General features: G+C 40.2%; 76 protein-coding genes (2 of these 76 cut by a window edge). 58 read left to right on the top strand and 18 right to left on the bottom strand.

Going from position 1 to position 115,343, the window contains the following annotated elements; all coding sequences use genetic code 11:
- The 4 genes from HJC33_RS02025 to HJC33_RS02010 form a co-directional block, all read left to right on the top strand.
- Nucleotides 1-620, top strand: partial view of a VCBS repeat-containing protein gene (locus HJC33_RS02025; RefSeq protein ID WP_171657114.1) — the final stretch only. The gene continues 2,797 nt to the left of window position 1, outside the view; 620 of the gene's 3,417 nt are visible here — the last part of the coding sequence; its start codon lies beyond the left edge, outside the window; its stop codon occupies nucleotides 618-620.
- A gap of 369 nt (nucleotides 621-989) precedes the next feature.
- The gene (locus HJC33_RS02020) at nucleotides 990-4,013 is read left to right on the top strand and encodes a SusC/RagA family TonB-linked outer membrane protein (RefSeq protein WP_246245462.1); all 3,024 of its coding nucleotides are present in this window, start codon (nucleotides 990-992) and stop codon (nucleotides 4,011-4,013) included.
- 12 nt (nucleotides 4,014-4,025) lie between these two features.
- Nucleotides 4,026-5,633: a RagB/SusD family nutrient uptake outer membrane protein gene (locus tag HJC33_RS02015; protein ID WP_171657112.1), complete on the top strand. Its 1,608-nt coding sequence runs from the start codon at nucleotides 4,026-4,028 to the stop codon at nucleotides 5,631-5,633.
- Between the two features lie 121 nt (nucleotides 5,634-5,754).
- Nucleotides 5,755-9,051, top strand: coding sequence for a VCBS repeat-containing protein (locus tag HJC33_RS02010; RefSeq protein WP_171657111.1), 3,297 nt, complete (start codon nucleotides 5,755-5,757; stop codon nucleotides 9,049-9,051).
- Between the two features lie 112 nt (nucleotides 9,052-9,163).
- Here HJC33_RS02010 and HJC33_RS02005 read toward each other — a convergent pair whose 3' ends face one another.
- Nucleotides 9,164-10,006: an AraC family transcriptional regulator gene (locus tag HJC33_RS02005; RefSeq protein WP_171657110.1), complete on the bottom strand. Its 843-nt coding sequence runs from the start codon at nucleotides 10,004-10,006 to the stop codon at nucleotides 9,164-9,166.
- A 133-nt stretch (nucleotides 10,007-10,139) separates the two neighbouring features.
- Between HJC33_RS02005 and HJC33_RS02000 the strand changes: the two genes are divergently transcribed.
- From HJC33_RS02000 to HJC33_RS01950, 11 genes are all read left to right on the top strand, one after another.
- Complete coding sequence (locus tag HJC33_RS02000) at nucleotides 10,140-11,090, top strand: dihydrodipicolinate synthase family protein (protein WP_171657109.1); 951 nt, start codon at nucleotides 10,140-10,142, stop codon at nucleotides 11,088-11,090.
- Nucleotides 11,091-11,116: 26 nt separating this feature from the next.
- Nucleotides 11,117-12,640: an aldehyde dehydrogenase (NADP(+)) gene (locus HJC33_RS01995; protein WP_171657108.1), complete on the top strand. Its 1,524-nt coding sequence runs from the start codon at nucleotides 11,117-11,119 to the stop codon at nucleotides 12,638-12,640.
- A 218-nt stretch (nucleotides 12,641-12,858) separates the two neighbouring features.
- Nucleotides 12,859-13,536 carry a prolyl oligopeptidase family serine peptidase gene (locus HJC33_RS01990; protein WP_171657107.1) on the top strand — a complete coding sequence of 226 codons (678 nt, stop codon included), beginning with the start codon at nucleotides 12,859-12,861 and terminating at the stop codon, nucleotides 13,534-13,536.
- Nucleotides 13,537-13,606: 70 nt separating this feature from the next.
- A complete protein-coding gene (locus HJC33_RS01985) occupies nucleotides 13,607-16,708 on the top strand; it encodes a beta-L-arabinofuranosidase domain-containing protein (RefSeq protein ID WP_313777725.1) in 3,102 nt (1,033 codons plus the stop codon).
- 21 nt (nucleotides 16,709-16,729) lie between these two features.
- Complete coding sequence (locus tag HJC33_RS01980; protein ID WP_246245461.1) at nucleotides 16,730-18,448, top strand: DUF885 family protein; 1,719 nt, start codon at nucleotides 16,730-16,732, stop codon at nucleotides 18,446-18,448.
- Nucleotides 18,449-18,519: 71 nt separating this feature from the next.
- Complete coding sequence (locus HJC33_RS01975) at nucleotides 18,520-21,216, top strand: DUF5695 domain-containing protein (protein ID WP_216366630.1); 2,697 nt, start codon at nucleotides 18,520-18,522, stop codon at nucleotides 21,214-21,216.
- Between the two features lie 5 nt (nucleotides 21,217-21,221).
- Entirely contained in the window at nucleotides 21,222-23,348 is a 2,127-nt protein-coding gene (locus tag HJC33_RS01970; protein WP_171657106.1) for a family 43 glycosylhydrolase, read from the top strand.
- A gap of 5 nt (nucleotides 23,349-23,353) precedes the next feature.
- Entirely contained in the window at nucleotides 23,354-25,360 is a 2,007-nt protein-coding gene (locus HJC33_RS01965) for a beta-L-arabinofuranosidase domain-containing protein (RefSeq protein ID WP_171657105.1), read from the top strand.
- Between the two features lie 36 nt (nucleotides 25,361-25,396).
- Complete coding sequence (locus tag HJC33_RS01960; RefSeq protein WP_171657104.1) at nucleotides 25,397-26,620, top strand: enolase C-terminal domain-like protein; 1,224 nt, start codon at nucleotides 25,397-25,399, stop codon at nucleotides 26,618-26,620.
- Between the two features lie 179 nt (nucleotides 26,621-26,799).
- Nucleotides 26,800-28,752: a glycoside hydrolase family 97 protein gene (locus HJC33_RS01955; protein WP_171657103.1), complete on the top strand. Its 1,953-nt coding sequence runs from the start codon at nucleotides 26,800-26,802 to the stop codon at nucleotides 28,750-28,752.
- Between the two features lie 23 nt (nucleotides 28,753-28,775).
- A complete protein-coding gene (locus HJC33_RS01950; protein WP_171657102.1) occupies nucleotides 28,776-31,325 on the top strand; it encodes a discoidin domain-containing protein in 2,550 nt (849 codons plus the stop codon).
- A gap of 390 nt (nucleotides 31,326-31,715) precedes the next feature.
- Here the strand turns inward: HJC33_RS01950 and HJC33_RS01945 are convergent, their stop codons facing one another.
- Complete coding sequence (locus HJC33_RS01945; protein WP_171657101.1) at nucleotides 31,716-32,450, bottom strand: NUDIX hydrolase; 735 nt, start codon at nucleotides 32,448-32,450, stop codon at nucleotides 31,716-31,718.
- A 204-nt stretch (nucleotides 32,451-32,654) separates the two neighbouring features.
- On the opposite strand from HJC33_RS01945, the gene HJC33_RS01940 reads away from it, so the two are divergent.
- The 8 genes from HJC33_RS01940 to HJC33_RS01905 are packed head-to-tail and all read left to right on the top strand — an operon-like array spanning nucleotide 32,655 to nucleotide 43,880.
- Nucleotides 32,655-34,217 (top strand): alpha-N-arabinofuranosidase, encoded by a 1,563-nt coding sequence (locus HJC33_RS01940; RefSeq protein WP_171657100.1) that lies wholly within the window; start codon nucleotides 32,655-32,657, stop codon nucleotides 34,215-34,217.
- A 6-nt stretch (nucleotides 34,218-34,223) separates the two neighbouring features.
- Nucleotides 34,224-36,197, top strand: coding sequence for a glycoside hydrolase family 127 protein (locus HJC33_RS01935; protein ID WP_171657099.1), 1,974 nt, complete (start codon nucleotides 34,224-34,226; stop codon nucleotides 36,195-36,197).
- Nucleotide 36,198: 1 nt separating this feature from the next.
- On the top strand, nucleotides 36,199-37,137 hold the full coding sequence (locus tag HJC33_RS01930; RefSeq protein ID WP_216366629.1) for a 3-keto-disaccharide hydrolase: 939 nt from the start codon (nucleotides 36,199-36,201) through the stop codon (nucleotides 37,135-37,137).
- Nucleotides 37,134-38,807 carry a ribulokinase gene (locus tag HJC33_RS01925; RefSeq protein WP_171657098.1) on the top strand — a complete coding sequence of 558 codons (1,674 nt, stop codon included), beginning with the start codon at nucleotides 37,134-37,136 and terminating at the stop codon, nucleotides 38,805-38,807. The genes HJC33_RS01930 and HJC33_RS01925 overlap by 4 nt, the downstream gene beginning before the upstream one ends.
- A gap of 2 nt (nucleotides 38,808-38,809) precedes the next feature.
- Nucleotides 38,810-39,508 (top strand): L-ribulose-5-phosphate 4-epimerase, encoded by a 699-nt coding sequence (locus HJC33_RS01920; protein ID WP_171657097.1) that lies wholly within the window; start codon nucleotides 38,810-38,812, stop codon nucleotides 39,506-39,508.
- A gap of 19 nt (nucleotides 39,509-39,527) precedes the next feature.
- Nucleotides 39,528-41,036, top strand: a complete 1,509-nt coding sequence (araA, locus tag HJC33_RS01915) for an L-arabinose isomerase (RefSeq protein WP_171657096.1) — start codon at nucleotides 39,528-39,530, stop codon at nucleotides 41,034-41,036.
- 30 nt (nucleotides 41,037-41,066) lie between these two features.
- The gene (locus HJC33_RS01910; protein ID WP_171657095.1) at nucleotides 41,067-42,251 is read left to right on the top strand and encodes an aldose epimerase family protein; all 1,185 of its coding nucleotides are present in this window, start codon (nucleotides 41,067-41,069) and stop codon (nucleotides 42,249-42,251) included.
- Nucleotides 42,252-42,260: 9 nt separating this feature from the next.
- On the top strand, nucleotides 42,261-43,880 hold the full coding sequence (locus HJC33_RS01905; protein WP_171657094.1) for a sodium:solute symporter: 1,620 nt from the start codon (nucleotides 42,261-42,263) through the stop codon (nucleotides 43,878-43,880).
- A 19-nt stretch (nucleotides 43,881-43,899) separates the two neighbouring features.
- Here the strand turns inward: HJC33_RS01905 and HJC33_RS01900 are convergent, their stop codons facing one another.
- From HJC33_RS01900 to HJC33_RS01880, 5 genes are all read right to left on the bottom strand, one after another.
- Nucleotides 43,900-45,588, bottom strand: coding sequence for a CRTAC1 family protein (locus HJC33_RS01900; RefSeq protein WP_171657093.1), 1,689 nt, complete (start codon nucleotides 45,586-45,588; stop codon nucleotides 43,900-43,902).
- Nucleotides 45,589-45,598: 10 nt separating this feature from the next.
- Nucleotides 45,599-46,939, bottom strand: a complete 1,341-nt coding sequence (locus HJC33_RS01895; RefSeq protein ID WP_171657092.1) for a vanadium-dependent haloperoxidase — start codon at nucleotides 46,937-46,939, stop codon at nucleotides 45,599-45,601.
- Nucleotides 46,940-46,957: 18 nt separating this feature from the next.
- Nucleotides 46,958-50,287 carry a VCBS repeat-containing protein gene (locus tag HJC33_RS01890; RefSeq protein WP_171657091.1) on the bottom strand — a complete coding sequence of 1,110 codons (3,330 nt, stop codon included), beginning with the start codon at nucleotides 50,285-50,287 and terminating at the stop codon, nucleotides 46,958-46,960.
- A gap of 118 nt (nucleotides 50,288-50,405) precedes the next feature.
- Nucleotides 50,406-52,280, bottom strand: coding sequence for a RagB/SusD family nutrient uptake outer membrane protein (locus HJC33_RS01885; RefSeq protein WP_171657090.1), 1,875 nt, complete (start codon nucleotides 52,278-52,280; stop codon nucleotides 50,406-50,408).
- A gap of 10 nt (nucleotides 52,281-52,290) precedes the next feature.
- Nucleotides 52,291-55,440 carry a SusC/RagA family TonB-linked outer membrane protein gene (locus tag HJC33_RS01880; protein ID WP_246245460.1) on the bottom strand — a complete coding sequence of 1,050 codons (3,150 nt, stop codon included), beginning with the start codon at nucleotides 55,438-55,440 and terminating at the stop codon, nucleotides 52,291-52,293.
- Between the two features lie 367 nt (nucleotides 55,441-55,807).
- Here HJC33_RS01880 and HJC33_RS01875 point away from each other — a divergent pair, with 367 nt between their 5' ends.
- The 14 genes from HJC33_RS01875 (at nucleotide 55,808) to HJC33_RS01810 (ending at nucleotide 73,030) form a co-directional block, all read left to right on the top strand.
- The gene (locus HJC33_RS01875) at nucleotides 55,808-56,824 is read left to right on the top strand and encodes a GntR family transcriptional regulator (RefSeq protein WP_171657088.1); all 1,017 of its coding nucleotides are present in this window, start codon (nucleotides 55,808-55,810) and stop codon (nucleotides 56,822-56,824) included.
- Between the two features lie 29 nt (nucleotides 56,825-56,853).
- Entirely contained in the window at nucleotides 56,854-60,054 is a 3,201-nt protein-coding gene (gene lacZ, locus HJC33_RS01870) for a beta-galactosidase, LacZ type (protein ID WP_171657087.1), read from the top strand.
- Nucleotides 60,055-60,097: 43 nt separating this feature from the next.
- Complete coding sequence (gene galK, locus HJC33_RS01865) at nucleotides 60,098-61,234, top strand: galactokinase (protein ID WP_313777724.1); 1,137 nt, start codon at nucleotides 60,098-60,100, stop codon at nucleotides 61,232-61,234.
- Complete coding sequence (locus HJC33_RS01860) at nucleotides 61,219-62,259, top strand: UDP-glucose--hexose-1-phosphate uridylyltransferase (protein WP_171657086.1); 1,041 nt, start codon at nucleotides 61,219-61,221, stop codon at nucleotides 62,257-62,259. Before galK ends, HJC33_RS01860 begins: the two co-directional genes overlap by 16 nt.
- Before the next feature lie 213 nt (nucleotides 62,260-62,472).
- Entirely contained in the window at nucleotides 62,473-63,303 is an 831-nt protein-coding gene (gene kduI / locus HJC33_RS01855; protein WP_171657085.1) for a 5-dehydro-4-deoxy-D-glucuronate isomerase, read from the top strand.
- A gap of 1 nt (nucleotide 63,304) precedes the next feature.
- Nucleotides 63,305-64,069 (top strand): SDR family oxidoreductase, encoded by a 765-nt coding sequence (locus HJC33_RS01850; RefSeq protein ID WP_171657084.1) that lies wholly within the window; start codon nucleotides 63,305-63,307, stop codon nucleotides 64,067-64,069.
- 12 nt (nucleotides 64,070-64,081) lie between these two features.
- Complete coding sequence (gene uxaC / locus HJC33_RS01845) at nucleotides 64,082-65,485, top strand: glucuronate isomerase (protein ID WP_171657083.1); 1,404 nt, start codon at nucleotides 64,082-64,084, stop codon at nucleotides 65,483-65,485.
- Between the two features lie 18 nt (nucleotides 65,486-65,503).
- A complete protein-coding gene (locus HJC33_RS01840) occupies nucleotides 65,504-66,544 on the top strand; it encodes a sugar kinase (protein WP_171657082.1) in 1,041 nt (346 codons plus the stop codon).
- An 8-nt stretch (nucleotides 66,545-66,552) separates the two neighbouring features.
- Nucleotides 66,553-67,224, top strand: coding sequence for a bifunctional 4-hydroxy-2-oxoglutarate aldolase/2-dehydro-3-deoxy-phosphogluconate aldolase (locus HJC33_RS01835; protein ID WP_171657081.1), 672 nt, complete (start codon nucleotides 66,553-66,555; stop codon nucleotides 67,222-67,224).
- Complete coding sequence (locus HJC33_RS01830) at nucleotides 67,225-68,199, top strand: TRAP transporter substrate-binding protein (RefSeq protein ID WP_171657080.1); 975 nt, start codon at nucleotides 67,225-67,227, stop codon at nucleotides 68,197-68,199.
- 6 nt (nucleotides 68,200-68,205) lie between these two features.
- Nucleotides 68,206-68,658 (top strand): TRAP transporter small permease, encoded by a 453-nt coding sequence (locus HJC33_RS01825; protein WP_313777723.1) that lies wholly within the window; start codon nucleotides 68,206-68,208, stop codon nucleotides 68,656-68,658.
- 1 nt (nucleotide 68,659) lies between these two features.
- Nucleotides 68,660-69,958, top strand: coding sequence for a TRAP transporter large permease (locus HJC33_RS01820; protein WP_171657079.1), 1,299 nt, complete (start codon nucleotides 68,660-68,662; stop codon nucleotides 69,956-69,958).
- A 12-nt stretch (nucleotides 69,959-69,970) separates the two neighbouring features.
- Entirely contained in the window at nucleotides 69,971-71,422 is a 1,452-nt protein-coding gene (locus HJC33_RS01815) for a tagaturonate reductase (RefSeq protein WP_171657078.1), read from the top strand.
- A gap of 3 nt (nucleotides 71,423-71,425) precedes the next feature.
- Nucleotides 71,426-73,030: a UxaA family hydrolase gene (locus HJC33_RS01810; RefSeq protein ID WP_171657077.1), complete on the top strand. Its 1,605-nt coding sequence runs from the start codon at nucleotides 71,426-71,428 to the stop codon at nucleotides 73,028-73,030.
- Here HJC33_RS01810 and HJC33_RS01805 read toward each other — a convergent pair.
- Nucleotides 73,027-74,073: a LacI family DNA-binding transcriptional regulator gene (locus HJC33_RS01805; protein WP_171657076.1), complete on the bottom strand. Its 1,047-nt coding sequence runs from the start codon at nucleotides 74,071-74,073 to the stop codon at nucleotides 73,027-73,029. The genes HJC33_RS01810 and HJC33_RS01805 overlap by 4 nt on opposite strands.
- 509 nt (nucleotides 74,074-74,582) lie before the next feature.
- Between HJC33_RS01805 and HJC33_RS01800 the strand changes: the two genes are divergently transcribed.
- From HJC33_RS01800 to HJC33_RS01735, 14 genes are all read left to right on the top strand, one after another.
- Nucleotides 74,583-77,741, top strand: coding sequence for a SusC/RagA family TonB-linked outer membrane protein (locus HJC33_RS01800; RefSeq protein WP_246245459.1), 3,159 nt, complete (start codon nucleotides 74,583-74,585; stop codon nucleotides 77,739-77,741).
- A 15-nt stretch (nucleotides 77,742-77,756) separates the two neighbouring features.
- Entirely contained in the window at nucleotides 77,757-79,391 is a 1,635-nt protein-coding gene (locus HJC33_RS01795) for a RagB/SusD family nutrient uptake outer membrane protein (protein ID WP_171657074.1), read from the top strand.
- Between the two features lie 130 nt (nucleotides 79,392-79,521).
- Nucleotides 79,522-80,511, top strand: coding sequence for a DUF4861 family protein (locus HJC33_RS01790; RefSeq protein ID WP_171657073.1), 990 nt, complete (start codon nucleotides 79,522-79,524; stop codon nucleotides 80,509-80,511).
- A gap of 5 nt (nucleotides 80,512-80,516) precedes the next feature.
- Nucleotides 80,517-80,954 (top strand): cupin domain-containing protein, encoded by a 438-nt coding sequence (locus HJC33_RS01785; protein ID WP_246245458.1) that lies wholly within the window; start codon nucleotides 80,517-80,519, stop codon nucleotides 80,952-80,954.
- 60 nt (nucleotides 80,955-81,014) lie between these two features.
- Entirely contained in the window at nucleotides 81,015-82,205 is a 1,191-nt protein-coding gene (locus tag HJC33_RS01780) for a glycoside hydrolase family 88/105 protein (protein WP_171657072.1), read from the top strand.
- Nucleotides 82,206-82,228: 23 nt separating this feature from the next.
- Nucleotides 82,229-83,464 carry a glycoside hydrolase family 88/105 protein gene (locus HJC33_RS01775; protein ID WP_171657071.1) on the top strand — a complete coding sequence of 412 codons (1,236 nt, stop codon included), beginning with the start codon at nucleotides 82,229-82,231 and terminating at the stop codon, nucleotides 83,462-83,464.
- Between the two features lie 26 nt (nucleotides 83,465-83,490).
- On the top strand, nucleotides 83,491-84,534 hold the full coding sequence (locus HJC33_RS01770) for a Gfo/Idh/MocA family oxidoreductase (RefSeq protein WP_171657070.1): 1,044 nt from the start codon (nucleotides 83,491-83,493) through the stop codon (nucleotides 84,532-84,534).
- The gene (locus HJC33_RS01765; protein WP_246245457.1) at nucleotides 84,531-86,156 is read left to right on the top strand and encodes a DUF5060 domain-containing protein; all 1,626 of its coding nucleotides are present in this window, start codon (nucleotides 84,531-84,533) and stop codon (nucleotides 86,154-86,156) included. Before HJC33_RS01770 ends, HJC33_RS01765 begins: the two co-directional genes overlap by 4 nt.
- Before the next feature lie 11 nt (nucleotides 86,157-86,167).
- Nucleotides 86,168-87,598, top strand: coding sequence for a GntP family permease (locus tag HJC33_RS01760; RefSeq protein ID WP_171657069.1), 1,431 nt, complete (start codon nucleotides 86,168-86,170; stop codon nucleotides 87,596-87,598).
- A gap of 5 nt (nucleotides 87,599-87,603) precedes the next feature.
- Nucleotides 87,604-89,127: a galactarate dehydratase gene (garD, locus tag HJC33_RS01755; protein WP_171657068.1), complete on the top strand. Its 1,524-nt coding sequence runs from the start codon at nucleotides 87,604-87,606 to the stop codon at nucleotides 89,125-89,127.
- Nucleotides 89,128-89,146: 19 nt separating this feature from the next.
- Nucleotides 89,147-90,061: a 5-dehydro-4-deoxyglucarate dehydratase gene (gene kdgD, locus HJC33_RS01750; RefSeq protein ID WP_171657067.1), complete on the top strand. Its 915-nt coding sequence runs from the start codon at nucleotides 89,147-89,149 to the stop codon at nucleotides 90,059-90,061.
- Nucleotides 90,062-90,143: 82 nt separating this feature from the next.
- A complete protein-coding gene (locus HJC33_RS01745) occupies nucleotides 90,144-91,682 on the top strand; it encodes a glycoside hydrolase family 43 protein (RefSeq protein ID WP_272621016.1) in 1,539 nt (512 codons plus the stop codon).
- A 9-nt stretch (nucleotides 91,683-91,691) separates the two neighbouring features.
- Complete coding sequence (pelA, locus tag HJC33_RS01740) at nucleotides 91,692-93,695, top strand: pectate lyase (protein WP_171657065.1); 2,004 nt, start codon at nucleotides 91,692-91,694, stop codon at nucleotides 93,693-93,695.
- Nucleotides 93,685-94,434 (top strand): rhamnogalacturonan acetylesterase, encoded by a 750-nt coding sequence (locus HJC33_RS01735; protein ID WP_171657064.1) that lies wholly within the window; start codon nucleotides 93,685-93,687, stop codon nucleotides 94,432-94,434. Before pelA ends, HJC33_RS01735 begins: the two co-directional genes overlap by 11 nt.
- A 443-nt stretch (nucleotides 94,435-94,877) precedes the next feature.
- Here the strand turns inward: HJC33_RS01735 and HJC33_RS01730 are convergent, their stop codons facing one another.
- The gene (locus tag HJC33_RS01730; RefSeq protein ID WP_171657063.1) at nucleotides 94,878-96,131 is read right to left on the bottom strand and encodes a nucleoside hydrolase-like domain-containing protein; all 1,254 of its coding nucleotides are present in this window, start codon (nucleotides 96,129-96,131) and stop codon (nucleotides 94,878-94,880) included.
- Nucleotides 96,132-96,457: 326 nt separating this feature from the next.
- Between HJC33_RS01730 and HJC33_RS01725 the strand changes: the two genes are divergently transcribed.
- The gene (locus tag HJC33_RS01725) at nucleotides 96,458-97,345 is read left to right on the top strand and encodes an alpha/beta hydrolase (protein WP_171657062.1); all 888 of its coding nucleotides are present in this window, start codon (nucleotides 96,458-96,460) and stop codon (nucleotides 97,343-97,345) included.
- Nucleotides 97,346-97,374: 29 nt separating this feature from the next.
- Here HJC33_RS01725 and HJC33_RS01720 read toward each other — a convergent pair whose 3' ends face one another.
- From HJC33_RS01720 to yiaK, 3 genes are all read right to left on the bottom strand, one after another.
- Nucleotides 97,375-98,799 (bottom strand): Gfo/Idh/MocA family oxidoreductase, encoded by a 1,425-nt coding sequence (locus HJC33_RS01720; RefSeq protein WP_171657061.1) that lies wholly within the window; start codon nucleotides 98,797-98,799, stop codon nucleotides 97,375-97,377.
- Nucleotides 98,800-98,812: 13 nt separating this feature from the next.
- Nucleotides 98,813-100,252 carry a glycoside hydrolase family 28 protein gene (locus HJC33_RS01715; protein WP_171657060.1) on the bottom strand — a complete coding sequence of 480 codons (1,440 nt, stop codon included), beginning with the start codon at nucleotides 100,250-100,252 and terminating at the stop codon, nucleotides 98,813-98,815.
- A 72-nt stretch (nucleotides 100,253-100,324) separates the two neighbouring features.
- Nucleotides 100,325-101,350, bottom strand: coding sequence for a 3-dehydro-L-gulonate 2-dehydrogenase (gene yiaK / locus HJC33_RS01710; RefSeq protein WP_216366628.1), 1,026 nt, complete (start codon nucleotides 101,348-101,350; stop codon nucleotides 100,325-100,327).
- A 131-nt stretch (nucleotides 101,351-101,481) separates the two neighbouring features.
- On the opposite strand from yiaK, the gene HJC33_RS01705 reads away from it, so the two are divergent.
- Nucleotides 101,482-102,396, top strand: coding sequence for a hypothetical protein (locus tag HJC33_RS01705; protein WP_171657059.1), 915 nt, complete (start codon nucleotides 101,482-101,484; stop codon nucleotides 102,394-102,396).
- Between the two features lie 12 nt (nucleotides 102,397-102,408).
- Here HJC33_RS01705 and HJC33_RS01700 read toward each other — a convergent pair whose 3' ends face one another.
- From HJC33_RS01700 to HJC33_RS01680, 5 genes are read right to left on the bottom strand one after another with little or no spacing between them, the layout of a single operon-like run.
- A complete protein-coding gene (locus tag HJC33_RS01700) occupies nucleotides 102,409-104,445 on the bottom strand; it encodes a DUF2231 domain-containing protein (RefSeq protein ID WP_171657058.1) in 2,037 nt (678 codons plus the stop codon).
- Nucleotides 104,446-104,457: 12 nt separating this feature from the next.
- Nucleotides 104,458-105,300, bottom strand: a complete 843-nt coding sequence (locus tag HJC33_RS01695) for a chitobiase/beta-hexosaminidase C-terminal domain-containing protein (protein WP_171657057.1) — start codon at nucleotides 105,298-105,300, stop codon at nucleotides 104,458-104,460.
- Nucleotides 105,297-106,331 (bottom strand): NHL repeat-containing protein, encoded by a 1,035-nt coding sequence (locus tag HJC33_RS01690; protein ID WP_171657056.1) that lies wholly within the window; start codon nucleotides 106,329-106,331, stop codon nucleotides 105,297-105,299. Before HJC33_RS01690 ends, HJC33_RS01695 begins: the two co-directional genes overlap by 4 nt.
- Nucleotides 106,331-107,821, bottom strand: coding sequence for a DUF1501 domain-containing protein (locus tag HJC33_RS01685; protein WP_171657055.1), 1,491 nt, complete (start codon nucleotides 107,819-107,821; stop codon nucleotides 106,331-106,333). Before HJC33_RS01685 ends, HJC33_RS01690 begins: the two co-directional genes overlap by 1 nt.
- Nucleotides 107,822-107,823: 2 nt before the next feature.
- A complete protein-coding gene (locus HJC33_RS01680; RefSeq protein WP_171657054.1) occupies nucleotides 107,824-110,172 on the bottom strand; it encodes a PSD1 and planctomycete cytochrome C domain-containing protein in 2,349 nt (782 codons plus the stop codon).
- Nucleotides 110,173-110,332: 160 nt separating this feature from the next.
- On the opposite strand from HJC33_RS01680, the gene HJC33_RS01675 reads away from it, so the two are divergent.
- Entirely contained in the window at nucleotides 110,333-111,244 is a 912-nt protein-coding gene (locus HJC33_RS01675) for a universal stress protein (protein ID WP_246245456.1), read from the top strand.
- Here HJC33_RS01675 and HJC33_RS01670 read toward each other — a convergent pair whose 3' ends face one another.
- Nucleotides 111,245-111,652 carry a hypothetical protein gene (locus HJC33_RS01670; RefSeq protein ID WP_171657053.1) on the bottom strand — a complete coding sequence of 136 codons (408 nt, stop codon included), beginning with the start codon at nucleotides 111,650-111,652 and terminating at the stop codon, nucleotides 111,245-111,247.
- Between the two features lie 82 nt (nucleotides 111,653-111,734).
- Between HJC33_RS01670 and HJC33_RS17460 the strand changes: the two genes are divergently transcribed.
- The 4 genes from HJC33_RS17460 to HJC33_RS01650 all read left to right on the top strand — a co-directional run.
- Entirely contained in the window at nucleotides 111,735-113,270 is a 1,536-nt protein-coding gene (locus HJC33_RS17460) for a sensor histidine kinase (protein ID WP_272621025.1), read from the top strand.
- Nucleotides 113,242-114,291 carry a response regulator gene (locus HJC33_RS01660; protein WP_171657052.1) on the top strand — a complete coding sequence of 350 codons (1,050 nt, stop codon included), beginning with the start codon at nucleotides 113,242-113,244 and terminating at the stop codon, nucleotides 114,289-114,291. The genes HJC33_RS17460 and HJC33_RS01660 overlap by 29 nt, the downstream gene beginning before the upstream one ends.
- Nucleotides 114,292-114,385: 94 nt before the next feature.
- Nucleotides 114,386-115,228, top strand: a complete 843-nt coding sequence (locus tag HJC33_RS01655; RefSeq protein ID WP_171657051.1) for a universal stress protein — start codon at nucleotides 114,386-114,388, stop codon at nucleotides 115,226-115,228.
- A gap of 80 nt (nucleotides 115,229-115,308) precedes the next feature.
- A protein-coding gene (locus HJC33_RS01650) for a universal stress protein (protein ID WP_171657050.1) crosses the window boundary here: on the top strand, nucleotides 115,309-115,343 show its beginning. The gene runs 811 nt beyond the window's last position; 35 of the gene's 846 nt are visible here — the first part of the coding sequence; its start codon is at nucleotides 115,309-115,311; its stop codon lies beyond the right edge, outside the window.

The raw sequence follows: 115,343 nt of genomic DNA, 5'->3' as shown, positions 1-115,343 counted from the left end.
AAGCTTCTGATGAAGAGCCTTTTGAAATTTATGCCAACGATTTTGATAAAAATGGGACTTTGGATATTGTTTTGGGATATCATGAGGAAGGAAAAGTTTATCCACTACGCGGTAGACAATGCAGTTCTGATCAAATGCCCTTTATAAAGAAGAAATTTTCAACATATGATGAATTTGGTGCAGCAGACCTTGCTAAAGTATATGGAACTGAAAACTTGAACGCATCATTACATTATAAAGCCAATACCTTTTCCTCAGTCTATATTGAAAATCTCGGGGATTTTGAATTCAAGGTAAAAGAACTACCACCCACGGTTCAATTTTCATCTGTGAACAGCATTTTAGTGGATGATTACAATGGAGATGGGAACATGGATGCTATAATGGCGGGAAATCTATATGGCTCTGAGGTGGAAACTCCAAGAAACGATGCAAGCTACGGAATTGTTCTGTTGGGGAATGGTGATAATACTTTTAAAGCGTTATTTCCTTATGAAAGTGGTCTGTTTGTAAAAGGAGATGTAAAAAAGGCACAAAAAATGGCTCAAACGCCTTCGGGAGATAAATATGTAGTTTTTGCACGAAATGATGAGTCAATTCAATTTTTGAAATACAAATGATAAATAGACATAAGTTCTACTTCGTTAGGATTGTTTTTCAATAAGCTTACCATTTTTTAACTTAAAAAACACCTTAATAAAATGGATTCATATTGATGGATTGTTTTAGCATTCCTCATTATGATTTCTTCCTCTAGAATCCATTGTAATAGCAGATTATTGGTAGTAATTTTCTTGGAAATCGTCCTAATATTCCAATATTGGTTAATATAATACAAGAAGAGGATAACTTTCATCACTTTTTTTTTAAGCATAGCCATACATTTACAAGTGTAAATTTTACGCTTATTAATCTTTAATAAATTATAAAGGTTTGGGACAATGAGTTTTAAGTAAAAAAACCAACTAACTAAAAAGTAGATTATGAGAATGGCTAACTTATTAAAAAGAACATTTTTAGGAACCAATTTTGCAAAAAAGCAACTTTTGGTTTTTGCTTTTTGTTCGTTTTTCTTGCAGTTTGCCCTTGCGCAGCAAAGGGTAACAGGAACAATTACCGATCAGCAGGGAATTCCTGTTGTTGGAGCATCTGTTGTGGAGCAAAATACCAACAACGGTACGGTTTCAGATTTTGATGGGAACTATGAAATAACTGCGGCACCTGATGGTGTTTTGGTCTTTTCCTATTTAGGCTTTAAGACCAAAGAGATTTCGGTTGGCTCAACATCTGTCATCAATGTTGTGTTACAGGAAGATTTGGAACGGCTAGGTGAGGTCGTGGTTATTGGTTACGGTACCCAAAATAGAGAAGAGGTGACCACAGCAATTGCCACGGTTAAACCAGAAGATTTTAATCCAGGCTTCGTAAGAGATGCTGCTGACTTAATTAGGGGGAAAGTGGCTGGTTTGAGCATCAGTAATGGTTCTGGTGACCCCTCGGCTACTTCTTCTATTTCGTTAAGAGGTATATCTTCCCTTCAAGGAAATGCGGATCCATTGGTATTGATTAATGGATTGCCAGGTAATCTTAACAGTGTGGCCCCGGAAGATATTGAAAGTATTGATGTGTTGAAAGATGCATCGGCATCTGCGATTTACGGTACTAGAGGTGCTAATGGTGTGATTCTAATTACCACTAAATCGGGTAAAGGTAATATGGCTCCAACACTTACGTATTCGCATTATACATCCATGTCTTCTTTTGGGAGGACTGCCGATTTTTTGGATGCCAATGATGTTAGACTGCTGTTGGCAGAAGGAAAAACATTGCCAAATTTTGGGGACGATTTAGGGTATGCTACCGATTGGTTGGATGAAATCTCCAGAACGGCCGTAGCACACAACCACAATTTAAACTATAGTGGGGGTAATGAGACATCTACTTATGCTGTGAATGTGAACTATATCGATCAAGAAGGGGTATTTAAAAAATCATTCAATGAAGAATTTCGCATTAGTGCCGATGTAAACCATACCATGTTTAATGGCTTGCTAAAGGTAAACGCCAATATAGTGAATGGTATCCAAAACTTAGGAGCACTTGGTGATGGCTCTGCGTTTAACAATTTGATATACAGGCAAGCTCTAATTAGAAACCCTACGGATAGGGTAAGGAACGATGATGATTCCTTCGTTCAAAACACAAGTATTTTACAATATGTGAACCCTGTGGGGATGATTGAATTGACGGACGGCATTATTAAAAATAAATGGATGCGGTTGACAGGGAATGTGACTCTTACACCTCTTGAAGGATGGGAAAACAATATTATGGTGGCAACTAGGCAGAGCACTAACCTAAGGGGGTATGCCGAGAAAAAAGAATATCTAGGGTATAATGGAGAGCAAAGAAATGGTTTTGCTTCTCGCTCAACGGAACAAAATAAGACTGATTTAATGGAGATTACCTCAAAATACAGTAAGTATTTTGATAAGCACAATTTTTCTGTTTTAGGGGGGTATAGTTATCAGTATTTTGTAACAGAAGGATTTTGGGCCAATAATCAGGATTTCCCCACAGATGCTTTTACCTATAATAATTTAGGAGCAGGTCAGGGTATAGACAATGGTCTTGGAGGTATGAGTAGTTCGAAATCCGATAATACATTGATTGGTTTCTTTGGGAGGTTTACGTATGGTTTTGATGGAAGGTTTAACCTTTTGGCTAGTTTTAGACGTGAAGGTTCCTCAAAATTCGGTGAAAACAATAAATGGGGAAATTTCCCAGCTATCTCAGCTGGATGGACACTCAGCAATGAATCCTTTTTGGAGAATGTAGATTTTGTAAACAACCTTAAACTGCGCGTGGGGTATGGTGAAACCGGAGTGTTGCCCAATGATTCCTATAGGTCGTTGACTTTGTTGCAGTACTCAGGTACTTTTTATAACAATGGAGATTGGGTACAAGGTTTGGATGCCAATTATAATCCCAACCCTGATTTGCAATGGGAAGTGTCCAAGGAGGTCAATTTAGGACTTGATTTTGCCTTTGCCAATAACCGAATTAGTGGTAGTGTTGATTTGTATCGCAAAAAAACCGAAGGAATGTTGTGGGATTTTGGAGTTCCAGAACCTCCGAATTTAGCTAGTACTACTTTGGCAAATGTTGGAGAAATGGAAAACAAAGGTTTTGAGGTATTATTGAATGTAGCCCCTATACAAACAGGTGATTTTTCATGGGATACGAACATAACGGTGTCGCATAACAAAAATGAATTGTTAAGCCTTTCCAATGATTTATATGAGATTGACGGAAATTTCATTCCCGGTTTTACTTTGAGTGAACCCGTATCTCAAGTCACCCATAGGAATGAAGTAGGACAGCCTATTGGTAATTTTTGGGGTCTAAAATCAGTAGGTATTGATGATGATGGTTTATGGGTTATAGAGTTGCCTGATGGGAGTCAAGTGCCTTGGAGTACAGAATTGGATACTGATGATAATAAACAAATTTTAGGTAATGGTTTTCCTAGTTATATTGCTGGTATAACTAATACCTTCCGCTATAAAAACTTTGACTTGAGCTTTTTGCTTAGGGGTGCTTTCGATTTTCAGATTATCAATGCGCAACGTGTTTTTTATGAAAACCCTAATGTCACTTATAATGTGCTGGATTCTGCTTACGATCCAATCTATGGAAAGGATGTGGCCTTGGCCACACCACAAACATTTGTGAGTTACTATGTTGAGGATGGAGATTATGTGAAATTGGACAACGTTACTTTGGGGTATAATTTTAATGTAGATAAATTGAAATTTCTTCAATCATTACGGGTATACGCTACCGGTAATAATTTGGCCATTTTCACCAACTATTCGGGTATAGATCCAGAAATTATTAGAACTACAGAACTTGTTAATGGTGCTAGTGGGGCATTAACCCAAGGCACGGATAGCAGAGATAAATATCCTACGGTAAGAACGTTTACCCTAGGGCTTAATGTAAATTTTTAAAATTGCTTTGATATGAAAGATGTTAAAATAAAAATGGTTGTTGTAGCCCTAGGTCTGTTCATCATGGGCTGTACAGATTTAAGTGAAACCGTATACAGCGATATCATCGCTGAGGAAACTGAATTTACTGAAGATGATTTGGATTTGATTATTGCCACGCCTTATTCAAATATGAGGAACATCTATTGGTGGTGGGACGGACTTTTTGATATCTATGAGGAATCTTCCGATTTGATTGTGACCCCCAATCGAATAGGTATAGGATGGGGAGGGTATTACCTTACAATGCACAAGCATACATGGAATCCTGATGTAAGTCATGTAGAGGCTTTATGGGATAGGGCATATGGGGCAATAACCAATGCTAATAAAGCTATTCTGCAGTTGGAACAATTACCAGATGCTGAAGGCGTGGAAAATTATATTGCAGAAATGAGAGCATTAAGGGCCATCTGTTACTATCTGTTGTACGATAACTATAGAAATATCCCTGTAGTAACAACATTTGATGTGCCAGATGGTTTTATACCAGAACAATCTTCAAGTCAAGAAACATATGATTTTATTATTGCAGAACTGAACGAGGTAATGCCACTGCTTAGTTCAGAGAAAGGCAATGTAGGTGCAACCTATGGAAGAGTAACGACTTGGGCAGCAAAAATGACTTTGGCCAAAATGTACCTTAATTCGGAAGTATATGTTGGTACTGAGCGTTGGACGGAAGCCTTGGAGCAGGTAAATGACATTATTGATAATGGAGGTTTTGAATTAACTGAAGATTTTTCCAATGTTTTTGCCATAGAGAATGAAAACCTTTCAGAAACTATTTATGCCATTCCTTTTGATAATGTAAATGCAGGGGGGTCATATTTGGCATATAAGACCCTTTTGAATATTAGTAGTCAAACCTTTGACCTTTCAGGTTCTCCGTGGGGGGGGAGTGCCGCTATACCTCAGTTTATAGATACTTATGATGAGGATGACCAAAGACTTACAGATACTTGGTTGGGTGGCCCTCAATATACAAGTTCAGGTGCCCCTTTACTTGTTGATCCAAGTGACCCCGATTCGCAATTGGTATATAAAAACTATTTTAAAAATGTAGATGAAGCTGAAAATAATGACGGCTATCGCTTTGTACGTTATGAAATAGGAGCTGGTAATATAGGAACAACGTCTAATGATGTCCCCTTCTATAGATTGACAGATGCATTAATGATTAAGGCAGAGTGTCTGTTGAGAACAGGAAGGGCAGATGAAGCTGCTACTATCGTTACACAAATACGCCAAAGGGCATTTAAGGACACCAATCCGAGCAAGGCTGTTGTTACAGGAGCTGAATTGATGCAAGGCAGTAATTATCAGTACGGCATCCAAGAGGATGGGGTAATTACTAATCTAGAAGGTGGAGATGATATTGAATACGGCCGTTTCTTAGACGAATTAGCATGGGAATTTGTTGGGGAACACCATAGGAGACAAGATTTGATTCGATTTGGTGTGTATACCACTAAATCTTGGCTGTCGCATACTCCTAATGGAGATTATAGGGCAGTGTTCCCAATACCTCAGAGTCAATTGGACAAAAACCCTAATCTAGCGCAAAACCCTGGTTATTAGATTTTTATTTGAGTTAGTTTAAGTTTAGTTAAAAAGTCAAAGAAGCGATAACCTCGACATTCTTTGGCTTTTTTAATTTTTATATAAATTAGGCTATGGGATATTCTGAAATTGAGTTTTGATGGATAAAAGGAAGTTTTTATTTTTTGGTTTATGTTTGGCCCTGCTTTTTGCATGTTCAAATGATGAGGAGCTTATTGATAATAAAGTTTTTGAAGCAATGCCTTCCTCCGTAACGGGAATTGAATTTTCCAATGACCTTACTGAAAGTCATGCCCTGAATTATTTTACCTATTCTTACCTCTATATGGGTGGCGGTGTGGCTGCTGGGGATATCAACAATGATGGACTTATTGATATTTATTTCACTGGAAACCAGGTTTCCAATAAGCTATATCTCAATAAAGGAAACCTTCAATTTGAGGACGTAACCAGGAAAGCAGGTGTTGGTGGTGATGGAAGATGGTATACGGGTGTCACCATGGCTGATGTAAACAGCGATGGTCTTTTGGATATTTATTGTTCTGTAAGTGGTAAATTTTTGCCAAGGGACAACCAACTTTTCATAAATAACGGTGATGGCACTTTTTCTGAAAAAGCTTCCGAATATGGAATTGCAGATAAAGGAAGCACTATTCAGTCTACTTATTTTGATTATGATAAAGATGGAGATTTAGATTTGTATGTAGGTAATTACCCTCCTGCCCGCTTTAATTCGCCAAATGTTTACTATTTGCACAAAATGAAGAATCACACCTATAATGAAGTGGATCATCTATATCGTAACGATGGAGGGAAGTTTACGGATGTTTCAGTTGAATCTGGAATAGCGCAATACGGACTTACCCTAGGTACTACGGTCGGAGATTTAAACAATGATGGGTGGCCAGATATTTATATTTCCAATGACTTCAGCACACCGGACTATCTCTACTTGAACAATGGAGATGGAACATTTAAAAATGTGCTGAGAGAGAGCACTTTCCATACTGCTTTTTATGGTATGGGTGTAGATATAGCCGATATTAACAATGACGGTTACCTTGATATCTACCAACCAGATATGGATTCACACATTAATAGAAGGCAAAAAGCCAATATGGTAAGTATGGACCCAGAGCTGTTTTGGAGTACAGTACAATCAGGGTTCCATTATCAGTACATGCATAATTGCCTACAAATCAATGCAGGTTATTTAGAAGACAACATCCCACATTTTAGCAATATTGCTAGAATGGCTGGAGTTTCTTCAACAGATTGGACTTGGGGAGGCGTTTTTGCTGATTTTGATAATGATGGTAATAAAGACCTTTTTGTATCCAATGGTACAAGAAGAGAGGTGAGCAACCATGATTATTTTTCAGATTTAAAAAGCGTTAGGCGTGATGAGTTTTTAGGGCTCTCAGTTAATATGCCTTCGGAGCGAATTGATAATTTCATGTTCAGAAACAATGGTAATATGATCTTTGAAAAGATGAATGACGAATGGGATATCAAATTTGAAGGTTTTTCAACCGGAGCCATTTATGCTGATTTGGACAATGACGGGGATTTAGAAATCATCACCAACAATTTGGATGACAAGGCGTCTATTTTTAGAAATAAAAGTGTGGTCATCAATAATTATTTAACCGTTCAGTTTGAGGGAGAAAAGAACAACAAATTTGGATTGGGCAATAAGGTTTATCTAAAATCTGATGGCCAGACCCAGTTTCAAGAAATGACCCTTTCTAGGGGTTTTCAATCGTCAGTGGCACCAGAGTTGCATTTTGGATTGGGTGAATCTGAAAGTATAGATGAATTAAAGGTGGTTTGGTGGAATGGTAAGGAACAGGTGCTGAAGAATATTAAAGCCAATCAAAAGCTGGTCATCCATGCAACAGATGCAAAAGCAGCTACTAAAACTGAAAAGTCAGCATCTTCCAAAATGTTCATTTCTGACCAACAAGGTCCATTTCCGAATTTTAAACATCAAGAGAACTATAACGACGACTTTCTAACCCAGGTTCTGCTGCCCCATAAGATGTCAACCTTTGGCCCAGCATTAGCGGTTGGCGATTTAAATGAAGATGGAATGGATGATTATTTTGTAGGTGGCTCATCAGGACATACTGCGACCATTTTTTTTCAGGAAGGAAAGGGATTTAAGGAGCAAAATATATCCGTTTTCGAAAAAGATAAAGTCTCAGAAGATATAGGTGCTGTCATTTTTGATGCGGACATGGATGGTGATAATGATTTATATGTTGTAAGCGGCGGATATGAGTTTTCACCAACTTCCAAACTGCTTCAGGATAGGTTGTACATCAACCAAGGAAAAGGAACTTTTGTTAAAGCAACCAGCCATGTATTGCCGAATATGTTGACAAGTGGTTCTAAAGTTTATGCTGAAGATTTTAACAAAGATGGTAAGCAAGACCTATTGGTGTTGGGAAGACAGATTCCAGGGAATTATCCGAACTCAGCCAATAGTTATCTGCTTAAAAACGTCGGAGAAAAAGGAAAACCAAAGTTTAAATATTATTCCGAGAATGCAATCCACCTATTGGAAAACTTGGGAATGGCAACCAGTGCATCGATTACAGATTTTGATGGTGATGGTTGGAAGGATATCATTGTAGCAGGGGAGTGGATGCCTATTAGAGTATTTAAAAATAATCAAGGTGACTTTGTTGAGGTTTCAGAAAGTATGGGATTGACCGAAGATACCAGAGGTTGGTGGTGGAGTATACAGCAAGGGGATTTTGACAATGATGGAGATATGGATTATGTGTTGGGCAACAATGGTCTCAACTATAAATACAAGGCCAAGGAAGATGAGACCTTTGATATTTATTTCAACGATTTTGATGAAAACGGAAAAGGGGATATTGTTTTAGGTTATTATAACCAAGGTGAGCAATACCCTGTGAGGGGAAGGGAGTGCTCGTCCCAACAAATACCAGGAATTAAAGACAAGTTCAAAAACTATGAAAGTTTTTCCACGGCCACCCTTCAGGAAGTATACGGACAGGACCAATTGGAAAAATCAATGCACTACAAGATAAAATCCTTTGCTAGCATATATCTGGAAAATAAGGATGGAAGATTTGTAAGTCATGAATTGCCTATTGAAGCACAAATGTCCAGTATAAACCAATTTTTGGTGCAAGATTATAACAAGGATGGGAATCTAGACCTTCTGATTGCTGGAAATTTACATGCCTCAGAGGTGGAAACGCCTCGAAATGACGCAGGTTATGGATTGTTTCTTAAAGGTGATGGGCTGGGAGGTTTTGTCTCGATTCCTGCTTATGAAAGTGGCTTCTTTGCATCAGGGGATGTTAAGGATATGGCAACTATTGAAGTGGGGGAGGAATCTTATGTTGTAGTGGCAAAAAACAATGATTATTTACAGTACATAAAGGTCACTGACTAAAACGAATAAATGAAAATATTTTATTTGTTCCTAGGGCAATAGAACAGTTCATCAATCATAAGGTTTTTATCAAAAAAATAATTGGTGTAATTTACTATTGATACTTTGTTGATTAAAATTGTGAGCGATATTGCGTTGGAGAGCACCCTTTTAACTCCTTGAATTTTCGATTGAAGTTTGCAATATTATTGAATCCACATTGATCCGAAACCATGGAAATGGAAAGTTCAGGCTTATTTACAATTAGTTTACAGGCACTTTCTATTCGTATTTCAATCAAAAATTGAAAGAAAGTCTTATTGGTACGTTTTTTAAAATACCTGCAGAAGGCATTTCTGCTCATATTGGCAATATCAGCAACCTCTTCTAAACTTATGGGTTCGTTGTATTTTTCCATCGCATATTTGTAGACATCGTTCATGCGTTTTCCCTCGTCATCAGAATAGGTTTTTCTATACACAAAGGAAGAAAGTGCTTCGGTTTTGGATTTAGAGATAAGACTCATGATCATGAGCAGAGTGGCTATCTGCTCCACTTTGTTCTGCGCAGGTAGTTTATTGAATTCTTCTATGATTGCCTCTCTATTGGAGAGTATTCTCATGCCATATTCAGATTTTTTGAAAAATTCTCTGGTAAGGGTAAGGTCAGTAATGTGAAAAAAATCTTTGCCAAAAGAGTTAATGTCAAAAAAGAGCGTATACATTTCAGAAATAGGAAATGCATTCACATCACTTTTAAAGGCATGGGGAATGTAACCACCAATCACTAAAATATCACCAGACTTGTATTCGTTTATGGAATCACCTACAATTAAAGATCCTTCGCCCTTTAAAATGTAGCTTATTTGAATTTCAGCATGTTGATGGAGCTGATCATAAAAAGCCTTTTCCATATCTACTTGGTAGACTAAGGCTTCATTCTTAGGTTTTGGAATTTTAAACGGGAGAACCTTCAATGCTTTTTTCTTATAAATTAATAAAAAAAACAGCTAAAATCTCCTTTATATGGTAATAAAGTATAATAACACGCTAATAATTAGATAATGGGAAGTCTATATGACATTTATTTTTGTTTAAAATTTATATAATATGATAAAATGGGAAGTCGTTATGCCAGCCGTTTTCACATGGCTAAAAGAGTCGGAATCCGGCGCTCTTGAAATTGACTTTGATATAACACAAAAACTAGCCGCATCTGTTTTAAATGCTCAGGGTAAGGGTGGAAGCAGAATGGGCGGACTTGTCGCTTCTGGTACTCTGGGTGAGAATAGATACCTGAGTAACGAACAACGTATCTCTTTACTAAAATCCCTTTCTGGGGTTGCTAAGGAATATAATGTACCATTAATCAGTGGAGCTGCAGCAGAAACTAAGGAAGAGCTTGCCAAAATCATTGAAGGACTAGCAAAGGTTGGAGTTGATACAGTCATGGTCATGCCACCAAAAACGAAGGAGGTGCCTTCAGATGAAGGAATGTATGCGTACTATGAGCTTGCTGCAGCCACCGCAAAAGAGGCAGGCGTAACAATTATGCCTTATAACAACCCTGATGCAGCCGGATATCATGCGCTCTCAACAGATCTACTTATAAGACTTGCTGCTCTACCTGAAGTAACTGCCCTTAAAATATCGACTACAGATGTTTCAACTATTGAAACGCTGATGATAGAGAACAAAGATTTAAAAGTTTTAGCAGGTGTTGACAGTGTCACTGTACATGCAGGACTTGCTGGAGCATGTGGCGGGATTACAGGTGTAGGTACTATCTTCCCAAAAGCTAGTATTACTATGCAGGAGTATGTTTTAAAAGGGGAATGGGCTGAGGCAAACAAAATTTCCCAGGCTATGAATTCTATAGCATACCTTGATGCTCAACCACTGCTTATGGAATACCTTAAGTTTGCTATGGGCATTCATCATAATGATACAGATGGAGGGCTACGTACTTATGGTAAAAAATTAACGCAGGAGCAAATTGTTGATGTTCGAGCAAGATATGTACTAGCAAAAGAAAGGCTTGAAGTTTTGGACTTAATATAGCTTACTACGAAAACATATAAAAGACAATGATAACTGGAAAGAACTTTATTGGAGAAACAGCTAGTGCAAAGGGTGATGTTGTTTTTAAAACAATAAACCCAAAGCTGAATATAGAAAACCCAATATCTTTTTTTGAGGCCACAAATGATGAAGTGGAGGAAGCCGCAGAGTTGGCTTGGGAGGCTTTTAAGAAGTTTAGACGAGTTTCTGGAACGCAAAGAGCGGCATTCTTAAATGCCATTGCCGATGGTATTATGGAACTGAACCAAGAGCTGGTGGAGATGTATATGTCAGAATCTGGACTCCCAGAAGGCAGAGCTAAAGGAGAAAGGGGAAGAACCGTCTTTCAATTAAGGTCTTTTGCTGAGCTAATTTCCAATGAAGATTGGAGAGGCAATACAATTGATGAAGCTGACCTTAAAAGAGAGCCATTCCCCAAATTTGACCATAGAAAAACTGTAATTCCTTTAGGCCCAATCGCTGTTTTTGGGGCAAGTAACTTTCCTTTGGCTTATTCCACTGCTGGAGGCGATACTGCAAGTGCGTTGGCCGCTGGTTGTCCAGTTATATTAAAATCACATCCAATGCATGCCGGTACTTCAGAATTGGTGGCTTCAGCTATCATTAAAGCAGCCAAAGCAACTGGTATGCCCAACGGAGTTTTTTCAAGTGTTAATGGAGGGGTTGAGCCCGGAATTACCTTGGTGAAACACCCCAAAGTAAAAGGCGTAGGTTTTACTGGAAGTATAAGAGGAGGGCGTGCCCTTTTTGATTTGGCTGCCCAGCGAAAGGAACCTATTCCGGTTTTTGCCGAGATGGGAAGCATAAACCCAGTCGTAATTACCCCTGATGCTATTTCAAAAAGAGCAAGTGAAATTGCAGATACGTATGCTGCATCTATTACTTTGGGGACCGGTCAATTTTGTACCAATCCAGGACTTTTGTTGACGATTGATAGTGAAGGAACTCAATCTTTCATAGATGATTTGGGAATTAAAACTACTGCCATCACATCGCAATGTATGCTTCACCCCAATATTAAAAAGGGATTTGATACAAATGGTGCCAATATTATTGCGCAACAAGGGGTTGAAAGTGTTGCTAGGATTACAACGGAGGTTGAGGACAATTATGCCGCATCCCAGGTTGCAACTATTTCAGGAGAAGATTTTTTGATGAATCCTGAAACGCATCAAGAGGTTTTTGGACCTTTTTCCTTGGTAGTGCGTTGTAAGGACGAAGCAGAACTTGTTGCGGTTATCGAAGGCCTTGAAGGTCAGTTGACAGGAACTTTGATTGCAGAGGAGAACGATAGTCTCAATTTGGATGAAATCATGGATGCCCTTGTCAATAGGGTGGGTAGAATTATCTACAATGGTGTGCCTACAGGGGTAGAGGTTTGTGCCTCTATGCAACACGGAGGACCTTATCCTGCATCTACGGATTCCAGATTTACAGCAGTAGGTACACATGCTATTAAAAGATGGGTAAGACCAGTATGTTATCAATCTTTTCCAGAGGCTTTATTGCCTAACTCCCTTAAAGATTAGTTTTATTAGGTTATACAAAACTTGGGTATTGTTGCTGATGATTCACAACAGTACCCATTTTTTTGTATTTGGTTAATAATCGCACCTTTTTGGCGGTTTTTCCTGTGTTAATGTTAATATATTATCAGTATTGGTTAATATGAACCGAGGTGGGCTGAGGTATAATCAATAGCTTTAATGATATTCTAATGATGGATTTTTTTTTCAAAAAAATAAGTGTGTTTTTTATACTTATAAATTCGTTTGCCGCTTTTGGGCAAGGAATTTTAAAAGAGTATAAACAGGCTATTGCCATAGATTCCCTATTTAAGGATAAGTTCATTTATGATACAGTAAAACTATCCTATAGACCAGCAAGCAACGTTCTAAAGATTGTTGAAAAAATTGAAACAAAAAAGCGCAGAGATTGGGGATATTGGGGAAACATATTTGATGAAACCACTAATCCCCCGGTGGTTTCCCCAGATTCCTTATCGACCGCTTATATTAAAAACACCAATATATATATCAAGAACAATTCCACCCAAGAAGAAAGCCAACTATGCTACGCCGGATTCCCAGGATTTTTCTACTCGTCATATTTAAAATGGTCACCGGACGGAGAAAAAATAATTGCCTATAAAGTAAGGCCAAGTGATAATCGCAAGATTTATTTTGTGGAATCCAGTCCTTCGGAACAGTTTCAACCCACATTACGATTTAGGGATTATTTAAAACCAGTGAATCTTATGCTTATTTTAGGAGAGGTTGATGAAAATGTCGATCCAGCTTCCACATTGCAATTTGCGAATGCATTGATAAAGGCCGACAAAAACTTTGAATTGGTCACCATTCCAGGAATGGGACATTCTTCTGGAGGTGAATATGGTGAACGTAAGTGCAAGGATTTTTTGTGAAACACCTATTAAAAGTTGATCCACTCTCTTGGGAGGAGATTTACGATTGAGTAAGCATAAAATCACATAAATGATAATAGTAAGAGAAGTGATGAATATTGGATTTGGAAATAGGATTATGAAACAATACAAATGGCTAGTATCCGCTTTGATGGTTTTTTTGGGCGTAAACACCATATCAGCTCAAAGTGGCAATCAAATATTGGATGGAATTGGGGAAACTGGATTGATAGCCCGTTATATTTTTGATGGGAGTGTCAAAGATTGGTCACGTAATAATTTACATGGAAAAGTACAAGGAGCAAAGGCCAATTTTATAGAGGATGAACAATTTGGCAAAGTCCTTTCCTTATCCGAAAGCAATACAACTTTTGTTTCCATTCCGGGAGATGCTATTATAGGTGAAGAGTCGCTGAGTATTACGGGTTGGATTTATGTAAATGCGATACGCAAGAATCAGTATTTTTTTGATTTTGGTCAAAATTCCAAATCCCACTTTTTTGTTGCCCCAACAGGAACAAAAATTGAAGAGGGTTGCCAAGTTGAAATCAACTTAGGGAAACAAAAAAAATATCAAACAAGTTCTTCAAATTTAGAAGTTGGCAAGTGGCATCATTTGGCTATTGTACTTAATACTCCTTCAAAATCCCTGAGCACATATGTAGATGGAAAACTAGTTGGAGAAGCCAATAATGTTGAATTGGAGTTGGATGAGTTGTTCGATAATGATACTCCAAAGAAAAATCTGTTGAACATTGGAAAATCAATAAATTCCAACAAAACTTTTCTTAATGCCAAATTGCATGACTTTCGTATTTACCGAATCCCATTGAGCACCAAACAGGTAAATAGAATCCGTTACAATGCTTTGAAGGGTGAAGAGGTCACGGTAAATGAAAGACAAAATAAAGAAGAAGATTTTCCTAAATTTTCCAAGGATACTCCCCAATTATATACGGAATATTTGACCCATGTTTCTGATGTAAAGGTAGAGACCGTTTTGGGACACCTTCCCAGATTGCCTCGTTTTGTGGAAGGAACCTATAGCAATGGAATCAAAGGACCAAAAGTTAGGGTGCTTTGGCCTGCTCCAACCGATAATTCAGATGTGCTTGAAACAGGTGAGTATACCATTACAGGCAGTATTTCTGGAACGGATTTAAAACCAAAAGCTATTGTAACAGTGGTTGAAGCAGATAAATCAGCCATGCCAGAAAGAACTCTTGAAGCTTTCACCTTGGGTCAGGTAACCCTGAATTCTGATACACACGGAAACGTTACAAAGTTTATTGAAAACCGAGATAAATTTATAAGTACGCTTTCCAAGACCAATCCAGACGCATTTTTGTACATGTTTCGTGATGCTTTTGGACAAGAACAACCTGAAGGAGCAGAACCATTGGGAGTATGGGATAGTCAGGAAACCAAGCTGCGCGGACATGCCACTGGCCATTATCTAACTGCAATAGTACAAGCTTATGCAAGTACGGGGTATGATAAAAAGTTGCAAGCAAGTTTTGGGGACAAAATGGAATACATGGTCAATACCTTGTATGAATTATCACAAATGTCCGGTGAACCCAAAACAACTGGGGGTGAGTTTGTAGCTGACCCAACCGCCGTGCCACCAGGGCCAGGAAGACTAGCTTATGATTCTCAGTTAAGTGTAGATAGTATTCGCACAGATTATTGGAACTGGGGCAAAGGATTTATCAGTGCTTATCCTCCAGATCAATTTATCATGTTGGAAAGTGGAGCTACCTATGGCACCAAAAAAACACAAATTTGGGCACCTTACTACACACTTCATAAAATTCTTGCAGGTTTGATGGATGTTTATGAAATCAGCGGTAACGAAAAAGCCCTTGAAATTACCAAAGGTATGGGAGATTGGGTGCATGCACGTTTGAGCCAATTGTCCACGGAAACCCTTATCAGCATGTGGAACAGATACATAGCTGGTGAATATGGGGGAATGAACGAAGCTATGGCAAGATTATATAGGCTTACCGGTGAATCCAAATATTTGGAAGCAGCAAAGCTGTTTGACAATATTAAAATGTTCTACGGAGACGCTGAACATTCCCATGGATTGGCAAAAAACGTAGACACTTACCGCGGCTTGCATGCCAATCAGCATATACCCCAGATTGTAGGCGCTTTAGAGACTTATCGCGACTCCAATGCAGCAGCATATTATCACGTGGCCGATAATTTTTGGTATAAAACGGTGAACGATTATATGTACAGTATTGGAGGTGTGGCCGGAGCAAGAAATCCGACCAATGCTGAATGTTTTATCAGCCAGCCAGCAACACTTTACGAAAACGGATTTTCATCAGGTGGGCAAAATGAAACTTGCGCTACATATAATATGCTCAAACTAACCAGAAACCTGTTTCTTTTTGACCAGCGAACTGAATTGATGGATTATTATGAGCGAGGGCTTTATAACCACATTCTTGCATCAGTGGCGGAAGATAGTCCCGCGAATACTTATCACGTGCCACTAAGACCCGGTTCGGTAAAACACTTTGGCAATCCAAATATGAAAGGCTTTACATGCTGCAATGGAACAGCTTTGGAGAGCAGCACCAAACTTCAGAATACCATTTATTTGAGGAGCAAGGACAACAAAGCACTTTATGTAAATCTTTTTGTCCCTTCCACTTTAGAATGGACCGAGAAAAATATCACTATAGAACAAAAAACTGCTTTTCCAAAGGAAGATAATACGCAGTTGACTGTTAAAGGTAGTGGAAAGTTTAATCTTAACATTAGGGTTCCAGAGTGGGCCACCAAAGGGTTTTTGGTTGAAATCAATGGTGAAAAACAAGAAATCAAAGCTGAACCAGGAAGCTATGCAATCCTCAGTCGTACATGGAAAAATGGAGATGTGATCGATGTTCAAATGCCTTTTCAGTTTCACTTGGATCCAGTAATGGACCAACAAAACATTGCCAGCTTATTTTATGGCCCAATTTTAATGGTTGCTCAAGAGTCAGAGCCTAGAACAGCGTGGCGAAAAGTGACCTTAAATAAGGATGATTTGGGCAAAACGATACAGGGCGACCCTAAAGAATTGGAGTTCACTGTCGATGGAATTGTTTTCAAGCCCTTTTATGAAACCTACGGCCGCCATTCAGTGTATTTGGATGTGACTTTGGAATAGGTGTAAGAAAGCAACAAGTAAATGAAGCATAATTTGAAAAATATGGGTTTTAGAAAAACGGTGTTATGGATGTTTTTATGCATCACTTCAATTGGAATTGGACAAACTAGCAAATTGGCCGATGTTGTCACTGAATTTGAAGCAGATAGAAAAGCATTGAATCGTACTTACATCATGAAAGAATCCCAGGAATATTATAAAAGATTTTCTTCTTTTTATGACGCTTGGGAGGAAAAAATAGCGGCAATTGATTTCAATTCACTCATTCAACAAGAAAAAGTGGATTACATCTTATTGAAAAATCTAATCACCAAAGGTGATTATTTCCTGAATCAGGATTATAGTGCTTTTAAAGAAGTTTCCAGTGTCGTAAATTTTGGTGAAAGTATTTTGCCTTTCATCAAAGCTAGGAGAAGAGGTAAAAAACCAGATTCCAAAGCGTTGGCTCAGTTGATGCAAGATGTATCGAAAGATATCGAAGCTGAAATGGAAGTAAGAAAATCAAAGCCATTTAAGGATTGGCAAACTGCGGACAAAGCATCCAATGCAGTACTCTCGTTTCAAAAAGGAGTAGATGAAGCCTATAGTTTCTACTATTCTTACGACCCTGATTTTACTTGGTGGGTAGAACAACCCTTCAAAAAGCTCAATGAACGGTTGACCGCTTATGCAGCGTTTTTGAAAACGAATTATTCTCAAGATAGTGTTAAGGATGATGGCAGTGGAATTATAGGGAAACCCATAGGTGAGGATGCTTTAAATGAAAGTTTGGCCATGGAATTTATTCCATATAAACCCAAAGACTTAATAAAAACTGCTGAGGAACAATTTGCATGGTGTAAGCATGAAATGATTAAAGCTTCCCGCGAATTGGGTTATGGAGATGATTGGAAAGCTGCATTGGATCATGTCAAAAATACATATGTGCCACCGGGTGATCAACCACAGGCAATCATGGATTTGTACACACATTCGGTAAAATTTGTGGAAGAAAAAGATTTGATCACCCTACCGGATTTGGCCAAAGAAACTTGGGGCATGATCATGATGACCCCAGAACGTCAGAAGGTCAATCCATTTTTTACAGGGGGAAGAGATATCAGTATTTCCTACCCTACACAAGACATGGATCATGATGACAAGCTCATGAGCATGCGCGGTAATAACCCTAATTTTTCGTTCCCAACCGTACAGCATGAGCTTTTGCCAGGTCATAACCTGCAATACTTCATGACAAGCAGGCATAAAAGTTACCGAGATCCTTTTTTTACACCTTTTTGGACAGAAGGATGGGCGTTGTACTGGGAAATTCTTTTGTGGAACAAGGATTTTCCGCAAACCCCAGAGCAAAAATTAGGGATGTTATTCTGGAGGATACACCGTTGTGCCCGAATCATATTTTCATTGAAGTTTCATTTGGGTGAAATGACCCCTCAGGAGTGTATAGATTTATTGGTGGACGAGGTTGGGCATGAGTACGCCAATGCCGAAGCTGAGGTACGTCGCTCCTTTACAACCAATTATCCGCCTTTATATCAATTGGCCTATATGATGGGGGGATTACAGTTCTACGCACTTCGAAATGAAATGCTGGCAAAAGGATGGACTGAAAAACAGTTTCATGATAGGGTAATGAAAGAAGGTAGAATGCCTGTTGAATTATTACGGAGCCTGATGCAAGGCCTGCCTCTGAATAAAAATTATAAAACCAAGTGGAAATTTTCTACAGCTTTTAAATAGAAATCAAAAAACTATACAAAATCACTTGCACTATAGATTATTGCAAAATTTCTCAAACTAATATGCTAAAGATGAACATAAAATATTGGGTGCTTTCTACTATATTTTTAACTGGTATCACAACCATAAATGCCCAACGTAAAGGGTATTGGAGTGAAATCCAGGACAAAGAATCCACACTGGGTATTGCCGACGTCTATCAGAAATTCGACACTCCTGATTTCCAATTAAAATTGGTGCGCGCTTCCCAAACGGTCGCTGCTCTTAGACCCAAAAGTGACCCCAACTTCGATTTTACCCCGAGCGACCGCTTGGAAATCCGTGATAAGGATGGGCTGTACCATTTGGGAGACATCAACCTTAGAATAAGGACCGGACAGGATCAATGGAAAAGTTATTCCACTGCAACGCATCGCAAGGCCGTTACCCCTTTGGAAGCTACGGGTACCGTCCTAGCCGCAGCGGACTTGGCCAATACCTTGCCCAATGACATTCCTGTATCCATAAAACGATACTATGAACTGCACAATGACCAGTTGGTATTGCGTTTTTCCATCACCAATAAGACCTCGGAAAAAGTAGAGATAGGAGCATTGGGCATTCCCATGGTCTTCAACAATATTTTGGAGGGCAAGTCACTGGAGGAGACCCATAAGCAGAATGTCTTTTATGACCCTTATATAGGGTTGGATGCTGGATATTTGGAGGTAAAACGATTAAACGGAAATGGCCAGGCCCTTTTGGTATTGCCCGAAGCGAATATGGCTTTTGAAGCCTATAGGCCATTATTGGACGACCCCACTCCCAGAAGTATTGTTTTTGAAGGTTTTCATGAATGGATGCCCCATTCCAAGGCCTATGCCGAGAACGAATGGAAGGGCGTGGAGCAGTGGAACCAACCTACCTCCCTCTTTTTGCAAGCTGATGAAACCCGGAACTTTTCCTTGAAACTGGTACTTGCCGAGGATGTTAGGAATATCCAGAAAACCCTTGAAAAGGAAAATCGTCCTGTTGCCATAGGGGTTCCCGGCTATGTATTGCCGAAAGGGGACAAGGCGAAGTTGTTCCTCAAATATACCAATGAAGTGATCTCTATTGAGGTACGACCCAAGAAAGCCCTTCAGTTTAAAAAAGTAGGGAAGGTCGCTTCGGGTGCAGTGGAATATCAAGTGGAAGGAAAGCAATGGGGCAGGTCATGTGCCATAATTACTTATGCCGATGGTATCAAACAGAGCATCAATTACAAGGTTATCGAATCCCGGGAAAAAGTGGTAGAAAATTTAGGGGAATTCTTGTTCAACGAGCAATGGTTCGATGACCCCAATGACCCTTTTGGGCGAACTTATTCCGTAATCACCTATGATTATCAGGCCAAAAGACAACTAACTCAAGATGGCCGCGTATGGTTTGCCGGATTAAGCGACGAGGCCGGATCGGGAAGCTGGGTCGCCGCCATTATGAAACAATTCCTTCGACCTAAAAAATCGGAGGTAAAAAAGTTTGAACAGTTTATAGACAGTGCACTTTGGGGCGGACTGCAATACAGTTCGGGGGACAAGAAGTATGGCGTAAAAAAGAGCATGTTCTATTACGAGCCTGAAAAAATGCCTAAGGGAACCTATAGCGATACTTTGAACTATAACACATGGGGTGCCTGGAACCAAGAACACGCCAACGACCCTGGGCGATCGTTCAATTATCCCCATGCGGCGGCGGCCTATTGGGTAATGTACCGTTTGGCCAGATATCATGAAGGTTTGGTGGAAAATCACGATTGGAAATGGTATTTGGAAAAGGCCTATCATACGTCAATCGCCATGGTAGAGCTGGCCCCTTACTATGCACAGTTCGGCAATATGGAAGGTTCCGTTTTCCTTGAAATCCTGTTGGATCTACAACGAGAGGGCATGACCGATATGGCCCGGACCATGGAAAATACCACGAAGGAGCGTGCCTCTCGGTGGAAGGAACTGGACTATCCCTTTGGTAGTGAAATGCCTTGGGACTCCACCGGACAGGAAGAAGTATATACCTGGTGCGATTATTTTGGTTTTGACCATAAGGCGCGCGTAACCCTGGATGCCATCTTGGCCTATATGCCTTCTATACCCCATTGGGGCTACAACGGCAATGCCCGTAGGTATTGGGATTTCCTGTATGGGGGGCAGGCCGGAAAAACCTCAAGGGTAGAACGCCAGATCCATCATTACGGGAGTGGAATGAATGCCATTCCGGTTTTGAAGGCCTATCGGAAAAACCCCGATTTGTATCTGCTTAGGGTAGGCTATGGCGGTGCCTTGGGCGCCATTTCCAACATCACCCAGAATGGCTTTATGCCAGCGGCCTTCCATTCCTATCCCTCTACTTTGCGCATCGATTACGTTTCGGGGGATAATGGCCCGGGCTTTTTTGGCTATGCCATGAACGAGGCCACCTATTTGACCCAAAATGACGATTTGGGATGGTTGGCCTTTGGAGGGAATCTTTCACAGCAAGGGGATATCATTGAAGTCGAACCGACCACGGCGGGCCGATCCAGACTATTTATTGCACCCCAAAAGCTGTGGCTCACTTTAGATGCTGGAACCTTCGAAAAAGTAGTTTATAATACCAAAACGGGTACGGTGGAACTAACATTAAACGGCAAAACAGAATATACCCCGAATGCCTTTTTACGGGTGAACAAGGAAATAAACCTTCCCTACGAAAAGATCAGGGGGGCGTATAGGATTCCGTTGAACAAGAGTAGTGTTCAGCTTCAATGGTAAGGATAATGTATAGGTATAAAATAGTACCACTTTTTATGTTCGTCTTCGTGGTCGGCATGTATGCCCAACAAGACATAGCCGTGAATGCCCCCAATGCGGGCAATCCGATTTTACCGGGTTATTTTGCCGACCCTACCATTACAAAGTTCGGGGATACTTATTATATCTACGCCACTACCGATAACGAGATGTTGGGTTCGGGCGCGCCCACGGTTTGGTACAGCGATGATTTAACGCATTGGTACAACTATATTATGGATATTCCGCCCTTTACGGCCAAGCCCATTACCAATTTTTGGGCACCTGATATCGTAAAAGGCGATGACGGAAAGTATTACCTCTATTTTGGCAATTGTGAGATCGGTTGTAATATTTATGGCTATGTTTCCGATACTCCGATCGGGCCGTGGACCAAGTTGTTCGAGGATGATACGGCCGTAATCCCCAGTGGATACCCAAGAAAGGACTTTCCTTCACTTGACGCGCAGTTTTTTAGGGATACCGATGGCAAAATCTATGGCTATTGGGGTACTTGGGTGCATTACAATGGCGGATACGCCGTAGGACAACTGAATGGGGATACCATGGCCGATATGTTGAATTCCAAGAATATTCCTTTGGAACAGACGCCGGAACCTTTTGAGGCGGTGTATATGATGAAAAAGGGGGATAAATACATTTTGATGTATTCGGGGGCTTCTTGTCATGATGAAACCTATAATGTGCGCTATTCCTATGCCGATAGTCCGTATGGGCCGTTTACCGAAGGCGAGAACAACCCTATATTGAGTACCAACAAAGTGCAAACGACGCATGGCCCGGGCCACCATTCGGTCTTGCAAAAAGGGGGTGAATACTACATCATATACCACAAGCACGATTATCCGTTTACTGCAGGCGGACTTTCAAGGCAAGTATGTTTGGATAACATGGTGTTCGAAAACGATTCCACCATTGCCAAGGTAGTTCCGACCAGCAAGGGCGTTCACTTTAATCTGCCCTCGAAAGTCCCCACCGATTTGGCGTTCGGAAAAAAAGCAACGGCTTCGTCCTTCTATCATTTGAAATCCACCCAATACGATTACGAATACAAGCCTTCTTATGCCGTTGATAACAATAACGCTACACTGTGGAAAGCAGGTGATAATACGTTTCCCCAATCGTTGACCCTTGATTTGGGAGCGGTGAAAAAGGTAAGGCGGATTGCCACCGAATTTGAATTCCCAACCCATTACTATCAATACAAAATCGAATATTCCAAAGACGGTACTTCGTGGAAAACCTATGTGGATCGAACCCGGAACAAGACCCCCGGTAGTCCTATGATCGATGATGCCAAGGCCAAGGCCCGTTACATCCGGTTAACGATTACCGGCTGTGAAAAAACCGGGGTCTATGCCGCTGTTTGGAACATCAAGGTGTATGGGGAACAATTTCCACTTCCACTACCATTGAAAAACAAACCCTTGGCCAAAAAACCGGGTACTGCCAGCACACATAGCATGCTTGTTGCCATAGATGCCAAAAGCAGCAAGGAAGGGCAGTTTTTGAATACGGGAAGTTTGGGCGGATTTTTCGAAAAGGAAGGAAAGGTAACATTGGGGAAAGACGAATCGGGGATAAATGCCCTTATGTTTGAACAAGGGGCCTTGGTACTCAACAGACCGGTTCCCCGACAATTGGAATGGAACGGAGCCTTTACGGTAGCTACTTGGGTGAAAAATCCTGAAGTGGATTCCAAGGACGAATGCCTGTTTTCATGGTGTGATCGCTTTAAGAACAATTTGGCCGCTTCCTTTACCGCCCTGTTTTACAATAGCGGCCATTATGGGGCCACGGGGCATTTGGAAGGGCATTACGATATGCCGTATACCAACGTACCCTCTCAAAATACATGGCACCATATCGTGCTGACTTTTGATGGAATCAATTTGAAAGTCTATGTGGATGGAAAGCTCGACAATTCCCAGAACATGACCTTGGCCTCTCAGGTGGAAAAGGCAAAAATGCGCATCGGGGCCTCCGATACAAGGGAAAATTATAGCGGTTATATGGCTTCATTACGAATGTACGATTATGCCTTGGGGCAACAGGAAATCCATCGGTTGTTGCAGGAAACCGATCCAAAATAAAACATATGAAATTTAAAATAGCATTGCTCATCGTTTGCGTTTCATGGTCATGGGGTTATTCCCAATCAAAAAGAAATGACCATTACATTACCAATCAGGAACCCTTGATTGCACAACCCTATGCCCAGTTGCCTTTGGGGTCTATCAAGGCCAGGGGATGGTTGTACGAGATGCTCAAAATACAAGCTAAAGGTCTTACGGGGAATCTCGATTCGGTCTATGCCGTGGTCGCCGGGGCCAATAACGGATGGCTGGGAGGTACCGGCGATAGTTGGGAACGTGGGCCTTATTGGTTGGATGGATTAACACCCTTGGCTTATTTATTGGATGATGAAAAATTAAAGGCCAAGGTAAAAAAATGGGTGGATTGGAGCATTGAAAACCAACGGGACAACGGCTATTTCGGGCCTTATCCATACAAAGAAGGAACACCAATCATCAAAGGCACCCAACAAAAACTGAGCGAGGATTGGTGGCCCAAAATGGTCATGCTCAAAGTCTTGCAACAGTATTATACGGCAACGGAAGACAAGCGTGTTTTGGGGCTTATGGACAGGTATTTTAGGTATCAGCTAAAAAAACTCCCTGAAATGCGGCTCGATAAGGTAACCTATTGGGCAGGCCGTCGCGGAGGCGATAACCTTCAAATCGTGTATTGGCTCTACAACATCACCAAGGAGCCCTACCTTTTGGAATTGGGTGAGTTATTGCATGAACAGACTTTCGACTGGACGAATGTTTTTTCGGGCAATGAGTTGATGCAGGCAAACCCCTACGCGCAGTTGCACTGCGTAAATGTGGCCCAAGGCCTTAAGGAACCGGCCATTTATTACCAACAAAGTAAAGATTCGCTCTTTCTGAAAGCACCTTATCAGGGATTGGAGACCTTAAAACAGGGCCATGGTTTTGCCAATGGTATGTACGGGGGCGATGAGTTGTTGCACGGCAACGACCCCACCCAAGGTTCCGAATTGTGTTCGGCGGTTGAGCTGATGTACTCCTTGGAAAGTATGCTGCCGATTACGGGAAATGTATATTACGGCGATTATTTGGAGAAGGTCGCTTTCAACGTCCTGCCCACCCAGCATAACGATGATTTTACAAGAAAGCAATATTTTCAACAGGCCAACCAGATAAAGGTCACTCATGAACATCGGAATTTCGATTGCGAGTATCACGGTAGTGCCAACGTCTATGGGGTTTTGACGGGCTACCCCTGTTGTGTGTCGAACATGCACCAAGGCTGGCCAAAATATGTACAGAACCTGTTTTATGCCACGGCCGATAATGGTATCGCGGCATTGGTCTACGGTCCATCCGAAGCTACTATCAAAGTGGCAAATGGGGTGGATGTGAAGGTAAACGAAACCACCGATTATCCTTTTGAGGACAAAATCCGATTTGCCGTAAACCCTGAAAAATCGGTGGATTTTACCTTTGAACTTCGGGTACCCCAGTGGTGCGATAGCCCAAAAGTAATGGTCAACGGTAATGCGTTGGATGTCATGGCGGATAAAGGGATTTTGAAAATAAACCGTAAGTGGAAGAAGGGCGATGAGGTCAGTCTGCAACTGCCCATGAAAATAAAGACCTCCAGATGGTTCGAAAAGTCGGTAGCGGTAGAACGCGGCCCTTTGCTCTATGCCTTGAAAATCAAGGAGGAATGGCAGGAAAAAACACGGGAACGATGGGAGAACACCTATTACGAAGTAGTGCCGAAATCCCCTTGGAATTATGGATTCCTGAATAAAACCTTGAACGACAACGATTTTAACGTGGTCGAAAAGGATGCCGTCGCTGCCATGCCCTGGAATCTGGAAAATGCGCCCATATCGATTTTTACGAAAGCGAAACAAGTACCCTATTGGAAGGAATACAATGGCAGTACGGGTAAAATTCCCGTAGCGACTTGGCCGCCGAGAATGTTGGAGACCGAATTGGAAGAAATCGAATTGATTCCCTATGGTTGTACCACCCTACGTATTTCACAGTTTCCGGTGGTCGAGGATTGATTAATAAAATTAACAGGTACGTTAAAAATAATTTCCATGAAACGAAGAAAATTCATTCAAAACACCACCTTGGGTTCTACTGGACTTTTGTTTAGTGGAGTTCCTTTATTTACCACTTCATGTAAGTCTTCGAAAGATGAACTGTCATTGCATACCATTGACAAAGTTGAGTTGGCTGAGGTACATTACGAATGGCCTAGATTGGTGGGGAAAAATGGAGTTTCCGATGTGCATGGGCAAAAGCAGCGAAGGCCGATTCTCAAAATATATACGGACCAAGGGGCGATGGGCTGGGGAATCACCAATTGGGACGTAAAAAAGGAGCTCGATATCCTTAATGGCAAAAAGCTATCGGAACTTATTTCGCCGGAATCAGGAATAGCTGACGGACTTAATGTACACTATTTCGATGTGCCTTTGTTCGACCTTATGGGCATGGTCTTGAATAAACCTATACATGAAATTTTGGGCGGCAAAGGCGGTAAAGAGCATAAGGTGTATAGTGGAATGATCTATATGGATGAACTGCCTGCCGAAAAATTTGGTCATCAAGGTGGATTGGATGTTCTAATGGAAAATTGTGCTTGGGACTATGACTATGGCTATCGTCAATTTAAATTAAAAATAGGCCGTGGACATAAATGGTATCCTTCCAAGAAAGAGGGAATGGATATGGATATCAAGGTGACCAAAATGATTTATGAGGAGTACAAGGACAAAGGAGTGGATATTCTCGTGGATGCCAACAATGCTTACGATTATGATGATACCATTGCATTTTTAGAAGGTATTGGTGATATACCGCTGTACTGGTTCGAAGAGCCTTTTCCAGAAGAAAACAAAATGGATGTCAAACGATTGAGGAATTGGATGGACGATAACGGCTTTGAAAATACACGTTATGCCGATGGGGAATGGATTTGGGTCGACCCGAACAAGCCAGATGTGGTCTTGGAACAGATAGAATCGGGTATGATAAATACGTATTTGAATGATATACATGCCATTGGGTTTACCAATTGGATGAAGATTATGCCCCGATTGGCCAAAGTAGGTGCTACTGCCAGTCCACATACTTGGGGCCAAGGGGTTAAAACAAATTATACGGCCCACATGGCCACGGGCTTGGGCAGTATTGAAACAATTGAAGGGGTAACCTGTCTATCAGAGGATATCGATTTTGGCAACTATCCTATCAAAGAAGGTTTTATTCAGGTGTCCGATGCTCCGGGCTTCGGTATGAAATTATTGAAATCATAGTATGAATAACAATCCATGAAAAAACCAACCTTTTTATCGTGTATCGGCCTCTTTCTTTTTATGATACAGCCTTCCCATAGGATGTATGCACAACAGGAAGTTGTTCGGCCCATAATTGAAAAAAGAGTGTAATGTCAAGGACATTTCCGATTTACGGATTGTAAAAAATGAATATAAATATGAATAAACGTACCCTCTTTGTATTGTTTCTTTTATTGGCGCAGCAAGGCGCATTTTCACAACAAATGCCCTTGCACTTAAAGGGGCCCGATAATCAAATTGAGGTTCAGCTCTACCTAAAGGAGGGTAAGCCAATTTATCAGATTGAATTCGCTCATGAGGTTATGGTTGAAGAATCACCATTAGGGTTGGAAACTTCAATAGGAAATTTCACTAAAGACTTGGTCTATGTATCCCACCAAACACAAGCCGTTCATAAATCCTATGTCTTAAAAAAAGGAAAGACCAGAGATATCATCTACGAAGCCAATGAATTGATCGTGAAGCTCACCAATCAAAATCAGGACACTTTGCATGTTATCTTTAGAGCTAGTGATCGCGATGTGGCTTTTTCGTATCGATTGACGACAAAAGAACGATATACCAAAGTGAAGATTTTTAAAGAAGCTACGGCATTCAATTTGCCCGATGATGCGACCACATATATCACTCCACAAGCACCGCCGATGTCCGGATGGGAGCAGACAAAACCCTCCTATGAAGAGGATTATACCCTAAATGAGCCGATAGGCACACCCTCTATATACGGCGTAGGCTATACCTTTCCTGCATTGTTTAAAATAAGTAATGAGGGCTGGGTGCTGATTTCAGAAACTGGAGTCGATAGCCGCTATGCGGGGTCTCGTTTGGGTGAAGGAACCAAAGAGGGCGTATATCCGCTTGAGTTTCCCCAGGAAGGCGAAAATAATGGAATGGGAGCTACCTATGTGGCACAGGCCATGCCGGCTCAAACACCTTGGCGAACACTCACCTTAGGGAAAACCTTAAAAAACATTGTCGAATCGACCGTGACTTATGATTTGGTAGACCCCTTATACGAACCGAGTAGGGATTATAAAATGGGGCGTGCCACTTGGAGCTGGATCGTTTGGCAGGATGCTAGTATCAATTATGATAATCAGGTAAAATACATAGACCTAGCGAATTCATTAGGTTTTGAGTATGTATTAATCGATAATTGGTGGGATAAAAATATCGGCAGGGAAAGAATGGAGGAATTGGTCAAATATGCGAACTCCAAAGGTGTGGATGTCTTACTTTGGTACAATTCCAACGGCTATTGGAACGATGCTCCCCAGACGCCGCAGGACAGGATGAATACGGCACCTGCTCGCCAAAAAGAGATGGCATGGTTACAGAAAATAGGGGTAAAAGGGCTTAAAGTGGATTTCTTTGGTGGAGATAAGCAGATGACCATGAAATTGTACGAGGACATTTTAACTGATGCAAATCGCTATGGATTGACCATTACCTTTCATGGTTGCACCTTGCCCCGTGGTTGGGAGATTATGTACCCAAATTACGTAACCTCGGAAGCTGTCAAGGCTTCCGAAATGCTCTATTTTCATCAAGATTATTCGGATCGTTATGCCCAAAATTCGACCATTTTCCCCTTCACGAGAAATGCTGTCGGTGCCATGGATTTTGCCCCTGTCTTTTTTAATAGGAGATTGAGCAGGGATCAGAACACTGGTAGCTACCGTAGGACCACTGATGCTTTTGAAGTAGCCACCTCGGTGTTGTTTCTATCTCCCGTCCAACACTTTGGCATTACACCTAATAACTTACAAGAACAGCCTGATTACGTTCTTGATTTTATACGAAAGGTTCCAACGGTTTGGGATGAAACGGTATATATTGATGGTGAACCGGGGACTCATTGCGCTGTTGCAAGACGCAGTGGTAAGTCATGGTACGTCGCTTTAGTAAACGGCGAGAAAATCGATAAACGATTAGAATTGGATCTACCGATGCTAAAAGGGAAGAAAGCTTCCTTAATTTATGACAAGGCAGATAGAACGGCTGGTTTTAAAGAAGTCATGGTCAATAAAAAAGGGAAAATCAAAATAAAGCTCCTTTCAGAAGGAGGGGCGGTAATCAAATCAAAATAAATTCATAACAATATAGCAAATCAATGAAGGCGACTAAAATAGGAGTTCTATTCATGTTGATGGCATGGGGGTCACTTTATGAAATCACTGCGCAAAAAAGCATTTTGGATAAGCAAAAAATGTTGGACAAATTTTCGTTTTGGGGCAATCAGGATTGGGAATGGTATAAGGAGAATATCCCCTTTCTGGAAACACCCGATACGGAAATCGATAAAATCTACTATTACCGGTGGGAGGTCGTTACCATGCATTTGGTGTACGGGTCGCCTGAAAGTGGCTATGCCACCACCGAATTTATCAACCGGCCTTGGTGGTCGGGGGCATTTGGCACCATTAGTTGTCCGGCCGGACACCAATTGTACGATTGGCGATGGCTTAGAAACCAACAATTCTTTAAGGACTATGCCCGATTTTGGTTTAAAACCCCCGGAGCCCAAACACAAAACTATACCAATTGGATTACCGATGCGGTATGGGAAGGCTATAAGGTAAATGGCGATTTCACTTTTACGACCAATCTGCTGAACGACCTAAAAACCGATTATTACACTTGGGAAAAGAAGTTCTGGGTCGAAGAGGAAGGCATGTTCGCTTGGGATGGTATGCACGATGGAATGGAGACCAACATCAACAGTCGGCAAACACCCCAATGGTTCAACGGGGCACCGGGATACCGCCCTACCTTTAACGCTTATATGTGGGCGGCGGCCAATGCCATTACCCATATCGCCGAGATAATCCATGATGATGAAACGGTTCGGGAGTTTAAGGAAAAGGCCGCGACCATTAAGACCAACCTACAGGCCAAATGCTGGGATCCAAAACGGAAATTTTTCTTTCACCGATTTCAAAATAATGAGCTTACAGCGGATAAAAACGATACCATCAAGGCCAATACACTCACATATGAGGATGGCCCTTTTGCCGGAAACGAACACGGTAGGGAGTTGATGGCCTATGTGCCTTGGTATTTTAACATGATTGACGATAAAAAGGAGTTCGGGCAAGCCTGGCAATTCTTAATGGATCCAAATTATTTTTATGCCGAATATGGCCCCACTACGGTAGAACGGCATGATCCATTGTTCAAAATCTCGGACAAATGTTGTGTGTGGAGTGGTAATTCGTGGCCTTTTGCTACCACACAGACCATTAAGGCCATGTCGAACGCATTGAACAATTATAAAAATGTGGAGTCCATTTCCAAAAAGGATTTCTATAAGATGATGAAGGTATTCGCGCATACCCATCAGAAGAATGGGAAACCTTACATAGCAGAGGATTTGCATCCCTTTACGGGCTCTTGGGAAGGGCATGATATGAAGGGCCATAGCGAACATTACTATCATTCTTCCTATGTAGATTTGGTAATCGCCGACCTTATAGGCATCAAACCCCAAGCCAACGATTCCATTGTAATCCGACCGTTGACGCCCAAGGAATGGGACTATTTTATTTTGGAGGATGTGCCGTATCACGGACATAACATTTCCGTGGTTTGGGACAAAACGGGCAAGAAATATGGTCAGGGAAAAGGGTTTAAATTGCTCTTGGATGGAAAAATTATCGCTGCTTCGGAAACGGTGACCGAATTGAAAGCACATATTCCCAAAACGGAAATAACGAAGGAATCCCCAAGGAAGGTGAACTATGCCGTGAACAACTCAAAATCGTACTATCCGCGGGCTATAGCTTCCTTTCCGGGTGTGGGGAACCCCGTGGCCAAAATGAACGATGGGCAGTTTTGGTATTTTGACCGATATCCGAACCAGTGGAGCACGGCATATTCCGAAAATAAACAGGATTGGGCGGGAATCGATTTTGGTACGGAACGCCCTATTGAAAAAGTGGTCGTATACTTTGCTGAAGATGAGAAGGGATTAAAGGCACCCGAAAGCTATCTTTTGCAATATTGGGATGGGCATGCTTGGAAGGAAATTAGGGGTCAAGAACGGCAATATGCCAAGCCTATGGCCAGAAGGGGGAATACAATTCGCTTCCCTGAAGTCAGCACCTCTAAAATACGCCTTTTACTGACTGAAAAGGATGAAAATGAAGTGGGAATCAGTGAGATCGAAACTTGGGGAAAACCTAATTTTCCGATACATATACCGAGCAAACCCATTGATGGAACAGGTTTTGAAGGAGCTATGGTTAGTGCTTCCTACACGTCGGAACATGATAATGTGAATAACATAATCGATGGTAAAATCGATATGGGAGAACGTTGGTCGGCGTATAAGTCCCCGAACAGATTGGACTGGGTACGGTTCGATTTTCCGAAGCAGCGGGAAATAAGCAAGGCCTACATTTATTTCTATGATGAAAAGGAAAGCAGGTATTTGGAAACGGATAATTACAATATTGTTCCACCCAAAAAATTGACCGTACAGTATTGGAACGGTTCGTCATGGAAAAATGCAAAGAAACAAAACACCAAGCCCGAAACCCTTTTGGGAAATGCTATGAATATCGTTACGTTCAAAAGAATAAATACCAATAAAATCAGGGTCGTTATGGAGCACGTACCCCAAAAATATTCCGGTATTTACGAGATTGAATTTTTGAAGTAAGCCATGATATTAAAAGGTTTTGCACAAGGAAGGGATTTAACTTTTTGAAAAATTGATTCCCGGTACAGTTTTTCCTGGATTCGAAAATCTTTCAGGGAAATGGTATCGAGACCTTTTGATCACAACTGTTTTGCTACGGAATAAAAAGTTTAAACGAGTTCAAGAAGAATAGCGGTACTTGTGCCTTTTCCGAATGGTATAGTTAGGGTCCCAAAAAAATTAAAGAGGCACCAGTTAAAATAAAAAGTGGATTTCACCAAGGAGACAGGCCATTTCATTATTGAAACTGGACAGGTGACGAAAATATTTTCCATGGTCCAATACACCTTGCTATATGAATGTTACTTGGTCAACGGCACTGATTTTTCAACAACAGGGAATGGAAAAAGGTTATATTTTGAAGAGGAATCCTTCCTTGACTTTTTTCTCATATTTTTCCTTATCAAAAATATAAAGAAAAGCCCCTTTTCTAGATTCCGACATATCCTTTTCATCTAGTTTTATAAGAAGGTCAAGGGAGTTGATTTTGTTGACAAAATTGCGTTTGTCAAGTTTTTTGTCCAAAATAGATTCATATAATTTTTGCAGTTTGGGCATAGTGAACTTTTCTGGTAGCAATTCAAAACCAATAGGTTTTGTGAGTGCCCTGCGCTTTAGTCGAGAAATGGCCTTTCTAACCATTTCATTGTGGTCAAAAATCAAATCTGGAGCTTCCTTTAAATCAAACCAACTGGCTGATTCAATCTGGATGCCCTCAAATTGATGGGAATCAATATCAATTAAGGCATAATAGGAAACAGATATGGTCCGCTGTCCTGGATCCCTGTCAACCTTACTGTGAGTATACAACTGTTCCATGTAAATATCATTAAGGCCAGTAAGTGCATTAAGAACCCTGACTGCAGCTTGATCTAAATTTTCATTCTTTTTTAAAAACCCTCCAATCAAGGACCATTTTCCCATTTCAGGCTCAAAATTCCGTTTGATGAGCAACAACTTGAGACTTTCTTTGTCAAATCCAAAAATGATGCAATCCACCGCAAGGAGTACTTGATCTTCCTTTTGGTAATAATTCAGTTGCTTGTCAATATTTGCGAAGACCTTTTGGCCGTTTCTTTTTTCCATTTAATAAGTTTGAATTAGCTAGTGTTCTTGTTGCAAAGAGGTTAAATTTAATTTTTTTTGATAATTATTTGGGAAATATAATTTTCTTTTTTTTCTTTACTAGTGTAAATTTCACACTTTAAGAAACAGCTGAAAATCATTATGGTACTAAATTAAGCTGTTCGTTTGGGACATGAATTTTCCATGCCCTTAAAACTTACCAACATGAAAAATCTAAACAACTATTTCAAGCACACTGTGGCATTATCTGCCCTTATTTTATCTACGGCTACTTATGCCCAACAAAAGGTTGAGATTACTTTGAAGCAACCTGTGGACTCCGTTCAAATTAGTAAACATATATATGGTCATTTTGCTGAGCATTTGGGTCGTTGCATTTATGATGGTTTTTTTGTGGGAGATACCAGTGCGATACCCAATACAGCTGGAGTGAGAAACGATATCATTTTAGCTTTAAAAGAGCTGAACATTCCAAATTTACGTTGGCCTGGAGGGTGTTTTGCGGATACATACCATTGGAAGGATGGAATAGGTCCCAAGGAAGAACGTCCGACAATTGTGAACACTTGGTGGGGAGGGGTGACTGAAGATAACAGTTTTGGTACTCACGATTTTTTGAATTTATGTAAGGAATTGGATACTGAACCCTATATTTCCGGAAATGTGGGGAGTGGTACGGTGCAAGAGCTTGCTGACTGGGTGCAGTATGCCAATTTTAGCGGTATTAGTCCCATGTCAAATCTTAGAAAAAAAAATGGCCAAGAAAAACCTTGGGGGGTTAAATATTGGGGTATAGGTAATGAAGCATGGGGTTGTGGAGGGCATATGAGACCTGAATACTATGCCGATGAATATCGAAAATATGCCACTTTTATGTCGAGTTCCGGACTTGAGGGCAAGGGTGGAATTTATCGGGTGGCTTCCGGAGCAAGTGATGCAGATTACAATTGGACAGAGGTATTGATGAAAAACATTCCGCATTGGATGTTGCAAGGGGTGGCTCTGCACCACTATTCTGTAATCGATTGGAATAACAAGAGCTCTTCTTATGATTTTACCGAGGAACAATATTTTACCACCATGCAACGATCTTGGCAGATGGAGGAACTCATCACCAAGCATACCGAAATCATGGACAAATACGATCCCAAGGGCAAAGTAGATCTGGTCGTGGACGAGTGGGGAGGTTGGTACGATGTGATGCCAAATACCAACCCTGGGTTTCTCTACCAGCAGAACACCATTCGCGATGCTATGATTGCCGGGATGGTCTTGAACATTTTCAACAACCACGCCCAACGGGTAAAAATGGCCAATTTGGCGCAGACGGTGAACGTATTGCAGGCGGTAATCTTGACTGAGGGCAAAAAAATGCTGTTAACTCCTACCTACCACGTGATGAATATGTATAAGATGCACCAGGATGCCGAGTTGCTGCAAGTGGACTTTGATTCCCCTCAATATGAATTAAATGGGGAAACCCTGCCAGCCATTTCCATTTCGGCTTCAAAAAGCGTAGAATCTGTACATGTTTCTTTAACGAATATTGATGCGACAAAAGCACATGAAGTGGTTTTGGATTTGAATAAATTCGACCTAAAAAAGGCAATGGCTCAACTTCTCACTTCAAAAAAACTGCAGGACTACAATTCCTTTGAGAATCCCAACAAAATAAACCCAGTGGAGTTTAAAGATTTTAAGTTTAAAAAAGGGAAGCTCTCCTTTGCCATCCCGAAACATTCCGTAGTGGTCTTTGAACTAAAATAATAGGGTATGAAGCATGTAGCGATAAGTTGCGTTGTCCTGTTGCTGTTTTCATGTAAACAGGTCGAAAAAAAGGGTGAAACTATTGTGGATACAGGAAATCCTCATGAAACGGTACATTATCCCATTACTTCGGTGAACATCCAGCAGGTGAAATTGCACGATAAATTTTGGTTGCCCATCATCAAAAGGGTGCAGGAGGAAACCATCGATTTTGCCCTCGAAAAATGTGAGGAAGAAGGTCGTTTCGAGAACTTTTTGATTGCTGGGGGCGAGCTTGAAGGAGAGGTGCGTGGTGCCATGCCCTTTGACGATACCGATGTGTACAAGATTATAGAAGGGGCATCCAATTCCTTAATTAGCGCACCCAATCCCCAGTTGGAGCAACTGTTGAATTCCTTGGTCACCATTGTGGGTAAAGGGCAGGAAAAAGATGGGTATTTAACCACATGGCGTACCATAAATCCGGCCAAACCCCCTGCTACTTGGGTAAACGTGAAGGAGGGCAAACGTTGGGAATCCTTGGAGATGAGCCATGAACTCTACAATGCGGGGCATTTGTTCGAAGCTGCTGCTGTACATTTTCAAGCTACGGGCAAGCGCAACTTTTTGAACATCGCCCTAAAAAATGCCGATTTAATGGTGCAGACTTTTGGCAGTGGTGAGGGTAAAATAGAGACCGTGCCGGGCCACCAGATTATAGAAACGGGACTGCTGAAATTGTATCAACTTACGGGTAAGGAATCCTATAAAGATCTCGCTAAGTTCTTTTTGGATCAAAGAGGTATCGAGAATGGACGAAAAATGTTCGGGGCCTATGCCCAAGACCACCTGCCTGTGACCCAACAGGATGAGGTGGTGGGCCATGCCGTTAGGGCTGTGTACATGTACGCCGCCATGACTGATGTGGCCGCCCTGATGAATGACAGCCTGTACCGAAAGGCGGTGGACGACCTTTGGAATAATATGGTGTCTAAAAAAATGTACCTTACTGGAGGCATCGGGGCAAGGCACGAAGGAGAAGCCTTTGGTGAGAATTACGAACTGCCCAACCTTACAGCCTATAACGAAACCTGTGCTTCCATTGGCGATGTGTATTGGAACCACAGGTTGCACAATCTCACCGGGGAGGTCAAATATTTTGACGTAATCGAACGTACACTATATAATGGCTTAATTTCTGGGCTTTCGCTGGATGGGAAGAAGTTTTTCTACCCCAATGCTTTGGAATCTGACGGGGTGTATAAATTCAACCAAGGGTCTTGTACCCGTAAGGCATGGTTCGATTGCTCCTGCTGTCCTTCCAACCTGATTCGATTTATACCCTCCATCCCTAGTTTGATGTATTCCCAACAAAAGGATGTGGTCTATGTGAACCTTTATGCCGCTAGCGATGCCCATTTGGAGGTTGCGGGACAGAAGGTTGTTTTTACCCAAGAAACGGCCTACCCATGGAAAGGCGATATCAACCTTAAATTGAATATGGAAGGGTCTACGGAGTTTATCGTAAAGCTTAGGGTGCCGGGTTGGGAGCGTAATGAAGTTTTACCTAGTGACCTATACAACTATGAGGATGTCATGGATAATGCCGTTACCCTAAAAATTAATGGGGAAGCACAGGATGTGGTTATTGAAAACGGCTATATCACTCTTGAAAAAACATGGAAGCCCAACGATGCATTGGAAATCAATTTTCCCATGCAGGTGCGAACGGTCAAGGCCAACGACAATGTCGAAGAAGACCGGGGCAAACGTGCCTTGGAATACGGTCCCATTGTGTATGCCGTAGAAGAGATTGACAATAAAAACAACTTTGATGACATTCACCTGCAAGACAACGAAACCTTTGAAATTAAGGAACGTCCGAACTTGTTGGGAGGGGTAAATACGATTTCCAACGGAAGTTTTACGGCCATTCCCTATTATGTTTGGTCGAATAGGGGCGTGGGCAAGATGAAGGTCTGGTTGCCAAAATCGGAATAAAATGAAGATGAAGAGCTCAGATATATATTACTATAAAAGAATAAGAATAACGTTTCTTTTTGTTGCTGTCATCACTTTTTTGATAGGATGTGGTGACGCAAAGAAAAATACGGATGCTGATAAGGAAGAATGGATTTCTCTTTTTAATGGAAAGGATTTAAAGGATTGGGACATCAAGTTTAACAAAGAACCCCTGGGAGTAAATTATAAAAATACATTTCAAGTGGCCGATGGCATGATTCGGGTGGTATATGATGATTATGAAATTTTTGATGAATATTATGCCCATCTATATTATAAGCAACCATTTTCCTATTACAAAATACGGTTCGATTACCGTTTTACAGGCAATCAAACCACTGGAGGTGCTACATGGAACGTTCGCAACAGCGGAGTAATGATTCACTCGCAATCTGCTGCCAGTAATGGTTTCAACCAAGAATTTCCTACATCCATAGAAATACAGCTTTTGGGTGGACTCGAAGATGGTAAGGAACGGCCAACGGCTAATTTATGTACCCCAATGACTGCCGTGGAAATGAATGGTGACGTTACCTATGACCATTGCATCAATTCTTCCTCAAAAACTTATTTTGGGGACCAATGGGTGCATGTGGAGGCCATTGTCTTGGGGGGTGAATCCGTTACCCATATCGTGGAAAACGATACAGTTTTGGTTTATCAAAAACCTCAATTGGGCAGTAGTGATTTTGATGCAGAGCTAGACCTTTTTGGTGTTTCCGATAAGGCAGAATGGCTCCAGAAAGAAGGTGAAGTACTCACAGAAGGTTACATTGCTTTACAAGCTGAGAGTCATCCCATCGATTTTAAAAATATAGAAGTTTTGGATTTGTGCGGTTGTATGGACCCCAAGGCCAAAAACTATAAAAGTTATTACATAAAGGCAGCTAATTCAACATGTATATACGATAGTAAATGAGAAAAAAAGTAATAGGATTGGATTATGGTTCTGATTCGGTTCGCGCGGTATTGATCGATACCCAAGACGGCACGGAATTGGCGGCATCGGTTTTTGAATATCCCCGATGGAAGGCACAAAAGTATTGCGATGCCTCAATCAACCAATTTCGTCAGCATCCTTTGGATCATATCGAGGGATTGGAGCATACCATAAAATCTGTGGTGTCTCAAAGCGGTGTTCCACCGGAAAGTGTGGTGGGCATCTGTATCGATACTACGGGATCCTCGCCTTTGCCCTTGACCCAAGCGGGCGTTCCCTTGGCGATGACCGAGGGTTTTGAGGAAAATCCCAATGCCATGATGGTCCTTTGGAAAGATCATACAGCTGTGAAGGAGGCCGATGAAATCAATGAGCTTGCTAGAACCTGGGGAGGAGAAGATTATACTAAATATGAAGGAGGTATTTATTCTTCAGAATGGTTCTGGGCCAAAATCTTGCATGTGTCTCGAGAGGATAAAGGTGTTGTCGATGCTACCCATACTTGGATGGAACATTGCGATTACATCACCTATCTATTAGCAGATCATAAAAATCTGGCAACGTTTAAGCGTAGTCGATGTGCGGCAGGCCATAAGGCCATGTGGCACGAAAGCTGGGGCGGATTGCCTCCTAGTGAATTTCTTTCACAGTTGGATTCCTATTTGGGATTCCTTCGGGATAACCTATATGAAGAAACCTATACATCCGATGAAATTGTAGGTCATTTAAATCCTGAATGGGCCCAGAAACTCGGATTAACTACCAACACGGTAATTGCTGTTGGTACGTTTGATGCCCATGCTGGGGCGGTAGGGGCCAAGATTGGAGAAAGAGCATTGATTCGCGTCATGGGTACTTCAACTTGTGATATGATGGTGGCTAGTAAAGAAGCTCTTGCTGACAAGGCCGTAAAAGGTATTTGTGGACAAGTGAATGGTTCCATCATTCCCGGCATGATAGGTTTGGAAGCGGGACAATCCGCTTTTGGAGATGTATTGGCGTGGTTTAAAAGTGTGTTGGAATGGCCTATTGATAATTTGGTAATGAAATCGGATATCCTTTCCGAAGTACAGAAAGAAAAGTTGCAACAAGAAATTGATGCGAATTTCATACAAGTATTAGCAGAACAAGCCGAAAATCTTTCACTTTCAGAAGCTGTTCCCATAGCACTGGATTGGGTAAATGGTAGACGTACTCCTGATGCCAATCAAGAACTCAAGAGCGCGTTTTCAGGTATTTCTTTGGGAACCAAGGCACCCCATATGTTCAAAGCTTTAGTAAATGCCATTTGCTTTGGTTCTAAGGTGATAGTTGACCGTTTTGAAGAGGAAGGAGTAAAAATAGACTCAGTAATAGGTATTGGTGGTGTGGCCCGTAAATCACCCTTTATTATGCAAACACTTGCCAATGTTCTTAATATGCCAATAAAAGTAGCCAAGTCTGACCAAGCTCCAGCGTTGGGAGCAGCAATTTATGCAGCAACGGCAGCTGGTATCTATGACAGTGTTATTGATGCAAGTAAAGTAATGGGCAGCGATTTTGAAGCAGAATACAATCCACAACCAGAAAAAGTAGAAAGCTTTATTGAGTTAATGGAAGCCTATCAAGGATTGGGTGGGTTTATTGAGCAAATAACAAATAATAAGTAACTATGTCATCCTTTAAAACGTTAAAAGAAGAATGTTATGAAGCCAATATGGAACTCAATGCTCTAGGGTTGGTAATCTATACTTTTGGCAATGTTAGTTCAGTGGATAGGGATAAAGGAGTTTTCGCCATTAAACCAAGTGGAGTTCCATACCAAGATCTGAAACCAGAGGATATGGTGGTCTTGGATTATGAAAATAATGTAGTTGAAGGGAGCTTGCGACCTTCTTCTGACACCAAAACCCACAGCTATCTTTATAAAAATTGGGAAAATATTGGAGGAGTGGCACATACACATGCCATGTACTCTGTTTCGTGGGCACAAGCTCAAAAAGATATTCCGATTTTCGGGACCACTCATGCCGATCATCTTACCCAAGATATTCCATGTGCTCCACCAATGGCAGATGATTTGATTGAAGGCAATTATGAGCATAACACTGGGATTCAAATTTTGGACTGTTTCAAGGATAGGAAACTAGATTATAACGAAGTTGAAATGGTGCTCATTGGAAATCATGGTCCATTTGCCTGGGGTAAAAATGCAGCCAAAGCGGTATACAATACCAAAGTATTGGAGACAGTGGCACAAATGGCCTATTTAACACTACAGATAAATCCGAATGCTCCAAGATTAAAAGATTCTCTAATAAAAAAACATTATGACCGTAAACATGGCAAAAATGCCTATTACGGTCAGTGATTTAGTATAATTATAATAAATGAAAATATCTTCTAAAGAAATTTGGTTCGTAACTGGAAGTCAACATTTGTATGGCCCAGAGACATTGCAACAGGTCGCATCCAATTCCAAAAGTATTGTGGATGGACTTAACGATTTGGGTAAACTACCCATTACACTTATTCATAAACCTATTGTAACTACTTCTGAAGAAATAGTGGCGGTTTGCCAGCAAGCAAACAACGATTCCGATTGCATTGGTATTGTTACCTGGATGCACACCTTTTCACCGGCAAAAATGTGGATTGCGGGTTTAAACTCACTTAGCAAACCACTTTGTCACTTGCATACACAATTTAATGCTGAAATTCCTTGGAGTACCATAGATATGGATTTCATGAATCTTAATCAGTCGGCCCATGGCGACCGAGAATTTGGATTTATGATGTCGCGCATGCGGAAAAACCGAAAAGTAATTGTAGGTCATTGGAAAAGTGGACATGTTCAAGAGAAACTGTCCATATGGTCGAGAGTGGCGTTAGGGTGTGATGAATTACGAAACATGAAGGTGGCCAGATTTGGTGATAACATGCGGGAAGTAGCCGTTACCGATGGAGATAAAGTGGCAGCACAAATGCGGTTTGGCGTGGCGGTAAACGGTTATGATTCCTCTGACATTACCAATGCGATGAAAGAAATTGATCAGAAGGCTATTGATCAATTGGTAGAAGAATACGAAGCAACTTACTCCTTGACCACTTCATTGCAGAAAAATGGATCACAACGTAGCTCCCTAACTGAAGCTGCCAAAATTGAGTTGGGAATGCGCAGTTTTCTGGAGCAAGGAAATTTCAAAGCATTTACCGATACTTTTGAAAATTTGGGAGCATTAAAACAATTGCCTGGTATCCCTGTACAGCGCCTTATGGCGGATGGCTATGGTTTTGGTGGCGAAGGTGATTGGAAAACTGCTGCTATGGTCCGTGCTATGAAAGTAATGGCTGAAGGGTTGGAAGGGGGTACTTCGTTCATGGAAGATTATACGTATCACTTCACCCCTGAAAAAGGATATGTGCTGGGATCACACATGTTGGAAATATGTCCTTCAATTGCAGCAGGAAAACCTTCTTGTGAGGTACATCCTTTAGGCATTGGAGGAAAAGAAGATCCCGTAAGATTGGTTTTCAATGCCCCAGCAGGAAATGCATTGAATGCTTCCATGGTAGATATGGGCAATAGATTTAGATTGATTGTGAATGAGGTGGAGGCTGTAAATCCTATGGCAGATTTGCCTAAACTTCCCGTAGCTAGGGTACTTTGGGAGCCAAAGCCCAATTTAGATGTGGCAGCTACTGCATGGATTTTGGCAGGAGGAGCCCATCACACGGTATATACCCAAGCATTGTCAACAGAATATATGGAAGATTTTGCGGATATATTTGGAATTGAGATTTTAGTAATAGATTCAGATACGCGAATCCGTAACTTTAAAGACCAACTACATGCCAATGAAGCATATTATCATTTATTTCAACATCATATGATGTAAAAAGCTAAGAAAATAACTAAACAACAAATCATGCGCACAGCATTCCCTTATTTAATGTATTTTGCTTTTCTTTTAATAGCACCAAATTTTGGTTGTAAACAAACTAAAAAAGAAAAGCCAACAGAAATGGACACCACAACTTCCCAAATAGAGAAGAATCATTTGGAAAAAAGCTCCTTTGGAGAGATGCCTGATGGTAAGATGATTGATAAATATACTTTAAGTAATGATGCTGGGATGGAGGTTGATGTAATTACTTATGGGGGAATTATCACTCGATGGACCGCTCCAGATAGAAATGGAAATTTTCAAGATGTGGTGCTTGGGTTCAATGATTTGGAATCTTATTTAAGTGAAAATCCCTATTTCGGGGCATTGATCGGTCGGTATGGAAACCGAATTGCCAAAGGAAAGTTCGACCTTGATGGAAAGTCCTATACCTTGATCACTAACAACGGAGAAAATCACCTGCATGGTGGAGATAAAGGTTTTGATAAGGTTGTTTGGAATGCCAAAGGCGAAAGTACAGCTGATGGGGCCATTTTAGAGCTTACTTATAGGAGTGCTGATGGAGAGGAAGGATACCCCGGTACCTTAGATGTAAAAGTGACATATACCCTTACAGCTGATAATGAGCTCGACATTGCTTATGAAGCAACAACCGATAAACCTACCATCGTAAATTTAACCCAACATACTTATTTCAATCTTTCTGCAGATTTCACCAAGGATATTTTGGACCATGAATTACAGATTGATGCTGATAATTATCTTCCAGTGGATGACGGTTTGATCCCTACCGGTGAATTTGCCTCTATTGAGGGTACACCATTTGATTTTAAAGAATCAAAATTGATAGGGAAAGATATTACTTCAGATAATTTACAGATAAAATTGGGAGGAGGCTTTGATCATTGTTGGGTGCTAAATGGTCAAGATAAAGGATTCCGAAAAGTGTCAACGGCATACGAACCCAAAACTGGACGCGTATTGGAAGTATATACGAATGAACCTGGAATTCAATTCTATTCAGGTAACTTTCTCGATAGTACATTGCCATCAAAAAATAATGGAACCTACGGACAACGTTCAGGTTTTTGCTTAGAGACTCAGCACTATCCAGATTCTCCAAACCAGGATGCTTTCCCTTCCGTTAGATTAGATCCTGGAGAAACGTATACTTCTCGTACTGCATACAAACTTTTAACTAAATAAACCGACCTTATGAAAATGTTAGATACTTTTGACTGGATTACCATATCCTTTTATTTCTTGGTTCTTTTGGGAATTGCCGTTTGGGTAATTCGCAAAAAGAAAGAAAATACCGAAGATTACTTTTTGGCAGGAAGAAATGTAGGATGGTTTGTCGTTGGAGCTTCAATTTTTGCCTCAAATATAGGTTCAGAGCATGTTGTTGGATTGGCAGGTGCGGGTGCAGGAGATCGTTTGCCTATGTTAATCTATGAAATCCAAGCTTGGGTTGTATTGATTCTGGGATGGGTTTTTCTACCTTTTTATGCAAGAGCAGGGGTTTTTACCATGCCAGAGTTCTTGGAAAAACGTTTTGATGCCCGATCTAGATGGATACTTTCTGTATTTTCAATTGTTGCCTATGTATTGACCAAAATTTCCGTAACCATTTATGCCGGTGGTATTGTAGTATCGGCCTTATTGGGAATTGATTTTTGGACAGGAGCAATAGCTACTGTTGTGCTAACAGGAATCTATACGGTATTGGGAGGAATGCGCGCTGTTGTCTATACAGAAACCTTGCAGGCCATTATATTGGTCATAGGGGCTGCTGCCCTTACCATTATTGGTTTGGATGAAGTAGGGGGATGGCAAAGTATGAAGGAAACTGTTACCCCGGAATATCTTAATATGTGGCGATCTGCTTCCGATCCTGATTTTCCTTGGCCTCCATTATTGATTACAAGTACCATAGCAGGGGTTTGGTATTGGTGTACGGATCAATATATTGTACAAAGAGCATTAACGGCTAAGAACATCAAGGAAGGAAGGAGAGGAACTATTTTTGGTGCACTCTTAAAGCTGATGCCGGTCTTTTTGTTCCTTATTCCGGGAGTCATTGCGCTTACTTTGAAAATGAGAGGCGAACTTGAATGGGAAAGTCCAGATGAGGCTTTTCCAGTCTTGATGAGCAATTTATTGCCTTCGGGCCTTAGAGGATTAGTGGCTGCGGGTCTATTGGCAGCGCTTATGAGTTCCTTGGCTTCTGTATTTAATTCAGTTTCCACACTCTTTACTGTAGATATCTATAAAAAGCTTAGACCTAATACACCAGAAAAAAAATTGGTGAGAACAGGACAAATCGCTACTATGATAGTTGTTGTTATTGGAATTATTTGGATTCCAATCATGTCCAATATATCTGGAGTTTTGTATGAATACCTTCAAAGTGTACAATCCTATATAGCACCACCAATAACCGCAGTATTTTTATTGGGTATTTTTCATAAACGTATCAACGCACAAGGAGCTTACGTTACCTTGATTGTTGGTTTCATTGTGGGTGCCTTGCGTATCATTCTGGAACTAGTTAAGGATTCATTGGAACCAGGCAGTATCTGGCATACATTGGGTGATGTGAACTTTTTGACTTTCTCATCATGGTTTTTCCTCTTCTGTGTGATACTTATTTTAGTGGTCAGTTATACAACCAAGGCCCCATCAGAAGAGCAAATAAAGAATTTGACCTATGCTACTTTGACAGACGATGATAGGGCTAAAAATAAAAACAGTTACAACTGGAAAGATATTACCATTTCATTGGTTATTGTGGCCATTGTGGTCTACGTGATGATTTGGTTCAATGGGAATTGATGAAAACAGCTTCAACTTGTCAAGAAGTTTTTCTTTTTCTTAGATAAAAAATAGCCCCGATGGCAATGGTTAGAATACCTGCTATTACTAGCATATAAGGTATGAAACTAGGGTCATCGGGTCTTTCTTCAACTGTGATTAACGTATTGATGGAAGGATTCAGTAAAATTTGTTTTTTTCCACCAGTCCATGTAACCATCAATGTGTCCACTTTGTTATTTTTACCTAATCCAAAATGAGCAATCGTTGAATTCTGGGATAAATGACTTGAACCACCTCCATCTATTTCACGGATCATTCTTCCTCCATTTAGAGCAACAGTAATTCTAGACCCGATACCGTTGGATTCAGACTGGATTCCTTTAAGTTCAACTTCAAGCCAATTGCCTTTTGGGGTATCGTTTCTGAACAGTTTTGTGTGCGATTTTACTGGATATTGATAAATAGGCTCTTGATTGACGACAAGAATATCCAAATCGCCATCATGATCATAATCAAATACAACAGATCCTCTTCCCACACCATAATCATTTGAGTGGGTCGCCCTGCCTTTTTCTAAAAATGAACCTTCATTATTCTCAAAATAAAAATTGCCCATGGGAACACAATTTGGGTTTAAATCTCCATTGGAAACATAAAGATCCAAATCTCCATCCAAATCAAAATCTGCAAAATTAGCGCCCCAACTTATGGCAAGGGAGTAGGTGCCAAGTTCTTTTGACCGATTAATAAAAGGCTTTTCCAAACCTTGGTTTACCATAAGCCAATTGAACTTGATATTGGTGACATAATAATCCATCAACCCATTATTGTCAAAATCTCCTACGGCTGAGCCCATGGCATTGATTTTAAGGTTCATTCCCATTGCTTCACCAACGTCACGAAACTTTTTACGCGGATGTCTATTTTCGTACAATAGATTTGGAACAGCTTTGTAGCCAAAATCCTGGTTCACAAGAAGGTCTTGGTCTCCATCATTATCAAAATCGGTGAATACCCCTCCAAATCCAAAACCTTTGTGGTCAAAACCATAATCTTCGTAGACATTTTCAAATTTTTTGCCTTCACGATTGATCAAAAGGTATCCTTTGGCAGTTTGATTGGCGCTTACAATGGTAGCATCTTTGATGATACCCAGCTTACCTTCAAAATTTTGAAAATAGTTGCCCACATATAAATCTGGGTAGCCATCCGCATTAAAATCTCCAAAACTAGGGCCAGTGCTAAAAGAATTCAGGTCATCCAATCCATATGCTTTGGTAACATCGCGAAAAGTTAAATCACCATTATTCAAAAACAGTAGATTTTTTGCACGTGGAATTTTTTGACTGCCATCAGAGGTGTTTATAGTTGTAATGAATAAGTCTCGATATCCATCGCGATCAACATCTGCGCTTACAGCACCTTGTGTTACATATTGACTACTTATTTGTAATCCTGAGTCTGGATATACATTTTTAAAGGTACCATCACCATTATTGAGGTACAAAACGTCTTCAGCCATTCCCCCAGTGATAAAAACGTCCTCAAAACCATCATTGTTCATATCGAAAATAGTGGCTCCTCCACCAAAAGTGCCTTCAAACACCTTGAAGACATGATCAATGCCCGTTTCTTGGGTAACATCTGTGAAAATTGTTTGCCCAGATGCTACAGGGATTATGAAAATGGCAGCTAGGAATAATCCTATTTTTTTTGCATGTCTCATTATACTTGGTCTATAACTTTTTCCAATCAAGAGCAATTACATTTTTTGCGATTAGAGCCCCATTAACAAGCCCAATGTCATTATCCTGAAACGTATGTATGCCTCCATAAAATCTGGAGTCAGCAGTTTCTTGGGCAAATTCCCAAAAAGAATCAAAGGTTCGTACAACAAAATCGGTATCCCGTACTTCATCTCTTTCCCGACCTTCGTGGGCTCTGTCGACAAAAGTGAATTGCTTTCCAAATGTGTCTTCCAAAATAGTTGCCGAAGCTGCTGCTTGAATCGCATGTCCAGATGGAAAAGCCGGAAAAGGAGGGTCTGGCCAGAATGATTCCCATTCTGGATCTATAAATTTTGGAACATAAGTGTTTGGGCGTTCAGAAAAGAAATGGAATTTCCATTCCCAACACTTTATAAAAGAGTCTGCAACTGCTAGTGCGGTTTTAGCATAGGCTTCTGCAGTATGTATCAAGTCAGGTTTCTTTTTATTGATTACAATTGTGGCGATGTAATACGAATGTCCCGGCGGGGTGAAAGTTACATCTGGATCATCTCCCCACCAAATGGCAGCTTCTTTTTCTTCTTGGGTAAGTTCTCTTTCCTTTTTATAAACGGCTAAAAATTGTTTGTAATACGGAGAACCCGGAATGGTATCATAAGGAATCATGTAGGGAGTGGGAATTTCGCGATTTGCTTTTACGAAAGTCCTATTCTTTCCCCAATGTGGATGCAAGGGATGATGACTGAAAGATTGTGCATAAAGTGGGGGTTTCCATGACCCTGGAAAATCAGGATGCACTAGATTTTTATCAAAATTATCCAAATATCCTCTGTGTCCACCATCAGTTTTTGACCATTCAAAAATTGCATTGGCCACCTTTTTGCCATATTGTAGGGAACGATTGGCGACTTCTTTTGAAATAGTATCCGAAAAATGTTCAAAGAGTGATTTTTCCAAGGAATCAATCTTCTGCTTGTTTTCATCTGAAGTCTGTTGATAGATTGATTTGGTAATTTGTGCTTGTGCTGCGTTCATGGCCAATACCCAACTATATTCTTTGTTAGGAGTAGGTTTTGGTAGTTTTTCCAAGTCATTTAATTGCCCAGCCATGGAATTATATTCAGGAGAACCATGAACCACGGATTCATACATGGTGAGGGCAATATAGGCGTATGCCCTGGAAGCAAATGTTGGCGAATTGGAAGGGGTGAATTGGGTAATATAGTTTGTCATTTCTGCCCATTTGATTGCAGCTTCTGTTTCGGAGATTGGTTTTTTATTCAAGTTGCAACCTGCCAATGCCAAGATGAACAGCATTGTAGCACCACCTAAAATTTTTGGTATGTACATTTTTCTCATCACAAATACTTATTCCTTGTTGATTTTAATTGCTTTTACTTTCTCTCCAGAGATTCCGAAGAAAAAGGTGTCCTCAATTCTCATTACACTTCTTACATCGCCTTTTAGTTGTAATCCAGATTTAAATTGAGACACATAGGAGAAATCTCCCTTGCCATTTCCTAAAAACAAAGCCCCATGGTTGGCATCAAATTTTCCTAATCTGAGTTTGAAGAACTCATTGTTGCCAAGAAGAAGCAAATCCTCATTGCCATCACCGTTAAAATCATGGATTACCGATTGATGGATACAAGAATATTGGGCTTGCTCAGGTAATGGAATAGTTTCGTATTTTCCATCAGGACTACTTAAAAGCATAGTAGTCTGTAAGTAATTTGCAGATAGTTTTTTAGCTTTTTTCAATTCTTGTTCAGTGAATATATCGCGCATTGATGCATCTGCATAGCTGTCATACGTAGTGAATTTCGGCCTCAAATAAGCCAGTTGACCCAAAAGTTCGTTTCGGGTAACGTATGGATATGTTTTGCCTTGTATATAAAAATTCAAAATAGGGTCAACAGAACCATTGTTGTCAAAATCGTCGTAGTACATTGTTGCTGGCTCATCAAAAGATGCCTTAAGCTGAGAGTTTATTCCCAAATTTCCAATAATAAAATCTGCTTTGCCATCGTCATTAAAATCACCAGAATCTATAGAATTCCAAAGACCATTATAATCTTTATCCAAAAATGCTTCGGTCTGGTTTTTCAGTTTTCCTGATTGATTTACAAATATGGTAATCGGCATCCATTCGCCGACTATTATCAAGTCTTGTGAAGCGTCATTGTTTAGGTCTGTCCATATGGCATCGGTAACCATTCCAATTTCATTGGCTGCAGGAATAAATTTATCGGTAGCATCTTTAAAATTTCCTTTGCCATCGTTTTCCAATACATAACTTTTGGGATTTTCTGGATATCGTCCAGGAATTACCCTGCCTCCAACAAAAATATCGTTATCTCCATCATTATCGATATCAGCTATGGCAACGGAACCACTACTTGTAAACATTTGGGGCAGTGCGTTTGTGTTTCTTGTGAAATTACCATTTCCGTTACCCAGATATAGACGGTCTTGTAAAATTTTGTCTTTGGGCTCAAAATTGTGGTATCCACCACTTGCTACATAAAGATCTAGATTTCCATCTCCATTGGCATCAAATATCCCCAAGCTTGAATCATGGTAGTCTTTATCCACTATCAATGAAGCTTGGGGATATTCTGAAAAACTTCCGTTTGGTTGTTGTAGAAAGATTTGTCCTGGATTTCCTTTTGCCCCCCCGATAAAAATATCTTCTAAACCATCTCTGTTGAAATCTGCCTTTGCCATGCAAGGACTATTGTGCGAAAATTGGGAGATCAACAAGGATTGTCTTTTAAAGTCATTAATCTGTGTGGGCTTGTCCACATATTTGATTGGAGATGGAACCTCCTTAAAATATACCGAATTGGCAGATTCTGAGGAATTTCCTTGTGATGCTTCCTTTTCTTTTAGTATGATTTGTTGATTGGAAGTTATATTGGTTATCGTTTGTTCTGCACCTCTATTCCAACGTATTGAAATTGAGCTGATAGTAGACTTATTTCCCAGGCCAAAGTGAAGAATAGGTGAAACTGTGGAAAGGTAACCTCGTGTAGGCATTTGTGAGAGGGTCTGCTGCAAGGAGTCCTGATAGATGGTAACCATTGCCCCTATTCCTTGGGTGTTTCCTTTATTGCCTTCCAATTTTACTTTTAGAAAATGTGATTTCTCGGTCTGTGTATTATTTTGATAGATTGATGCTGGTTTGTTGATGTTGTTCACCACAAGATCCAAATCCCCATCATTATCAAGGTCTGCGTAGGCGGCACCATTGCTATTGGCCGGTTGGTCAAGACCATATTTTTTAGTGTTGTTGATGTAAGAATTGTCACCATTATAGGTGAAGAGGTAATTGCTGAGATCTGATGATGGCATTTTTTTGATCAGTTCCAATACATCTTGACGTACTAGACGCCCTTTTGATTGTACATAGTTATCCATATAATCAATAAAATCGAGATTGGTATAATCCCTAAGGTACCCATTGGTGATATAAAGGTCTTTCCAACCGTTGTTGTCATAATCTGCCCAAAGGGCAGCCCAACTCCAATCAGTATTGGATATTCCGGCCAGTTGGCCAATTTCGCTAAAACTTCCATTTCCATTATTGAGTTGAAGCATATTTCTCATATACTGGTAATGAAAACCACTTCTAACATTTAAATCAAACTTGTCATAATTGTCTGGGGACATTAATAACTTTTGTCTGCGGTTGTCCTCTGGGAGCATATCCAAAGTAAAAATGTCTTGAAGGCCATCGTTATTGACATCGGCAATATCGTTCCCCATTGAAAAATGACTGGTATGGCAGAGTTGTTGATCGAGGTCGTTTAAAAAAGTTCCATTTTTTTGGTTGATGTACAAGTAATCTGGAACAGCATAATCGTTGGAAACGTAAAAATCTTGCCAACCATCATTGTTAAAATCACCAATACCGATTCCTAAACCATAGGTTAGGGCAGAGCCGCTAATGCCTGCACTTACTGTAACATCGGTAAAATGATTATTCTCTTGCTTAAAAAGTCTTATTCCCTGTAAAGGATCATCGATGGCTAAAAACTTTTTTGTGTTGGCCACATTGAGTACGGGCAAGGATTTTGGATTGTGGTTGAGTAATATCATGTCAAGGTCACCATCTCTATCGTAATCAAAAAAATATCCCTGATTACTGAATGCATTGCTATCTAAACCGTAGTTCTTTGCTTGTTCTTCAAATATTGGAATCCCATCTGGGTCGTTTCCCAAATTGATAAAGAGTTGATTGGTTCTTTTTCCAGGGGGCAACGCACCAGAATAGCAAAGATATAGGTCCAATCTGCCATCACCGTTTACATCTGCTGCTGTAATCCCTGTTTTCCATGGCCCAGTTCTGCCCCCGACGTTGGCTTTTTGGGTAATATCTTTAAATTTCATACCTCCCAAATTCAGAAAACACTTATTCTCTCCTGCATTGGAAGTAAAATATAGATCAATTAAATCATCTCCATTTAAATCAGCTGTAGCGACCCCACCACCATTGTAAAGATATTCATACATTAAAACATTGAGGTTTGGCCCTTCTTCAATTGTGTTTTGAAAATATACTCCTGAAACATCAGCAGGAATGGATACAAAGATGGTGGGCTCAACTTTTGTTTCTTCTGAAGTAGTTGTGGCGCCATCTTTTTTACAACCCAAAAGAACAGTAATCACTAATAGATATATTGGCAAATACCTCATATAAAGGATAGTTTTGGTGTAAGGTTATAAAGAAAGAATCCTACCCCAAGAGGGTAGGATTCCAAAGGTATTAAAACTAACAAACTCAAAATGCCTTATTTGGCTCAAAAATTATGGATTAATAACCAGGGTTTTGAATCAATAATTCATTACGATTGATTTCATCTCTGCTTATGGGCATAAAGTACATTTTATCATCCCAACTTCGGGTTTCATTTTCGGTATTATCAACTACGTTATAGATATAGTCGTATACTTCTGGGTCATATCTGTATGGTACATGAGGAGTAGCTCCTGTTTTTAACGTGGCAACTGGTCTCATTACTTTTATACCTCTGCCCAAAGTTTCTGGGGCGATTAACCACCTTCGTGCATCAAAATAGCGATGTTCCTCATAAGCAAGTTCAACTCTACGTTCATTATGATAAAGATCCACCAACTCACTACCTGTTGCCGATATTGCGGGCATACCTGCTCTATATCTGATTTTATTGAGCCATGCGGTAGCTTCAGCTTCATCACCTGTTTCTAAACAAGCTTCAACGTAATTCAGCACAATTTCAGTATATCTGATAAATGGCCATGGCACCACTTGGGCACTGGACATATTATCTACTACTGATGGGTCTGGGTCAATGAACTTACGAACATAATATCCTGTTCTGGAGCCATTCCAGTTTTCTATGGACGAGCTGCGCGTGTCAACACCTGGAATGGGATCCGTACCACCATTGTCATAAGATCCCGTTTGAATTTGATCATAAGGATCGATGGATACTACGTCGCTTGGACGGGGTTTCCAATCTGCTCCATCATAAAGGATGGTGGCATAGAATCTTGGGTCTCGATTTTCATAAGGAGCTGCAGCATGATCGGGGTTTTCCCAATCAAATTTGGAACCATCCATCATTTCATAATCATCAACCAATTGTTGAATAGGAGTGTTACCAGCCCAATTGTGATAACCATTAGGGCCATTGTTTATCCCTTGATGGATTCCTCCAAGAGGCCAATTGCTTTCCTGTGTGAACAAAGGAGAATGTGTTCTTTCAAAAAGCAGTTCCACATGAGCGGCTGCATCAGCGGCACCACTTCCTCCACCCATGGAAAGTGCTATATAATTTTCTGTTCCCTCTTCAGCGGAAACGGGAGCATTAAGGTCCAGTTTATAGCCAGAGGTAGCGTCCAATAGTGCTTTAGCAGCTGTCTTTGCCGCAGTCCAACGAGAAGCTTGATCGCCAGATGTATAGGCTACCAAATCTAAATTTGAATAGGAAGCATGTGCTGATGACTGGCCAGAAACCGTAGTTCCATCTCTCCAATCACTTGCGGCATACAATAAAACTCTAGATTTAAGCCCCATGGCACTTAATCTTGAAGCTCTTCCAGGATCATTGGTCTCTGAAAGCAAAGAGATGGCTTGATCTAAATCACCCAAAATAAAACTAATGCATTCTTCATAAGTATTTCTGGCAATGGTATAGTCTTCACCTAATCCATAGGGAGCATCAATAATGGGGGCTCCTCCATAGTAACGAACCACCTGATGGTAATAATATGCTCTCAAGAAAAGGGATTCTCCTAAAAGTTTATCTCTTAAATCCGTATCAGAAAAAGTGGCTTCTGGAAGCTCTTGTATAGCAATATTGGCTTGCCTAATTGCTGAAAATAGTTCATCCCACTGTGGAATAACACGGTCGTTTCCTGTTCCGGTTGGGGATAGCGTACCTTCTGTGATTACGTTTAACCCTCTTCCAGAGTGGGTGAACATAGCTTCATCTGTTAGAGAAGCCAGTCCTTCTTCTTCAAAACCTCCATAATTTAAGTTGGAGTAAATACCGAACACAAATGCTTCTGATAGGGAGCCATCTCCCCAAGTGGTATCTGAGGACACCTTATCGAGCGGTTTGGTTTCCAGATAATCTTCGGAACACGATATTGGGATTATTCCCAATATTGCAACCAAAATGATACAATTCTTAATTCTTTTCATAACAGCTAGTTTAAAATTTTAAAGTAAATCCAGTGTTGATAACTCTGGCTTGCGGATAAAACTGTCCACTGTTTACAGTGGATTCCGGATCATATATATCACTTTTGGCCCATGTAAGAACGTTGTTCGCACTTACATAAATGCTAAATCCTGCTAAACCAAAAGGTTCTAAAAGTTTTTCTGAAAAATCATAAGCTAATTGAATGTTTTTTAATCTGATATAATCTTTACTGAACAAGTAATAGGTATTGTTGCCAAAGCTTCCTCCAGTATAATACGTATCTCCCCTAGTAGCCAACCTTGGGTGAACACTGCTGGGATTGGTAATGCTCCAACGGTTGTCGAAAGAATATTTCAGATAATTTCCAATATCTCCAGATTCTGTTTGAATGGGCAATGAAGCTCCCGTGGCCCCTTGGAACAATACTGCAAGTTTAAAATTCTTGTACTCAGCATTAAAAGTGACCCCGAAGTTAAACTTGGGAACAATATTTTCCTCAAGTCTAACTTGGTCGTCCCCATTGATTACTCCATCGTTGTTCACGTCTTTGAATTTCATGTCACCTGGTCGTAAAGTTGGTGTTACCTCACTATAATCCAAAGTATTTGATGCAATATCTGCTTCATCCCTAAATACGCCATCGTATTCATACACCAAATACGCTCCAATTGGTTTCCCTTCCTGCAGTTGATAATCTGGTGCTCCTGGGACTTCATCCATAAAGACTACTTCGTTTTTGGCATAGCCTCCATTAAACCCTACATCCCATTTAAAGCCATCTTCACTGCCTCCGTAGTAGTTCAAGGCAAACTCAAATCCCTTGTTATCTACTTTTCCAGCGTTTACTGGTGGTAATAGGGATGCAATACCAGATGAACCTGGCGTAGATCCTGTTTCTTGTATCAAAATCTGATCTCTTCTATTGTAAAAATACTCAAAACCTACACTTAACTTATTATCAAAGAGATAAGCATCCAAACCTAAGTTATAGTTGTTAGCTCTTTCCCACGTAAAGTTGGGGTTTGCTAAAAGTGCTTCTTCAAGAGTATTCGCCACAGCTCCATTTATAGGAAATTGGTTTGGGGCGTATGTGGATAAATAGGCATATTCTTGAAGGGTCCCATCGAAAGTTACCTGATCATTACCCATTTGTCCATAAGAGCCTCTTAGCTTAAGATAATCAATAAATTTTACATTGAACCAATCTTCATTGGATACATTCCAACCGGCCAAAAAACCTGGAAAAAATCCAAATCTGTCAGATTCTGGAAAGATGTACGAACCATCATATCTCCATATAAATTCCGCCAAGTATTTTTGTTTGTAATCGTATTGTACACGACCATAGTACCCTAAACGTGTTCTATTGAAAGCACTACCATCCACAACAGTACCATCAGATCCTGCAAAAAAGAGTTGGTCTATTGAGGAAGAAATGAAGTTTCTTCCAAATGCTGAAAAGAACTCACCTTGAAAACGTTCCTTGGTAACACCGGCCATGATGTTTACGGTATGGTCATCCGCAAAAACACGATCATAATTTACTAAGGCGGTAAGATTCACATTTAGATTGTTGGCAGAAAGTTGTGTTAACCTTGGATCTGTGAAGCTGGAACGAATTGCAGCTTCAAGGATTGGTTCTCCAGTCGCCAAATAAGTATCTCGATCTAGTGAATAGAGCTCCCAAGGCACTTGCCATAATTTTCTTCTTCTATGGCTTTGGTCAATACCTGTTAACAGGGTCAATTTTAAACCCTCAATCCATGGTTGTGTAATGTCAACCGACCCAGTAAACTGTAAAAAATCTGTGGGTTGGCTGTCATATCCGGTGGCATTTGTAGTGATAACAACTGGTTGTTGACCATTTTCAATATCAGGTCCTGGTTCACCGGTAGGCCATATGGCCGGATCGGTAGGGCGACCACGCATAAGCATCCTGAAAATAGCTCCAGCCCCTTCAGTTGGGTAGCGTCTATCCTCTTTACGATATGCAAAACCTAATTTGGCGTTGATGTGCTCACTCACTTCAATATCGCTATTAATTCTAAAGTTGTATTGTTGATACCTAGTGGATGAATTCTTATAGTAGGCATCTTGGTCAAAATAACCAATTGATGAAAAGTATTTTACTTTTTCACTGCCACCTCTTATCGAAATGTTATGTCGACTTTGGTATGACCAATCTTTAAAAGTGGCATCAAACCAGTCTGTATTAGGGTATATCCAGGGGTCAGATGCTTGTGCGTAACCTTGCAAAGCTTCGGGAGAGAACGCAGCATTAACAGTTTCACTGGAACTTGGAATAGTATAGCTTCCAGAGTTATTAAATGAAGTCAGCGCACTTCCCCATTCATTAACTGGAATGTTGCTGTTGAATATTGTAATCTCGTTCATAATATTGGCATACTCACTGGCATTGGCCATATCCGGTATTTTTGTCGGTTGCGCCAATCCAAAATCTGCGGTATATGTAACCTCCGGTTTGCCTATTGTTCCTTGTTTGGTTGTTACAATAATAGCACCGTTTGCAGCACGTGCACCATAGATGGCTGCCGAAGCATCTTTAAGAACCGATATGTTTTCAATATCGGCGCCATTTAGTCTTCCAATACCGCCATCACGGTCAGGAATACCATCAATTACAATCAATGGACTGCTGTTCCCTAAGGTGTTGGTTCCCCGAATACTTATACTCGCAGCATCACTTCCAGGTTCTCCACTGGTTTGAATGACTACAAGACCGGGTAAACGTCCAGCAAGTGAGTTGGATACACTAATAGTTGGTGATTCCTCTAAAACAGCACCCTTAACAGCGGCAACAGCACCGGTCACGGTCGCTTTTTTCTGAGTTCCATAACCTACAACTACAACTTCATCCAAAGTTGAAAAATCTTGATCCATGGCCACATTTAAAGTGGTTTTGTTGTTCACGGAAACCACAACACTTTTAAATCCAACGTAACTAAATCTCAATGAAGTTGAACCTTCAACTCCTTGAATAGAATAGTTTCCGTCAAAATCTGTAATGGTACCCTTGGTCGGGTCGTTGGTATCCACTATGGAGACACCAGGTAAAGGTTGGCCATCTGAGGTGGCAGTTACTGTTCCTGATACAGTGATACCTTGGGCTTGCGCGGTGGAAAACAGTACTCCACCCATAAGCAAGATAAAGGTCAAAAAGACGCGATTATAAATTGCGCACTTCTTGTTTAAAAACAGAAAGTTGTTCATACAGTTAATGTTAGTTAATTAGTTAGATGCAAATAGCAGTATTCAAGATTAAGAATTCATTATAACAAAATCTATGATACATTGTGCTACTATGCGAAAATAATGTTAAATTTGATTTGTCAAAAATTCTGAGCACTTTTTTTTGATGATATGGCAAATATTGGCTCTAAAATTTGTGGGATAAGCGCAATAGTTATTAAATAATTTAATATTGATAGGTTTAACTTTGAAGATTTTTTTTGAATAAGCCCATTTCAAATTAGCGGGACTTATGTCTTTACCGATTAATGTTTATATGCCATTACTAGATAGAATACAGAATTTACAGGACAGTCATTCTCTGTCCAAACACGAAATACTTGTTCAAGGAATAGTAGAAACCATAGGGGATGAGGAGTTGTTGGTGGGAGATAGACTTCCTTCAATAAACACTATGGTCAAAGAAGTTGGTTATGCCAGAAAAACCATAGTTAGGGCATACGAAGAACTAAAGGTTAGAGGTCTGGTTGAATCTAAGGATAAACAGGGCTATTTTATAGTAAGCCAGGAAACAGGTGTTGTTTTGAGGGTAGCACTGCTTCTTTTTGCTTTTCAAAGTTTTCAGGAGGATTTTTATAATACTTTCAGGAATGAGTTAGGAGAAAAGTTTCAAGTTGATGTGTTTTTCCATCATAATAATATTTCAATTTTTGAGACCATGATTTCCAATTTGAAGGGTAAATATGGAATGTATGTAATTGCTCCAATACAGGATGATCGACTTAAGCCCTTACTACAGACTATTCCATCTAATAAGTTATTGTTGGTTGATAGATATTTGGATTTGGGGAGTGATTATTCCTACATAGCTCAAGAATTTGAGAACTCCACATATGGGTTTTTGGTGAAGCTTTTGCCAGAGGTCAAGAAATATAAGCAGATGATATTGCTGTTTAATCCAAAAACAGACTATTCTCCAATAGAGGTTAGAAACGCATTCGAAAAGTTCATTGAAGCCCATGGGGTAAAAGGTTGTGTGGAAGAGAAATATGCTCTTGGAACGCTACAAACCGATACCTTATATTTTGTTAAAAGTGACTCTACTCTCTGGAAATTCCTGAAGGACTGTACGCGTAAAAAATATGTGCTTGGCAAGGATTTGGGAGTGGTTTCATACGATGACAATGTATTAAAAGAAATCATTTTGGGAGGTATTACAACCATGTCCATCGATTTTAAGGAAATGGCAAAAATAGCTGCGAATCATGTTAAAAATGGAACAGAAACAAGGATGATAATTCCATCAAATCTTATTAGAAGAAATTCACTTTAAAAAGGATTGAATAATTCAACAAACAAAAAATGGGGGACAAAAAACAACTTATAGCTTTACTGACCGTTCTATCAAGCTTCATTTTAAATGCACAAAATTTACCAGATTGGGAAAACCCTAAGGTTATAGCAATAAATACAGAAGAACCACATGCTACTTTTTTGCATTATAATGAAAGCTCTTTGGAAACTCAGCAAAAAGATCTGCCCCATTATAAATTATTGAACGGAACATGGAAATTTTATTGGGCCCCCAAACCGTCCGATAGACCTGAAAATTTTTATGAAGAAGCCTATGATGTATCAAAATGGGACAATATAGATGTACCATCGGACTGGCAGATGCGGGGATATGGGTATCCAATTTATACAAATATGGATTATCCTTTTCCAAAAAATGCTCCATACATACCTCACGACAATAATCCGGTCGGGAGTTATAAACGAAGTTTCAATTTGGATAAAGAGTGGATTTCCAAACAAGTTTATGTGCACTTTAAAGGAGTCAATTCTGCATTTTATCTATGGGTAAATGGAAAAAAAGCGGGCTATAGTGAAGGGTCTAAAACCCCTGCGGAATTTGACATTTCAAAATTTGTGAAAGAAGGAAAAAATAGCATAGCGGTTGAAGTATATCGCTGGTGTGATGGATCCTATCTTGAAGATCAGGATTTTTGGCGTCTAAGCGGTATAGAACGTGATGTTGTCTTGTACGCAACCAATAAAATTGGATTCAAGGATGTTCGCTCCACTGCTACGTTGGAAACACCATCTTACGCTAAAGGAAAACTAAGTTTGGCAGTCTCGGTGAAAACTCTATTAGTAAAGCAAGATCTAACGGTTTTGGCCAAAGTTCTGGATGGGGACGAAGAAATTACCTCCCTTGAAGGAAAATTACAGAAAAATGGAGCGGAGATTTCAAATCTACTGTTGGAGACAACAGGTTTGAATATTACGCCTTGGTCTGCAGAAATACCAAAATTGTATGATTTGCATGTGGTTTTAAAGGATGAAAAGGGTAAACAATGGGATGCAACTAAAATCAAAATAGGTTTTCGAACTAGTGAAGTGAAAAATGGTCAACTTTTAGTAAATGGAAAGCCGGTATTATTAAAAGGTGTTAACAGACACGAACATGATCCAGTCAATGGCCATGTAGTTACCAAAGAAACCATGTTGGCTGATATCCAAAGCTTTAAAAAATACAACATCAATGCGGTTCGTACTTCGCATTATCCTAACGATCCGCTATGGTATTCACTTTGTGATCAATATGGCATTTATGTAATTGATGAGGCAAATATAGAATCACATGGCTACGGATATGGCAAAGGGGAAACTTTGGCGCAAGACCCTCAATTTGAAGAAATGCATTTAGATAGGATACAACGAATGGTAAAAAGAGATATCAATCATCCGTCCATTATCTTGTGGTCTATGGGGAACGAAGCGGGAAGTGGGAACAATTTTGTGATTCCATATAAATGGATACATAAAAATGATGCAAGTAGGCCGGTACACTATGAGCGAGCGGGCAGGGCAGGTGATAGCATCCATTATAAGGGGAGGATTACCGATGTGATCAGTTGGATGTACCATCATCAAGACGGAGTGACAAAAAGTTTTATTGAACAGGACAACAAAAGACCTTTAAATGAGCAACGCCCCTTTATTTGGTGTGAGTACAGTCATGCTATGGGCAACAGTAATGGAAACTTTAAGGATTATTGGAGCTGGATACGAAGCCAACCCAGGGCCCAGGGTGGATTTATTTGGGACTGGATGGACCAAGGATTGGAAAAAACCTCGGAAGATGGCGAAAAGTACTATGCCTATGGCGGTGATTTTGAACCGGAAAATGTCCACAATGATGAAAACTTTTGTGCCAATGGCCTAATGGCTTCCGACCTTACTCCGCATCCAGGCCTATTTGAGGTGAAAAAAGTGTATCAAAATGTGTTGTTTTCAAAAATAAATGATAGCACGTATGAAATTTTCAACGAGAATTTCTTTACTACCACAGAGCGATACGATTTTACCGCAACCCTATTGGAAAATGGAGTGAAAGTGGCGGACCTAAAATTGAAGGTGCCCTTCATAGCCCCTCAACAAACAGAAACCGTAACCATTGATTTTGAATATTCATTGGATCCATCCAAAGAGTATTTTATCAATCTATTTGCCATTGGCAATAGCGACCAACCCTTGCTCCCAAAGGGAGAGGTAATGGCAATGGAGCAATTTCAATTGAAAGGCGGTAAAACAACTTTTGAAGACTTCCTTGCCGAAGAGTTCAAAGTAAGGGCAAAAGCCTCCAAGGATAAAAAGAGGTATACTGTGGAAGTTGGAAGTTACACCTATGTGTTTGGCCAAGATGGTTTTGGATTGGATATGATGAAAAAAGATGGTGAGAATATCATGTTGGAACCTGCTAAAATGACCTTTTGGCGGGCACCCATTGACAACGATTTTGGTGCATGGAACTCGGAGAACCAAGAAAAAGAAGAGGTGGACTATTTTGGATACAGAACTGCAGCTGATGATAAAGAACTGATCGGTTTCGAGCACAGTAAGAACAAGAACGGCAGCCATACATTTACGTACCAATTCAATTACAAAAAATTAGAGGCAAAAAATACCATTGTCTACACGGTTTCCAAAAACGGAAGTTTGAAGGTTTCATGTAAGTTGTCCGCAGAAAATCCAGAAAAACTAAAGTACATGCCCCGGTATGGGATGGTCTTTGTATTGGATGACCAATACCAGAATGTCAAGTATTATGGTCGCGGGCCGATAGAAAACTATGTTGATAGAAAAACTGCGGCATTTGTTGGGCAGTACAAATCAAAAGTAAAAGACTTTTATGTTCCTTATATAAGACCTCAAGAAAATGGTAATCGTACAGATGTGCGTTACGCTTCTTTTACCAATGAAATTGGAACAGGTTTGAACTTTGCCTCCCAAAATTCCACTTTTTCATTTTCAGCCCATCATAATCCAATGTCAGATTTTGATTCGGGCTCCGATAAAAAGGAACAGCGCCATACTACCGACATTAAACCCAAGAAATCGGTATATCTTCATATTGACTATGGACAGACTGGAGTTGGGGGAGATGATAGCTGGAGTATGAACGGCCTCGCAAATGATGAATATAAACTAAATGTGTCCAATGCAGCCTATACATTTAGTATACGGCCAGAACAGATAGAACCTTCGTCGGACAGGTGATAAATGTCATTTCACGGGTTTATGATAATAGAATTATTACATAGTGCAAGAATTTAAAACAGACTTAGTGATCACTTCCCCCGGAAGGATCAATTTAATAGGGGAACATATAGATTACAATGATGGTTATGTTCTTCCCGCGGCAATAGACAAGTACATAACCTTTAAAATGAGTGTTAATGGATTGGACAAGCAGTGTAGGGTTCGTAGCAAAGGTTTTGGGGAAATGTTCCAAATAGATTTGGATTCAATTTCCAAGGGACCTAGCGGATGGAAAAATTATATTCTTGGTGTACTTGATGGATTATTACAGAAAACTGATAAACTCAGGGGCTTTGATTGTATCATTGAAAGCCACCTTCCCATAGGTTCTGGGGTGAGCTCTTCGGCGGCCTTGGAATGTGGGCTCGCATTTGGATTGAATGAGCTTTTTGGACTCGGTTTGAATAAATGGGAGATCATAAAACTCTCCCAGAAGGCAGAGCATGAATTTGTAGGGACCAAATGTGGCATCATGGACCAGTTTGCCTCGGTAATGGGGAAAAAGGACAATGCCATACTGCTGGATTGTAAAACTTTGGATTTTGAATACATTCCTTTGGATATTGAGCCCTATCTGATCTTGCTGCTGAATACCAATGTCACCCACAATCTGGCCACGGGAGAGTATAATATCCGAAGAAGTCAGTGCAAAGAAGGTCTGTCCATCGTCCAAAAACATTTTCAGGTAGGGACTTTCAGGAATGTGACCCAAGAGATGATCGAACATTGCAGGGCAGAAATGGGCCAAACAATCTACAACAGATGTTCATATGTTGTTGAAGAGAATTCAAGGGTTCTGGAAGCAGTCCAAGCAATACGAAGAACTGATTTGGAAGCATTTGGCCAATTATTGTACAAAACCCATGAAGGATTGAGCCAAAAATATGAAGTCAGTTGTCCTGAATTGGACTTTTTGGTGGATTTTTCAAAACAGTGGAAAGAAGTACTTGGATCTCGTATGATGGGAGGGGGATTTGGAGGTTGTACATTGAACATTGTTCACAAAGAAGCAGTTGATGACTATGTGGAACAGATTGGGGAGGCCTATAAAAAGAAATTCCTCATTGAACTATCGTCTTTTCAAACCGTTCCCAGTCAGGGGACCACAAAAATAGAAGAAGCATGGGCAAAGAATTAAGGAACATTCCACATAGAAGGTATAATATATTGACCGGGGAATGGATCTTGGTTTCCCCACACCGTACCAAAAGACCATGGCAAGGTAAACAGGAAAAAGTGACGCCCCAGATAAAGCCATCGTATGACAAGGACTGCTATTTATGTCCTGGAAACACAAGGGCAAGCGGGGTGACCAATCCAAAATATGAAGATGTCTATAGCTTTGTGAACGACTTTTCCGCCCTTTTAGAGACCACACCTATGGAGAGTTACAACGAGGGGTTGTTGCGGGCAGAAGCTGAAAAGGGAATTTGCAAAGTTGTTTGCTTTTCACCCAATCATTCCCTGACCTTGCCGTTGATGGAGGTAAGTGCCATTGAAAAAGTTGTTTCACTATGGCAAGAAGAATACCGGTTCCTTGGCAATAAGGAGGAAATCAACCATGTTCAGATTTTTGAAAATAAGGGAGATATAATGGGGTGTAGTAATCCGCATCCGCATGGACAAATTTGGGCACAAAGTTCAATACCACAAGAAGTAGTGAGGAAAACCAACCATCAAAAAGAACATTGGGAGCTACATCAAAGAAGTCTTTTGAGTGATTATTTAAAGCAAGAATTGGAAACTGGTGAGCGAATAATTTCCGAAAATGATGATTTTGTGTCTTTGGTACCCTTTTGGGCAGTTTGGCCGTATGAAGTTATGATTTTGCCCAAAACACATTATAATGACATAGCCCAGTTGAATAATTCAGAGCGGAGAGGTTTTGCACAAATGATTAAAACGGTAACAACTAAGTACGATAATCTCTTTCAAACATCTTTTCCTTATTCTTCTGGAATTCACCAAAGACCAACCGATGGTAAACAACATCCCGAGTGGCATTTCCACATGTCTTTCTATCCGCCATTGCTCCGATCTGCTACTGTAAAAAAGTTTATGGTAGGCTATGAGATGTTTGCCAGCCCGCAACGAGATATTACTGCAGAATTAGCTGCTGAAACTTTAAGAAACTTAGAAGAGGTGCATTACAAGTCAAAGTAGGAACATTAGGGTACATGTTTTTTTATGATTAATGATTTTAAACCTGTAGAGTCTTGTTTGAAAGTTTTACCCAAGTTCTTTAATAGTTATCCTTTCAAAAGTTAGGAAAATAGTAATCTGACCATAAAAATGTTGTCATTTTGATAAATTTTTTTGGCAATCTTCATAATAACACTATATTTGTGTAATCGATTACGCAAATACAATCCCAAGATGATAAAACACGAATTTAGATACGCTTCACATCCAGAAGATGCCAAGGCTTATGGAACGGAAGAATTAAGGAAACACTTTTTATTGAACACCCTTTTTGAGGATGATAAAGTCAATTTAACGTATTCCATGTATGATAGATATATTGTTGGAGGCGCCAAGCCTGTGGGCAAAGATTTAAAGTTGGAAACCATTCCTTATTTAAAATCGGAAAACTTTTTGGATCGCAGAGAAATGGGTATTGTCAATGTGGGAGGAAAGGGGTCAATTTCTATCGATGGAACTATTTATGAACTAGATAAAAAGGAGGCACTATATATAGGTAGAGGAGTAAAAGAGGTTATTTTTAAAGCAGGAGGCGGTGCTAAATTTTACATCAATTCTGCTCCTGCCCATCAAAGTTTTCCAACCAAAAAAGTTGGTAAGGAAAATGCTGAAATTATTGAGCTCGGTGATGAAAAATATGCAAACAAGAGAATACTGAATAAACTTATTGTGAATAGTATTGTTGAAACCTGTCAATTGCAGATGGGTATCACAGAATTGGTTAGTGGAAATGTATGGAACACTATGCCGGCTCATACACACGAACGAAGAATGGAGGCCTATTTTTATTTTGATTTGGAAGAAGGCCAGACCGTTTGTCATTTTATGGGGCAGCCTCAGCACACTAGACATATTTTCTTGGAAAATGACCAAGCAGTGCTTTCACCGGAATGGTCTATTCACTCTGGAGCAGGAACTAGCAATTATTCCTTTATTTGGGGCATGGCGGGTGAAAATCTAGACTATGGCGACATGGATGTGTGTCCTCCCAATAAACTTAGATAGTATGCAAGAGCAATTTAGCTTAGCTGGAAAAACAGCGTTGGTTACTGGTTGTAAAAGAGGTATTGGTTTTGCAATGGCAGAAGCTTTAGCAGAGGCAGGTGCTGATATTATTGGAGTTTCTGCTTCATTGGAGTCCAAAGAATCCAATATTGAAAAAAGAGTATTGGAAATTGGGAAAAAGTTTTCTGCATATCAATGCGATTTTTCAAATCGGAAATCTCTATATTCTTTTTTAGATTTGGTAGGAAAAGAACATCCAACCATCGACATTTTGGTAAACAATGCAGGAACCATTTTGCGAAAACCGGCCGTTGAACATCCAGATGAATATTGGGATAAGGTAATAGAAGTAAATTTAAATGCCCAGTTTGTGCTTAGTCGTGAATTGGGAAAGAAAATGGTGGAACGTGGAAGTGGAAAAATCATATTTACTGCTTCATTACTGACTTTTCAAGGCGGAATAACCGTACCTGGTTATGCTGCATCAAAAGGGGCTATTGGACAATTGACCATGGCATTATCCAACGAATGGGCATCAAAAGGAGTACAGGTAAATGCTATTGCTCCGGGTTATATCGCAACAGATAATACACAGGCTCTACGCGAAGATGAAAACCGTAGTGCTTCAATTTTATCTAGAATTCCTGCAGGAAGATGGGGAAAACCGGAAGATTTTAAAGGGCCAATCGTATTTTTAGCCTCAAAAGCAAGTAATTATATGAGCGGATCCATTTTAACTGTAGACGGAGGTTGGATGGGTCGATAACCATTTATGATCATGACAAAAACCAGTTTCATTTCCGAGAATTTTTTACTCAACAACCAATTTGCAGAGCAACTATACCATGAGTATGCTGCCAATTGTCCCATTATTGATTATCACTGTCATTTGCCTCCAGAGCAGATAGCTAAAAATCATGTTTTCGATAACCTGACCCAAGTCTGGATTTATGGGGATCATTATAAATGGCGTGCCATGAGAACCATGGGTGTGGACGAAAGCTTGATTACAGGCGATGCCAGTGACAAAGAAAAGTTCAAGGCGTGGGCGGGAACGGTTCCACATACGCTGCGAAATCCGTTGTACCATTGGACACATTTAGAGCTGAAGCGTTACTTCGATATTGATGAGCTGTTGAACAGTAACACTGCAGAAGAAGTTTACGAAGAAGCATCCACTAAATTGAGACGACCAGATTTTAGTTGTCAACATTTGATAAAGAATATGAATGTTGAGGTAGTGTGTACTACCGAGGATCCTACAGATACATTGGAACATCATAAAGCCCTTAAAGCAAATGGGTTTGGTGTTACCATCAGTACAGCTTTTAGGCCAGATAAGGCCATTCTTATTGGAAATGATGGATATACATCTTATTTGGAAAAATTATCCGATGTAAGTGGTGTGGAGATCAGTTCGTTTCAAACATTGTGTGAAGCACTTTCCAAAAGAATTTCATACTTTCACGCAACCGATTGCAGGCTTTCAGATCACGGGCTGAATTATATCCCATTTGTTCCTGCAACTTCGGAAGAAATTGAGGCTATTTTTTCAAAGCGTTTAGCAGGGAAAGAACTGTCACAAATGGATGAGGAACAGTTCCAAACAGCTGTCCTATTGTTTTTGGGAGCGCAGTATAACGAACACGGATGGGTACAGCAATTCCATTTGGGGGCCCTTCGTAACAATAATACCAGAATGAATCGCATACTTGGACCGGATACAGGGTGGGATTCCATGGGAGATTTTAAACAAGCCGAGTCATTATCAAAATATTTGGATGCCTTGGATAACAATAATCAACTGGCCAAAACCATATTGTACAATTTAAATCCAGCAGATAATGAGCTTTTGGCCTCTATGATCGGCAATTTCAATGATGGGTCTGTCAAGGGCAAGATGCAGTTTGGCTCTGGTTGGTGGTTTCTGGACCAGAAAGATGGTATCATTAAACAATTGAACGCCCTGTCGAACATGGGCCTATTAAGTTGTTTTGTCGGAATGTTAACGGATTCCAGGAGTTTTCTGTCCTACCCAAGACACGAATACTTTAGGAGGGTATTGTGCAATCTGTTGGGGGAGGAAATGAAGAATGGCGAGCTGCCCAATGATATGGAACTCGTGGGAAATATGGTAGCGAACATCTGCTACAACAATGCAAAGGAATATTTTGAATTTTAAATAAATCAAATAACTTCAATGAAAAAAGTAGTGACCTTTGGGGAGATTATGTTGAGATTGGCTCCCCCGGGATTTTTGAGATTTTCGCAGGCCAACAGTTTTGATGTGGTCTATGGGGGAGGCGAGTCCAACGTAGCGGTATCGTTGGCCAACTATGGCCTGGACGTGGACTTTGTGACCCGTTTGCCCAACAATGATATCGGTCAATGTGCACTGATGGAGATGCGCAAAAGAAATGTGGGCACAGGACACATTGTCTTTGGTGGGGACCGACTTGGTATCTACTTTTTGGAGACCGGTGCGGTCAGTAGGGGCAGTAAGGTGGTGTACGATAGGGCCGGTTCGGCCATGGCCGAGATAAAACCTGGCATGGTCGATTGGGAAAAAGTTTTTCAGGGAGTGGAATGGTTCCATTGGACCGGAATCACCCCTGCCATTTCGCAAGGGGCTGCGGATGCATGTATAGAAGCGGTCAAGGTTGCCAGAAAAATGGGCGTTACCATATCAACAGACTTGAATTATAGGGCAAAATTATGGAAATACGGTGGTGATAGGGAGGCCATCATGACGGAGCTTACCTCATACTGCGACATTATTTTGGGCAATGAGGAAGATGCAGAGAAACACTTTGGCATAAAACCAGAAGGTCTGGACATCACCACACAGGGAGAACATGTGAAGGCCGAGGCGTTTTTATCCGTATGCAAACAGATGATGAAAAAATTCCCCAATGCGAAAAAGGTGATCACCACTCTGCGCGGTTCCCTTTCCGCTTCACACAATACATGGGCAGGAGTCCTTTATGATGGGGAGACCATGTTCAAGTCCAGGGAATATCAGATTACGCACATCGTGGACCGTGTCGGTGGCGGTGATTCCTTTATGGGAGGTTTGATCTATGGACTGCTGACATGGGGCGATGATGACCAAATGGCATTGGATTTTGCCGTAGCGGCATCATGCCTGAAACATACCATTAAGGGCGATGCCAATCTGGTCACTGTTCCAGAAGTTGAAAAATTAATGGGAGGGGACGCCTCAGGAAGAGTATCAAGATAATAAGCACTATGGCAAAGTATTCAAGATTGGAAGTGGCACATACCATGCAGGAGACCGGAATGGTGCCCTTGTTCTACCATCCCGATGTGGAATTGGGGAAAAAAGTGCTCAAGGCATGTTACGATGGCGGAGCAAGATTGTTGGAGTTTACGGCCCGGGGCGATTTTGCCTTTGAGGTTTTCTCACAGCTGAACAAATATGCCACATCGGAATTGGACGGAATGATCATGGGCGTTGGATCCATAACGGATGCCGCTGCCGCTTCTCTCTTTATCCAAATGGGAGCCAACTTCATTGTCACCCCTTCACTACGTGAAGATATTGCGGTCACATGCAATCGTAGAAAGATTATGTATTCCCCTGGCTGTGGAAGTCTTACAGAGATCAACAGGGCAGAGGAGCTGGGCGTGGAGGTCATAAAATTGTTCCCAGGTTCAACGTATGGGCCAGGTTTTGTGAAGGCCATCAAAGGGCCACAGCCTTGGACGAGCATTATGCCGACAGGCGGTGTAAGTACAGAGGAAAACAACTTAAGGGCTTGGTTCGATGCCGGGGTGACCTGCGTTGGCATGGGCTCTAAATTGATATCAAAAGATATATTGGCCAATAAGGACTATAAAGGCCTCCAGGACAAGGTACAGGAAACCTTGTCTCTTATAAAAAATATCCGAAAACCCTAAATGAGGTATAGACTGTTCACATATTTGTTTCCAATTCTCCTATTGTTGGGTTGTGGCCAAGAAGAGGTAAAGGTCTTAAAATTGGCCCATGGACTGGACGTCAACCATTCCGTGCACAAGGCCATGGTGAAAATGGGTGAGGACCTGGAACGTATTTCCGGTGGAAAGATGACCGTTGAGGTCTACCCGAGCCAGCAATTGGGCACTGAACGGGAATGTCTGGAACTGTTACAGATAGGAAGTTTGGATATGACCAAGGTTTCTGTCGGGGTGATGGAAAACTTTGCCCCGAAAATGAAAGTCTTGGGACTTCCCTTTATTTTTAGGGACAGACAGCATTCATTCGATGTATTGGACAGTGAAATTGGTCAACAACTTTTGGACGGGGGACGACAGTATTGGTTAAAGGGACTGGCATACTATGATGCTGGGAGCAGAAGTTTTTATACCAAGCAGAAACCTATTGAAAGTCCTTCGGATTTAGAGGGAATGAAGATTAGGGTGATGGAGAGTGTAACAGCAATGGACATGGTCAGAAGCCTAGGCGGTTCGCCCACCCCTATTTCATGGGGAGAGCTCTATACATCATTGCAGCAAGGAGTTGTTGACGGTGCCGAAAACAATCCGCCAAGTTTTTATCTGTCAAGACACTACGAAGTCTGTAAATATTATGCCTTGGATGAACATACCACTTTGCCAGATGTGCTGGTAATGGGAACCCAGACATGGGATATTCTATCGGAACAAGAGCAGAAATGGCTCAAAGAAGCGGTGGATCTCTCGGTGGTCTACCAGAGAAAGCTATGGGCTGAATCCGAAAAAGAGGCATTGGATGCGGTAATCGAAGCAGGTGTGGAGGTAATCAGACCCAGTAAGGAAGAGTTTATGGAGAAGGTAGATGGGATTTATGGAGAGTATAGGGAAAGTGAGCCGGAGCTGTACAAAATCATCCAACAAATAAGAAACACCAAATAAAAAAAGGTGAGAAAACGAATAGATCTTATTCTAGGAAAAGTGTTGGCCATAATCATGGGGGTTATGGTGGTCAATGTGCTATGGCAGGTGGGCAGCCGATACCTGGTTGGAGAACCCAGCTCTTTTACAGATGAACTGGCAAGATACCTGATGATCTGGGTAGGTGTTTTGGGAGCGGCCTATGTTTCGGGAAGACAGATGCACGTGGCCATAGATGTGTTCCAGACCCGATCTGGTAAAAAGACCCAGCGAAGGATGAAAAGGATCGTATATCTGTTGATTATACTTTTTGCCCTTTTTGCCATGGTGGTTGGGGGCAGCAGGTTGGTATATATAAGTTATCTATTGGGACAAAGGTCCCCTGCACTACAGATACCTCTAGCGTTGGTCTATATTGTGATTCCCTTGAGTGGGCTGTTGATAATCTATTACAAGTTGAACGATTTTTTAAAAAGCTGATATGGTCGATTATATTCCGGTATTGGTATTGGTAATAAGCTTTGTGTTCTTCCTTTCCATTGGTACGCCTGTGGCCTGGAGCATTGCCCTTTCTTCATTGTTGACGATGTTGGTGAGCATTCCTGTTTTACCGGCCTTGACCACGGTCTCGCAAAGAATGGCCACAGGGCTTGACAGTTTTGCGCTCTTGGCGATACCCTTTTTCGTATTATCGGGACAATTGATGAACAAGGGAGGGGTTGCCCATCGGCTCATAGCCTTTGCCAAAACCTTAGTAGGTGCCCTACCGGGAGGTCTGGCTTTGATCAATGTAATAGCTGCTATGTTGATGGGAGCCATAGCGGGCTCCGCAATGGCATCTGCCTCCGCCATGGGCAGTATTCTTGGACCGGAAATGGAAAAAGAAGGTTATTCAAAAGAGTTTGGTGCGGCCGTCAATATCACCTCCAGTACCACAGGTCTGATCATACCCCCGAGCAATGTACTCATCGTATATTCGTTGGCCAGTGGAGGGGTATCCATTGCCGCATTGTTTTTGGCAGGTTATATCCCAGGAATCATTACAGGTTTATTTTTGATGATCGTGGCCATGATATGGGCCAAAAAGAAAAACTATAAGACTGGAAAGCGAAGTAGCCTTGGAGAGGTGGGAAAGACATTTGTGGATGCTGTTCCAAGCTTATTGTTATTGGTTGTGGTCATCGGGGGAATCGTGTCTGGGATTTTCACGGCCACTGAGGCTTCGGCAATCGCGGTTTTGTACTGTTTGGTGCTCGGTTTTATCTACAGGGAGATCAAATGGAAGAACCTACCAGGGATTTTATTGGATTCTTCGGCCACCACGGCCATTGTAATGCTGTTGATTGGAGCTTCCATGAGCATGTCCTGGGTCATGTCTTACGAAAACATCCCCCAGGATATCAGCACGACACTGTTGGCCCTGAGCGATAATCCCATCATCATTTTATTGATTATTAATCTATTGCTGTTATTTGTGGGGATATTTATGGATATGACACCGGCAGTTTTAATCTTTACCCCCATATTTTTGCCCATTGTGACCGCCCTTGGCATGGACCCCATCCATTTTGGAATAGTGATGGTGCTCAATCTATGCATTGGACTGTGCACACCACCGGTGGGATCGGTGCTGTTCGTTGGGGTGGGAATTGCCAATACTACCATAGAAAAGGTGGTAAAACCATTGGTGCCCTTGTTTTTGGCGATGATCGTGGCATTGTTCCTGGTCACCTATTTTCCGCAACTGACCCTTTGGTTACCTAAAGTTTTTGGAGTTTAATACACATCTTTTATGGATTTGCTAAATAGAAGTACGCAAACATTACCGACAAAGCGACCTATCAAGATCGTACAGTTTGGGGAAGGGAATTTTCTTCGGGCATTTGTGGATTATGCATTTTATGAATTGAACGCAAAAAGTGATCTTAATGCTGGAATAGCAGTGATACAGCCCATAGACCGTGGTCTGGTGTCCATGCTGAATGAACAGGATGGATTGTACACCCTGTTTTCAAAAGGTGTCATGGATGGTGAGGAAATCATCGAAAAACACTTGGTGGATACCATTGTGAAAGGAATCGACCCCTATGCTGGATTTGATGATTATATGGCATTGGCAAAGGAGGAAGAGCTTGAATTTATCATCTCAAATACCACTGAGGCAGGTATCGCATTTGATGAAAATGACACAGTGACCATGCAACCTCCAAATTCGTTCCCGGCTAAGCTGACAGTACTGCTTTATGAGCGCTTCCGTTACTTTAAAGGAGCCCATGATAAAGGGTTGACCATTATTCCCTGTGAATTGATCAATTACAATGCGGATACTTTAAGATCTATTATTTTAAAATATGCCCAACTCTGGAATTTGGGAAATGAATTTACAGAATGGGTGGATACTGCCAATAGTTTTCACAACACATTGGTAGATCGTATTGTTCCAGGTTATCCCAAGGATGAAATAGAAGCCTACAATGCCCAATTGGATTACAAGGATAACCTTATCGTTACATCTGAGGTTTTCTTCCTTTGGGTGATAGAAGGTGATGAGGCGCTAAAAATAAAACTGCCCTTTCATAAGACCGATCTAGATGTCAAGATCGTCGAGGACATGCAACCCTATCGAACAAGGAAGGTACGCATCCTAAATGGGGCGCATACCAGTATGGTCCCTTTTTCTATGCTCTTTGGCAATGAAACAGTAAAGCAAACGGTCGACAATGGTTTTACTGGAAAATTTGTGTCCGATGCCATTTTTGAAGAAATCATACCCACTTTGGAGTTGGATAGACAAGAGTTGGAAGACTTTGCCCATGCCATTTTGGACAGGTTCCGAAACCCATTTATAAAACATAAACTGACAAGTATTGCCCTGAATTCCATTTCAAAGTTCAAGGTGCGTGTATTACCAAGTTTATTGCAATATCAAAAGGAAAAGGGAATGTTGCCGTTACGTTTGACCTTTGCTTTAGCATGTTTGATTCGATTTTACCGGGGAGAATGGAACAATGTTCAGCTTCCGGTAAATGATGACCCGTCCATAATGGAATATTTTAATAAAGTATGGTCGAAAAAAAATGTTGATGGAGTTGTGTCCGAAGTGCTTTCCAATGAAAAGTTCTGGGATGCAGATTTGACCAAGGTTGCCGGATTGGAAAATACAGTGGCCAAAGCCCTTGGACTCATTGAAGAAAAAGGAATTGAAAAAGGATTTGAAGCATACCAGACAGGTCTATTTGTTTAGGAAATGAGAAAGTTGATAAAAGTACATCCAGACGATAATGTTGCTGTTGCACTGACCGATTTGGCCAAAGGTGAGGAAATTCTTTTTGAAGGAGAGACCATTGTACCCTTGTCGGATACAAAAGCAAAACATAAGATAAGTTTGGCAGACCTTTCCGAGGGCGACAAAATTATGATGTACGGAGTGCTTGTGGGCAAAACAACTTCCAAAGTTGATAGGGGCGGATTGTTGACCGTGGAAAACATGAAGCACCAAAGCTCCAAGACCACACATAAAACATCGGAGTTTAATTGGTCACCTCCAAATGTTTCCAAATGGAAGGATAGAACTTTTCTTGGATATCATAGGGCGGACGGACAAGTGGGGACAGAAAATATTTGGTTGTTCTTTCCACTGGTATTTTGCGAAAACAAAAACATAGAAAGGCTCAAGGAAGTTTTTGAAAAAGAGCTTTACATAGAAGAAATCAGTGAACAGCGACAATTGCTCAGGGGATTGATTGGGAATGCTACTGAGGTTCAGGAAAAACAACCCAAAAAATCCATCTTTGAAAATGTTAAGGTGAAGTTCATTACCCATCAGGGAGGGTGCGGTGGCATTCGGCAAGACTCTGAATTGCTGGCCAAGTTGTTGGCAGGTTATGTGAACAACCCCAATGTTGCAGGGGCCACGGTCTTGAGTTTGGGATGCCAGAACCTCCAGATTAATATTTTTAAAGAAGCCCTTGAAAGCATCAACCCGAACGATACAAAACCTGTGCTGATCTATGAGCAACAGCAAATGGGTACGGTGGAGAACATGCTGAACACCGTCATCAAGGATTCGTTTTTGGCCATCAAGGAAGCTAATGAGATCAAGAGGGCACCGGCACCTTTATCCAAAATAAAATTGGGATTGGAATGTGGTGGTTCTGATGGTTTTTCTGGTATTTCGGCCAATCCAACTTTGGGTCATGTCTCCGATGTCCTGACGGCTCTTGGTGGTTCGCCGATCTTGTCGGAGTTTCCTGAGCTTTGCGGGGTGGAACAAGAATTGGTCAATCGATGTGTGGAAAATGAAAAAGCGGAGAAATTTCTACACTTGATGCAGGCCTATGAAAAATCAGTGGTGGATGCAGGTTCTGGGTTCGATATGAACCCATCCCCGGGAAACATCAAGGATGGACTGATCACGGATGCCATGAAATCTGCAGGAGCTGCAAAAAAGGGAGGAACATCACCGGTGGTCGATGTTCTGGACTATGCGGAATATGTTTCCAAGCCGGGCCTCAATCTTTTGTGTACCCCGGGAAATGACGTTGAAAGCACGACCGGAATGGTAGGTTCTGGGGCAAATATGGTTGTTTTTACAACCGGATTGGGAACCCCTACCGGAAACCCGATTGCCCCAGTGATCAAAGTAAGTTCCAATACGGCTTTGGCAGAAAAAATGCCAGATATCATAGATGTGGATACAGGATCGGTAATTCGTGGTGAAAAATCAATTGAAGAGATGGGCAATGAATTATTGGAGTATTTGATAAAAGTGGCGAGCGGGGAGCTGATCGCAAAGGCAGACCTCTTGCAACAAGATGATTTTATTCCTTGGAAACGTGGAGTCTCTCTCTAAGATTTCACCTTTTTTTGTTTTGTCGTCAATCGAGATGAAGAATCTCTGGTCAGCAGAGTAGGGGAAAGAATTACATTTTTCTCTATTCTCATTTTAGAAGTATCGCTCACTTGCTCTAAAAACACCCTGGCTGCCATTTTTCCCATTTCCCTTGGCGCTTGGTCTATGGAAGAGATAGATGGTTGCATAAACTGAGTAAAAGGTTCGTTACTAAAACCGACAAGACTTACATCTTTTGGAATATCGTACCCTTCTTGACTCAACCATTTGAATACTCCTAGAGCCGCATGGTCTGTTGATGAAAATATAGCATCGGGTGGATTATCCAGTGTCATCAATGTTTGTGCAGCTTGTTTCCCTTCTTCAATATCACTTTTGAGAGCTATAACCAGATTTTCATCATAAGCAAGATTGTTCTCAAGCAATGCTTGTTTGTAACCAGCCAATCTCTGAATATAGATTCCGATAGAACCTTCAACTGTTAAATGCGCAATCCGCTTGGAACCTTGGTCGACAAGATGTTGTGTAGCTTCGTAAGCACCCTGAAAGTCATCTATGGTAACAGAACTTACACCTTTGAGCTCCTTTTTTCTATCAAAGAAAATCAAGGGAATATTTTTTTTCAAAACTTGCTCAAAGTGCTTATTGGTCTTTGTGAAACGAGCAAGAGAAATTAGTATTCCTTCTACCTGTGCGTTAAGCAAATTTAATATGGTATCCACTTCTCTCTCCTCGGTATCGTGAGTTTGACAAATAATGACATGATACCCTTTGGGGTAGAGTTCATCCTCAATTCCCCGAATAACATTTGAGAAGAAGTTTCTATTGATATAGGGGACTATTACACCTATGATATTGCTCTTGCCAATTTTCAAGGCCTGAGCCAATTTATTGGGCTCATAATCCATTTCCCGTGCCGTTTTAAGTACTAGCTCTTTAGTAGCTTTTCCTATCCTGGCATTATTATTAAGAGCTCTTGATACTGTTGCAGCTGTTATATTGAGTTTTTTGGCAATATCGTAGATGGTGGTTTTTTTCTTCATGGTCTAAAATTAAGCCAAATAGGCATAAAGTACACAATATAATCATTTTGTGTTATCGATTACATATTTATCTAATTAAAGATTAAAAGAGTGCCTTTACTTGGTGATTTGCTAATATAAAATAGCATGTTTTTTGAAATAGATATATTATCAGCTCTTTTTTTGTTAAAATACCATTTTTTTTCTAAAAAAATTTTCTAATGATTTATTTTATTCATATCATTGCGTAATCGATTACATTGTATTGGTGATCTATGTCTATTTTCAGCTCAACACCTTTGTTTTCGATATAATTGCTGACAACAAGCGTGAAATCATAAATGCAGACCTAGCGAATTTTGAGTGCCTATCCGTAAAAGAGATGCGCGAAACTTATTGGTGAATTTAAAAGGTCAATTAGATATAAATGAACTTTCCCTTTAGTCGGTGGTTATAATAGCACTGGACAAATGAAAAATGTCAGATAAACTAAATGCACAAATTAACTAAACCTAATGCAATTCAGAATTATGATTAAAACTAGATTAATGGAGCCAATACCCTTAAAATGGGTATGTCTGTTGGTTTTGGCATTCTGCCTGTTAGTCACAGGGAATGTTTTTGGCCAACAAGGCTCAACAGTGACGGGTACTATTTATGATGGAGCGCTCAACAATCCACTACCAGGAGCCAATATTGTAGAAAAAGGTACCACTAATGGAACTCAAACAGATTTTGACGGAAACTACACCTTGACACTGACTACAGACAATGCGACTCTGATAGTAAGTTACATCGGATTTTCCACTTTAGAGGTGCCCGTAGGAGGGCAAACACAGGTAAACGCCACTCTTCAGGAAGATGCGCAAAGTCTTGATGAAGTGGTAATTGTAGGTTATGGAGCTGTAAAAAAATCGGATTTAACAGGAGCGATAGCAAGTGTTGATTCTGAGTCGTTGACAGAACGTAATTTCACCAATCCATTGGAATCAGTGCAAGGTAACATTGCTGGTGTCCAAATTTCGAACAGCACGGGAAGGGTCGGAGATGGCTTTGATATTCAGATAAGGGGGCAGTCCTCATTTTTGGATAGTGGTAGCCCTTTGTTCGTGGTAGATGGAGCGCCTGTTAATGACATTGATTTTCTAAACCCTCAAGATATTGCTCAGATAGATATCTTAAAGGATGCTTCTTCAACTGCTATTTATGGTTCAAGGGGTGCTAACGGGGTGGTAATTGTAACAACAAAGAGTGGTGCCACCGCTAAAGGAGGGTTCAACGTGAACTTTGATTCCTTTGTTGGTATAAAAGAAGTTGCCAGATTGCCAGAGTTAATGGATGGTCCTACATGGCAGTATTATCATGAGTCTGCTTATTTTGCTACAATAGGTGGAGACCCACTGGATATCGATGCCGCACAATTGGAAGGTACAGTAATCGGTAGTGCCAACTCGGTGCTTAGAAGACGATTTGATGCAAACCAAACTTTTGATTGGTATGATGCTGTATTGCGAAGTGCTATTCAGCAAAACAATTATTTGAACATTAATGGAAGGTCTGAAAATGGAGTGGCTTATAACTTAGGATTGGGCTATCAACATGAAACAGGTAATGTGCTCAATGAAGAATTGGACAAGTATACATTGAAGACAGGGTTAAGTCACAATGTAAATGACAAGTTCTCTTTTGGAGCAAATATAACCGTTACCCAAACAATCAATGAAAGAGGAAGTAGTCAGGCAATGCGAGATGCATTCCGATTAAATCCATTTTTAAGTCCATATGCAGTTGACGACGCTGGCAATGAAACGGATGAATTATTTGAGCAGCCAGGTAAATTGGTATTTCCAACATCCGGTGATTTTGCCATCAACAAGACGAGTACTTATAACCCATTGCTGCAAATTGCAAATTCTTCAGACGAAATCAGAAGATTCAATGTAGTGGGCAATGTATTCATGCAATACAATTTCTTGGATTGGTTATCTTTTAAGACTACGTTGTCTTCAGGGTTTGATAACAGGAGAAGAGGTAGGTCTTGGGGAGCCATGACCAATGAAGGAATCAGCAATGATAACCAGCCTCTTGCGGATTTAGAAAAAACAAACACGTTTAATTACACTTGGGACAATCAAATAGATATTACGAAGACATTCAATGATGACCATAACTTTAAGTTTTTGATTCTTCAAAGTATTTTCTCAGAACGAATTGAATCCAGCTTTGAATCAGCGCGTAACCTTTCCTTTGAAAGCGAATTTTATAATCTAGGTTCTGGGGCACAATCCACTTTTCAGGTGAATTCGGCTTTCTTGGAGGAAACATTGTCTTCTTACGCACTAAGATTGAACTATGATTACAAAGGAAAGTATTTCTTGACCTTGTCCAACAGATGGGATGGTTATTCACTATTTAGTGATGGTAACAAATGGGATTCCTTTCCATCGGCCGCTGTTGCGTGGAGAATTTCAAGCGAAGATTTCATAGGGGATAATAGCGCCATCTCTAATCTTAAGCTAAGAGCTAGTTATGGTTTTACGGGAAACAATGCCTTTGATAGGGATGATTTTCCTTATCCAACACTTAATATTTTAAATAATCAATTGTTCTATGATTTGGATGGAGCGGTTTCAGGATTCGTTCCATCTGCTTTGGCTAATTCTGGTTTAACATGGGAAAAGACCAAAGAATGGAATGTTGGTTTGGATTTTGGATTGTTCAATAATAGGGTCAACGGTAGTGTTGATGTCTACAATCGTCTATCTGAAGACGTTATCTTCGGAAGAGAACTTCCCGTAGAAGTAGGTGTGGACGGTGGTATTTTGGATAATGCAAGTTCAGTAAGAAATAAAGGAATTGAAGCAGTCCTTAATACAAGAATCGTTGATACTGATATGGTATCATGGGACGTTACAATGACCTATACCAATAATACCAATACCATTGAGTCCATCAATGGACAGACGGAGATTGATGACATTGGTAATGGTCTCTTCATTGGAGAATCCATCGGGGTAAGAGGTGAAAATGGAAACCGTTCCAACTATAACTATGTTTTTGATGGTATTTGGCAAGCTGATGAAAGAGATGAAGCCGCTTCATTTGGACAAACGGAAGGGCAAGCGAAAGTTAAAGACATTAATGGCGATGGAGTAATTGATCCAGATGATGATAGAGTTATCCTTGGGTCTGTAGATCCAGATTGGACAGGTAGTCTTTTTACAAGGTTGAGAGTCGGTAATTTTGACGTTTCTGCTTCGGTTATTGGAACTTTTGGGGTGTTTACACGCAGCCCTTGGTTGGATAACTTTACCGATACTCGTGATAGAGGTCGCCAAAAGGCAGACATATCGTGGTATGTTCCAGAAAATGGCGCCGGTTTGCCTGCTCAATTCTCCAACGAATATCCGCAACCTAGGAATCAAGGACAATACTGGAGAAATGACGAAGTGGGATATTATGCGGATGTTGATTTTGTAAAAGTCAAAAACATTGCAGTAGGTTATAACTTCAAGAACAGCGTATTGGATAAGTTCAAATTGAAGGGACTCAGAGTCTATGCCAATGTATTGAACCCGTTTGTCTTTACCGACTATATGGGATATGACCCAGAAACGGCAAGTGCATCATTGGGTGTAGGCCGGGTTGCCACTGTTACGTACCAATTAGGATTGAATGTTAAACTATAAATTGCTGTGAATATCATGAAAAGAAATTATATACTCTTAGTTATCGTGATGGTTATCTTCTCATCTTGTGATGATGTTTTGGAAGTGGATAACAGATCATTTGGTACCGCTGAGGAATTCTATGTTACAGCGGATGGTTATGAAAGTTTGATTAACGCAAATTATTCAAGATTGCGGGAAATTTATGGTAATTCTCCATACATGTTCTGTGCAGGAACAGACCTTTACGCAGAAGGTAGTGGTAGGGCAGCAGAGCCAGAGGGTCTTAGCCAATATACACAGCTAAATCCGTCATCTTCGGATGTTGATCATATTTACAATACAGCATATAGGGCAATCCTAACAGCAAATACAGCCCTTTATTATGCAGATATTACAGAACAAACATCAAGTGTTTCTAACCGAATAGGCGAAGTGAAATATTTACGAGCCAATGCTTATTTTTTGTTGGTGCAATCGTATGGGGGAGTTCCTATAGTGACAGATTTGATTGATAGCCCTGTCACAGAATTTGATAGAAATTCAGCCGAAGAAGTCTATAATTTGATTCTAGAGGATTTGAATGATGCTTTAGATCGAGTTGAAACAGGAAATTTTAATGGTCGCGTGAACCGTAGAGCAGTATTGCATCTATTGGCAAAAGTTCACTTGACCAGAGGTTATGAATCTTTTGGTACAGGAGCTGATTTTACAAGTGCTGCCAGTTTTGCTGATCAAGCAATCGGTGGGCAAGGGTTAAGCCTATCCTTTGAAGAAGTATGGAGTTTTGGCAATGAAATGAATGAAGAAGTATTGTTTTCTGTACAGTACAGTTCTGGGTCTGTAAGTGCTGATCCAACGGAACTTGGTAGTCAACAATCTCTATATTTTGGCCCATACATGGGAGGAAATGAGGTTGCAGGGGATGCGCCGCGAAGAAGCTATACTTTGCTGGCCACTGATTTTGCACTTCGCTTGTTTACACCAGAAGATGAGCGTTATGAAGGAACCTTTATGACGCAAGTTTTTGAAAGATATTTTGATTATCACGAAGTTGATGATACAAGTGGACTTGGTGTGAGCGAGTTCTATGAACCATATTGGTTTACTCCTGCGGATAGCACGGATTATGTGGACAATGCTATTTTGAACGCAGATTTTGAATATCATCCATATGAGACAACGTACGCTCAAATTGTTAGTGGGGATTGGGAGACCATTCCGGCTAAAAAGTTTGATGATCCTACGGCACCTTTTGGTGAGAGCTCTGAAGAAGGTTCAAGTACCAAGGATATTATCCTATCCAGATTGGGAGATACCTATTTATTGGCTGCTGAAGCTTACCTTCAAGCAGGTGATCCTGCAACAGGTCTACAACGATTAAATGTTGTAAGAGCTAGAGCTGGTGTTGCGGATGCTACTTTAGCAGAATTTGATATCGACTACATTCTAGATGAAAGAGGTCGAGAGCTCTTCGGAGAATACCATCGTTGGTTCGATTTAAAACGTACAGGGAAATTAGTGGAAAGAGCATCATTGCACCATCCGTTGGTTCAAGAGGCTAATTTCGCAGGATCTGGTGGAAACCTTAAAATTTTGAGACCAATTCCACAATCGGCCTTGGACTTGAATGCCAACAAGGATTTTCCTCAAAACCCAGCTTACGATTAATGGTTTTTTTAAAATGAACTTTAAGTTTTGTAATCAATATAAAGTTAGTTTGAGTTAGTTAAAAAAGAGGTTTGGTATTCAAGCCTCTTTTTATCTTAAATTGAAGGAGAAACACCGATAAACCACAATTATGAACACTGGAAAATTAATTTGGATTGCGCTCATCACGTTATCCATCTCATTTGGATGTAAGGAAAAGAAAAAAGATGAAGTCAAGGAAGAACAACAAGTGGCAAACGAGCCAATACTTCCAAAAACCTATGCTGAAATCTCTATAGGCCAAGGAGGGGAATGGAAGGATAGAGTTTATGAAAATGGAACTTCCTTTAAAAATGTTGAAGAATTAAGGGTGCCGGAAAGTCATACGGATCATTCTTGGTATGTTAGATATGAAGGTCCGGGGTGGGAGAGTAACAAAGTAGGTTATAGATTATATATCGATTGGCGCAATGCCATAGACATTTTTGGAAAAACCACAGACAGCATGATTTTGAACCAAGTGGGCCAGGATGGTTTTGATTCGTATCACGAAAAACAAAACTGGGGTCAGGATATATTAAAAGTTGGTAAGGCCCTTGGTTTGGGTTCCTATGGAAGAATGGTTGCCGATAGTGTATATCATTTTCAAAATTTGGATTCCACTTTTGTCAAGATTGATAATACTGAGAACCATTCTTCAGTTACCATTAATTATTATGGATGGGAATCTGCAGGAGTCACTACAGATTTGGTCTCCAACCTTTCCATAGCTCCAGATTCTAGAGCAACTAAAGCAGTTTTGAAGACCTCTGAACCAGTTGAGGGGTTGGCAACTGGTATTGTAAAGTCTGATGCCGCAGAATTGTTGCAAAGTGATGACAGTGAAGCTGAATGGGGCTATGTGGCCACATATGGTGAACAAACATTGGTGCCGGATAGGCTTGGAATGGCCATTTTCTACAAAAAAGAGCAGGTTGCAAGTATTGAAGATGGAAATTTTGACCACTTGGTGGTTTTTAAATCAACTAACGAACCAATTACCTACCATTTTGCTGCAGCTTGGGAAGGTGAAAAAGATGGGATAAAGACCAAGGAAGAATTCATTGCATATCTAAACTCCCAACTTGAAACATTAAAATAACCACCATGGAAACTCTGAGTACTCGACATAAAGTTTTGCTCTTTTTCATGTTATTGGGTGTATTTGGTGCGATGTGTATTGCTCAAGAAAAAAAATATGACATCAAGAACTGTGTCAATTCATTTAAAATGGAAGACACTGTCCAAACCAAGGTAGGATATCAATATTGGTTTGCTGACAAGGATTTCATAGATGGGCGTACATTAAAAATGAGTGTGGTGGAGCAGGGCAAATCAACCCATGCACCCCATAAACATCTTGAAGACGAATTTTTCTTTGTGCTGGAAGGTACCGCAGAGTTTTATTTGGATGGAGAAACGGTCGTAGTTGAACCATACACTAGCCTGTATTGCCCTTCATGGTCAATGCACGGCATTAGCAACGTAGGGGACACGACTTTAAAATATTTGGTAATCAAAAAATACCCAGAAGAAAAATTATAAGGTAATATGATTTTGAACAAGAAAGTTTACCTAAGAATATCTAGGTCAATAGCAGGATCAATGGTTCTGCTATTGTTTTTTACTGGCTGTAAAACAGAGAAAAAAGAAGTAAAGGATGGTAATGAAAATCAAACAGTTGTTGTATCAGACAGTTTACCATGGTCTGAGCGGATGGCACTGTCCATAATGGAAAGAGACCCAAAAGCCTGGCAAACAGAAAACGACTCCATTCCCAAGTGGAATTACAAGATCGGTTTGCTCTGTACGGCTTTTCAACAATTGTATAAAAGAACACTAGATGAAAGATTCCTTAACTATGTTAAGGATTACACAGATGTCATTATAAATGACGAAGGTGTTATCACCGGATATAATTTGGAAGAGTATAATATTGATATGATCAATTCAGGGAAAATGTTGTTTTGGTTGTACGATGAAACACAAGACCCAAAATATCACAAAGCTCTTATCGAACTCAGAAAGCAATTGGATGGACATCCCAGAACCAATTCCCATGGTTTTTGGCACAAAAAAATATATCCTTATCAAATGTGGTTGGATGGACTTTACATGGGAACTCCATTTTATGCCGAGTACAATACCCGTTTTGAAAATGGGGATAAGTTGGATGACATTGCGCATCAATTTGAATTGATATGGAAACACACCTTTGACGATGAAACCGGACTGCTTTATCATGCCTGGGATGAAAGCAAACAAATGGATTGGGCCAATAAGGAAAACGGTAAATCACCTAATTTCTGGTCTAGGTCCATGGGTTGGTATGTAATGGCCTTGGTAGATGTGTTGGACTTTTTTCCGGCAGAGCACCCAAAGAGAGAGGTTTTGGTAGAGCAATTGAATAGATTATCAGAGGCTTTGCTCGAACATCAGGATGAAACAGGTTTGTGGTATCAAGTTCCAAATATGCCAGAAAAAGAAGGGAATTATTTGGAATCTTCAGGTTCTAGCATGTTTGCCTACGGTTTTGCCAAAGGTACTTCAAAAGGATACTTGCCAGAGGAGTATTTGGCTCATGCCGAAAAAATCTTCAATGGTCTTGTGGAACATTTGATCAAGGTTGATGCGAATGGAGAAGTCCATATAACCCAAGTGTGTAAAAGTGCAGGTTTGGGAGGAAATCCATATCGAGATGGCTCTTTTGAATATTACATCAGCGAACCGATTGTAACCGATAATTTACATGGATTGGGGCCTTTCATTCTTGCGGCCAATCAATTGAACAAATAATGAAGAATTAAAAAACAAACAAAATGAAACCTTCATATAGTGTAATTCTAAGTTTCTCATTGCTTTTTACGATCTTGTTCAGTTGCAAACAAACCAAAAAAGAGGCAACGAAAGAAGCAAATGTTGACCCCGTTGTTGTACCAACAGACTTAAAATGGTCAGAACGCATGGCGCTATCGGAAATCCATCGATTTCCTGATCCTACATTGCTTGATTTTCGAAAAGAACCGGGATGGAGCTACACCAATGGTTTAGTCTTGCAGGCCATGTCAAGGATTTACAATCAAACCAACAACCAAAAACTGTACGATTATATCTATGATTATGGCAACAGAATGATCAATCAAGATGGTTCCATCAATACATATAGACTCAAGACGTATAATCTTGATATGATAAAATCAGGTGATGCAACCCTTTATCTCTATCAAAAAACCAAAGAACCGCGCTTTAAAGCGGCAATGGATAGCTTGCATTTGCAGCTAGAGGGACAACCAACCACTTCGGAAGGTGGATACTGGCACAAAAAAAGATATCCCTATCAAATGTGGTTGGATGGAGTTTTTATGGCAGAGCCATTTCACACCAAATATGCTTTGGAGTTTATGGAGGGCGAGGAACAACAAAAAGTATTGGATAAAATCGTCTTACAATATGACCTTATTCAGAAATACAATAGAGACCCAAAGACCGGACTTTATTACCATGGATGGGATGAAAGCAGGGAACAGCGATGGGCAAACAAAGAGACCGGGCTATCCTCTAATTTTTGGTCAAGAGGAATGGGCTGGTACGGAATGGCTCTTGTGGATATTTTGGATTATTTTCCTGAAAATCATCCTGGTCGTGAACGTATCATAGGCTATTTACAGGGATATGCAGAAGCTATTGTGAAATATCAAGATGAAACTGGTGCATGGTACCAGGTCTTGAACCTCCCAGAACGAGAAGGGAATTACCTTGAGGCCACAGGGACATGTATGTTCACCTATACTTTGGCCAAAGGCGTGAATAAAGGTTATTTATCCGAAGCATACATGGATTACGCCAAAAAAGGTTTCAATGGTATTCTGGAGCAGTTTGTAACTGTTGAGGAGAACGGAGTTGTAAATCTAAATCGTTGTTGTGGAGTTGCAGGTTTGGGTGGAAACCCATATCGGGATGGTAGTTTTGATTATTATATCAATGAGATAATAAGATCCAACGATCCAAAAGGTACTGGGCCCTTTATGTTTACAGCTTTGGAATTGGATAGATAAGGAATTTAAATCAATCAAAATCTGGAATGAAACCAATTAAAACAGCTTTATGTTCTTATGGAATGAGCGGTTATGTCTTCCATGCTCCCTTTTTGGAACTCAACCCCAATTTTTCCTTTTATGGGGTATGGGAACGGACAAAAAATGAAGCGGTTAAAAAATATCCATCGGTTAAGACTTTTAGGACTCTGGAAGAATTGCTGGAGGATGACAACATTGAGCTGGTAGTGGTAAATACACCAAGCGTTACCCACTATGATTTTGCAAAAAAAGTAATTGAAGCTGGTAAACATCTTGTAGTTGAAAAACCTTTTACAGCTACTACGGCTGAAGCTCAAGAGTTGATTGATTTGGCCAATGAAAAGAATCTAAAGCTTTCTGTTTTTCATAACAGAAGATGGGATAGCGACTTTAAGACGGTGAAAAACGTTTTGGAAGAAGGATTGCTGGGTGAAATCAGGGATGTTGAGCTACATTACGACCGTTATGATACATCGTTGAGCTACAAGGTTCATAAAGAGATTCCAACCCCAGCTGTTGGCAGTCTTTATGATTTGGGATCACATATTATTGATCAAGCCATACAATTGTTCGGTATGCCCAAAGCTGTTTTTGCCGATACTGATATGTATCGGCCGACCTCAAAAGTCATGGATTTTTTTGATGTGAAACTGTTTTATGGATCATTCAGGGTTGCCCTAAAATCAAGTTACTACGTAAGAGAAGCCTTGCCAGGCTTTATTTTACATGGCACCAAAGGCTCTTTTTTGAAAAGTAGGGCAGACGTGCAAGAAGGTCAACTACAAAAAGGGATTTTACCCAATGATTTGTCTTATGGTATTGAACCCAAAAAGGAGCAAGGACTATTACATACTGAGTTGAATGGAGCAGTTTTTAGAAAACACATTCCTTCAGAATCGGGGAACTACATGGCCTATTATGATGGAATCTATGAAGCCATCAGAAACAATGGTTCTTTACCGGTTTTAGCTGAGGAAGCTAAGAACATCATCACAATAATTGAAGCCGCCTATAAAAGTAAAGAAGAAAGAAGGATAGTGGATTTATGAAGATGAGGATTTGGATATTTTTTGCATTGCTATTGACCAATCTGGGAGTGCTAATTTCGCAGGTGCAGGTTCAAAAATGGCATCGTTTTGAAAAAACTTTTCAGTATAACCCTAAGGTGAATCCATTCACCGATATAAAACTTACAGCAACTTTTACCAATCCAGACACAACATTTACGGTACATGGTTTTTATGATGGAGATTCCAATTTCAAAATAAGGTTTATGCCCCAATGGGAAGGTATCTGGACTTATAAAACCACCAGTAATATTCCTGAAATGGATAACCAGCAAGGCAATTTTATCTGTGTCGCTGCTTCTGGAAAAAACCAAGGAATGCTAAAAGTTGCCGATACGTACCATTTTAAATATGAAAATGGCGATTACTATTACCCATTTGGAACCACATTATATGCGTGGACACATATGGATGAGAAACTTCGAAAGTTGACGTTGGAGAATATCCAAAAAGCGGGTTTCAACAAGGTTCGTATGTGTGTATTGCCCAAGGCCTATGGAAGCACAATAAAAGAACCAGTAATGTATCCTTTTAAATTAAAAAAGATGCATTCGAACAAAGCAGGAAAAGAACGCTACGAATGGGATTTTGAAGAGTTCAATCCAACGTTCTTTCAAAATTTAGAGCAAAGAATATATGAATTGGATTCCATTGGAACGCAGGCAGACTTAATTCTATTTCACCCCTATGACGAAAACAGATGGGGGTTTGATGAAATGCCGCATGACATGGATGTACGCTATCTGGAATATGTAACGGCCCGTATTTCATCTTTCAAAAATGTATGGTGGTCCTTGGCCAACGAATGGGGATATTTGAAAGAAAAAAGTGTGGCCGATTGGGATGATTTGATTCGCACCACAGTTAAAAATGACCCATATGGTCATTTATGTTCCATACATGGGCCAACCGCGGTCTATTACAATTACATGATGCCAGAATTAACCCATGTCAGTATCCAGGATGAAGCACCGGTGCTGACTTCTTTTGGTGCTGCAACCTTAAGAAATATCTACAAAAAACCTATTCTTTTGGATGAGGTAGGGTATGAAGGTAACCTTTCCTCAAGATGGGGCAGATTGAGTCCGCAGAAATTGACCCATTTATTTTGGAATGGAATAATTGCCGGAGGTTATGTGACGCATGGAGAAGTATACGACCATGGTAAGGAAGATAATGTGGTCTGGTCAAACGGAGGAACACTTGTTGGAGAAAGCTGGAAGCGCATCAAGTTTTTAAAGGAACTAATGGAAGCAGGACAAGGACCTTTATTTATGTCGGATATCAGTCGGGATTTGGTTACCGCTTCGGCAGGAAATGGATATTACCTTATCTATTTTGGGGAGAAGCTACAGGAAGAATGGACTTTTTCCTTGCCCAAAAAGAATGGCGACCTCAAAAAATTGAAAGAGGGAGAGCAATTCAAAGTAGAAATAATAGATGCCTGGAACATGACCATCACCGAAGTGCCAGGTCAGTTCGAAACTAAATCGGCCGGTCGATATCAGATGGTTGACAAAGAGATGAAAAGGGTTTTGTTGCCTTACACTCCTTTTATCGCTTTGCGAATTACCAAAGTCAAAGAAAAAAATGGACCTAATTAAAGTAGTTTAACATGGACCCTTTAATCATCATTTTAATAGGTACTGTCACGGTACTGTTCTGCATCATTAGATTAAAGCTCCATGCAGCTGTCTCCTTACTTTTTGCGGCATTGGTAACGGCACTTTTAACATCACCGGAATTGATAGCCGCTTATGCGGAGCACAAGGGCATGGGTGCAGAGGAGACGCAGGCCATGATTAATATGAGTTTGGGTAAGCGACTGGCGGCAGCTTTTGGTAGCACAAGTGCAAAGGTGGGTATTCTAATTGCATTGGCTTCCATAATAGGAACCGCACTAATGCGAAGCGGTGGTGCAGAACGTATCATTCGGGCGTTGTTGGGTTTGTTTGGAAAAAAAGGTTCTTCCCTGGCCTTATTATCAGGAAGCTTTACACTGGCAATCCCTGTTTTTTTTGATACAGTTTTCTACTTGATGATTCCTTTGGTGAAATCGATAGGGGTCCGTAGCCCCAGAAAATTCGGATTGTATTTAATGACGGTCATTGCAGGTGGTGTCATGGCCCATTCCCTGATTCCGCCCACGCCTGGACCTTTGTTTGTAGGAGAAGAATTAGGAATTGATTTAGGGGCTATGATCGTTGGGGGATTAGTGGTAGGTTCCATAACGGTATGCTGTGGCTATCTCTATGCCCTTTGGGCCAATAAAAGGTGGGATTTGCCCATGCGGGATACCCCAGATATTTCCATTAAGGACTTGCAACAATTTTCAGATAAGAAAAAAACACAATTACCTTCATTGGGTTTTTCCCTGCTTCCTGTAATACTTCCACTTTTGCTGATAACCGGGAATACATTTAGTACTATGTGGTTGAAAGACACAGGGACTCCTTCAGATTTTCAGCTTCAGGTGGGTAAGTTCTTCTCAACCTTCGGAGATGCCAATATGGCTTTGGTGATTTCAAGCATATTGGCCATGATTTTATTATGGTCTAGATTGAAGGATTCGGACCAATTCAAAAAATTCATTTTTGAAGCCTTGAGCAGTGCAGGAATGATTATCCTGATTACCTCTGCGGGAGGTGCATTTGGGCAAATGTTACAACAAACTGGCATTGGAATTCGTGTGGGCGAATTGGCATCAAATTATCAAATGGCAGTTTTGCCGTTGGCCTTTATCATTACTGCGGTTGTACGAACAGCACAAGGCTCGGCAACAGTGGCTATGGTTACTGCCATAGGGGTGATGAGTGGATTGGCAGAAGCCAATTTATCCTTTCATCCGGTGTATTTGGCATTGGCCATTGGTTGTGGTTCCAAAATTTTTGCTTGGATGAATGATAGTGCTTTTTGGATCATTACAAAAATGAGTGGTATGCAAGAAAAGGAGACAATCAAGCATTTTTCCTTTCTGTTGATGGTAATGGGTGTTTCCGGTTTAATTGCGGTGATGATATTATCCAGTTTGTTCCCTTTTGTTTAGAGTCTATGAAAAAGAATATTGTCATACAATCCAATCCAAAAGATAATGTTGCTGTGGTCGTAGATGTCCAAGGGCTTAAAAAAGGCTCGGAAGTAATAAAAGGAATTGTACTGCAGGAAAATATTCCCATGGGACATAAGGTTGCCTTAAAACCTATAAAAAAAGGGGAAGGTATTATTAGATATGGGCAACCCATAGGGAATGCACAAAAAGACATTCAGATAGGTGAATGGGTCAATGAGTTGAGCATTGAACTGGTAGAACCTCCAAACCTGGACTCAATTCCCATAAAACAAAATTCATTTCCATCAATGGAAAAGTTGGAGGGCTATACATTTTTGGGTTATAGAAATGAAGATGGTTCCGTAGGAACAAAAAATGTCCTCGGAATAACCACAAGTGTTCAATGTGTGGCTGGGCTTACCGAATATGTGGTGAAAAAAATCAGAGAAGAATTGTTGCCCAACTACCCTAATGTGGATGATGTGGTCGGGCTTACACATTCTTATGGTTGTGGTGTGGCCATTGATGCGCCAGCTGCAATTATTCCCATAAGAACCATTCAAAATATAGCGCAAAATCCAAATTTTGGAGGCGAAATTATGGTTTTGGGACTGGGTTGTGAAAAGTTAAGACCTGAAAAACTTATTGGTGACAAGCAGAATTCCAATGATATTTTCTACATGCAGGATGAAGAAAATCATGGTTTTTCGGACATGGTTGGCAACGTATTGCAAATGGCCGAAGGTCACCTGAAAAAACTTAATGCCCGAAAAAGGGAAGTATGTCCTGCTTCAGATTTAGTAGTGGGCATGCAATGTGGCGGAAGTGATGCTTTTTCTGGAATAACAGCCAATCCTGTGGCTGGTTTTGCATCAGACCTTATAGTGAGGGCAGGGGGTAGTGTTATGTTCTCAGAAGTAACTGAGGTGCGTGATGCTGTTCATTTGTTGGTGCCCAGAACCGGTTCTCCTGAAGTTGCCCATGCTTTGCTAAATGAAATGAAATGGTATGATGACTATTTGGCCAATGGAAATGTTGACCGTAGCGCAAATACAACCCCTGGTAACAAAAGAGGAGGTCTGAGCACCATTGTGGAGAAGTCCCTTGGTTCTGTTGTTAAATCGGGAACAAGTCCCATTGTGGATGTTATACCTCCCGGGGGCAAACTGAAAATGAAGGGCCTCAATTTTGCAGCTACGCCCGCTGGCGATTTTGTTTGTGGTACCCTTCAATTGGCAGCGGGAATGAATGTACATGTTTTTATGACCGGAAGGGGAACACCCTACGGACTTTCGATAGTGCCCGTAATTAAAGTCAGCTCCAATACTGCAATTAGTGAACGTTGGCACGATTTAATCGATTTTGATGCAGGAGTAATTGCAACAGGGGATAAAAGTATAGAAGAACGAGGATGGGATCTTTTCCATCATATTTTGGATGTGGCCAGTGGAAAAACTAAAGTGGCATGTGATAAACTAGGGATTCACAATGATTTGGTATTGTTCAATCCTGGTCCTTTAACTTAAATTAAATCAATCAAAGCATATGGAATTTGAAAAAATTAAACAAGCATTAGGTGATGGATTATTATCATTTCCAATCACTGATATGGATGATAAAGGAAATTTTAATCCTTCGACTTTTGAAGACAGGGTAAATTGGTTTTTAGAGCATCAAATATCCGCGCTATTTGTTGCTGGTGGTACAGGCGAGTTTTTTTCCTTGTCCAAAGGAGAGTATCAGCAAATTATATCTATTGCAGCTAAAACTGTAGAGGGTAAGGCACCGGTAATTTCAAGTGTTGGTAGAAGTATTCCAGAAGCCATTGAATTTGCAAAATTGGCTGAAGAATCTGGAATTGATGGTCTATTATTAATGCCGCCTTATTTAACAGGATGTCCCAAAAGTGGAGTTGTGAGCTATGCCAAAGCAATTATGCAAAGTACTCGGTTACCCGTCATCTATTACAATCGTGCAAATGGAATTCTTGGTGCCGATGAGATTAAAGAATTGGCTGATGTTTGCCCTAATCTCATTGCACTAAAAGATGGAACTGGAAACATGCAGGATTTAAATGAAACCATCAAAACAGTAGGTGATCGTTTGGTTTATATCGGAGGTGTGCCCACCGCAGAAATTATATCAGAAGCATACTTGTCCATTGGGGTCAATACCTATTCTTCGGCGGTTTTCAATTTTGTGCCAGAAATGGCAATTGCCTATTACGAAGCTTTAAGGGCGGGCAATCAAGAAAAGGTAAATCAAATTATCTCAGATTTCTTCATACCGTTTGTAAGGTTGAGAAGCAAAAAATCAGGTTATGCCGTAAGCTTGATAAAAGCTGGGGCAGAAATCATTGGAAAACCTGCAGGAGATGTCCGTGCCCCCTTGGAAATGCCATCCAAAACGGAAAAAGCAGAGTTGAAAAAAATGATAGAAAAAGCACAAACCTTGCTGTAAGATGATATCGAAACGTTGGATTTGCCAATCTATATGCTTTTGTTTTTTGTCGATTTCTATTGCATTTCCTCAAAAAGCCTTTGTGTCGGAAGTTTGGCAAGCAGATAATGGTGATGGCACTTACACCAATCCCATCATACATTCGGATTTTTCCGACCCAGATGTGGTTCGAGCAGGGGAAGACTATTTTATGACTGCTTCTTCGTTCAATTGTGTCCCTGGGTTACCCATTTTACACTCCAAGGATTTGGTCAATTGGCGACTGGTAAATTATGCGTTGCAACGACAAGTGCCTGAAGAAGTGTTTGATAAACCCCAGCACGGGAATGGGGTTTGGGCTCCCTGTATTCGTTTTCATCAAGATGAATATTATATTTTCTATCCCGACCCAGATTTCGGTATCTATATGATTAAAACCAAGAATCCGAGGGCAGATTGGTCAAAACCAATTCTGATTAAAGCAGGAAAAGGGTTGATTGACCCAACTCCGCTATGGGATGACGATGGTAAAGCATATTTAGCTTATGCATTTGCAGGGAGTAGAGCCCAAATAAAAAGTATTTTAATGGTTTGTTCCATGGCTTCGGATGCAACTCAAACCTTTAATGATGATGTGATGGTTTTTGACGGTCATGGCAGCCAACCCACCATTGAAGGGCCTAAGTTTTACAAACGAAATGGATACTATTACCTATTTGCTCCAGCTGGTGGTGTGTCAACAGGGTGGCAACAAGTTCTGCGCTCCAAAAATGTATGGGGCCCCTATGAATCCAAAACGGTAATGGAACAGGGTAGTACCCCAATTAATGGCCCCCATCAAGGAGCTTGGGTAGATACAGTTACAGGAGAAGATTGGTTTGTACACTTTCAGGATAAAGGCGCTTACGGTAGAATTGTACATCTACAACCTATGATTTGGAAAAATGATTGGCCCATTATTGGTAAGGACCAAGGAAATTCGATTGGAGTGCCTGTAGAGACCCATAAAAAACCAAATGTGGGTAAAGCATATCCAGTTACCACGCCTTTGGACAGTGATGAATTCAACACAACAAAATTGGGATTGCAATGGCAATGGCATGCCAACCCCAGTTTGTATTGGGGTTTTCCAACGCCTAATGGCTACTTTAGATTGTACTGCAAACCAAAACCTGAGGAACATATTAGCCTTTGGGACACTCCACATTTATTGTTGCAAAAATGGCCATCTGAATCCTTTGTTGCCACATCAAAAATCAAATTCTCCGCTAAGGAAGAAGGAGAAAAAATAGGGTTTTTGGTTATGGGTCGCGACTACGCCTATCTTCAGATTGAAAAAACTGTGGACGATTTGTATGCAGCTTTAGTTGTCTGTAAAAATGCTGACCAAGGTGGAAAAGAGGTGGTAGGTGAGAAGGTTAAAATTTCAAAAGAGGAACAGTACTTAAGAATAAAAGTTGCTTCTGGAGGTAAGTGTACTTTTCATATCAGTTCAAATGGAAAAAAATACCAGCAAGTAGGTGACATGTTCATGGCAAGGGAGGGTAAATGGATAGGTGCCAAAATAGGTTTTTTCGCTATGCGAGATGGAATTACCAACGATTCGGGGAGTTTAGACATAGATTATATTCGGTTTAATTGACTTGTAGTGATGAAAATATACAAATGGATTATATGTTTTACGCTGTTCAGTTTTTATGCACAAGGCCAGTTATTGGACCATTCATGGGAAAATGTTGTTGAAGGAAGTAGTCCAGAATGGTATCAAAGTGATCAGGCAACACAAATAGCAAAAAATGTGCTGTTATACCAAAGGAATATTGGTGGATGGCCCAAAAACAAGAGTATGCATCGGCCTCTGACTGAAAAGCAGGCGCAAAAATTGACGGAGGAAAAATCCAAAGCATTGGGTGCTACAATCGATAACGGGGCTACCACATTAGAAATGTATTTTTTGGCCAAATTGAATTCCTTTCAACCCAACAAAAAATACAGAAATGCATTTGTAAAAGGATTGAATTATATATTGGAAGCACAATATGTCAATGGAGGTTGGCCACAGTTCTATCCTCTAAGAAATGGTTACTACAGCCATATCACCTATAATGATGACGCAATGCCCAATGTGATGAAATTGCTGTATTCCATTATGAAAGAGGAATTTCCTTATAATAATTTGGATTTAGATCTAGAGAGAAAAGGCAAAGTGGCGGCGGCTTTTCAAAAAGGAATCAATTGCATTTTGAACACACAATATAAACAGGATGGGCAGTTGACAGGTTGGTGTGCACAACACGACGTGAAAACTTTACTTCCAGCCAAGGCCAGATCTTATGAACTTCCAAGTTTAAGCGGCATGGAATCAGCAAGTTTATTGGAATTGCTGATGGATATCGAAAAACCAACGCCTAGAATCGTAAAATCAATTGAAGCTGGCATAAATTGGTTCAAAGATGCCCAGCTCAAAGGCACTAGGGTGGAACGGCGTTACGATGCAAATGGAAAACTCACCGCAAAAATAGTATCCCAAGACAAAGACGCTCCACCTATTTGGGGAAGATTTATGGAGCTTGACGACAATACTCCCTTTTTCTGCGATAGGGATGGCATTAAAAAAGAAAGCCTTTACGATATAGGCGAGGAGCGAAGATTAGGTTACCGGTGGTATACAGATAGACCGCAAAGGATTATTGATGCATATCCAAAATGGAAAGAAAGAGTGGGGGCACAGCGACAGCATCCCAAAAGTGATTTGTATAAAATTGTCGTTGCTCAAGATGGGTCAGGACACTTTTCAACCGTACAAGATGCCTTGAATAGTACAAAGGCATTTCCTTATGAGAGGGTAATCATTCAAATCAAAAAAGGAATTTATAGGGAGAAGGTTCATGTGTATGCTTGGAACCCAAAGGTTTCTTTTTTTGGAGAGGATAAGGATAGCACCATCATCATTTATGATGATTATTTTGATAAAATCAATCTTGGTAGAAATAGCACATTCCATACAGCTACCTTGCAGGTTGATGGCGACGATTTTATCGCTAAAAATCTGACTGTTAAAAATAGTGCTGGGCCGGTTGGTCAAGCGCTGGCATTAGGAGTAAATGCCAATCGAGCCAAGTTTGAGAATTGTAATTTTTTGGGCAATCAAGATACTGTTTATACATCTGGAGAGGGTTTTGTGCAGTATTTTAAGAATTGCCATATAGAGGGCACAACAGATTTTATCTTCGGAAATGCCACTGTTTTGTTTGAAAACTGTGATTTGCTTAGTAAGGCAAACTCATATATTACGGCGGCTTCCACTCCAGAGCATCAATCCTTTGGTTATGTGTTTAAAAACTGTCGACTTGTGGCAGACGGCAAAGTGAATGATGCCTATTTGGGAAGGCCATGGCGGACCTTTGCCAAAACCGTTTTTATGAATTGTGAAATGGATGTGCATATCAACCCAAAGGGTTGGGGTAACTGGTCCAATGTTGATGCTGAGACCAAGGGGTTCTATGCTGAATACAATTCGCAAGGTACAGGTGCAAATCCTGATAAAAGAGTTTTATGGTCACATCAATTGACAAAAAGTGAGATACAAGAGTATTCAAAGGAAAATATTCTTTTGCAGAAAGAAGATTCTAAAAATCCTTGGTATGAGCGTTAGAAAAATTTTAATCCCATTAATTTTATTATGGGGAACTTGGATGCATTCACAAACATTGACTATTTACACCATTGGTGATTCAACCATGGCAGACAAGCCCAATCCCGATGTTAATCCAGAGCGGGGTTGGGCTCAAATGTTACCAAAATTCTTTGTGGATGAAGTTAAGATTGAGAATCGTGCTGTAAACGGGCGAAGTACTCGAAGTTTTATTGCAGAAAAAAGATGGGATTCCATATTGAAGACTTTACAGCCAGGAGATTATGTGTTCATTCAGTTTGGGCATAATGATCAAAAGTATAAAGACCCAAAACGGTATACCAATCCATTTACGGCTTACCGGAACAATTTAGAGCGATTTGTACTGGAAACTAGAGAAAAAGGGGCTATTCCGATATTATTTTCATCCATAGTACGGAGAAACTTTAACGAATATGGAACTTTAATCGATACCCATGGTGAATATCCAATAGTGACTCGAATGGTAGCAAAAGATCTAAAGGTGCCATTTGTTGATTTACAATTATTGACGGAACAAATGGAAGAAAAATATGGGGTGGAAGGTTCAAAACAACTGCATTTGCATTTTGCACCGAAAGCACATTCATTTTATCCTGAAGGAAAAGAGGATAACACCCATTTGTCAGTTTTTGGGGCTACTGAAATTGCCAGACTGGCATTGAGTCAACTTAAAATGAAAAAAGTTGGTTTGGAAAAGTATATCTTAAAACTAGATTAAATAGATAGAAGCGAAATTTTTAGGTTCCAATATCGCATTTGTTTTAATTTTTGGATAGGCCATTTTCGGTAATGCTCAAGAAAATAGTCTTCCCAATACCTCGGTATCGTATGTGACAACTGGTAGTATCCTTCTATAATTACAGGCATTCTTGAGTATAACATTTAAAATGTGACCTTTAAAAACTTTGACTTTCAATTAAAGGGATGTATTACCATTACCGATCAAAAGCTATTGGAATATGATGGGAATATCTAGAAGGAAGCAAATTTGGAGATACCAATGCCTTTGTGTTCTATGTTCGTCAGGTATACAAGGTTGAGTTTACGAATAGCAATTTTTCCGCTGATACCCCAGATGCCAGAAAATGGTTGGTTGAAAAGGATGTTGAAAATGTGATGATTCAATAGCCTGCTGCTATTATTATAAAGTAGTGGTATTGATCACTTCAACCAACTCCATCTTTCTGCCCAATCCATTAAAAAGGTTTCCCTATGTTCAGCAACTGTTTTAGCTCCTTGCTGAACTCCAAGGAACTGTTCAGGTTCTGGAGTATCGCCATACCATTGATCTCCTAAAGGATAATCATTATTGGAAGCTTTTCCAGGCCAAGGTGTAACACTGGTATATTGTCCGGTTAGGCCATCTAATTCGGGAATGCTACTGAAGGTCGTATAAGTTCCTGTTTCAGGCTTCTTAGAAGAATACCGTACTCCATAGATGCCTTTTCCCAAATAATATCCATCCCAAGTTTGACCGGAAATTTTCATGGAAAAACAAGTGGAATCTTGTGGAATATCCTTTATGGGGCCTTCAAACCGCCATTCAATAACATCATAGGCCGCTATAGTATCCTCTCTGGTACTTTGTTGTTGAAAAATACTTCTCGAACTTCTATCTATTTTGACAAAACTACCACCCCAGCTTTTTCCTGAAGGGTTATTGGGGTCACCATTCAGAATATAAGCTAAAGAAGGTGTATCTCCCATTTTAATTTCACCATTGTAATAATTTTTGAAGTCTTTGCCCATATAACCATGCCCTTCAATAAAATTAGAATAATATTTTGTGCTGGCGAGTTTTTCAGGAGAACCTTCATCCATGAACCATCCACGGTACGTGGCATTAGCTTCAATCATCCATAGGTCTGGATGATGTTCGGCTATATAGGTATATGCGTTAACACTCCATTTTTTATTTGGACCTCCAATCCAATAGACTTTAATGTTCTGTTTGATTTCAGGAGCATCATGTAAAGCTTGAGCAACATCTTCCAGCCCACCCCAGACCAGTATCCATAAAGGTTGGTCACTTTTCTCTTTCGCACAAGAAATTATCCAATTAGAGCCTTTTGTAGCCTCTCTATAGCCTTTAAAGGGAGCTAAATTGGTTGCGCCTTGCTTGCAAATGCTCCGCAATGCATCGGGATTTGGAAATTCATTGGAATGTGCAGATAGTTTTGGAAGATCCTTTTCATACAAATCAATGATATCTAGAAAGTCCTTTTTTCTACCTTTGCCATAAGGGGATGAGACCAATCCTTCAATATGAACCATGTCTGCATACATTAACAAATGTATCATGGATTGAAAGTCATCAGGGTCAGTGCCCCCAATGTCACTACTGATCAAAACTCTCGGTTTTTCAACTTTAACGGTATGATCTGTACATCCTACTAACAAAAATGCCAAAACCATGATGATTAAGGTTTGATGGAATAGTTTTTTGGGTAAAAGAATATAAGATTTACAAAACTTGATACTTTGAAGACTTTTTTTCTGTCCATCACATTCTCCTTCAAGTATAGTTGAAAACTTAATTTGATTTTTTATTATTGGTAAATTTAAAAATGGCATTGAATGATAGAAAATAATTAATGAGTAATCGATTGCATATAAAAATAATATAAAATATTTGGAAATTGCGTGGAGAATTAAAAGTGTTTAAATTTCAGTTGGCTGTACCAACTTGTAATTTAATCTATGTGCTTAGTTTATGTTTTTGTACCCTGTTTCAAACGTGGTTGAGAGGACAAAATAGTCCACAACCTTATTCCATTGTTACTACGTATAAAAAACTTAAAAAGGACTTTCCTTTTGTTAAGATGATTGAGCCGTTGGAATCTGATAAAATAATCAGTTATCCGAATATCGCTTACAAAAGTTCTGAAAAAGGGGATTTAGTAGGTGATATTTATATGCCACGAATGCCCAAAAAATTGAGAATGACAGCCATACTTTTGGTTCATGGTGGAGGATGGTTGACCGGGAGCAAAGAAAATCAAACTGTAATGGCCCAGCATTTGGCAGAACATGGGTATGTTGCAATGACTATAAATTATACCTTGGGTCATGAAGAACCTTATCCTAGTGCCGTTATCGATTTAAAAGATGCCGTTAGATGGTTACGTGCCCATGCCGAAACCTATCACATTGATTCCAAAAGAATTGTGATTCTGGGCACTTCTGCCGGAGCACAGTTAGCTACTTTGGTTGGAGTCACCCCTAATTCGAAAGTGTATGGTTTTGATCCTAATATTTCTGATGAAGTACAGGCCATTATAAATATTGATGGTATTGTCTCTTTTGTACATCCCGAAGCACATCAAGAGGGGAAATCGGCCAGTATTTGGTTAAATGGGACCCGAGAAACCAACCCTAAAAACTGGAAAGAAGCTTCGCCTTTACAATATGTTGATTCCAATGCGCCCCCGATTCTCTTTATCAATAGCTCAAGGAAACGTTTTCATGCAGGTCGTGATGATATGATTCAAATACTAAACGAAAAAGGAATTTACAATCAAGTGCATACCTTAAAGGATAGTCCTCATTCTTTTTGGCTGCTGCACCCATGGTTTGAGCCTACGCTTAATTATATCCTGGATTTTTTGGACAGTCAAGGATTTAAATAGTTATTGTTTAAGTATGTTTTAGTTTTGATTCATCCCCATTTTTTTACTCGAGGGGTCAAATCTGTGAGGTGTTCAATTTTCACCGGACGTTGCTCATCAATACTTTTTCTAGCAGCGATGCCAATTAAAATGGCCATAGCTCCATCCCGTACATCTGCGGCATGTTTCATTGTTGGTTTTTCTATTTGCCCTTTAAAGATTTCATTGAACATGATTTTGTCGCCTCCCCAATGCCCCTTTCGTGCATATGGAAATTTAATGAAGTTGAAATCTTCAAAGTTTCGTTGAACAGCAATTTCATGGTACTTCAATTCAACTTTAGTATGAGCGGATTGGTCCATTTCCTTATCATGTAAAGTGGACTGGTCTTCTTGTATAGAATTGCGCCATGGAATACCCTCATGGGTCTCTATCCTCCCATTTTTTCCATTGATTCCGAAGCGAAAACCTTCAAAAGGGGAGTAGGTGGTCAAAGAATAACTTACCTGTACATTGTTGGCATAGGTAATCTGCACGACCATTTTGTCAAAAATGTCAATTTCTTCTCGAAACAAGCAGTTGTCCCTAATATATCCGTCATATTTTTCATTGGCTACATAAAGATTCATGTACGTTTCATTTGTGGTAATGTCCCAATAAAATTGACAAGAATCTTTATGTGGACATGTTCTGCAATTATCCCCTCTAAACGGGTTGTTTTTGCCATATTTTTCCAATGCTCCGTATGCATGTACTTCAACAGGGTCTGAACCAATAAACCAATTTAAAAGGTCAAAATGATGAGCCGATTTATGTAGCAAAAGTGTACCACTTTTGTCACGTAAACCATGCCATCTGCGAAAATAGGAAGCACCATGATAGGTGTTGAGATACCAATTGAGATCTATGGATACCAAATCACCTATTTCGTTGTCTCGAATTAACTCTTTAATCTTGGTAAATAGTTGACCATACCTATAATTGAATGCATTGATGAGTTTACCGTTTGATTTTCTTTGGGCATCAATAATTTTTTGACACTTGAATTCATCTGTGGTCATTGGTTTTTCACTCACGACAATCAAGTTTTTTTCAAGTCCTTTGATGATAAAAGTGTCGTGTTCAGAGTCTACGGTTGTAACTATTAAAAGTTCCACCTCCGTCTCTTCGAGCATGGCATCAAAATCTGTAAAGGTTGGGCAATTAACACCAATATGTTTTTGTGCATATGCCACCCGCCCTGGGTTGATATCGCACAATCCAACAAATTCAACCACATCCCCATAATTGTCGTTCAAAAACTTGCCCCAGAATGAGATTCCACGAATACCTGTGCCCACCAGTGCAACTTTTTTCTTTTGTTTGGTATGTAGGAGCGTATTTCCTAAGGCAGGGGAAACCAATAGGGCACCGGCAGCAGAGGCACTTGCAGATTTAATGAATTTTCTTCGGGATACTTTGCTTTTTGTTGTCATGTTGATGCTTTTATTAATAGGAAGCCCCATTGATGGTAGTATTTTCAAATTGAATCGGGTCAGAAAATTTCACTGACATTGGGTCTTTCGCACCTTTTATATGTACATTTTTGAGGGTCACATTTTTAACAGGGTTTTCTTCTCTTCCATTGATTAAAATGCCATATTCACCACCATTTTCAACATCAATATTTTCCAAATGAATATTTTTAATGGAAGGAATATGCTCACCTTCTTGATTGGCATAAATACCGTAGTGGGTATTGATTTTTAGAACGGCTTCCTTGACCTGACCAACTTTAATGTCCTTGACATAAACATTTTCTACAAAGCCACCTCTAAGCGTATTGGTTTTGATTCGTATGGCACGCTCCAATTCTGGACTGTCCATGTTACAGTTTCTGATAAAGACATTTCGTACACCTGCGGATATTTCACTTCCCATGACCACTCCGCCATGACCATCTTTCATTTGGCAATTTTCCACAATAATGTTCTCACTGGGGATATTTACTCGCCTACCTTCATCATTTCTACCAGATTTGATGGCAATGCAATCATCACCAGTATCAAAAACACAGTTTTTTATGTGGACATTTTTGGAATACTCCGGATTACAGCCATCATTGTTGGGTCCGTGACTGCTTGCTGTAACACCATCAACAGTGACATTGGTACTTTTTATTGGGTGCATTATCCAAAAAGGGGAATTGATGAAGGTAACTCCCTGTACTAATACATTTTCACATTCAAAAGGTTCAAAAAACAAGGGGCGTAACTGATGCCCTTCACCAAAAACTCGCTGAGCTACCGGAGTGGCATCTTCATTCATTTTGCGAAGTGATGGTAAGTTATGGCCATCCCTTTGTTGCGGTTCTCCATCTTTATGGCCGTAGCGTTCTGCACCGCACCAAGGCCACCAATTGGTTTTGCCTGCCTGTCCATTGAAGGTGCCTTTTCCGGTAAGGGCAATATTTTTTTGTTTATATGCATAAACCAAAGGAGAGTAGTTCATGAGTTCAACGCCTTCATACGAAGTATGCACTACGGGTAAGTAATCTTCCTTATTTTTTGAAAAAAGGATTTCCGCACCTTCTTCCAAATGAAGGTTGACATTGCTTTTTAAGTGAATGGATCCGGTTAGAAATTTTCCAGCTGGCACATTTACTTTGCCACCGCCAGCTTTATGACAGTTTTCAATTGCTTTTTTGATGGCTTCTGAATTATTGGTTACTCCATCTGCTATAGCCCCAAAATCAGTTATATTGAAAGTTTTATCTGGAAATGTGGGTACGGTTATGGTTTTGATTATGGCATCTGCTTGAGCAAAAGCAGATGCCAGATCATCAACCTTTTTTGCTTCTGTTTTTACTTCTTTACAAGAAAAAATGGTCAGAAAAATTGAAACACATAGTGTTGTGCGATAAACTGAAGTCAATTCAGGTAATTTCATGATATATATTTTGCGTAATCGATTACACTAATATACTAAAGTTACTTTAACCAGCACAATTTCAGAGGAATCTTAACTTTTTAAATGTAAAATTTTTTCCCAAACGCTTACACTTACAGGAATACCTTCCTTTAGGTTTTTAACTCGGGTCGCTGCGCTCCTCTCCCCAGGGTAGTAGGTTCTTTCACCAGGCTTTATAGGTTCAACATCATGGGTGTAATCAATGATTTCATTGAGTAATTTTTCCTGATATTGACTATCACCAAAAATTTCCGGATACATACAGAGGTAGATTTGCGAAATGCCAGTTTCAGACTCTCGTTGACTTATTTTATACGATGAATCCCCCGCAGATAATACAGTTGCCAACATATCCAGAACCATTGCCAAGGCAGAACCTTTCCAATAACCAATGGGTAAACCCCTTTGTTTAACCAAGATTTTCTCAGGATCTTTGGAAAGTTCATCATTTTGATCCCATCCGCCATAATAAGGTAGCTGTTCTCCCCGTAATCTGTAATCGTTAATTTTTCCGAAGGCAAATTGGGATATGGCCATGTCCAAGACAACGTGTCCTTCTTTTCTGGGGATGGACACCACGAAAGGATTGTTGCCAATTCTACTGTCCTTGCCTCCCCAAGGTGGCATATTGGGAATAGTATTGGTAAATAATATAGAGATACAGCCTTGGTTCGCTGCCTGATGAGCATAAGTGCCACCACGCATCCAATGATTGGTATTTTTAAGAGCAACAATACCTATTCCATGTTTCTTGGCCAATGTAATAGCTCTTTCGGTACATTTTGTGGCATTGATGATACCTGGTCCGAAGTTGCCATCCCAACGTTCAATAGTTCCGAAAGAAGAAATGATTTGGGCTTCTTTTTCAATTTTCACAAGACCTTTTTCAATATATTCAATAAAAGCAGGAACACGGTTCACACCATGGGAGTTGACACCAACTAAGGTACTTTCGGTATAGGTTTCAGCCAAGAGTTTGCTTTTTTCATCACTACAACCATATTTTGCGAAAAGTTGGAGCAATGTTTCGAACAATGTATCATGGGAAATCTTGATAATGTTGGTGGATTTTTTCATCAAGTAGAATCATTTTTGCTCTTGATATTTCAAAAGCATATGCAAAATTTAGTCTTACCTCTAATTTAACGTATTTTGTATACTGGACTTTGGAAAATAAACATTTGAGGTCATTACTAAGTACATCACTTATGATTTTTAGGATATCCTTCATTTTTTTCTTTTTGGGAATTTGTTTTGTTTTTGGCCAAAATGGCAATGAAATCACCATGTTTCGCTTTGAAAAGGGACCAAATGGGGGATTTGTGTTTAAAACAGATAAGCTGGAGGGGGTCTTGCGTTTAAAGGAAAGGTCAACGGGCCTGAATCCAATATATGTGTCTTCTGATACTATTTCCATCACAAAAGGCGAGGGACTGTTCAATCATTATCGAGTTTTTTCACATGGCAAACGATATGGGTATGGAGCAAGAAGGTGGTCAAGTACGACCAAACTTTTACCTAATGGTTCGGTGGAGGTTTTTTGGGCTGCACAAGAAAAAAGACCTTTTGAGTTAAGAGCGACCTACCAGTTGGTTTCACAAAACACAATTGATGTTACAACAGTGGTAAGGGCATTCACTGAACTTCAAGATTTTGAAGCCTTTTTGGCGTCTTATTTCAGTGCTGATTTTATTGAATCAGAAGTATTGGTTGCTGATAAAGCAGGTAATCTTAAGTTTATTGAAGCTAAAAGAAGTTTGGGCGAATGGTTGGCTTTTCCTAGGGATGATGAAGCAACTTCAATAATTGGGGATGGACGTTGGGAATTAGAGCCCCATCCATTGAAATGGGAAATAATGCCAAAATTCTATTGGCCGGTAGCCATTCGAAGAAATCCCAAAAATGGTCTTACCGTGCTTTGCATGACAGATATGGAGAGTTGTTTTGGGGTTTTTACACCTTATGGTAAAGAAAAACACTTTTCCAACTACATGTCTCTATTTGGAAATGATTTAACTAGTGGCGATATGCTATCCGCTCATTCAAGGTTGGTTGTGCTCAAAAACCCAAGTAAGGATGAAATTATAGAACATATACGAAACTTCATGTCGAGCCAAAACTAAGTTCAACCAAGATTAATTGAATATTACTTCATCCAAAAAAATAAAACTGTTTCCACCTGGTACAGCGTGCCAATCGGGATTTTTTAAAGTGCTTTCAACCAAAATCTTGGCTTTTTTTACCTGAACAGGATTAAAATCAATGGTATAAACAGAGCGTTCAATGGCATTTTCTGGAGGTTGCGGTTTAGGTAGTTTTATGGATTTGAGTTTGGAGTAATTAATACCGTCTTCAGAACCCCATACAGTATATCCGACCGGAGCAAAAATCCAATTATTGGGAATGGATAAACTTCCAACCGAAACATTGGTGATGGTGGATTTTTTATCGAACTCAATGGTGGCTACCATGTGTTGCCCTTCATATCCAACCCAGTTGCCATCAACAAAATTGGATGTGCCTCGTTTTTGGTCCATTAACGTTAACCCTTTTTTTCCAACGTATTTAGGATGGGGAGATTTTTGTAAAGCAATACGTTTGATTCCAATTTTACTTTGAAGAAAGCTTTTGGTAATTGAAGTGCTGGGTTCCCAACCTTCCATGGTGACAAAAGCACTTAATTTGGATGTTTTTTTGAGATAAAATGGCCCCGAGTACTCTTGTGGAAGGGTATCATTGATGGCATAGTGAATTTTGGCTCCATCAATATATTGTTCTAGGGAAATCAGTAAGGAATCTTGAAAAATTTCTCGGTCAGCCAAAATTGTGGGCGGACCAAGACTACTGACCGCGAAAACACTATCAGCTATCTGTCCTTGAATAGTAATAGTTTTGGTACTTTTCTTAAAAGTCAAAAGACCTTCTCTGGTCATTTGGGTCTGCCAAACATAGAGCTGTTTTAGATTGGATAAATTGGATAGAACAGTGAGGGCATCATCATTCACTTGGGTGCCAAAGAGATTCAAGGTCTCCAAGTTGTTCAAATTTTTTAACTTTTCAAGACCAATATTGGTTATTTGTGTTTGTTGGAGGTGCAGTTTAGTAAGGTTTTTAAACTCTTTTAATGTTTTGGCCAACTCATCATCAATGTTTGTATATGCCAAATTCATCTCAACGATGTTCTTTTTGTATTTGTAAAGGAGTTCAAAATCATTTTCGGTGAGGTCTTTCCGCTGTGTAAAATTCACTAGCAGTAATGGCGAATCTTCTGCAAGTGTTTGGGCGGAAAGCCTATTTTGATTTAATGCTTTCAAATATTCCGAAGGAACTGGCTCCAATTTTTCGGCAATTTGCGCCCTTATGGAGGTGTCCTTTTCCAAAGAAGCCAGCACAGTGCTCACTCGGTCACTTGCCGGCAAATCTTTGGTCACACAATCAAAACAATTTTCATTTTTCATCCACCATTCCAATAAGATGATTTCTTCAGGGGTAAGTTGGACTTTGCCTTTAGGGGGCATATGTTCCTTTTCTTCTAAAGGAAGATGTATGCGATGCAGCAACAATGATGGTTGTTCTTGTTCCAAAGAATCCAATAACGAACCTGAATCTCCCCCTGCCAAAAGTTCCTTTGGTGAAGTAAGTAGCAAACCGCCTTTGGCCTTGCCGCTATTATGACAACTCACACATTTTTGTTGAAGAATGGGTTGAACAATTTCAGCATAGACTTTAGCTTCTTCTACATTTTCTATAATAGGGTCCTCATAGGCTTTTTGAAATAAAAAATCTTCACCGTGGGTAAGGCTGCCACCATAATGTCCAGTTAATACCAACAGGATTAAAACAACAGTAAAGAAGGGTAGATAGATTTTTTTTGTCTTTTTATTGTTTGATTTCTTCAGGAAAAAGAGGAGAATACATCCCACTAAAAAGGCGACGGCAATCCATTTATGTCGAGTTAATAGTACTTCGTCATAACCACCATGGTCACCAAGCAACCATCCAGTTGCCACAGAAAACAAAGCACTTAATGCCCCAATTCCCAAAGTAAATAGTACAATGCCATTGTCCTTTATAGATGCTTTTTTTAAATAATGAAGCTCCATAAGAAATGCCAGGAGTAAAATACCTATAGGTAAATGGACAATAAGAGGGTGTAAGTTACCGAGCTGCATATTTAAATATTGTTATTCTATCAAAATCTCATCTAGGAACAGCCATGGCAAGGTGCCTTTACCTGGATGCCAATCTGGAATTTGTTCCAAAGCGGATATTTGTATTAGAAGATGATTGTACATTCCTTTTTGAACAGGAACCTCAATAAAACTCATTTTTTTGTTTTCTTCCTTGTTGCTGTTCTCGAGGGTTTTTGCTCCAATTTTGGATGTTCCATTAAGAATAGCTATTTCCTTAGGTGCAAAGATCCATGACCCCTGATCTTGAAGTGTACTGATAATTATTTTTTCGATGGTTATAGGTACATCAAATGCTAACTGAACTTGTACCGTTTTGTCTTGAAACCCTAACCAATTTCGTCCTTTTCTAAAATTGAGACTCCCCTTTTTATTGTCAATTAAGGTTTTTGGGCCATTACCTTGGTAATTTGTATTTGCATTTGGGGTTATATGGATTCGGGCAGATTCAAGGAATGTTTTAATTTTTCTAAGTTGCAATTCTTGTTCATTACTCGATTTATAGTCTTCATGAAAAGCCTTTGCTCGTATGTGTGCTGTTGAGGTAATGACTATTGGAGATGTATATTTCTGTGAATTTTTTGAAACCTCTGAGCCGTCTAAGGTGTAATGAACGCTGGCTCCTTCTGCGGTATACATTTTTACGAAAGCTTGTGAGGCAAAGAGTAAACTATCTACTTCTACAATAGGAGGTGAAAGCTGTATTTCGTCAACCGTTAAAAAGGATTGACCAAGACCAAAATTACCCATTGCAACAAAAAGAAATGCCAACAATGCGGCAGATTTAACATCCGATAAGTTCTTGGTGAAAACGGTATTTTGGAACTTACGCTTCATACACGGTATAATTTTATGGGATAAGTGCCCCAAGAGTTCCATTGGGCGACATATATATTTTCATCAGCATCAATACAGACATCATGGGGATGTCTAAAAACCGTCAAGGCTTGGTGCATTGGGGTTAATGCTTCATTCACATACCTAGGAGTACTGCCGCCGGGAGCAGATATGAGTTTGTTGTTTTCATTCAAAATAGATATAAAACCGGTGCCTTCCGAACCGTCACCCGACCAAATGGTTGCCAAATAAACATGCTTATTGTGGATAACAGGGCGGCAAATATAAGCTCCAGGCAAATCTATGGCATCTAAATAGTTGCCTGCCAAATCGAATCTTTTGAGTTTATTTTGCTGCCGTGCGGTTATAAGTAGCGTTGGGTTGTTGGGATTTCTATCGTCAATGCAGATTCCATGTGCGTTGTTGAATAAATGTGCCTCGTCTCCTAATCCCCCAAACACATTTTTGATGTTTCCTTTCGCATCATAATGGGTGATATATTGAGCACCATATCCATCAGCAACATAGATATCTCCATTATCGGCTATAGCTGTTTCTGTTGGAATGTATTCCTCCTTTTTTTGGTACTTCCCACTTTCTTTTGGGAAAGGAAATACTTGGATTACTTTACCGTCTAAAGAGGTTTTTATGACTTCATGTCTTTCGTTGTCACAGATATATAAAAACTCGGTGCCATTTTCATCATGAAGCGTTAAGCCATGCGCCCCAGGAAATTCATGTCCCCAAGAATCCAATAATTTACCTGAACGATCGTATATTAAAATGTTGTTTTTGGTGTGATTGGTCAACAAGAAAATTCTTCCTTTGGCATCCTGGGCCATTTCATGGCAGTCTTTTACCGGAAAGTGTTTGCTATTGAGTTTGCCCCATTCCAAATCAACTTTATAGCGATGGGTACCGTGTCCAATGATAGCATCTTTGTCCAACTTGGTTGCCAACAGATGATTGCCCATAGAAGCTATACCAAGGGTGGCCCAAGTACTATTTTTGATGAATTTCCGTCTTTTCACTAGGCTAACAGGTCTTTTACCACATGCCCTTCAACATCGGTGAGTCTAAATCTTCGACCTTGGTACTTGTACGTTAGCCGTTCGTGATCAATTCCCAGTAAGTGAAGCATTGTTGCCTGAAAGTCGTGTACATGTACAGGTTTGTCCACAATATTATAGCCAAAATCGTCAGTTTCGCCATAAACCACACCAGGTTTTATACCACCGCCGGCCATCCACATGGTAAAACATCTAGGATGGTGGTCCCTACCATAACTGGTGTCGGTTAAAATACCTTGGGAATAATTGGTTCTTCCAAATTCACCGCCCCAAATTACCAAGGTGTCTTCCAACATGCCTCTTTGTTTCAAGTCAGCAACAAGTGCTGCAGAAGCTTGATCTACATCCTTAGCCTGTTTTTCTATGGCTGAGGGAAGATTGTCATGTTGGTCCCAACCCATATGGTACAATTGTATGAAACGGACATCTTTTTCTGCCAACCTTCTGGCCAAAAGGCAATTTGCTGCATATGTGCCAGGTATTTTGGCATCTGCACCGTACATTTTATAAATGTAATCGGGTTCGTTCTGCGTGTCCATTACCTCTGGAACTGAAGTTTGCATACGATAGGCCATTTCATATTGGGCTATCCTACTTTGGATTTCATCATCCCCGAATTCTTGGTACTGTTTTTCATTAAGAGCCGCCAAATTATCCAAAATGGTTCGCTTGGTTTCTTTTGAAATGCCTTTTGGGTCATTCAAATAAAGTACTGGATCTTTGGCGGCCCTAAATTGTACCCCTTGGTGTAGGGAATGCAAAAAACCATTGCCCCATAAACGTGTGTACAGAGGTTGTCCATTGGGTCTTCCTGTTCCTCTGGACAGTAATACTGTGAAAGCTGGGAGATTTTCATTTTCACTTCCCAAACCATAGCTCAACCAGGAACCTATGCTCGGCCTACCAGGTTGCTGGGAGCCGGTTTGAAAGAAGGTGACTGCTGGATCGTGGTTGATGGCTTCGGTGTACATCGATTTGATAATACAAAGGTCATCCACCATTTTGGCAGTATAAGGCAAGAGGTCACTAATCCAAGTTCCATTTTTTCCATACTGTTTGAATCCAAAATTGGAACCCACCAAAGGAAATTTATCCTGACCAGAGGTCATTCCAGTAAGTCGTTGTCCATTTCGAATGGATTCTGGAAGATCTTCTCCTCTTCTTTGGTTGAGCAGAGGTTTGTAGTCAAAAAGCTCTAATTGTGAGGGACCTCCACTTTGGAATAGATAAATCACCCTTTTTACTTTGGCAGGAAAATGGGGGGAACTCAAAATTCCCTTAACTCCCATTGGGTTATCAGTTTTGGTAATGAGCTGCCCTTCCTTTCTGTAGAAATTACAGCCCAGCAAAGAGCCTAGAGCTACTCCTCCAATACCCAGTGCGGACTTTCCCAAAAAAGCCCTTCGGTTTAGATTTATTGCATTATCTGCTATGATTTTCTTTTCTCCCATGGTTATCCTCTTGATATGGTTTCGTCCAAATTCAATATGGTTTGTGCGGTAAGTGCCAATGCTGTCAACTGGTCTGATGGTAAATTAGATGCAGCCGTAAACTCTCCAATGGTTAAATATTCTTCAGGGATCACTTCGCTATTGGTAACTTTAGCAATGGATTCATTATAAAAAGTCAACAGCATATCCAGTTCCTCTACCGAAGGAGATCTGGAGGTTGCACTCTTGAACATGTATTGTATTCTATCCTTGGGTTCTGATTGCATTTTAGCAGTATTTGCTGCCAATGCTCTGGCTGCTTCAATCAATTGAGGGTCGTTTAATAGCACAAGCGCTTGTAAGGGTGTATTGGTCTCCTGACGTTTTACATTGCATAAATCCCTTGATGAGGTATCAAATGTCATCATACTGGGAGGAGGAACTGTTCGTTTCCAAAAGGTATAAATGCTTTTTCGATATAAATCTTCCCCCTCACTTTGTACATAAGTTGAAGTACTTCCACCACCACCACCTGTAGTTTCCTCCCAAATGCCTTCAGGTTGATAGGGTTTCACACTTGGACCTCCTACTTCCGCATTTAAAAGACCGCTAATTTTTAAAGCCTGGTCGCGAATCATTTCGGCACTTAAGCGTAATCTGCTCGCTCTAGCCAAATACGTGTTCTCTGGGTCAAGTTCTTTCATTTGGTCTGATATCTCCGTGCTTTGCTGATACGTTGCCGATAGGGCCATGTACTTGATCAATTCCTTGAGGTCCCAATCCATTTTTTGGAATTTTAGGGCCAAAAAATCGAGTAATTCTGGATGTGATGGCAAAGCTCCTTGGTTGCCAAAATCATAAGAACTTTCCACAAGGCCTTTACCGTACATTTTTTGCCAAATTCGATTTACAACAACCCTTGCAGTTAAAGGATTTTTTTCGTGGAAAAGCCATTGTGCCAATCCCAGTCGGTTTTTTGGAAAGTTATCCGGGAAGGGCAATATTGCTTGCGGAGTTGCTGGGAAAACCTGTTCTGAGGGTTGGTCATACACCCCCCGATTCAGAATAAAAGTTTCTCTGGGTTGTTCCATATCTTGCATTACCATGACTTCAATTTTGTCCTTGGGTGAGTTGGTCATATTAACAAAATCCAACACACCTTCAGCATCAGCTTTGGTTACATTAATGTAAGGTTCTGGAATTTCTTGGGCATTGGCCATCAATCCCTTTTCGTTGATATTATTGAAGAAACTGAACAACTGAAAATGATCTTTCTGGCTTAAAGGGTCATATTTGTGGTCATGACACCGTGCGCATTCCATGGTCATTCCCAAAAATGCCGTACTAAAAGTATTGGTACGGTCTTCTACATATTCAATGCGATATTCTTCAGGAATGACCCCACCTTCGGCTGTAATTTTATGATTACGATTAAAACCGGTGGCCAACAAAGTCTCTTTAGTGGAATTTGGAATCATATCGCCAGCCAATTGATAGGTTACAAATTCATCGTAAGGCAGATTTTTGTTGAAGGCATGAATGACCCAATCCCGCCAAGGCCACATGGTGCGCTCAAAATCGTCTTGGTATCCATGTGTGTCTGCATAGCGCGCCACTTCCATCCAATCTGCAGCCATATTTTCTGCATAAGCCATGGTGTTCAATAAAGAATCCACTACCTTTTCATAAGCATTTGGGGCGTCGTTTTGCACAAAGTCGTTTACTTGTTCCACTGATGGGGGCAGTCCAGCAATACTAAAGAACACTCTACGGATAAGCTGTTCCTTTTCTGCTTTTTTGGAAGGATTGAATCCTTTGGATTGAATTTTTTGCAAAACGAACTTGTCAATGTCATTTTGACTCCATTTGTCGTTTTCAATATGTGGGATTTGTGGTGCTACAGGAGGAATAAATGCCCAATGCTTTTTGTATACAGCTCCTTGTTCCACCCATTTTTTTAATAGTTGCTTCTCATATTCTGAAAGTACAAGGTTGGATTCTGGAGGGGGCATGATAAGGTTTTGATCTTCAATGAAAATCCTTTTGACCAATTCACTTTTTTCAATATTGCCAGGAACTATGGCATATCTGTCTTTGTTTTCACCTAAAGCGGCATAAGCATCTTCGGGCTTGTTCAAAGAAAGTCCACCTTCTATGGCATTTTTATCTGGGCCATGGCAAGCAAAACATCTATCTGAAAGGATGGGTTTAATATGAAGTGAAAAATCAATACTATCCGGTACTTGTTCCATTTCCATGGCAGTAGATGCCAAAACATAGTCTGATTTTTTCTCTTTACAACTAAAGGTGAAGCAGATTGCAATGAAGAAAATAAGGAGCCTTTTTGGTGGTAAATAGATAAGATTCTTCATAAAATTTTAGCTAGTTGAAATTAAATTAATTTTTTCATTGGGAATTCGATAAAAATTTCGACCGACAACTTAACAGGCAAGACTAACGTTTTTTGTGAAATGACCTAGGTCATGGAAACATGCTATTTATCAATCTATTTTTGAATCAAATTGCAATAAAATGGAATCTGCCGAAGGAATTAATATGGTAAATGCTGTATTCTCTTTCCATTGGAAAAACCATGGACTTTTAAAATCAAATATGAACTCGATGAAAAAAATATTGGTGCCTGTTGATTTTTCAGAACATTCTGGTCATGCACTGGAAGTTGCATCACAAATTGCAAGGCAACAGCAAGCAGGTATTATTATTTTGCATATGCTGGGTCTTTCAGAATCAGTAATGGCGAAATCTGAAATGGAAGAAAGACAAGAAGCAAAGTACTATTTGGATTTGGCCAAAGACAGAATCAAAAAATTCACTGATAAAAAGTTTTTGAAAAATGTTCCTTTGGAAGCTGTTATTCAAAATTATAAGGACTTTGAAGAAGTGAATCATGTTGCAGAAGAGCAAGGTTGCGATTTAATAGTAATAGGCTCTCATGGAACCACCGGTTTTAAAGAAATTTTTGTGGGCTCCAATGCAGAAAAAGTGGTCAGGTCTGCTACTGTACCGGTTTTAGTGATTAAAAGACCTCATGAAAGCTTTTCAATCAAAAAAATAGTATTTGCATGTGATTTAAAAAAGGAAAATATACCTGCATATAAAAAAGTTGTTGCCTTTGCAGAGCTTTTTGCTGCTTCAATCGAAATTTTATATGTAAATACTTCTGGTGCTAATTTTATGGGATTTTCTGATATTGAGAATAAGATAAAGACCTTTAACAATGCCCTGGGTGAAAGGCCCTTGATCAAAGTCTATAATTATCAGAATGTGGAAAAAGGTATCTTTAACTTCTGCTTTGAAAACGAAGCAGATCTTTTGGCTGTTCCCACACATGGTAAAAAAGGAATCGCCCATTTTTTGAAAGGTAGTAAGGCGGAGGATTTGGCCAATCATGCCAAATTGCCTGTGCTTACGGTTAGACTTTGATTAATTTCTGAACAATAGTTCAAGGCGTCCAAGTATAATAAGCTCCGATTTGTTACTTCCGGCAAATGCCGCGGCGATTGCCCTTGCAGTAGACATCGCCAATCGTTTTATGTTGTCTGGGAAAAGGGCTGTGTTATCCGTATAAAAAGCTTCGAACTCTTCGTAAATGGTATCAGCTTTGGTTTCGTATTCCAATAATTGATTAAAAATATGCTCAATTTGAAAACCGGCATCATTTCCATATTCGTCTTTTATTTCATCTACATCCAACCAATGTTCACGAACAATTTCTTTGAGTCGCTCAATTTCGTTAACATGAATGCTATGGTCGGCCATAGCTACAGCATAGAAGAGTTTTCCTAAGTTTTGATAAAAATCTTTTCCGAGTTTTTTCTTTGTATCCAACATTTTCTTTAATTTCTGAATCTCAGAAATAAATATAGTCATGGAAATTCCCTCCCCCCATGACCTAAATCAGTATTTTTAGTTTGTGAAACTATTTGAAGAAAAAGATGTTTTTAAAATCCTGTCGGAGGTTGTTTTCGAGGGAATTCTAATTGTTGATGAACGACAGACGATTTCTGCAAGCAACAGTATGGCCAATGATATGTTTGGTTATCCGAAAGAGGGACTTTATGGAAAACCCTTGGAAATATTGATTCCCCAAAATGCTAGGAGAGATCATAAATCATATGCAGGTAGCTTTATCAAAAAAGGGGAGAAACGAAGAATGGGGAAAGAACTGGATTTGGTTGGAATTCGACATGACGGAACTGAATTTCCTTTGGAAATTAGTTTAAACCCGTTCACGTTATTGAGCAAGCGATATGTAATGGCCATTGTGGTGGATATTACCGAGCGTAAGAAAGCAGAGCAGGCCATTAACCATTGGTTTCGAATATTTGATGAATCGCTTAATGAAATTTATGTTCTTGATACCTCTTCTCTAGGATTTTTGAATGTAAATAGAGGGGCGCAGTTGAATCTTGGATATGACGTACAAGATTTGGATGGGATGACCATTCTGAATATTGCACCAAGATTAAACGAGGGGAGCTTTAAAGAACTTGTTCGGTCTCTTCAAGATGAGGGTAAGGAAAAAATCAATTTTGAGAGCGAGTTTCAGCGTAAAGATGGCAGCCAATACCCTGTTGAGGTACACCTTCAATTATCAGAAATAGCAAAAAAAGAGGTGTGTGTGGCCATAGTTTTGGATATCACAGAAAGAAAAAACTATACCCAAAGACTTGAGAAGACGGTTGAAGAGCGGACTCAGCAATTGAGTGAAGCACTGCTGGCTGAAAAACAATTGAACGAACTCAAAACCAAGTTCCTGTCGTTGGTTTCACATGAATTCAAAACCCCATTGACCAGTATACTGACTTCTACTTCCTTACTTGCAAAATACAAAGAGGGGCATCAGCAGGAAAAAAGGGATAAGCATATTGGGACCATCAAATCCAAAGTAAAGTATCTGGACAACATTCTTAGTGATTTTCTTTCCGTGGAACGTTTGGATGCTGGAAAAGTTAAATATAACCTGACCAATTTTCCTTTGAGCAAATTGGTGAATGAGGTAATCTACGATTCTAATACCCTTTTAAAGGAGGGCCAACGCATCCATTATCCAAAGGACATAGACGATATTGTTATAAAATTTGATGAAAAAATTTTGGTATTGGCCCTATCCAATTTAATCCACAATGCCATCAAATACTCGCCCGAAGGAACACAGATTAAATTAAAAGTTTTGAAGGAAAATGCTAGTTTAAGGATTGATGTAATTGATAAAGGCAATGGTATTCCTGACGAGGACCAAGGCTTTATTTTTGACCGTTATTTTAGGGCCAGCAATGTGCTGACCACCCAAGGAACCGGAATAGGGTTGAATATTGTGAGAAGGCATATGTTCAATTTAGGTGGGGATATTTGTTTTAAAAGTAAACAGGGAGAAGGTTCAACATTTACATTGACCATTCCCACAACGCATAAAGAAGATGAAAAAGATTCTACTGGTCGAGGATGATGCATCCTTGCGGGAAAATATAGAAGAACTTCTAGATTTAAACGGTTTTAGAGTTTTTACGGCTCCTAATGGTAAGGTAGCCATTGAGGTGGCCCAAAAAGAACATCCGGATCTTGTGCTTTGCGATATCATGATGCCCGAAATGGATGGCTATGAGGTGCTTGAGGAATTATCATCTTTTGAGGCTACCCGAAATATTCCGTTCATTTTTGTTTCTGCCAAAACTGAACGCCACGATGTAAGAAAGGGTATGGATATGGGAGCGGATGATTATTTGACCAAACCTTTTGAAGAAGAAGAACTCATAAATACCATAAATGCCCGTTTAGAAAAGGCCAAGCAAATGGAAAATGCGTTTTTGGAACGCAACAAATCCTCACAAAAAAAAGATGACATTAGGTCTTTACATGAGTTAAAGAACTTTTTTGATGATCACGGTCAGGTGTTTTCCCATAAAAAGGATGATACTATTTATAATGTAGGTGATCATTCCAATATGGTCTATCTAATTCTAAAGGGTCTGGTAAAATGTTGCCGATTGGATGAAGAGGGTAAGGAACTCATAACTACAGTATATGCAGCTGATGATTTCTTGGGTTTTACCTCACTTACAGAAAATATGCCCTACCAAGAATATGCTATTGCCATTGAAGATGTTGAAATTTCTGGGGTTCCAAAGGCAAGGATAAAATCCATTTTAGAGGAGAACCAAAATGTTTCTTTAGAAATTATGGACATTATGGCGGAAGATTTAGCCCGTATCAAACAACAATTATTGCAAATGGCCTATAGTTCTGTGCGCAAAAAAACAGCACAGACCCTTTTAATGTACTCCAACGCAATTAACAAGGGAAAGGACGAGGTCTTAAAAATTGCCCGAAGTGACCTTGCGGGTGTGGCAGGTATTGCAACTGAAAGTCTTATTAGAACCTTGTCTGACTTCAAAAATGAAGGTCTTATCGCCATAGAAAACCGAAATATTCGAGTTTTGGACAAAGAGGCGTTGGAATACGTCCACTAATCAGTGCTTTAAAAACTTTTGGGAACATAAACTGATTTAGGTCATTCCATATTTTTTTTGGAATGATAAACTTGGGCTTTCATTTGGTCTTTGCATGAAAAATATTTTGGTCCCAACGGATTTTTCAGAAAACTCAAGGAATGCACTTTCGTATGCTCAAGTATTGTTCAATTCCCAGGAATGTAATTTTTATTTACTGTTTGTAGGGACACTTATGGATTCCCAAACGGAATCTTTTGGAATAGTGCCCAAGGTGAACAATGGTCCATCAAAAGAGAATACTCGAGAAAAGCTAATGGAGTGGGTGGAAGACTTCAAGAAAAATAACACCAATAAAGACCACTTTTTTTATCCGGTTCTGGAATATGGTTTTTTTATACCTACAGTAAAGAGACAACTGGAAGAAAAGAACATTCACCTTATTGTAATGGGAACTAAAGGTGCTACTGGCCTTAAGGAAAAAGTAGTGGGCAGCAATGCCGGGGATGTTATCACCAAAGTGCAGTGCAATACTTTGGTAATTCCAAAGGAAGTGGAGTATACCCAGCCCGTTGAAGTAGCTTTTCCTACGGATTACAATATATTTTATGCCCATCATATTCTCAGTTCCATTGAAGAAATGTTGCAACTGGGCGAAGGAAGGTTAAGAATAATGAATGTGATTAAAAGTGGCAATCAGTTGAGCCAAGAACAGGAAATCAACAAGGAATACCTGCTAGATTTTATGAAAGAAAGTTTTGATCAAAGATTCAGCTTTCATACGGTGACCAACAAAAGTGTAAAATCTGCCATCCAATGTTTTGTGGAAAGTAGGGATGTGGAAATGATTATCATGGTGGCTAAAAACCTAAACTTTATCCAACAAATTTTATTCGATCCCATTGTGGAACAAATCAGTTTTCACACAAAAATTCCATTTTATGTAATTCATGAATAGGGTTTTGAAGGGTTAATTGGGATTGACCAAAATCATTTTTTAACAATAAGCCGGCGGTTACCTTTGAAAAAAGAGAGGTTATGCGTACCGTACTGATTCCAACAGATTTTTCAAT

Source organism: Flagellimonas amphidinii (assembly GCF_013090115.1).
GTDB classification, from domain to species: domain Bacteria; phylum Bacteroidota; class Bacteroidia; order Flavobacteriales; family Flavobacteriaceae; genus Flagellimonas; species Flagellimonas amphidinii.
The sequence above is the reverse complement of the archived record's forward strand: the minus strand, read 5'-3'. Positions and strand labels throughout refer to the sequence as shown.

Coding starts and splice junctions, on each gene's coding strand:
- HJC33_RS02020 (WP_246245462.1), top strand. CDS start 990: ATGGCTAACTTATTAAAAAGAACATTTTTAGGAACCAATTTTGCAAAA.
- HJC33_RS02015 (WP_171657112.1), top strand. CDS start 4,026: ATGAAAGATGTTAAAATAAAAATGGTTGTTGTAGCCCTAGGTCTGTTC.
- HJC33_RS02010 (WP_171657111.1), top strand. CDS start 5,755: ATGGATAAAAGGAAGTTTTTATTTTTTGGTTTATGTTTGGCCCTGCTT.
- HJC33_RS02000 (WP_171657109.1), top strand. CDS start 10,140: ATGATAAAATGGGAAGTCGTTATGCCAGCCGTTTTCACATGGCTAAAA.
- HJC33_RS01995 (WP_171657108.1), top strand. CDS start 11,117: ATGATAACTGGAAAGAACTTTATTGGAGAAACAGCTAGTGCAAAGGGT.
- HJC33_RS01985 (WP_313777725.1), top strand. CDS start 13,607: ATGATAATAGTAAGAGAAGTGATGAATATTGGATTTGGAAATAGGATT.
- HJC33_RS01980 (WP_246245461.1), top strand. CDS start 16,730: ATGAAGCATAATTTGAAAAATATGGGTTTTAGAAAAACGGTGTTATGG.
- HJC33_RS01975 (WP_216366630.1), top strand. CDS start 18,520: ATGAACATAAAATATTGGGTGCTTTCTACTATATTTTTAACTGGTATC.
- HJC33_RS01970 (WP_171657106.1), top strand. CDS start 21,222: ATGTATAGGTATAAAATAGTACCACTTTTTATGTTCGTCTTCGTGGTC.
- HJC33_RS01965 (WP_171657105.1), top strand. CDS start 23,354: ATGAAATTTAAAATAGCATTGCTCATCGTTTGCGTTTCATGGTCATGG.
- HJC33_RS01960 (WP_171657104.1), top strand. CDS start 25,397: ATGAAACGAAGAAAATTCATTCAAAACACCACCTTGGGTTCTACTGGA.
- HJC33_RS01955 (WP_171657103.1), top strand. CDS start 26,800: ATGAATAAACGTACCCTCTTTGTATTGTTTCTTTTATTGGCGCAGCAA.
- HJC33_RS01950 (WP_171657102.1), top strand. CDS start 28,776: ATGAAGGCGACTAAAATAGGAGTTCTATTCATGTTGATGGCATGGGGG.
- HJC33_RS01945 (WP_171657101.1), bottom strand. CDS start 32,450: ATGGAAAAAAGAAACGGCCAAAAGGTCTTCGCAAATATTGACAAGCAA.
- HJC33_RS01940 (WP_171657100.1), top strand. CDS start 32,655: ATGAAAAATCTAAACAACTATTTCAAGCACACTGTGGCATTATCTGCC.
- HJC33_RS01935 (WP_171657099.1), top strand. CDS start 34,224: ATGAAGCATGTAGCGATAAGTTGCGTTGTCCTGTTGCTGTTTTCATGT.
- HJC33_RS01930 (WP_216366629.1), top strand. CDS start 36,199: ATGAAGATGAAGAGCTCAGATATATATTACTATAAAAGAATAAGAATA.
- HJC33_RS01925 (WP_171657098.1), top strand. CDS start 37,134: ATGAGAAAAAAAGTAATAGGATTGGATTATGGTTCTGATTCGGTTCGC.
- HJC33_RS01920 (WP_171657097.1), top strand. CDS start 38,810: ATGTCATCCTTTAAAACGTTAAAAGAAGAATGTTATGAAGCCAATATG.
- araA (WP_171657096.1), top strand. CDS start 39,528: ATGAAAATATCTTCTAAAGAAATTTGGTTCGTAACTGGAAGTCAACAT.
- HJC33_RS01910 (WP_171657095.1), top strand. CDS start 41,067: ATGCGCACAGCATTCCCTTATTTAATGTATTTTGCTTTTCTTTTAATA.
- HJC33_RS01905 (WP_171657094.1), top strand. CDS start 42,261: ATGAAAATGTTAGATACTTTTGACTGGATTACCATATCCTTTTATTTC.
- HJC33_RS01900 (WP_171657093.1), bottom strand. CDS start 45,588: ATGAGACATGCAAAAAAAATAGGATTATTCCTAGCTGCCATTTTCATA.
- HJC33_RS01895 (WP_171657092.1), bottom strand. CDS start 46,939: ATGTACATACCAAAAATTTTAGGTGGTGCTACAATGCTGTTCATCTTG.
- HJC33_RS01890 (WP_171657091.1), bottom strand. CDS start 50,287: ATGAGGTATTTGCCAATATATCTATTAGTGATTACTGTTCTTTTGGGT.
- HJC33_RS01885 (WP_171657090.1), bottom strand. CDS start 52,280: ATGAAAAGAATTAAGAATTGTATCATTTTGGTTGCAATATTGGGAATA.
- HJC33_RS01880 (WP_246245460.1), bottom strand. CDS start 55,440: ATGGGTGGAGTACTGTTTTCCACCGCGCAAGCCCAAGGTATCACTGTA.
- HJC33_RS01875 (WP_171657088.1), top strand. CDS start 55,808: ATGCCATTACTAGATAGAATACAGAATTTACAGGACAGTCATTCTCTG.
- lacZ (WP_171657087.1), top strand. CDS start 56,854: ATGGGGGACAAAAAACAACTTATAGCTTTACTGACCGTTCTATCAAGC.
- HJC33_RS01860 (WP_171657086.1), top strand. CDS start 61,219: ATGGGCAAAGAATTAAGGAACATTCCACATAGAAGGTATAATATATTG.
- kduI (WP_171657085.1), top strand. CDS start 62,473: ATGATAAAACACGAATTTAGATACGCTTCACATCCAGAAGATGCCAAG.
- HJC33_RS01850 (WP_171657084.1), top strand. CDS start 63,305: ATGCAAGAGCAATTTAGCTTAGCTGGAAAAACAGCGTTGGTTACTGGT.
- uxaC (WP_171657083.1), top strand. CDS start 64,082: ATGACAAAAACCAGTTTCATTTCCGAGAATTTTTTACTCAACAACCAA.
- HJC33_RS01840 (WP_171657082.1), top strand. CDS start 65,504: ATGAAAAAAGTAGTGACCTTTGGGGAGATTATGTTGAGATTGGCTCCC.
- HJC33_RS01835 (WP_171657081.1), top strand. CDS start 66,553: ATGGCAAAGTATTCAAGATTGGAAGTGGCACATACCATGCAGGAGACC.
- HJC33_RS01830 (WP_171657080.1), top strand. CDS start 67,225: ATGAGGTATAGACTGTTCACATATTTGTTTCCAATTCTCCTATTGTTG.
- HJC33_RS01820 (WP_171657079.1), top strand. CDS start 68,660: ATGGTCGATTATATTCCGGTATTGGTATTGGTAATAAGCTTTGTGTTC.
- HJC33_RS01815 (WP_171657078.1), top strand. CDS start 69,971: ATGGATTTGCTAAATAGAAGTACGCAAACATTACCGACAAAGCGACCT.
- HJC33_RS01810 (WP_171657077.1), top strand. CDS start 71,426: ATGAGAAAGTTGATAAAAGTACATCCAGACGATAATGTTGCTGTTGCA.
- HJC33_RS01805 (WP_171657076.1), bottom strand. CDS start 74,073: ATGAAGAAAAAAACCACCATCTACGATATTGCCAAAAAACTCAATATA.
- HJC33_RS01800 (WP_246245459.1), top strand. CDS start 74,583: ATGATTAAAACTAGATTAATGGAGCCAATACCCTTAAAATGGGTATGT.
- HJC33_RS01795 (WP_171657074.1), top strand. CDS start 77,757: ATGAAAAGAAATTATATACTCTTAGTTATCGTGATGGTTATCTTCTCA.
- HJC33_RS01790 (WP_171657073.1), top strand. CDS start 79,522: ATGAACACTGGAAAATTAATTTGGATTGCGCTCATCACGTTATCCATC.
- HJC33_RS01785 (WP_246245458.1), top strand. CDS start 80,517: ATGGAAACTCTGAGTACTCGACATAAAGTTTTGCTCTTTTTCATGTTA.
- HJC33_RS01780 (WP_171657072.1), top strand. CDS start 81,015: ATGGTTCTGCTATTGTTTTTTACTGGCTGTAAAACAGAGAAAAAAGAA.
- HJC33_RS01775 (WP_171657071.1), top strand. CDS start 82,229: ATGAAACCTTCATATAGTGTAATTCTAAGTTTCTCATTGCTTTTTACG.
- HJC33_RS01770 (WP_171657070.1), top strand. CDS start 83,491: ATGAAACCAATTAAAACAGCTTTATGTTCTTATGGAATGAGCGGTTAT.
- HJC33_RS01765 (WP_246245457.1), top strand. CDS start 84,531: ATGAAGATGAGGATTTGGATATTTTTTGCATTGCTATTGACCAATCTG.
- HJC33_RS01760 (WP_171657069.1), top strand. CDS start 86,168: ATGGACCCTTTAATCATCATTTTAATAGGTACTGTCACGGTACTGTTC.
- garD (WP_171657068.1), top strand. CDS start 87,604: ATGAAAAAGAATATTGTCATACAATCCAATCCAAAAGATAATGTTGCT.
- kdgD (WP_171657067.1), top strand. CDS start 89,147: ATGGAATTTGAAAAAATTAAACAAGCATTAGGTGATGGATTATTATCA.
- pelA (WP_171657065.1), top strand. CDS start 91,692: ATGAAAATATACAAATGGATTATATGTTTTACGCTGTTCAGTTTTTAT.
- HJC33_RS01735 (WP_171657064.1), top strand. CDS start 93,685: ATGAGCGTTAGAAAAATTTTAATCCCATTAATTTTATTATGGGGAACT.
- HJC33_RS01730 (WP_171657063.1), bottom strand. CDS start 96,131: ATGGTTTTGGCATTTTTGTTAGTAGGATGTACAGATCATACCGTTAAA.
- HJC33_RS01720 (WP_171657061.1), bottom strand. CDS start 98,799: ATGACAACAAAAAGCAAAGTATCCCGAAGAAAATTCATTAAATCTGCA.
- HJC33_RS01715 (WP_171657060.1), bottom strand. CDS start 100,252: ATGAAATTACCTGAATTGACTTCAGTTTATCGCACAACACTATGTGTT.
- yiaK (WP_216366628.1), bottom strand. CDS start 101,350: ATGAAAAAATCCACCAACATTATCAAGATTTCCCATGATACATTGTTC.
- HJC33_RS01705 (WP_171657059.1), top strand. CDS start 101,482: ATGATTTTTAGGATATCCTTCATTTTTTTCTTTTTGGGAATTTGTTTT.
- HJC33_RS01700 (WP_171657058.1), bottom strand. CDS start 104,445: ATGCAGCTCGGTAACTTACACCCTCTTATTGTCCATTTACCTATAGGT.
- HJC33_RS01695 (WP_171657057.1), bottom strand. CDS start 105,300: ATGAAGCGTAAGTTCCAAAATACCGTTTTCACCAAGAACTTATCGGAT.
- HJC33_RS01685 (WP_171657055.1), bottom strand. CDS start 107,821: ATGGGAGAAAAGAAAATCATAGCAGATAATGCAATAAATCTAAACCGA.
- HJC33_RS01680 (WP_171657054.1), bottom strand. CDS start 110,172: ATGAAGAATCTTATCTATTTACCACCAAAAAGGCTCCTTATTTTCTTC.
- HJC33_RS01675 (WP_246245456.1), top strand. CDS start 110,333: ATGGAATCTGCCGAAGGAATTAATATGGTAAATGCTGTATTCTCTTTC.
- HJC33_RS01670 (WP_171657053.1), bottom strand. CDS start 111,652: ATGTTGGATACAAAGAAAAAACTCGGAAAAGATTTTTATCAAAACTTA.
- HJC33_RS01660 (WP_171657052.1), top strand. CDS start 113,242: ATGAAAAAGATTCTACTGGTCGAGGATGATGCATCCTTGCGGGAAAAT.
- HJC33_RS01655 (WP_171657051.1), top strand. CDS start 114,386: ATGAAAAATATTTTGGTCCCAACGGATTTTTCAGAAAACTCAAGGAAT.